Annotated in this window: 103 protein-coding genes, 1 other RNA gene and 2 pseudogenes (2 of these 106 cut by a window edge); 48 read left to right on the top strand and 58 right to left on the bottom strand. The window is 72.5% G+C overall.

The genetic code is table 11. From position 1 onward, the window contains the following. Positions 1–783, top strand: the 3' portion of a protein-coding gene (locus ACZ6X9_RS13530; RefSeq protein ID WP_469778147.1) for a bifunctional RNase H/acid phosphatase. 459 nt of this gene lie to the left of the window's left edge; the window shows 783 of its 1,242 coding nt (coding positions 460–1,242); its start codon lies off the left edge, out of view; the stop codon is at positions 781–783. A 187-nt stretch (positions 784–970) separates the two neighbouring features. On the opposite strand, the gene ACZ6X9_RS13525 is transcribed toward ACZ6X9_RS13530, so the two are convergent. From ACZ6X9_RS13525 to ACZ6X9_RS13490, 8 genes are all read right to left on the bottom strand, one after another. Further along, the gene (locus ACZ6X9_RS13525; protein WP_469778146.1) at positions 971–1,426 is read right to left on the bottom strand and encodes a hypothetical protein; all 456 of its coding nucleotides are present in this window, start codon (positions 1,424–1,426) and stop codon (positions 971–973) included. Between the two features lie 172 nt (positions 1,427–1,598). Next, a complete protein-coding gene (locus ACZ6X9_RS13520; protein WP_469778145.1) occupies positions 1,599–2,006 on the bottom strand; it encodes a hypothetical protein in 408 nt (135 codons plus the stop codon). A 240-nt stretch (positions 2,007–2,246) separates the two neighbouring features. Further along, positions 2,247–2,537: a hypothetical protein gene (locus tag ACZ6X9_RS13515; RefSeq protein WP_469778144.1), complete on the bottom strand. Its 291-nt coding sequence runs from the start codon at positions 2,535–2,537 to the stop codon at positions 2,247–2,249. A 63-nt stretch (positions 2,538–2,600) separates the two neighbouring features. Beyond that, positions 2,601–3,434, bottom strand: coding sequence for a helix-turn-helix domain-containing protein (locus ACZ6X9_RS13510; protein WP_469778143.1), 834 nt, complete (start codon positions 3,432–3,434; stop codon positions 2,601–2,603). Further along, positions 3,418–3,945: a DUF6879 family protein gene (locus ACZ6X9_RS13505; RefSeq protein WP_469778142.1), complete on the bottom strand. Its 528-nt coding sequence runs from the start codon at positions 3,943–3,945 to the stop codon at positions 3,418–3,420. The genes ACZ6X9_RS13510 and ACZ6X9_RS13505 overlap by 17 nt, the downstream gene beginning before the upstream one ends. Then, on the bottom strand, positions 3,929–4,135 hold the full coding sequence (locus ACZ6X9_RS13500) for a hypothetical protein (protein WP_469778141.1): 207 nt from the start codon (positions 4,133–4,135) through the stop codon (positions 3,929–3,931). Before ACZ6X9_RS13500 ends, ACZ6X9_RS13505 begins: the two co-directional genes overlap by 17 nt. A 490-nt stretch (positions 4,136–4,625) precedes the next feature. Beyond that, an RNA gene (gene rnpB / locus ACZ6X9_RS13495) (RNase P RNA component class A) lies at positions 4,626–5,030 on the bottom strand. A 138-nt stretch (positions 5,031–5,168) separates the two neighbouring features. Further along, on the bottom strand, positions 5,169–6,635 hold the full coding sequence (locus tag ACZ6X9_RS13490) for an RNB domain-containing ribonuclease (protein WP_469778140.1): 1,467 nt from the start codon (positions 6,633–6,635) through the stop codon (positions 5,169–5,171). Between the two features lie 236 nt (positions 6,636–6,871). Between ACZ6X9_RS13490 and yaaA the strand changes: the two genes are divergently transcribed. The 5 genes from yaaA to ACZ6X9_RS13465 all read left to right on the top strand — a co-directional run bounded on the left by yaaA (position 6,872) and on the right by ACZ6X9_RS13465 (position 17,599). After that, entirely contained in the window at positions 6,872–7,669 is a 798-nt protein-coding gene (yaaA, locus tag ACZ6X9_RS13485) for a peroxide stress protein YaaA (RefSeq protein WP_469778139.1), read from the top strand. 150 nt (positions 7,670–7,819) lie between these two features. Then, entirely contained in the window at positions 7,820–8,143 is a 324-nt protein-coding gene (locus tag ACZ6X9_RS13480) for a hypothetical protein (protein WP_469778138.1), read from the top strand. Positions 8,144–8,420: 277 nt separating this feature from the next. Next, positions 8,421–12,506, top strand: coding sequence for a hypothetical protein (locus ACZ6X9_RS13475; protein ID WP_469778137.1), 4,086 nt, complete (start codon positions 8,421–8,423; stop codon positions 12,504–12,506). Positions 12,507–12,510: 4 nt separating this feature from the next. Next, positions 12,511–16,926 carry a hypothetical protein gene (locus tag ACZ6X9_RS13470; RefSeq protein WP_469778136.1) on the top strand — a complete coding sequence of 1,472 codons (4,416 nt, stop codon included), beginning with the start codon at positions 12,511–12,513 and terminating at the stop codon, positions 16,924–16,926. Between the two features lie 28 nt (positions 16,927–16,954). Further along, positions 16,955–17,599: a hypothetical protein gene (locus ACZ6X9_RS13465; RefSeq protein WP_469778135.1), complete on the top strand. Its 645-nt coding sequence runs from the start codon at positions 16,955–16,957 to the stop codon at positions 17,597–17,599. Here ACZ6X9_RS13465 and ACZ6X9_RS13460 read toward each other — a convergent pair. Continuing rightward, on the bottom strand, positions 17,581–18,147 hold the full coding sequence (locus ACZ6X9_RS13460) for a CbrC family protein (protein WP_469778134.1): 567 nt from the start codon (positions 18,145–18,147) through the stop codon (positions 17,581–17,583). The genes ACZ6X9_RS13465 and ACZ6X9_RS13460 overlap by 19 nt on opposite strands. Positions 18,148–19,474: 1,327 nt before the next feature. Here ACZ6X9_RS13460 and ACZ6X9_RS13455 point away from each other — a divergent pair. Then, positions 19,475–19,909 carry a protein-tyrosine phosphatase family protein gene (locus ACZ6X9_RS13455; RefSeq protein WP_469778133.1) on the top strand — a complete coding sequence of 145 codons (435 nt, stop codon included), beginning with the start codon at positions 19,475–19,477 and terminating at the stop codon, positions 19,907–19,909. Between the two features lie 229 nt (positions 19,910–20,138). Beyond that, on the top strand, positions 20,139–21,671 hold the full coding sequence (locus tag ACZ6X9_RS13450) for an MFS transporter (protein ID WP_469778132.1): 1,533 nt from the start codon (positions 20,139–20,141) through the stop codon (positions 21,669–21,671). Between the two features lie 255 nt (positions 21,672–21,926). Here the strand turns inward: ACZ6X9_RS13450 and ACZ6X9_RS13445 are convergent, their stop codons facing one another. Beyond that, positions 21,927–22,646 carry a TetR/AcrR family transcriptional regulator gene (locus tag ACZ6X9_RS13445; RefSeq protein WP_469778131.1) on the bottom strand — a complete coding sequence of 240 codons (720 nt, stop codon included), beginning with the start codon at positions 22,644–22,646 and terminating at the stop codon, positions 21,927–21,929. A 151-nt stretch (positions 22,647–22,797) separates the two neighbouring features. Between ACZ6X9_RS13445 and ACZ6X9_RS13440 the strand changes: the two genes are divergently transcribed. Beyond that, positions 22,798–23,847 carry a zinc-dependent alcohol dehydrogenase family protein gene (locus ACZ6X9_RS13440; protein ID WP_469778130.1) on the top strand — a complete coding sequence of 350 codons (1,050 nt, stop codon included), beginning with the start codon at positions 22,798–22,800 and terminating at the stop codon, positions 23,845–23,847. Between the two features lie 24 nt (positions 23,848–23,871). On the opposite strand, the gene ACZ6X9_RS13435 is transcribed toward ACZ6X9_RS13440, so the two are convergent. Then, entirely contained in the window at positions 23,872–24,342 is a 471-nt protein-coding gene (locus tag ACZ6X9_RS13435; RefSeq protein ID WP_469778129.1) for a DUF3592 domain-containing protein, read from the bottom strand. Between the two features lie 176 nt (positions 24,343–24,518). Here ACZ6X9_RS13435 and ACZ6X9_RS13430 point away from each other — a divergent pair, with 176 nt between their 5' ends. Further along, positions 24,519–25,613 (top strand): CPBP family intramembrane glutamic endopeptidase, encoded by a 1,095-nt coding sequence (locus ACZ6X9_RS13430; protein ID WP_469778128.1) that lies wholly within the window; start codon positions 24,519–24,521, stop codon positions 25,611–25,613. Further along, positions 25,598–25,909 (top strand): DUF1330 domain-containing protein, encoded by a 312-nt coding sequence (locus ACZ6X9_RS13425; protein ID WP_469778127.1) that lies wholly within the window; start codon positions 25,598–25,600, stop codon positions 25,907–25,909. The genes ACZ6X9_RS13430 and ACZ6X9_RS13425 overlap by 16 nt, the downstream gene beginning before the upstream one ends. A 58-nt stretch (positions 25,910–25,967) precedes the next feature. On the opposite strand, the gene ACZ6X9_RS13420 is transcribed toward ACZ6X9_RS13425, so the two are convergent. The 3 genes from ACZ6X9_RS13420 to ACZ6X9_RS13410 all read right to left on the bottom strand — a co-directional run bounded on the left by ACZ6X9_RS13420 (position 25,968) and on the right by ACZ6X9_RS13410 (position 28,729). Then, complete coding sequence (locus ACZ6X9_RS13420; protein ID WP_469778126.1) at positions 25,968–26,888, bottom strand: PhzF family phenazine biosynthesis protein; 921 nt, start codon at positions 26,886–26,888, stop codon at positions 25,968–25,970. Positions 26,889–27,348: 460 nt separating this feature from the next. Continuing rightward, positions 27,349–27,774 (bottom strand): hypothetical protein, encoded by a 426-nt coding sequence (locus tag ACZ6X9_RS13415; RefSeq protein WP_469778125.1) that lies wholly within the window; start codon positions 27,772–27,774, stop codon positions 27,349–27,351. Positions 27,775–28,066: 292 nt separating this feature from the next. After that, complete coding sequence (locus ACZ6X9_RS13410) at positions 28,067–28,729, bottom strand: hypothetical protein (RefSeq protein ID WP_469778124.1); 663 nt, start codon at positions 28,727–28,729, stop codon at positions 28,067–28,069. 207 nt (positions 28,730–28,936) lie between these two features. Here ACZ6X9_RS13410 and ACZ6X9_RS13405 point away from each other — a divergent pair, with 207 nt between their 5' ends. The 4 genes from ACZ6X9_RS13405 (at position 28,937) to ACZ6X9_RS13390 (ending at position 34,086) form a co-directional block, all read left to right on the top strand. After that, positions 28,937–30,373: a multidrug effflux MFS transporter gene (locus ACZ6X9_RS13405; RefSeq protein WP_469778123.1), complete on the top strand. Its 1,437-nt coding sequence runs from the start codon at positions 28,937–28,939 to the stop codon at positions 30,371–30,373. A 191-nt stretch (positions 30,374–30,564) separates the two neighbouring features. Continuing rightward, entirely contained in the window at positions 30,565–31,608 is a 1,044-nt protein-coding gene (locus tag ACZ6X9_RS13400; protein WP_469778122.1) for a small ribosomal subunit Rsm22 family protein, read from the top strand. Between the two features lie 424 nt (positions 31,609–32,032). Continuing rightward, positions 32,033–33,646, top strand: coding sequence for a TROVE domain-containing protein (locus ACZ6X9_RS13395; RefSeq protein WP_469778121.1), 1,614 nt, complete (start codon positions 32,033–32,035; stop codon positions 33,644–33,646). Between the two features lie 155 nt (positions 33,647–33,801). After that, a complete protein-coding gene (locus ACZ6X9_RS13390; protein WP_469778120.1) occupies positions 33,802–34,086 on the top strand; it encodes a hypothetical protein in 285 nt (94 codons plus the stop codon). 108 nt (positions 34,087–34,194) lie between these two features. On the opposite strand, the gene ddaH is transcribed toward ACZ6X9_RS13390, so the two are convergent. Together ddaH and ACZ6X9_RS13380 are read right to left on the bottom strand one after the other, a co-directional pair. Then, a complete protein-coding gene (gene ddaH / locus ACZ6X9_RS13385) occupies positions 34,195–35,019 on the bottom strand; it encodes a dimethylargininase (protein ID WP_469778119.1) in 825 nt (274 codons plus the stop codon). Between the two features lie 113 nt (positions 35,020–35,132). Beyond that, positions 35,133–35,309, bottom strand: a complete 177-nt coding sequence (locus tag ACZ6X9_RS13380) for a DUF6243 family protein (protein WP_469778118.1) — start codon at positions 35,307–35,309, stop codon at positions 35,133–35,135. A gap of 142 nt (positions 35,310–35,451) precedes the next feature. Between ACZ6X9_RS13380 and ACZ6X9_RS13375 the strand changes: the two genes are divergently transcribed. Continuing rightward, positions 35,452–36,057, top strand: a complete 606-nt coding sequence (locus tag ACZ6X9_RS13375) for a TetR/AcrR family transcriptional regulator (RefSeq protein ID WP_469778117.1) — start codon at positions 35,452–35,454, stop codon at positions 36,055–36,057. Between the two features lie 141 nt (positions 36,058–36,198). After that, positions 36,199–36,930 carry a bifunctional DNA primase/polymerase gene (locus ACZ6X9_RS13370; protein ID WP_469778116.1) on the top strand — a complete coding sequence of 244 codons (732 nt, stop codon included), beginning with the start codon at positions 36,199–36,201 and terminating at the stop codon, positions 36,928–36,930. Between the two features lie 110 nt (positions 36,931–37,040). On the opposite strand, the gene ACZ6X9_RS13365 is transcribed toward ACZ6X9_RS13370, so the two are convergent. From ACZ6X9_RS13365 to ACZ6X9_RS13335, 7 genes are all read right to left on the bottom strand, one after another. Next, complete coding sequence (locus ACZ6X9_RS13365) at positions 37,041–38,045, bottom strand: SCO2278 family lipoprotein (RefSeq protein ID WP_469778115.1); 1,005 nt, start codon at positions 38,043–38,045, stop codon at positions 37,041–37,043. After that, on the bottom strand, positions 37,996–39,024 hold the full coding sequence (efeU, locus tag ACZ6X9_RS13360) for an iron uptake transporter permease EfeU (RefSeq protein WP_469778114.1): 1,029 nt from the start codon (positions 39,022–39,024) through the stop codon (positions 37,996–37,998). The genes ACZ6X9_RS13365 and efeU overlap by 50 nt, the downstream gene beginning before the upstream one ends. Before the next feature lie 27 nt (positions 39,025–39,051). Beyond that, positions 39,052–40,494, bottom strand: coding sequence for an iron uptake transporter deferrochelatase/peroxidase subunit (gene efeB / locus ACZ6X9_RS13355; protein ID WP_469778113.1), 1,443 nt, complete (start codon positions 40,492–40,494; stop codon positions 39,052–39,054). Between the two features lie 14 nt (positions 40,495–40,508). Then, positions 40,509–41,645: an iron uptake system protein EfeO gene (gene efeO / locus ACZ6X9_RS13350; protein WP_469778112.1), complete on the bottom strand. Its 1,137-nt coding sequence runs from the start codon at positions 41,643–41,645 to the stop codon at positions 40,509–40,511. A 400-nt stretch (positions 41,646–42,045) separates the two neighbouring features. Beyond that, positions 42,046–42,969, bottom strand: coding sequence for a heme ABC transporter ATP-binding protein (locus ACZ6X9_RS13345; protein ID WP_469778111.1), 924 nt, complete (start codon positions 42,967–42,969; stop codon positions 42,046–42,048). Next, positions 42,966–44,066, bottom strand: a complete 1,101-nt coding sequence (locus ACZ6X9_RS13340) for a FecCD family ABC transporter permease (RefSeq protein WP_469778110.1) — start codon at positions 44,064–44,066, stop codon at positions 42,966–42,968. Before ACZ6X9_RS13340 ends, ACZ6X9_RS13345 begins: the two co-directional genes overlap by 4 nt. 77 nt (positions 44,067–44,143) lie before the next feature. Next, positions 44,144–45,358: a heme/hemin ABC transporter substrate-binding protein gene (locus tag ACZ6X9_RS13335; protein ID WP_469778109.1), complete on the bottom strand. Its 1,215-nt coding sequence runs from the start codon at positions 45,356–45,358 to the stop codon at positions 44,144–44,146. A gap of 587 nt (positions 45,359–45,945) precedes the next feature. Here ACZ6X9_RS13335 and ACZ6X9_RS13330 point away from each other — a divergent pair. The 3 genes from ACZ6X9_RS13330 (at position 45,946) to ACZ6X9_RS13320 (ending at position 50,165) form a co-directional block, all read left to right on the top strand. Further along, positions 45,946–48,045 carry an HtaA domain-containing protein gene (locus ACZ6X9_RS13330; protein WP_469778108.1) on the top strand — a complete coding sequence of 700 codons (2,100 nt, stop codon included), beginning with the start codon at positions 45,946–45,948 and terminating at the stop codon, positions 48,043–48,045. A gap of 175 nt (positions 48,046–48,220) precedes the next feature. Then, complete coding sequence (gene nadE / locus ACZ6X9_RS13325) at positions 48,221–49,051, top strand: ammonia-dependent NAD(+) synthetase (RefSeq protein WP_469778107.1); 831 nt, start codon at positions 48,221–48,223, stop codon at positions 49,049–49,051. Between the two features lie 760 nt (positions 49,052–49,811). Continuing rightward, positions 49,812–50,165, top strand: coding sequence for a beta/gamma crystallin domain-containing protein (locus ACZ6X9_RS13320; protein WP_469778106.1), 354 nt, complete (start codon positions 49,812–49,814; stop codon positions 50,163–50,165). 210 nt (positions 50,166–50,375) lie between these two features. On the opposite strand, the gene ACZ6X9_RS13315 is transcribed toward ACZ6X9_RS13320, so the two are convergent. After that, the gene (locus ACZ6X9_RS13315; RefSeq protein ID WP_469778105.1) at positions 50,376–50,768 is read right to left on the bottom strand and encodes a winged helix-turn-helix transcriptional regulator; all 393 of its coding nucleotides are present in this window, start codon (positions 50,766–50,768) and stop codon (positions 50,376–50,378) included. A gap of 174 nt (positions 50,769–50,942) precedes the next feature. Between ACZ6X9_RS13315 and ACZ6X9_RS13310 the strand changes: the two genes are divergently transcribed. Continuing rightward, complete coding sequence (locus ACZ6X9_RS13310) at positions 50,943–51,302, top strand: YybH family protein (RefSeq protein ID WP_469778104.1); 360 nt, start codon at positions 50,943–50,945, stop codon at positions 51,300–51,302. A gap of 240 nt (positions 51,303–51,542) precedes the next feature. Here ACZ6X9_RS13310 and ACZ6X9_RS13305 read toward each other — a convergent pair whose 3' ends face one another. The 11 genes from ACZ6X9_RS13305 to ACZ6X9_RS13255 form a co-directional block, all read right to left on the bottom strand. After that, a complete protein-coding gene (locus tag ACZ6X9_RS13305) occupies positions 51,543–52,268 on the bottom strand; it encodes a DUF4232 domain-containing protein (RefSeq protein ID WP_469778103.1) in 726 nt (241 codons plus the stop codon). A 355-nt stretch (positions 52,269–52,623) separates the two neighbouring features. Continuing rightward, the gene (locus ACZ6X9_RS13300) at positions 52,624–53,634 is read right to left on the bottom strand and encodes an alpha/beta hydrolase (RefSeq protein ID WP_469778102.1); all 1,011 of its coding nucleotides are present in this window, start codon (positions 53,632–53,634) and stop codon (positions 52,624–52,626) included. 458 nt (positions 53,635–54,092) lie between these two features. Next, complete coding sequence (locus ACZ6X9_RS13295) at positions 54,093–54,410, bottom strand: ArsR/SmtB family transcription factor (RefSeq protein WP_469778101.1); 318 nt, start codon at positions 54,408–54,410, stop codon at positions 54,093–54,095. Beyond that, on the bottom strand, positions 54,407–55,465 hold the full coding sequence (locus ACZ6X9_RS13290; protein WP_469778100.1) for a 3-oxoacyl-ACP synthase III family protein: 1,059 nt from the start codon (positions 55,463–55,465) through the stop codon (positions 54,407–54,409). The genes ACZ6X9_RS13295 and ACZ6X9_RS13290 overlap by 4 nt, the downstream gene beginning before the upstream one ends. 45 nt (positions 55,466–55,510) lie before the next feature. Then, positions 55,511–56,506 carry an aldo/keto reductase gene (locus tag ACZ6X9_RS13285; protein ID WP_469778099.1) on the bottom strand — a complete coding sequence of 332 codons (996 nt, stop codon included), beginning with the start codon at positions 56,504–56,506 and terminating at the stop codon, positions 55,511–55,513. Between the two features lie 97 nt (positions 56,507–56,603). Further along, on the bottom strand, positions 56,604–57,590 hold the full coding sequence (locus ACZ6X9_RS13280) for a DMT family transporter (protein WP_469778098.1): 987 nt from the start codon (positions 57,588–57,590) through the stop codon (positions 56,604–56,606). 50 nt (positions 57,591–57,640) lie between these two features. Next, positions 57,641–58,372, bottom strand: coding sequence for an SDR family oxidoreductase (locus tag ACZ6X9_RS13275; RefSeq protein ID WP_469778097.1), 732 nt, complete (start codon positions 58,370–58,372; stop codon positions 57,641–57,643). A gap of 65 nt (positions 58,373–58,437) precedes the next feature. Next, complete coding sequence (locus tag ACZ6X9_RS13270; protein ID WP_469778096.1) at positions 58,438–59,268, bottom strand: hypothetical protein; 831 nt, start codon at positions 59,266–59,268, stop codon at positions 58,438–58,440. Continuing rightward, positions 59,265–59,885: a hypothetical protein gene (locus tag ACZ6X9_RS13265; RefSeq protein ID WP_469778095.1), complete on the bottom strand. Its 621-nt coding sequence runs from the start codon at positions 59,883–59,885 to the stop codon at positions 59,265–59,267. Before ACZ6X9_RS13265 ends, ACZ6X9_RS13270 begins: the two co-directional genes overlap by 4 nt. A gap of 199 nt (positions 59,886–60,084) precedes the next feature. Further along, a complete protein-coding gene (locus ACZ6X9_RS13260) occupies positions 60,085–60,777 on the bottom strand; it encodes an HAD family hydrolase (protein WP_469778094.1) in 693 nt (230 codons plus the stop codon). Beyond that, positions 60,770–61,546 (bottom strand): AfsA-related hotdog domain-containing protein, encoded by a 777-nt coding sequence (locus tag ACZ6X9_RS13255; RefSeq protein ID WP_469778093.1) that lies wholly within the window; start codon positions 61,544–61,546, stop codon positions 60,770–60,772. The genes ACZ6X9_RS13260 and ACZ6X9_RS13255 overlap by 8 nt, the downstream gene beginning before the upstream one ends. 212 nt (positions 61,547–61,758) lie before the next feature. Between ACZ6X9_RS13255 and ACZ6X9_RS13250 the strand changes: the two genes are divergently transcribed. After that, complete coding sequence (locus tag ACZ6X9_RS13250) at positions 61,759–62,382, top strand: TetR/AcrR family transcriptional regulator (RefSeq protein ID WP_469778092.1); 624 nt, start codon at positions 61,759–61,761, stop codon at positions 62,380–62,382. 1,516 nt (positions 62,383–63,898) lie between these two features. On the opposite strand, the gene ACZ6X9_RS13245 is transcribed toward ACZ6X9_RS13250, so the two are convergent. Further along, positions 63,899–64,270, bottom strand: a complete 372-nt coding sequence (locus ACZ6X9_RS13245; protein ID WP_469778091.1) for a tautomerase family protein — start codon at positions 64,268–64,270, stop codon at positions 63,899–63,901. Positions 64,271–64,473: 203 nt separating this feature from the next. Here ACZ6X9_RS13245 and ACZ6X9_RS13240 point away from each other — a divergent pair, with 203 nt between their 5' ends. The 3 genes from ACZ6X9_RS13240 to ACZ6X9_RS13230 all read left to right on the top strand — a co-directional run bounded on the left by ACZ6X9_RS13240 (position 64,474) and on the right by ACZ6X9_RS13230 (position 66,441). After that, positions 64,474–64,605, top strand: a complete 132-nt coding sequence (locus ACZ6X9_RS13240; protein ID WP_469778090.1) for a SapB/AmfS family lanthipeptide — start codon at positions 64,474–64,476, stop codon at positions 64,603–64,605. 359 nt (positions 64,606–64,964) lie between these two features. Further along, the gene (locus ACZ6X9_RS13235) at positions 64,965–65,432 is read left to right on the top strand and encodes a MarR family transcriptional regulator (RefSeq protein ID WP_469778089.1); all 468 of its coding nucleotides are present in this window, start codon (positions 64,965–64,967) and stop codon (positions 65,430–65,432) included. Positions 65,433–66,042: 610 nt separating this feature from the next. Continuing rightward, positions 66,043–66,441, top strand: coding sequence for a VOC family protein (locus ACZ6X9_RS13230; protein ID WP_469778088.1), 399 nt, complete (start codon positions 66,043–66,045; stop codon positions 66,439–66,441). A 98-nt stretch (positions 66,442–66,539) separates the two neighbouring features. On the opposite strand, the gene ACZ6X9_RS13225 is transcribed toward ACZ6X9_RS13230, so the two are convergent. Beyond that, positions 66,540–66,854: a hypothetical protein gene (locus ACZ6X9_RS13225; protein WP_469778087.1), complete on the bottom strand. Its 315-nt coding sequence runs from the start codon at positions 66,852–66,854 to the stop codon at positions 66,540–66,542. A 726-nt stretch (positions 66,855–67,580) separates the two neighbouring features. Between ACZ6X9_RS13225 and ACZ6X9_RS13220 the strand changes: the two genes are divergently transcribed. Further along, positions 67,581–68,156 carry an EF-Tu/IF-2/RF-3 family GTPase gene (locus ACZ6X9_RS13220; protein WP_469778086.1) on the top strand — a complete coding sequence of 192 codons (576 nt, stop codon included), beginning with the start codon at positions 67,581–67,583 and terminating at the stop codon, positions 68,154–68,156. Between the two features lie 7 nt (positions 68,157–68,163). Here ACZ6X9_RS13220 and ACZ6X9_RS13215 read toward each other — a convergent pair. The 6 genes and pseudogenes from ACZ6X9_RS13215 to ACZ6X9_RS13190 all read right to left on the bottom strand — a co-directional run. Further along, positions 68,164–68,968, bottom strand: a pseudogene (locus ACZ6X9_RS13215) (IS5 family transposase); the annotation flags it as partial. A 33-nt stretch (positions 68,969–69,001) separates the two neighbouring features. Next, a complete protein-coding gene (locus ACZ6X9_RS13210; RefSeq protein WP_469778085.1) occupies positions 69,002–69,499 on the bottom strand; it encodes a hypothetical protein in 498 nt (165 codons plus the stop codon). A 367-nt stretch (positions 69,500–69,866) separates the two neighbouring features. Next, entirely contained in the window at positions 69,867–70,244 is a 378-nt protein-coding gene (locus ACZ6X9_RS13205; RefSeq protein WP_469778084.1) for a spore germination protein GerW family protein, read from the bottom strand. 115 nt (positions 70,245–70,359) lie between these two features. Beyond that, the gene (locus ACZ6X9_RS13200) at positions 70,360–70,866 is read right to left on the bottom strand and encodes a DinB family protein (RefSeq protein WP_469778083.1); all 507 of its coding nucleotides are present in this window, start codon (positions 70,864–70,866) and stop codon (positions 70,360–70,362) included. Between the two features lie 279 nt (positions 70,867–71,145). Continuing rightward, entirely contained in the window at positions 71,146–71,367 is a 222-nt protein-coding gene (locus ACZ6X9_RS13195; protein ID WP_469778082.1) for a DUF397 domain-containing protein, read from the bottom strand. Next, positions 71,364–72,239, bottom strand: coding sequence for a helix-turn-helix domain-containing protein (locus tag ACZ6X9_RS13190; RefSeq protein WP_469778081.1), 876 nt, complete (start codon positions 72,237–72,239; stop codon positions 71,364–71,366). The genes ACZ6X9_RS13195 and ACZ6X9_RS13190 overlap by 4 nt, the downstream gene beginning before the upstream one ends. Before the next feature lie 233 nt (positions 72,240–72,472). On the opposite strand from ACZ6X9_RS13190, the gene ACZ6X9_RS13185 reads away from it, so the two are divergent. Both ACZ6X9_RS13185 and ACZ6X9_RS13180 read left to right on the top strand, forming a co-directional pair. Continuing rightward, the gene (locus tag ACZ6X9_RS13185) at positions 72,473–73,342 is read left to right on the top strand and encodes an ATP-binding protein (protein WP_469778080.1); all 870 of its coding nucleotides are present in this window, start codon (positions 72,473–72,475) and stop codon (positions 73,340–73,342) included. Beyond that, positions 73,339–73,566: pseudogene (locus tag ACZ6X9_RS13180) on the top strand (DUF6255 family natural product biosynthesis protein); the annotation flags it as partial. The gene ACZ6X9_RS13185 and the pseudogene ACZ6X9_RS13180, both read left to right, overlap by 4 nt. A gap of 56 nt (positions 73,567–73,622) precedes the next feature. Here the strand turns inward: ACZ6X9_RS13180 and ACZ6X9_RS13175 are convergent. Then, entirely contained in the window at positions 73,623–74,174 is a 552-nt protein-coding gene (locus tag ACZ6X9_RS13175) for an acyl-CoA-like ligand-binding transcription factor (RefSeq protein ID WP_469778645.1), read from the bottom strand. A 240-nt stretch (positions 74,175–74,414) separates the two neighbouring features. Here ACZ6X9_RS13175 and ACZ6X9_RS13170 point away from each other — a divergent pair, with 240 nt between their 5' ends. After that, complete coding sequence (locus ACZ6X9_RS13170; protein ID WP_469778079.1) at positions 74,415–75,359, top strand: oxidoreductase; 945 nt, start codon at positions 74,415–74,417, stop codon at positions 75,357–75,359. Positions 75,360–75,662: 303 nt separating this feature from the next. On the opposite strand, the gene ACZ6X9_RS13165 is transcribed toward ACZ6X9_RS13170, so the two are convergent. Then, positions 75,663–76,541 (bottom strand): GNAT family N-acetyltransferase, encoded by an 879-nt coding sequence (locus ACZ6X9_RS13165; RefSeq protein WP_469778078.1) that lies wholly within the window; start codon positions 76,539–76,541, stop codon positions 75,663–75,665. Positions 76,542–76,768: 227 nt separating this feature from the next. Continuing rightward, positions 76,769–77,983 carry an FAD-dependent oxidoreductase gene (locus ACZ6X9_RS13160; protein WP_469778644.1) on the bottom strand — a complete coding sequence of 405 codons (1,215 nt, stop codon included), beginning with the start codon at positions 77,981–77,983 and terminating at the stop codon, positions 76,769–76,771. A gap of 390 nt (positions 77,984–78,373) precedes the next feature. Between ACZ6X9_RS13160 and ACZ6X9_RS13155 the strand changes: the two genes are divergently transcribed. Then, entirely contained in the window at positions 78,374–78,985 is a 612-nt protein-coding gene (locus ACZ6X9_RS13155; protein WP_469778077.1) for a TetR/AcrR family transcriptional regulator, read from the top strand. Positions 78,986–79,072: 87 nt separating this feature from the next. Here ACZ6X9_RS13155 and ACZ6X9_RS13150 read toward each other — a convergent pair whose 3' ends face one another. Further along, positions 79,073–79,873, bottom strand: coding sequence for an alpha/beta fold hydrolase (locus tag ACZ6X9_RS13150; RefSeq protein ID WP_469778076.1), 801 nt, complete (start codon positions 79,871–79,873; stop codon positions 79,073–79,075). A gap of 156 nt (positions 79,874–80,029) precedes the next feature. On the opposite strand from ACZ6X9_RS13150, the gene ACZ6X9_RS13145 reads away from it, so the two are divergent. The 4 genes from ACZ6X9_RS13145 (at position 80,030) to ACZ6X9_RS13130 (ending at position 82,733) form a co-directional block, all read left to right on the top strand. Continuing rightward, positions 80,030–80,902, top strand: coding sequence for a helix-turn-helix domain-containing protein (locus ACZ6X9_RS13145; protein ID WP_469778075.1), 873 nt, complete (start codon positions 80,030–80,032; stop codon positions 80,900–80,902). A 150-nt stretch (positions 80,903–81,052) separates the two neighbouring features. Further along, positions 81,053–81,445: a VOC family protein gene (locus ACZ6X9_RS13140; protein WP_469778074.1), complete on the top strand. Its 393-nt coding sequence runs from the start codon at positions 81,053–81,055 to the stop codon at positions 81,443–81,445. Positions 81,446–81,464: 19 nt separating this feature from the next. Next, positions 81,465–81,800 carry a hypothetical protein gene (locus ACZ6X9_RS13135; RefSeq protein ID WP_469778073.1) on the top strand — a complete coding sequence of 112 codons (336 nt, stop codon included), beginning with the start codon at positions 81,465–81,467 and terminating at the stop codon, positions 81,798–81,800. Positions 81,801–82,070: 270 nt separating this feature from the next. After that, positions 82,071–82,733: a PhzF family phenazine biosynthesis protein gene (locus ACZ6X9_RS13130; RefSeq protein ID WP_469778072.1), complete on the top strand. Its 663-nt coding sequence runs from the start codon at positions 82,071–82,073 to the stop codon at positions 82,731–82,733. A 209-nt stretch (positions 82,734–82,942) separates the two neighbouring features. Here ACZ6X9_RS13130 and ACZ6X9_RS13125 read toward each other — a convergent pair whose 3' ends face one another. Further along, the gene (locus ACZ6X9_RS13125) at positions 82,943–83,404 is read right to left on the bottom strand and encodes a MerR family transcriptional regulator (protein ID WP_469778643.1); all 462 of its coding nucleotides are present in this window, start codon (positions 83,402–83,404) and stop codon (positions 82,943–82,945) included. 154 nt (positions 83,405–83,558) lie between these two features. Here ACZ6X9_RS13125 and ACZ6X9_RS13120 point away from each other — a divergent pair, with 154 nt between their 5' ends. Next, positions 83,559–83,726, top strand: coding sequence for a hypothetical protein (locus ACZ6X9_RS13120; protein ID WP_469778071.1), 168 nt, complete (start codon positions 83,559–83,561; stop codon positions 83,724–83,726). Between the two features lie 183 nt (positions 83,727–83,909). Here the strand turns inward: ACZ6X9_RS13120 and ACZ6X9_RS13115 are convergent, their stop codons facing one another. Further along, positions 83,910–84,608: a biliverdin-producing heme oxygenase gene (locus tag ACZ6X9_RS13115; RefSeq protein WP_469778070.1), complete on the bottom strand. Its 699-nt coding sequence runs from the start codon at positions 84,606–84,608 to the stop codon at positions 83,910–83,912. Between the two features lie 201 nt (positions 84,609–84,809). Next, on the bottom strand, positions 84,810–85,667 hold the full coding sequence (gene map, locus ACZ6X9_RS13110; protein ID WP_469778069.1) for a type I methionyl aminopeptidase: 858 nt from the start codon (positions 85,665–85,667) through the stop codon (positions 84,810–84,812). Positions 85,668–85,944: 277 nt separating this feature from the next. Between map and ACZ6X9_RS13105 the strand changes: the two genes are divergently transcribed. The 4 genes from ACZ6X9_RS13105 (at position 85,945) to ACZ6X9_RS13090 (ending at position 88,752) form a co-directional block, all read left to right on the top strand. Continuing rightward, positions 85,945–86,196 carry a hypothetical protein gene (locus tag ACZ6X9_RS13105; RefSeq protein ID WP_469778068.1) on the top strand — a complete coding sequence of 84 codons (252 nt, stop codon included), beginning with the start codon at positions 85,945–85,947 and terminating at the stop codon, positions 86,194–86,196. Positions 86,197–86,409: 213 nt separating this feature from the next. Further along, the gene (locus ACZ6X9_RS13100) at positions 86,410–86,829 is read left to right on the top strand and encodes an SRPBCC family protein (RefSeq protein ID WP_469778642.1); all 420 of its coding nucleotides are present in this window, start codon (positions 86,410–86,412) and stop codon (positions 86,827–86,829) included. A 91-nt stretch (positions 86,830–86,920) separates the two neighbouring features. Then, positions 86,921–87,265, top strand: a complete 345-nt coding sequence (locus tag ACZ6X9_RS13095; RefSeq protein WP_469778067.1) for a chaplin family protein — start codon at positions 86,921–86,923, stop codon at positions 87,263–87,265. 272 nt (positions 87,266–87,537) lie between these two features. Further along, positions 87,538–88,752 carry a L,D-transpeptidase gene (locus ACZ6X9_RS13090; RefSeq protein ID WP_469778066.1) on the top strand — a complete coding sequence of 405 codons (1,215 nt, stop codon included), beginning with the start codon at positions 87,538–87,540 and terminating at the stop codon, positions 88,750–88,752. 37 nt (positions 88,753–88,789) lie between these two features. On the opposite strand, the gene ACZ6X9_RS13085 is transcribed toward ACZ6X9_RS13090, so the two are convergent. Next, a complete protein-coding gene (locus tag ACZ6X9_RS13085) occupies positions 88,790–90,022 on the bottom strand; it encodes an MFS transporter (protein WP_469778065.1) in 1,233 nt (410 codons plus the stop codon). A gap of 1,765 nt (positions 90,023–91,787) precedes the next feature. Here ACZ6X9_RS13085 and npdG point away from each other — a divergent pair. Together npdG and ACZ6X9_RS13075 are read left to right on the top strand one after the other, a co-directional pair. After that, complete coding sequence (gene npdG, locus ACZ6X9_RS13080) at positions 91,788–92,528, top strand: NADPH-dependent F420 reductase (RefSeq protein ID WP_469778064.1); 741 nt, start codon at positions 91,788–91,790, stop codon at positions 92,526–92,528. Positions 92,529–92,710: 182 nt separating this feature from the next. Then, positions 92,711–92,908, top strand: coding sequence for a hypothetical protein (locus ACZ6X9_RS13075; RefSeq protein ID WP_469778063.1), 198 nt, complete (start codon positions 92,711–92,713; stop codon positions 92,906–92,908). A gap of 9 nt (positions 92,909–92,917) precedes the next feature. Here ACZ6X9_RS13075 and ACZ6X9_RS13070 read toward each other — a convergent pair whose 3' ends face one another. Continuing rightward, positions 92,918–93,733, bottom strand: coding sequence for a site-2 protease family protein (locus tag ACZ6X9_RS13070; RefSeq protein WP_469778062.1), 816 nt, complete (start codon positions 93,731–93,733; stop codon positions 92,918–92,920). A gap of 126 nt (positions 93,734–93,859) precedes the next feature. Here ACZ6X9_RS13070 and ACZ6X9_RS13065 point away from each other — a divergent pair, with 126 nt between their 5' ends. Further along, positions 93,860–98,221: an AfsR/SARP family transcriptional regulator gene (locus ACZ6X9_RS13065; RefSeq protein ID WP_469778061.1), complete on the top strand. Its 4,362-nt coding sequence runs from the start codon at positions 93,860–93,862 to the stop codon at positions 98,219–98,221. 280 nt (positions 98,222–98,501) lie between these two features. On the opposite strand, the gene ACZ6X9_RS13060 is transcribed toward ACZ6X9_RS13065, so the two are convergent. From ACZ6X9_RS13060 to panB, 3 genes are all read right to left on the bottom strand, one after another. After that, complete coding sequence (locus tag ACZ6X9_RS13060; RefSeq protein WP_469778060.1) at positions 98,502–99,326, bottom strand: ABC transporter permease; 825 nt, start codon at positions 99,324–99,326, stop codon at positions 98,502–98,504. Continuing rightward, positions 99,323–100,363 (bottom strand): ATP-binding cassette domain-containing protein, encoded by a 1,041-nt coding sequence (locus ACZ6X9_RS13055; RefSeq protein ID WP_469778059.1) that lies wholly within the window; start codon positions 100,361–100,363, stop codon positions 99,323–99,325. The genes ACZ6X9_RS13060 and ACZ6X9_RS13055 overlap by 4 nt, the downstream gene beginning before the upstream one ends. Positions 100,364–100,547: 184 nt before the next feature. Then, positions 100,548–101,426 (bottom strand): 3-methyl-2-oxobutanoate hydroxymethyltransferase, encoded by an 879-nt coding sequence (gene panB, locus ACZ6X9_RS13050; RefSeq protein WP_469778058.1) that lies wholly within the window; start codon positions 101,424–101,426, stop codon positions 100,548–100,550. A 366-nt stretch (positions 101,427–101,792) separates the two neighbouring features. Between panB and ACZ6X9_RS13045 the strand changes: the two genes are divergently transcribed. The 5 genes from ACZ6X9_RS13045 (at position 101,793) to ACZ6X9_RS13025 (ending at position 106,485) form a co-directional block, all read left to right on the top strand. Next, positions 101,793–103,412: an MFS transporter gene (locus ACZ6X9_RS13045; protein WP_469778057.1), complete on the top strand. Its 1,620-nt coding sequence runs from the start codon at positions 101,793–101,795 to the stop codon at positions 103,410–103,412. A gap of 284 nt (positions 103,413–103,696) precedes the next feature. After that, on the top strand, positions 103,697–104,245 hold the full coding sequence (locus tag ACZ6X9_RS13040; protein ID WP_469778056.1) for a TetR/AcrR family transcriptional regulator: 549 nt from the start codon (positions 103,697–103,699) through the stop codon (positions 104,243–104,245). Between the two features lie 300 nt (positions 104,246–104,545). Continuing rightward, the gene (locus tag ACZ6X9_RS13035) at positions 104,546–105,571 is read left to right on the top strand and encodes an endonuclease/exonuclease/phosphatase family protein (protein ID WP_469778055.1); all 1,026 of its coding nucleotides are present in this window, start codon (positions 104,546–104,548) and stop codon (positions 105,569–105,571) included. A 186-nt stretch (positions 105,572–105,757) separates the two neighbouring features. Beyond that, positions 105,758–106,204, top strand: a complete 447-nt coding sequence (locus tag ACZ6X9_RS13030; protein WP_469778054.1) for a hypothetical protein — start codon at positions 105,758–105,760, stop codon at positions 106,202–106,204. A 44-nt stretch (positions 106,205–106,248) separates the two neighbouring features. Next, positions 106,249–106,485 (top strand): DUF2277 domain-containing protein, encoded by a 237-nt coding sequence (locus ACZ6X9_RS13025; protein ID WP_469778053.1) that lies wholly within the window; start codon positions 106,249–106,251, stop codon positions 106,483–106,485. Here ACZ6X9_RS13025 and ACZ6X9_RS13020 read toward each other — a convergent pair. From ACZ6X9_RS13020 to ACZ6X9_RS13010, 3 genes are all read right to left on the bottom strand, one after another. Continuing rightward, entirely contained in the window at positions 106,454–108,211 is a 1,758-nt protein-coding gene (locus ACZ6X9_RS13020; protein WP_469778052.1) for an NAD+ synthase, read from the bottom strand. The genes ACZ6X9_RS13025 and ACZ6X9_RS13020 overlap by 32 nt on opposite strands. A 92-nt stretch (positions 108,212–108,303) precedes the next feature. Beyond that, complete coding sequence (locus ACZ6X9_RS13015) at positions 108,304–109,887, bottom strand: multicopper oxidase family protein (protein ID WP_469778051.1); 1,584 nt, start codon at positions 109,885–109,887, stop codon at positions 108,304–108,306. Between the two features lie 88 nt (positions 109,888–109,975). Next, entirely contained in the window at positions 109,976–110,881 is a 906-nt protein-coding gene (locus ACZ6X9_RS13010) for a hypothetical protein (RefSeq protein WP_469778050.1), read from the bottom strand. A gap of 180 nt (positions 110,882–111,061) precedes the next feature. On the opposite strand from ACZ6X9_RS13010, the gene ACZ6X9_RS13005 reads away from it, so the two are divergent. Continuing rightward, positions 111,062–111,731 carry the start of an APC family permease gene (locus tag ACZ6X9_RS13005; RefSeq protein WP_469778049.1) on the top strand. 848 nt of this gene lie beyond the right edge of the window, so only the first 670 of its 1,518 coding nucleotides appear in the window; the start codon lies at positions 111,062–111,064; its stop codon lies off the right edge, out of view.

Below are 111,731 nucleotides of genomic sequence, written 5' to 3'. Positions count from 1 at the left end.
GCCGATGCCCGGGTCCCGGTGGAACCGGCGCCGGTCGGGGAGCCGACGGGCGGCCCGGTCCCCGTGGGGGCGCTCGCGGAACCGCTTGGGGAGTCGCTCGGTGAGCCACTCGGGGAGCCGAAGGCCGCGCCCCTCGGCTGGGCCGCGCCCGCCGACCTGGGCGCTCCGACGACGTTCGTCCTGCTCCGGCACGGCGAGACCGCGCTCACTCCGCAGAAGCGATTCTCCGGCAGCGGCGGCTCGGATCCCGAGCTGTCGCCGGCCGGTCGGCGACAGGCCGAGGCCGTCGCCGCCGCACTGGCCGCGCGCGGCACGATCCAGGCCGTCGTCAGCTCGCCCCTGCGGCGCTGCCGCGAGACGGCGGGCGCGGTGGCGGCCCGCCTCGGACTCGACGTCCGCGTCGAAGAGGGCCTGCGCGAGGCCGACTTCGGCGCCTGGGAGGGCCTGACCTTCGCTGAGGTCCGTGACCGCCACCCGGCCGACCTCGACGCCTGGCTCGCCTCCACCAAGGCCGCCCCCACCGGTGACGGCGAGAGCTTCGCCGCCGTCGCCCGGCGCGTCGCCCTCGCCCGCGACCGGCTCCTCGCCCGCTACGCGGGCCGGACGGTGCTGCTGGTGTCGCACGTGACCCCGATCAAGTCCCTGGTGCGGCTGGCGCTCGGGGCCCCGCCGGAGTCCCTGTTCAAGATGGAGCTGTCGGCGGCCTCGCTGTCGGCGGTGGCGTACTACGCGGACGGGAACACGTCGCTGCGACTGCTGAACGACACGTCGCACCTGAGGTGAGGTGAGGTGAGGCGAGGGCCGGCGGACCGGCGGACCGGCCCTCGCCTCCCGCCGGCCTTCCTCGTCACCGGCCCTTCCCCTTCATGGGTCCCCTGCTCCTGAAAGAGCCCTTCCTCCGCGGACCCTTTCCTCCTCGCGGCTCTCTTCCTCTTCCCGGGTCGTTTCCTTTTCCCGGGTCGTTTCCTTTTCACGAGTCGCCGGCCCCTATGAACCCGGTCCCCACGACCGTCCGCCCCAACAGCCCGCCCGCACGCCGCCGTTTGCGCTCCCGCTCCTCGATCTCGCGCGGCCCCTCGCCGGTGGCCGCCGTCCGGGGGCACTCGGGGCAGTACCACAGGTCCGGCGCCCCGGGCAGCGGCGGCTCCATGTCCACCGCGCAGTGCGGACACTGCACCGTCACCCCCTCCACATGCCCACAGGACCCGCACACCCACACCGGGCCCTCCCTGTCCTGCCGCCGCCACGCCGTCCCCCGGCACCGGGCGCAGCCCGTGGTGACGATCCCCGCCCGGTCCATGATCGGCGGCTCGGGCGTGGCGTCCGCGTAGGCGATCAGCCGCGCCCGCACCTCGTCGTCCGTCGTATTGGCCATCCTGAGCAGGTGTGCGACGCGCGAGCGTGCCTCGTCAGCGAATTCGTTCATGGCGTGGGGCAGGTTATCGCCGTTCGGCAGTGGTGATCACCGCTGACACGGCGGCGAGTTGACGCCTCGGACGGCCCGGTTCCCCGGCTGCCCGCCCTCCCCGGCGTCCCCGGCCTCGTGGACTCGACGGCCGGGCGCCGGATCCGGCGCCCGGCCGCGTGCGCGCGGCGCGCTACCAGCTACCGCCCCAGACGGCCCGCGTGCCCACCGGACAGGTCAGCCGGAAGTCCCACTGCCCGGAGAACACCTGCGGGAACAGGTGGCGGCCGTCCGTGCAGTCCACGTACACGTGGTACGAGGTGCCGTTGCACGTCATGAAGAAGTTGCGGCCGCCGTCGGTGCGCCCGTTCCAGCAGTTGGCCGACAGCTCCCGCTCGGTGGAACTGGAAGCCCGCTGCACCGCCGTGTTCGCCGAGACCGGCGCGACCCCGGCGGTGTCGGTCCTGCTCTGCCCGTCGGTGCTGACCGCCTGCGCCTCGGCGGTACCGGGCGCCGGCTCGGCGCTGGCCGGCGCCGCGAGTCCGGCGAACGCTGTGACGGCGACGGCCGCGGCCACCGCCGTGTTCCTCAGGAACGACACGTTTCCCTCCGGGTGTTGGAAGACGGGTGAGTACCGGGATGTCCCGGACCTTCAGCGCCATCATGGGCGATTCCCATCTCCCGTGGCAGTACGCCGCATCAGGGGGCGTGCGGGAAGAAACGTCGCCAACTGGGCTGAACCGTCCACCCGTTCACGATGCGCTCCCACGAAGGTGTGGCCCCAGCGAGTCGCCCGGCCGGGCGTGGTATGCCCCCTGGGGCGGCGGACTCGTACGGCCGCCTAGTCGGCGACCGGCGTGACACGCCGGTGGAACCGCTTCGCCGACTCCGCGTAGATCAGGGTGTCGATCAGCTTCCTGGCCGTGGCCATCGGCACCGTCCCCAGGTACACGGACGGCTCACCGGACAGAGAAGCACGCCCCGCGAGCTGCGGCCACGCACGCCGGTCGCCGACCCTGACGCCCATCAGGGCCAGCACTTGGGCCGGCATGAAGGCCGTGTCGTCGGCTTGCTTCTTTCCCGCCAGGAAGGCGGCGGCCTGCTGTGCTGCTGATTCGATGTCGGAGGTCATGCCGCACATCGTCGTGACGTCGGGTCGAGCGGGTCCAGTTTTATGCGGGTGTTCGCTTAAAAATCATGATCGGCAAAGGGACGCCCACTCCGTGAGTTTGTCCCTGGCCTGCTCCCCGAACGCGGCATGGGCCTCGTGTATCGCGAACTCGTCCAGGTATGCGGAGACGTCTCTGCAATCCCTGAAAATAAGGACCCCGGTCGGAGTTTCGACGGTGGCCATACTGTTGCCGTAGACGGTGAATACGCTCAACGGCCCCGGCTTCACGTCGTGCCCGATCGGGATGACCCCGATGCGGACGTTCGGAAGGTGTGACAACGACGCGAGGCGGTCGATCTGCACGGCCAGGGCGTCAGGCTGCACGATGGGCCACCTGACGGCCTGCTCGGTGAGGATGAAGGTGAAGCTCTTCGACCTGTCGTAGAGGACCGTCTGGCGTTCCAGTTTTTTCGCGATGGTCTTTCCCTGGTCTCCTGGAACGTCCGCAATGCTTGCTCTCACGTACTCCGGCGTCCCCAGGAGGCCTGTGATCATCGTAGGCAGGAAATATCGGAACTCCGTGGATGACTTCTCGAGCCCGGCCAGTTCGTTCTGTCGTTTGTCGAGCCCTCTGCGGAGCAGGGACCGGTCATCCTGCCATTCGGTGTTCGCGATCCGCGCCAGTGCCGTGACGTCCGCGACCAGGTGCGGGGGAGCGTCGAGAGCTCTCAGGATCAGCTCGACGTCGACAAGGTTCGGGGTTACCTTTCCGCTCTCGATGTTGCTGACCTTGGTTTGAGACGTGTTGCAACGCCGAGCGAGCCGAACTTGTGAAAGTCCGGCTCGCTTGCGGAGTGTCTTCAGCGTGGCGGCCAAGTCGGCCTTGGATCGCCCTAGCTGCTCAGGTTCGAAGGTCAAGACCTTTCACGTACTCCTCGAAGGGCACCGACTCCGCCAACGCGATCCGCTGGTACTCCCGGTACGGTTCCGGATCGCCCGAGTGGAGTTCCCGGCCGATCTGGGTGCCGTCGGGAGCGTAATGCATCAGCACCACGTGCGAGCGGTCGAACATCCAGAAGTCCTGGACGCCGGCCAACGGGTTCTCCCTGTCGGTCACATCCATGATGCGGATGTCCTCGCCGGCCCACACGTGGGGTTCGTAGTACATGAACTCGTACCTGAGGTACTCCGAGAGCGGACGGGTCACGATGTGCACGCGCCCTTTCGTCCTGCCCTCACGACGCACCCGTTTGAGGTCGTCGGTGTACTCGTCCGAGTAGGTGTGAGGGTCGATGCGCTCGCCCGCGAGGAACTGCCGGATCTCTTCCTCTTCCTGCGGGACCCGGTAGACCGGCAAGGTCTCCAACCGCCATGCCTCGCTTCGGAAGTCGAGGAACATGGCGTCCCACTCCTCACCATCCAAGAGCACGGACGGCCTCCTTCAGCACGCTCGCGGGGATCTCCACGAGCCCTTCGCCCCGGGGAGGTGTGAAGACGTCGGACAGGTCGCCCTGGACGAGGATGGAGCCCGTGGCCGTCCGGTAGACGGTAGGGCAGTCGTTCTTGGCGTAGGTTCCGGAGCCGGTTCCCGTGAGCCGCTTCAGCCCCTCACGTGCCATGGTCCACCCCTCTCGGCAGGGTCCGCCCCTGCGCTGGGACGACGCTAGGGGGTGAGAGGCCGGGGCCGCCATGCGAGAACGCCGATATTCACGAAGTCGGGTAGTCGATCACTGGCGAGGGCGCGGGCCGAGATTCGGCGACCAGGGTTTCCGCTCCGCCGCGACCTTCGGTGGAAGGCCCGGAGGCGTCACTGAGCGGTGAGAGGTTCCGCTGGTGAGCATTTGTTTGCAGCGGAAGCTCCCGGCGGCCTGGAGTGTTCGGTGCAGCGGAGGCGGGGCAAGTGGGCGAGCCGGCTCGCAGCCGGGAAGACCCACCGCATCACTGTCACGCACGAACATCCGAAACGGCAACCAGTACGGCTGCTTTCACGGCTGCGTACGTAGCCACGCGGTCTCATTCGAACCGGTACGGATCAGGGCTTGCCCAAGCGCTCTGACGCGTAAGAAAGGCCCTTGACCAGCGGTTTCGCTGATCAGGGGCCCTGAGAGGCGGACGAGTCGGCCATGTACGCCGGGTTCTGTCTCCTCGGGTCCTTGCGGGCCCGGGGGAGGCGGCCATCCATCTAGGCCTGCCGTTGCCGACAGGCTCGTGCGGTCTACCCGCGGACTCGGGCGGGCAGCCCTCGATCGTCCGCGCAGGGTCGCCGGTGAAGGCGGCCCCTCTTGACCTTGCTCCGGGTGGGGTTTACCTAGCCGCCTGGGTCACCCCAGGCGCTGGTGGTCTCTTACACCACCGTTTCACCCTTACCGGGAATCCGAAGATCCCCGGCGGTCTGTTTTCTGTGGCACTGTCCCGCGGGTCACCCCGGGTGGGCGTTACCCACCACCCTGCCGTGTGGAGCCCGGACGTTCCTCGGGGGATCCGAAGATCCCACGCGGCCGCCCGGCCGGCTCGTCCGCCGTGTGGACCATGGTACCGGGCGGGCGGGGGAGAGGCGGACGGGGGAGCGGGTGGCGAGGGGAGGGGGCGCGTCGGCGGGGGCTCGCGCCGGGCCCCCGCCGGGAATCCCCAGCCGGGCCTCGCCCCGAAGCCTCACGCCGGGGCGAACCAGACCTTGTCGCGGCCCGGGTTCGCCTCGATCAGGCGGACGCGGGTGCGGTGGCCGAGCCGGAGCGGCGGGCCGTCGGGGTCGCCTTCGACGTGGCCGACGACGGCGGGTTCGTAGAGGTGGACGGTGCCCGCGGTCGGGCGGGTGTCGATCACGTCGACCACGTACGCGTCGAAGACCTCGCCGATGCGGTCGCGCAGCAGCGCCGCCTCCACCAGGTCGACGCACTCGCGCTCCGCCTCGGCGGCCCGGTGGGAGCCGGCGGCCATCTCGGCGGGGAGGGCGTCGAGGGCGGTCCGTACCCACTCGGGGGCGGGGGCGCCGGCCACCGCCGCCAGGCAGAGCTCCAGGGCGTAGCGGTCGACGAGGCGGCGCAGCGGGGCCGTGCAGTGCGCGTAGGGGGCGGCGACGGCCGCGTGGACGGGGTCGGCGGGCGGGGGCCGGTCGGCGGGGCGTTCGCGGTCGAAGACCGTGTAACCGGCGCCGCGCAGCAGGGCCGTGCACTCCTGGAGGAACGCGGCGTGCTGCGGGTGCGCCGGGTCCAGGGCGCGCAGGAGGACGGCGTACGGCATGTCGTCCGGCCAGTTCACGCCGAGGGCGCGGGCCGCCCGGCGCAGGGCCGCGACCGCCGGTTCGGGCGCGGCCGGCAGGGTGCGGAGGACGCCGGTGCCCGCCGTCAGCATCAGCTCGGCGGCGACCATGCCGGTGAGGAGGGAGAGCTGTGCGTTCCAGCCCTCCACGGGCGGTGGCGTCCGGTACTCGAGCACGTACCGGTCGTCCTGCCGGACGATCTCCTGCTCGGGGACGTTCAGTGAGATGCCGCCGCGCTCCCGTTCCCGTTCCTGCCGGAGCATGCCCGTTTCCCGCAGCAGGGTCAGCGGTTCGTCGGCGGTGCCGGTGTCGAGGGCCCGCTGGGCGCCCGCGTAGTCCAGGCGGGCCCGGCTGCGGACGAGGGCCCGGCGCAGGTCCGTGCGGACCACCGATCCGTCGGTGTCGAGGTCGAACTCCCACAGCAGCGCCGGCCGGTCGTGGTCCGGCAGCAGGCTCGCCGCGTCCTCGGAGAGGGCGGCGGGGTGGAGGGGGACGCGGACGTCCGGGTAGTAGACGGTCACCGCGCGGCGGTGCGTCTCCGCGTCCAGGGGGCCGCCGGGGGTGACGAAGGACGCGACGTCGGCGATGGCGTAGTGGAGGCGGTAGCCGCCCTTCGTCCGGCGGGACAGGTGCAGGGCCTGGTCCAGGTCCTTGGCGCCGGGCGGGTCGATCGTGATCAGGGGGAGCGCCGTCGCGTCGTACGCCGGGACGCGGGGCAGCCGCCGCGCGGCACGGTCCGCCTCCGCCTGGACGTCCGCTGGGAAGCCGACGGGGGCGTGCGTCCGCTCGCGCAGCTCGCGCAGCGCTCTCTGCAGCGGGGCGCGGTCCTCGTCCGTCACCCGCATCGTGCGGCGGGGCATGATCCGAGCGTAGGGGCGGGCCGGGCGGGCGGCGCGGTGAGTGTGGCGTACGGCGTCGGTGCCGTCGGCTGTGGCATAAGGCGTCGGTGGTGGTGGCGGTGGCGGCGTACGGCGTCGGCGGTGGCGTACGGCGTCGGCAGTGGCGGCGTTAGGCTCGCCGGGGGCCTGGGGCCCGCGAGCCCCGGGAGGCCGTGGGCTTGGGGCGACTGGACACATTCACGCAAGGAGAACCGATCGTGCTCGTGCTGCTGCCGCCGTCCGAGGGCAAGGCCACCGGTGGGACCGGGGAGCCGGTGGACACGGGCGCGCTGTCCCTTCCCGGGCTCTCCGCCGCGCGGGAGGCCGTGCTCGGCGAGCTCGTGGAGCTGTGCTCGGGGGACGAGGAGAAGGCCGCCGAGGTCCTCGGGCTGAGCCCCGGCCTGCGCGGGGAGATCGCCAAGAACGCCGGCCTGCGGACGGCCGGCACCCGGCCCGCCGCCGAGATCTACACCGGCGTCCTCTACGACGCACTGGGTCTGACCACGCTTCCCGCCGCCGCCCGGCGCGCCGCCGAGCGGTCGCTGCTGGTCTTCTCCGGGCTGTGGGGCGCGGTGGGTGTCGAGGACGCCATCCCGTCCTACCGGTGTTCGATGGGCGTGAAGCTGCCGGGGCTGGGCGCACTCGGCGCGTTCTGGCGCGGGCCGCTGGCGGAGGCGCTGCCCGCCGCCGCGGGGGAGGGCCTCGTCCTGGACCTGCGCTCGGCCGCCTACGCGACGGCCTGGAAGCCGAAGGGGGACGTGGCGGAGCGCACGGTGACGGTACGGGTGCTGCAGTCGCGGGTCGTTGGCGGGGTCGAGAAGCGGTCCGTGGTCAGCCACTTCAACAAGGCGACCAAGGGGCGGATGGTCCGCGACCTGCTCGTGGACGGGGCCGTGCCCGCGGGGCCCGGGGAGCTGGTCGTGGCGTTGCGGGACCTGGGGTACGTGGTGGAGGGCGGCGCTCCGGAGAAGGCGGGGCGGCCGTGGGCGGTGGACGTGGTGGTGACCGAGCTCTGAGAGCCGTCCGGAGGCCTGAGAGGCGGGCCGGTCGGTGGTCGCCCGACGGGTCCCGCTGTCCGGGGCGTCGGCCGATGGAGATGCGTGGGGTGACCGGGGCCGTCGTCCGAGCGGCGGCCCCGGCCCGGCCGGCTACAGGAACCTCACGCTGTGAAGTCGTCGAGCAGGGCCGTCTTCGTACCGCCCTTCGGGACGTCCGCGAAACCGCCTTCGCCGCAGACGGTGCTGAGGTACGCCCGGGCGGTCCTGTTCGTCCTGTCGACCATCCAGTTGGTGCCGGACTCGAAGAAGAGGCGGACGTTGTTCGCCGGGTCCGCGAAGGTGCGGGTGAACCCCGTGGCGCGGCTCCGGGGGATGAACTCGTTGGAGGCGGCCGGTGCGGTGGTGGCCAGGCCGGTGGTCAGGGCCGGGGCCGCCGCGAGGACCAGGGCCGGTCGCGCCGCCCGGCGCCGTGAGGACGTGGACGCGCCGTGAGGACGCGGACACCGCGCACCCCTTCGTGAGCGGAGGGCCGCCGGTCTCCCGGACCGGTGGCACGGGCACCGCGTGGACGCCGCCCGTCCGCCCTTCGCAAGACGCCGCCCGGTGCGCCCTTCGAAAGGAGAATTCGCACCCCTCCGTCCGGAAGGGAAGAGCCCTGCCCGGGTATCACCTGTTCGGAGTATCACGTTCCGCCATCACCCGTTCGGGCCATACACCTGTCGCTCCCACGGGAGTATCCAGGGGGTTGGGCAGCGCGATAGGGGGCGGCATGAGCACTCCGGCACCGATCCGGGTACTGCGCGGAACCGACCTGCTGGATCTGAGCTTCGCGTTCGTCGGGCTGAAGTTCGACGACCGGCCGGGGAACCGGCGGCTGATCCGCGCCGATCCACAGCAGGACGGGCTGCTCGTCGTCACGCTCGGACCGCAGCACGTCACGGAGCACGCGCTGCTGGAGGAGGGAACCGATCCGGATCCGCGGGACGCGCCCGTCGACTCGCTCGTCAGCGGGCGGAGCGTCCTCGTCTTCGAGGTCGGGGCGCAGGACACGGTCGGGTACTCCGAGGCGGGGCTGCTGGCGGCCATGCGCGTGCTGCCGCTGCGCGTCGTCGACGCCGCCCGGGAGGCCGACCCGGCGGTGGTCACACTGCGGCCGCCGCCCGGCGCGGAGGTGGTCGGGGCGGGCGGGGCGAGCGGGGCGGTTGGGGTGGGACCGGAGGGGGCGGACGCCGCGGGGGTGCGCGGGGGAGCGGAGGCGGACGGTGACGCCACGGACCGGGCCCTCGCCCTCGTACGGCTGCTGCGCACCACCGCCCAGCTCACCGCCCGGTACGGCGTGGACGCCACACTCGCCGCGGCCGCCGTCCCCGGCGCACCGCTCGTCCCCCGTACCCCCGAGAACCCGCTCGCCGACCCCGCCCATCCCCGTACCGGCATCGAACTGCCGTACAGGCTCCTGCTGTCGCCCCCGCGGCAGGCCCGCTGGATCCACCGGGACGAGGTGGACGAACCCGGGCCGGGTGAGCGGGTGGAGCTGTGGCACACCCGGCTGTCCGGGGGGACGGTCCGCGCGGTGTGGAACCGCGACCGCGACCCGGGGACGCCCGCCCCCGAGGTGACGCGGCTGCCGCTGACCCCGCGCGACCGCACCCGCCTCGTCGATCTGACCGCGCACGACGGGCTGTCGACGGCGGAGGGCAAGCCGTTCACGCCGCTGCCGGTGAGAGCCCGCACGCTGATGCTGTCGGCGCTCGGCGGCTGGCTGGAGAGCGTCGGGCAGTGGCCCGAGCGGCCCGCGGGCATCGACCTGTCGGACTGGCGGCAGCACACCACCCTCGGGCGGGACCACTATGTGCGGGTGATGTACGAGGGGTACCTGTGTCCGTTCGGGCACCGCGCGGCCGTCGTGAAGGTCACCGAACGGAAGTTCAAGGACCCGCGGACCGCCTTCCTCTTCCAGCGCTTCCACGTGCTCGTCCGGCAGCCCCTGCGCACCTACGACCCGGGGCGGCCGCTGCCCGCCAAGGACGGTGACCCGGCCGCCGACCTCACCAACCTCCTCTTCCCGTTCACCAGCGTCCGGCTGGACACCCTCGTCACCCCGAACCTCGTCCACCTTCCCGATCCGCCCGACTCCACCTGGTTCTTCCCTGCGACGGCCACCGAGGACCCGTTCCTCTTCAAGGCCACGGCGGTGGACCACCAGGGACGGATCATCGAGTTCCGCACCCCGCTGCTCTTCGTCCCCGAGCACCTGAGCCGGGGCGAACAACTCGCCGCCGTGCTCGCCGAGTACAACCGCCCGTCCCTGCCCCCGGCGCCGGCGCCCGACGGCTCCAGGGCCGCCGTCACCGTCGACCCGCCCACGTTCACCAGCGCCGCGCTGCTCGGCCAGTCCGTGGCCCTGGCGCCGCCCGTCAAACCGGACGACACCAGCGTCGACGTGGCCCACCTCGTCTGGGCCGCCGCCGCGCCGCCCGCCCTCGCCGTCCCGGACCCGGCCCATCCGGCGCCCGGCGAGGCGCACTTCATCCCGCAACTGAGCTGGGCCACCGCCGCCGTCCCCGCCGTCGGCGCACTGACCGGCGGCGGAACCGCCGCCGTGCCCGTGATGTACGCGCGGCGATACGCCCTTTCCGGCTTCGCGGCGGCGACCCAAGGGGCTAGGAAGGGCAACCCGGGCGAGGTCTTCCTCAGCCTGCTGCACACCGGGGCCCCCTCGCTCGCCATGGACTTCGACAGCCGGCGCGACCGCTCCGGCGCGCTCGTCGCGCCCAGCTTCGACGTGGCGGGACTGTCTCGCGCCACCGGTCCGGTTGCCGGCACCGGACCCGTCGCCACGGCCGTGGACCGCATCGCCGGCGGGGAGTTCGACCCCGCCGACTTCTTCGGCACCCTCGGCGTCAACTTCCTCGGCGTCCTCTCGCTCGCCGACGTCATCCGGCACATCCTGCCCGGCGACCCGCTGCCGGCCCTGCACGTGCCCAACTTCATCACCCAGACCGTCAGTTCGGTCACCGGGTTCCTCACCGACCTGCGCCGCGTCCGTGACCTGGCCGACAACGCCGCGCCCGGCCTGCCGCCCGCCGCACGGCAGGTGGCCGACACCGCCCGGCGGCTCGCCGAACTCGTCGCCGCCTACCTCGCCGAACACCTCTCCCATCCCTCCCTTCCCACCGCCGCGCCGCTGACGACCGTTTCGCCCGCAGCCGGCCCGCCGGCGGACACCGGCCCGCCCACGGCAGCCGCGCCTCCCGGCGGCCCGCCGACGTCGAGCGCCGCGCCTCCCGCCGGCCCGCCGAGCGTCACGCCCCCCGGCGGCCCGCCGCCGTCGAGCGCCGCGCCTCCCGTTGGCCCGCCGAGCGTCACGCCCCCCGGCGGCCCGCCGTCGCCGAGCGTCACGCCTCCCGCCGGCCCCCCGCCGCCGAGCGTCACACCCCCGGGCGGCCCGCCGCCACCGCGCTCCGCGTCTTCCGCCGCCCCGCCGACGCCGAGCGCCACTCCGCCCACCGGCCCGCCGCCACCGCGCGTCGCGCCCGCCGCCAGCCCGCCCGTCACCCTCCAGCAGATCGACGACGCTTTCGCCGCCTTCTCCACTGCTCTCACCAGCCTCCTCACCGCCCTCCCCGCCACCGCCGACCCCGGCCTCCGCACCCTGCTCACCCGGGTCCGGGAGCAGGTCGACACCTGGACCACCGCCGCCGGGCAACTGCCGTCCCTTCGGGACGCGTTGCAGCAGGCCGCCCGTGGCCTGAAGCTGCCCGAGACGGTCAGCACCCGCATCGAGTGGAGCCCGCAGATCAAACCGTGGCCCGACACCGGCGACCCGGTCTTCGTGCCGCACACGGAAGGCACCCGGACCGTCGGGCGGCTCTCCCTCGTCGTCGACCTCCGGGGGTCGCTGCGCCCGGACGTATCGTCCGGAGCCGACGTCACCTGCTCACTCGAGAAGTTCGACCTCGTCCTCATTCCCTCCTTCCAGGCCATGCGGCTGACCTTCGACCGCGTCCGCTTCCGGATGCGCGCGGGCGAGAAGCCGGACATCGACGTCGGCTTCCGGAAGGTCGAGTTCATCGGCCCGCTGTCCTTCGTCGAGACGCTGCGGCAGCTCATCCCCATCGACGGCTTCAGCGACCCGCCCGGCATCCAGGTCACCTCGTCCGGCATCACCGCCCGCTACGGCATCCCCCTCCCCAATCTCGCCGTCGGCGTCTTCAGCCTGGAGAACATCCGCCTGGACGCCTATCTGGACCTCCCGTTCATCGGCCGGCCGCTGGAGATCGGCTTCTCCTTCTGCAGCCGCCAGGCACCCTTCCGGCTCACCGTGTCCCTGCTCGGCGGCGGCGGTTTCTTCGGCATCGTCATCACGCCCAAGCACGTCGCCGTCCTGGAGGCCGCCCTGGAGTTCGGGGCCGCCGTCTCCATGAACCTCGGCGTGGCGAGCGGGAGCCTGTCCGTGATGGCCGGCATCTACTTCCGGCTCGAACTCGCCACCTCCGAATGCCGGATCACCGGCTACTTCCGCGCCCGCGGCGAGGTCGACGTCCTCGGCATCGTCTCCGCCTCCATCGAACTCCTCCTGGAACTCACCTACGACAGCGGCAGCGGAACCGTCTACGGCCGGGCCCGGATCTCGATCAGCGTCCACATCGGGTTCTGGTCCCAGTCCGTCACCATCGAGTGCGAGAAGCGGTTCCTGGGCGCCGGGCACCCCCCGAGCCCGCTCACCGCGGCCGACGACGTCGTCCGGCCCCCCACGTTCGCCCAGATGATGGCGCCCTACCCCGACCCGGTGACCGGGCTGCCGCGCGACCCGGTCGACGAGTACTGCACCGCCTTCGCGGAAGTGAGCTGACGCCATGCCCGAGACGATCCGGTGGACCGTACTGCCCGACGGGACCGCCGCCGGCGGGCGGCTCCACCTCACCGTCCTGGTCAGCCCCCGGCTGACCGGGGGGAGCACGCTCGACGCCTTCGACGGCTTCCGCGACTGGCCCGCCACCCTCGGCCGGTACACGACCGCCCTGCGCATCGAGTTCCGCGCGCCCGACGCCACCGGGCCCGGGACCGCCGTGCCCGTCGAAGCGCGGCAGGACCGCTACCCGCCCCCCGACAGCGGACTGTGGAAGGCCCTCTTCCCGCCCACCTCCCCCGTACGGCCGCCGGCCGGCGCCTTCGCCGCCGCCGCGGCCGTACCGCCCACCCTGCGCTCCTATCCCGGCCGGGCCGTCCACGACCGGATCGGCACCCTCTACGAGGCCGTCGCCACGGCCACCGCCCTCCGCCGGGCCTTCCCGTCCGGCGAAGGCGCCACCGCCGCGCCGCCCGGCACCTGGGACTACCCCCACACCGGCGACCTCCGCGCCCCGCTCCCCCCGCCGCTGCTCGAACTGGCCCGCGGCGTCACCGCCTCCTACCCCGCCCTGGACCGGCTGATCGAACAGGGTGCGGGCGGGACACCCTCCGCCGCGGCCAACCCGTTCCGGCCCCGGTACATGGACCGGACCAGCGACGCCTACCAGGGCAACGCCGCCGCCCACAACCTCGCGGAGGCCTACCGCTTCTACGACCGGCCCCAGGTGCCCGCGCCGCCCCCGCCCGCGGCGCCCGACGTGGACTTCCACACCGCCTGCGCCCTGCTCGCCGACTACCCCGAACTGCTGCGCCGCTTCGGCCTCGCCGTCGATCTGGTCGTCACCCCGCCGCCGGCGCTCGCCGACCGCTGGCACGCGCGCGTCCTGTTCACCGCGGACCAGGAACGGCTCAACGAGGACGAGGGACTGCGGCCCTGGACGGCCCTGCGCTACGTCGTCGGCAGCCGCTTCGAGCCGTACGCGCCGGACGACGGCCCCTACGGGCGGCGGATGCTGCGGCTGGGCGGCGACGGGATCCTGGTCACCGACCTCGACCTGGACGGCGCCGCGATGAAATTCGTGGAGTTCTCCCGGATCGTGGACCAGACGCTGGCCGCCCGGACCGACCCCAAGGCGTCCGCCGCCCCCGACGGCACCGCCCCGCCCGCCCTGCACGGCGCCGGCCTCACCGTTCTCCGGGAGGGCCGGGACGTGGAACTCGCCGACCGGATGGAGGCCGACGCCCGGCACACCGCCGGTGTCGGCCCGGCGGACCAGACGCCCGCCGTCGCCGTCCTCGACGCCGCCGACCTCGTCCGGGGGTACCGCGTCGACGTGGGCGTGGTCGAGGAGCCGGGGGAGGCGGTGGAGGCGGGGATGGCAGGGGCTGGCGGAGCCAATGGAACTGATGGAGTCGATGGGGCTGACGAAGTCGATGAGGCCGGCAGATCCGATGGGGCTAACGGGGCCGGTGGGGCTGACGGAGAGACCGTCGCGCCCGTCACCGTCTGGCGTCCGCTGTGCGCGCGGACCGGCCGTTACGCGATCCGCCGCCCGGGGCAGCCCGCCCTGCCGCTGGCCGTCGCCCCCGACGAGGGCCACGTCAAGGCCACCGCCGTCACCCACGACAAACGGGACGGCAACCAGCTCTACGTCCACCAGGCCCTCTTCGGCTGGCACGGCTGGAGCCTGGCCGCCCCGCCGCCGGGCCGGACCCTCGGGCCGGACGACCGGCCTCGGGTGCCCGCGCCCGAGGTGTCGCCGGTCTTCCCGCTGGACACTGCCTTCCGCCCGGTCAGAGGGTCGCTCCCGGCCCTGCGCTTCGGGCGGACGTACCGGCTGCGCGCCCGGCTCTGCGACCTTGCCGGCAACGGCCCCGGCCTCGGCGCCGACACCCCGGAGGGCAGCGCCTCGGCCCCCGTCACCTACCGGCGCTGGGAGCCCGTGCCGCCACCCGTGCTCGTGCCCCGGTGGCCCTTCCTGGAAGGCGAGTCGGAACCGCGGCTGGTCATCCGCAGCACCGTGCACGACGACGGGACACCGGTACCGCCCGACGTCTGGGCCGCCCTGCGCAACGGGCAGGTCCCCGACCACCGGGCGGTCTCGTCCGTCGACGGACTCGACCGCCGTTACCGGGCCTGGGACGAACGGCACGTCAGCCCGCCCAAGACCCCGCTCCAGGCAGCGGAACAGCACGGTGTGTACGACACCGTCTTCGGCCCCGACAAGGCGGACCTGGTCCGCCGCCGCTACTTCGCCGCCGCCTCCCGCGAGGCCGGCAGCTACCTGGACACCGTCGTCAGCCTCCCCGAGAACCCCGACGTCACCACCGACCTCGGACTCCTCGGGCAGATCAAGGTCGCCAAGCACGACGTCCACGACCCCGAACCGCCCACCGAACTCCCCGTCCCCCGGGGGCAGGGCCTCCGGCCCGGCGAGTACGTCGTCCACCGGGGCACGCAGCTCCTGCTGCCCTACCTGCCGGACGTCCTGGCCCGCGGCGTCTCCCTGCGCGGCCTGCCGGGAGCACCGCCCAACGCCACCTACGACTTCCCCGGACCCTGGCCCCAGGCCCGGCCGCTGCGGCTGAAGATCGTCGAAGGGGAGGGGCCGCCCGTCTGGAGCGGTCTCCTGGAACGCGAACTGACCGTCCGGCTGCCCAAGGCCACCGTCGCCACCGTCCGGATGAGCTGCCACCTCGACCCCGCCGACCTCACCCTCTTCCGCGTCTGGGAGCTGCTGACCGCGTCGAAGCTGTGGAACGACCCCGACCCGGCCACCGGGCTGCCGCAGGAGAAGAAGGACGAGCTGACCGCCGCGGCCGCACACGGTGAGAACTGGATGCTCACCCCCTGGGTCGAACTCACCCTCGTCCACGCCGTCGAGAAGCCGCTCGCCGCACCGGAACTCGGCCCCCTCGACTTCCCCCGCGCGGAGGGACAGACCTTCACCCCGCTCTCCGGAAACCTCCGCAGCCACGCCCGCAGCACCGGCCGCGTCGACATCGACGCGACCTGGGAGGAGTGGACCGACGACGTCGCGCAGGACGCGCCCGAACGCACCGGGCGGCACGAACGCGTCGGCCACCTCACCCTCGAACCCTTCGAGAACGGCCGCTCGCTCTCCGGCCTCCGCCACGAGTTCCGCGACACCCTGCACCGCGCGGTCACCTACACCCCGACCGCGACCACCCGGTTCCGCGAATACTTCCACCCGGCCATCACGGAGCAGCCCGACCTGATCACCCGGACCGGCCCGCCGAGTGCCGGACCCGACGGCCACGGCTGGCACGTCCCCAGCACCCGTCGCCCCGAGCCGCCGGACGTCAGCCACCTGGTGCCGACGGTCCGCTGGGAGCAGACCGTCGACCACGAACGGCACCGGGTGACCCGCACCCGCCGGCACGCGGGCTTCCGTGTGCACCTGCGCCGCCCCTGGTTCTCCTCGGGCGACGGGGAACTCCTCGCCGTCGTCCTGGACCCCGGGCCCACCGGCACCGGCACCGGCACCGGCATCGGCATCGGCACCGGCATCGGCACCGGCACCGGCATCGGCACCGGCATCGGCACCGGCACCGAAGCCGGCACCGGCAGCACCGCGCCGCTCCCCGACGAACTCGTCAGCCGCTGCGCCACCGACCCGGTATGGGCGGACCCGACGGACCTGCCCCGGCTCACCCCGGCGAACTTCCCCGGCGCCGTTCTCACCGCCGACGGGCGCGTACTCGCCGAGCCGGTGGGCGGCGGAACCGCGAGCGTCTCCGTGGCCGCGTTCACCCCCACGTACGACCGCGAACTCCGGCTGTGGAACTGCGACATCGACGTCGACCTCGGGACGGCCGCCGGCGCCACGGCCTACTTCCCCTACCTGCGCCTCGCCCTGGCCCGCTACCAGCCCTACTCCGTCGACCCCTTGCATCTGTCCAAGGTCGTGACCGCGGACTTCCTCCAACTGCTGCCCGACCGGACGGTCACCGCCACCATGACGTCCGCCGGCGCCGTCCGGCTGGAACTGGGCGGCCCGGTCGCACCGAACGCCCTGGGCCGGCGGGTCGGCAGCGGGCAGGCCGCGATGGCCGCGAGCCGCCGGGTCCTCGCCACCGTCGAACGGCGGGCCGTGGGCAGCGGCGACCTGGACTGGGCCGGCACCGGAACCGTCCTCGAACTCACCTGCGTGCCCAAGGGATCCTCCTTCGTCTGGTCCGGTGACCTGGTACCACCGACGCCGCAGTTGCTGCCGCTCTCGGAGTACCGGCTGGTCGTGGAGGAGCACGAGGTGTACGCGACGGACGGGACCACGGCGACCGGCACGGTGACCCCGGCCGGCGGCGGCACGGCGGTGCCCGTCGGCCGCCGGCTGGTCCACGCGGACCGGTTCGGGCTGGCCGTCACGCCGCTGGGCCGGATCGTCCTCCGCGAGTGACCGCGGGCAGCCGGACGGTGGCGCGGCCGTGCCGGACCGCACACCACCGGGCCGGCACCCGGGACCGCGTCGGCCCGACTCGTCGACCGCCGCCGCACGGCACGGGCGGGGCACCGGACTTCGGGGCTCGCGCGGTCGGAGGGGACGGCGCGAGCCCTGGAGGCGAGCGACGAGCCTGCCGATCCGGCTGAGCCTGCCGAGCCTGCCGATCCGGCTGAGCCTGCCGAGCCTGCCGATCCGGCTGAGCCTGCCGATCCGGCTGAGCCTGCTGGGCCTGCCGATCCGGCTGAGCCTGCTGGGCCTGCCGATCCGGCTGAGCTTGCAGACCTGGCTGAACCTGCTGACCCGGGCGGCCCGACTGATGTGGCCGACCCGACTGATCGGGCCGAGGCAGCGGAGCCGTCTGGGGAAGTCGAGTTGCCTGAGGCAGTCGAGTCGTTTGAGGAAGTCGGGTCGGCTGAGGAAGCCGACCCGGCCGAGCAAGCCGAGCCGACGACCGGGGGCGCGCGGACGCCGCGCGACCGATCCGTTCATGGGTGGGGGAGCGGGTGCGGGAGCGGGCGTGGGCGTGAGAGCGGGCGTGGGCGTGGAAATGGGCGTGGAGGTGGAAATAAGTGTGGAGGTGGGCGTGAGCATGGACTTCGACATGGGCACCTACGTGAAGTCGGAGTAGGCCAGGTGCGTTCCGCACGCCCGGCAGCGGAAGAGGTAGGCGGTCGGCTGGCCCTCGCGGTCGAAGGAGCCCAGGTACCGCTCGATCTCGTCGGCGGACCACTGCCAGCCGACGGCCTCGCGGCGCAGCGCGTCCACCGCGTCGGGGTAGGAGGCCAACTCCGCGGAGCCGACGGGGCCGAGGAAGACGGCGGCGTCCCCGCAGTGGGAGAGCCACACCGACTCCTGCCAGGCGATGAAGCCGGGGGTGCGCCGCTCGATGACGAGCCGGACGTCCTCGGGCACGTCGCCCGCCACGACCTCGTTGAAGCCGGCGTCGTACCGCTCGGCGGCGCTGCCGTCCGCTATGCACCAGGGGCAGAGACGGCCGCGCAGATCCTCGTCGGACGGGGTGTACACCGGCCCCGCGTAGACGTAGCCGCGGGCGCGGGCGCAGCACGCGCAGGCGGTGTGCGGGTCGGGGGCGACGGAGCCGGTGGCCAGGGGGTCGGGGTGGTAGGGGAAGACGGGGAGGGCGGTGCTCACCTTGTCGTTCACGAGATCGTCCACGGGTCTTTCTCCGTACGCTGCTCGGCCGGGCGCGCGTCGGGACGCGGGGGCCGGCCGACGGGCTGCCGAGCCGTCCGTTCCCTCGTTCCTCCGCACGTCGTTCTCCATGGGAAGAGCATGGCACCCGGCACTGACAACGACCCCTCAGGTGATCGACTCCGGTCGTTGCGGCGGTCGTTGCGGCGGTCGTTCGGTGGTTGCTTGCCGGTCGGCCGGTGGTCGGCCGGCGGTCGGTCGATGGTCGGCCGGAGGGCTCGCGGAGTGAGCGGGGAAGGGCGCTCGGAGGGGTTCGTGGGAGGGCGTACGGAAGGGCGCGGGGAGCTCTGGTGATCCGTGCCGCCCGGGCAAGAGCCGGGCGGCGGATGTGATTTAGGTGACGGGCGTCAGGGGAACTGGCACTCCGCTTCTCCGTGTCCCTCGGTAACCGCCCTGGTCGGGGGCTTGATTCGAGCGGACGTTCCATCGAACACGCGAATGCTGCGGCACTGGGTGCCTGTTGTGGGGCCCAGGCGGTGGTCCGTGGTGGGTCGGGCGTGGGGTCCCACCGTCAACTCCGGACGCTAGGGTGATGCGTTACCAACCACCCCTCCGGGGAAGCGACGGCTTCGTGGGCACTCCATGGGGTCCACGAGCGCTGGATCCCGGAAGGGGGTGGCCCGATGGCCACACGTCCGGAGGGTCACCGCAGCGGCAGGTCGGACCGGCTTTACCGCCGCGTCCGCTGGATCGGTCCGCTCTACGCCGTCTTCAGGATGGTGTGGGACTGGATGTGATCCGCCTGCGTCGTGCACAGGGCCCCGGTCCCTGAGGACCGAGGCCCCGCTGCGGTGGGTGGCAGAGGGCCCCATCCCCACGGCTTCGCGGGCTCAGGGGTGGGGCTCTCGCCCTTCCGCAGTACTGGTGTCACCATGAGCGCAAGCCGATCCGCAAGATTGTGATCCACGTCACCCCTACGCTGATGCAACGGGTCCATCTTGCCCGTGATTCAAGATCGATTTCGACAAGCGGTCGAATGTCGATCGGTGTGAGGTGAAGGTGACCGGCCGTCATGGGTGCAGGTCGCATGCTTTGCGAGTATGTGAAAGTGATGCACCTCACAGTGCGTCCGCACTGCTGTCGTGACGCAAGCGACAATAAACGCACTCATGTGATGGGGAGTTCGGCTTTTTCGATCGCTTGCGAGAGTCGCTCGGTCGCGCTGGTCGCTCGGTCTCGGCGGGCGTCCGCCGGGGCGGCCCTCGGGCGGGGCGGCCCTCGGTGGGGGTGTACGTCTACCGGGGTGTGCGTCTGACCTCGGCTCGGCTTCCCCTCCGCCTACCGTGGCCCCATGAACCCCGCATGGCCCGACACCACCCCCGGCCTCCTCCGGCTCCCCACCGGGCGGTCGGTACGTGGTCGGGCGCTCCGGCGACCGCTGCCGGACGGCCCGAAGCCCGAATACGCCGTGTACCTGCTGGGCAAGGAGCCCCATCAAGTGGCCTGGGAAACGGAGTGGTTGCGGTGGCCGGACTTCCGGTTGCCCGCCGACCCCGAGCGGGCCCGGCGGCTGTTCGAGACCGCCTGGGAGCGGGCCGGGCGCGAGCGGGTGGAACTGGCCTGCGGCGGCGGGCGCGGAAGGACGGGTACGGCGCTGGCCTGCCTCGCGGTGCTCGACGGAGTCCCGGCCGGGGAGGCGGTGGCGTACGTGCGGCGGCACTACGACCCGCACGCGGTCGAGACGCCCTGGCAGAAACGGTACGTCCGCCGCTTCGGCGGAGGCTGACGAGGTCCGCCCGGAGCGCTCGCGTCCGGCGACCGGCCGGCCCTCCGATCGGGGGAAGGAGTCGTCCCCCGGTGTCTCGCCCCTTCTCCCGAGGCGGCCGGCGCCGGACGGCCGGATGCTGGAGACAGGGTCCGGGACGCCCCGGACACCCCGGCCACGCCGGATCACCCCGGCCCGCCGACCGCCCTCGACCGCCCCGACCGTCCCCGACGGACCAGGAGGCACCGCCTTGCCCTCACCGCCCCCGGCGCCACCCCCCGCCGCCCTGCCGGGTCACGAGCCGGACGGCGACCGGCGGACCGCCGTCCTGGCGGTCTGCTGCGTCGCCCTGCTGATGATCGGCATCGACGTGACCGCCCTGAACGTCGCCCTTCCCGCGATGGAACGGGAGCTCGGGGCCTCCGTGGCGGGCATGCAGTGGGCCGTCGACGCGTACAGCCTGTCGATGGCCGCGTTGATGCTGCTGATGGGCTCGGCGGCCGACCGGACCGGACGGCGGAGGGTGCTCCGGGCGGGGCTCGCGGTCTTCACCGCCGCCTCGGCGCTGTGCGCCGTCGCCCCGTCCCTCGGCGCGCTGGTCGGCTTCCGGGTGCTCCAGGGCGTCGGGGCCGCCGGGCTGACGCCCGTGTCGATGGCGATCATCTCCCACACGTTCACCGACCGGGCCCAGCGCACCCGGGCGATGGGTGCCTGGATCGGTGTCTACGGCCTCGGGCTGGCCCTCGGACCCTTGGTCGGCGGGGTGTTGGTGGCCGCGGCGGGCTGGCGGGCGGTGTTCTGGCTCAATCTCCCGGTCGGAATCGCGGCGTCGGTGCTCGCGGCCCGGTACGTGCCCGAGTCGCGGGCCGCGCGGGCCCGCCGGGCCGACCCGGTGGGCCAGGCTCTGACGATCACCCTCCTCGCCCCGCTCACCTACGCGGTCATCGAAGCGCCGCGCGCCGGCTGGACCGCTCCGGCCGTCCTGGGCGCACTTGCCCTGGCCCTCGCCTCGGCCGCCGGTCTCGTCGGGTACGAGCACCGCCGCGACGAACCGCTGATCGAGCTCGGGCTGTTCCGGAACGCCCAGTTCAGCGGTGCGATCGTTGCCGGGACGTGCGTTTTCGGGGTGTTCGGCGGCTTCTTCTTCCTCAGTTCCCTCTTCCTGCAGAACCCGCTGGGCGAGTCCCCGCTGGTCGCGGGCCTGTGGATGCTGCCGCCCTCGGCCGTGCTGGCGTTCTGCTCCTTCCGCGCGGGCCGGCTCGCGCGGCGGTTCGGGGCGCGGCGGCTGCTCGTCGCGGCGGGCGCCGCCCTCACCGCCGCCGGAGCGCTGTCGGCGGCCCTGGCCGGGAACACGTCCACCGCGCTGATCCTCGCGGAGTACGTCCTCTTCGGCCTCGGGCTGGGCCTGGCCTCCCCGCTGCTCATCACGACCGCCGTCTCCGGCCTGCCCGAGGACCGGGCCGGGCTCGCCTCTGGCCTCTTCACGTCCTGCGGCCGTTCGGGCTTCGCCCTCGGCGTGGCCGTCCTCGGCGCGATCCTGGCCGGCGGGCTGCACGGTGCTCCGCTGCACGACGCCCACGCCTTCACCGACGCCGTGCGCCCCGCCTGGGCGGTCGTCGCGGGATGCGGAGTGGCCGTGACGGCGCTGGCCGCGGCCGTCGCGGGGCGGGGTGATGCGGTGCCGAGCACCCGCGGCAACGGTCGGCCGGACGCAGACGGGTCCGTGGCAACGGTCGGCCGAACGCTCTCTGATCACCACAGAGGCCGGCCGGACAACGCCTGATCATCGCGGAGGCCGGCCGGGCGTCTCCGACCGGCGTCGCGGCCGGGCAAATGTCCCTGGTCGCCGCAGGGGCCGGCCGGACAACCTCTGATCATCGCGGAGAGCGGCCGGGCGTCTCCGACCAACGTCGTGGCCGGGCGAACGCCCCTGATCACCGCAGGGGCCGGTCGAACGTCCCTGGCCAGCGCAGGGGCCGGTTGGACAACGCCTGATCACCGCTGTGCCCGGCCGGACGTTCCCTGACGGCCGCCTCCGTCAGCGGTTCCCGGACGTGACCAGCCCCAGCGACACGACCAGATCGCGCAGCTCCGCCTCGTAGAGCGCCCCCGGATCGGCCACGTTCGGGCGGAGGTGGCCGTAGATCTCCAGCCCGATCAGCCCGTACATGCGGCCCCAGACGCGGAAGGCCAGCGCGACCGCGCCGGGGGGCACATCGGGCAGGTGTGTGCGGATCTCCTCGGCCAGTTCGGGGGTGAAGTCGGACCACGTGTGGTCACCGGGCGGCTGCAAGGGCGCCGCGTGGGGCCAGGCGGCGGCGACGAGTTCGACGAGGCCCAGGCAGGCGCGCTTCGAGGGGCCGGGCGCGGGGCCGCCGGCGGGTGCGACGTACCCGGCCACCGGATCGCCGTAAATGAGCCGGAAGCCTTCCGGATCGGCGAGCGCCCAGTCGCGTGCGGCCCGCCACCAGGCCTGGAGCCGGGCGGCCGGGTCGTCGGCGGGGCAGGCGTCCCGGGCGGCCTCCGCCCGGTCGACGAGGGTGCGGTAGACGTCGTTGATCAGCGCTGTGACCAGCTCGTCCCGGGTGGCGAAGTAGCTGTAGACGGCGCTGGCGCTCATGTCCATCTCGCGGGCGATGGCGCGCAGCGAGATGGCGTCCGGGCCGCCCTCCGCCATGAGCCGGAGGGCCGTCGCCTTGATCTCCGCCGTGGTCTGGGCGCGGAGCCGGGCCCGTCTGCCCTGCGTCTGTTGGATCACGCTTGACACTGTACAGCGCTGCATTACAGTGCGCCGAGTGAAAACTGAACGGTGCACGGAATATGTGCAGCGTTGTCAGTGCGGGCCGGAAGCGCTCATGGGCGCGAAGAAGGGCGGGGCGATGAAAAGCGGCGCGATGAAAAGTGGGGCGATGAAGAGCGGGTTGACGGGGAGTGGGGTGACGGAGAGCGGAGTGACGAAGGCAAGAACGGTGCTGTTCGACGAGGTGGGCGGCCCGGACGTGCTGCGCGTCGAGGAGGTGGAGCTCGGCATGCCGGGGCCGGGCGAGGTGCGGGTCCGCGTGGAGGCCGTGGGCCTGAACCGGGCGGAGACCCTGTTCCGGGCCGGCGCGTACTACTACCAGCCCGACCTGCCGGCGTCCCGGATCGGCGCCGAGGCGGCGGGCGTGATCGAGGAAGTGGGCCCGGACGTCGAGGGATTCACCGCCGGTGATCCGGTGATTGTGCTGGCGACCGCCGCCGGCCTGATGTCCGCCCACGGCGTCTGTGCGGAGCGCGCCAACGTCCCGGCGAACACCCTGTTCCGGCGGCACCCGTCGGTGGACGCGGTCACCGGGGCGGCGACCTGGCTGTCGTACCTCACCGCGTACGGGGCCCTCGTGGAGGTCGGCGGGCTGCGCCCGGGCGACACGGCGCTGATCACGGCCGCCTCCAGCAGCGTCGGCATCGCGGCGATCCAGGTGGCGAACCTCGTCGGCGCGACCCCGATCGCCGTCACCCGCACCGTGGCCAAGAGGTCACAACTCCTCAAGGCCGGCGCCGCGCACGTGATCTGCCTGGACGAGGACGACGTCGTCGCGCGTGCCGGCGCACTGACGGACGGCGCGGGCGCCCGCGTGGTCTTCGACGCGGTGGGCGGACCCGAACTCCCCCGTCTCGCCGGTGCGGTGGCCCGGGACGGCATGCTGATCGTCTACGGCTCGCTCGACGGGCGCCCCACCCCGCTGCCCCTGCACTGGCCGCTCGCCGTCTACGGCTTCGCCCTGCCCGCCGTCCTCGACCACGAGGACCGCAAGCGGCGCGCGACCGCCTTCATCGAGTCGGGCCTCCGCTCGGGCGCACTCTCCCCGCTGATCGACCGGACCTTCCCCTTGGAGGCCGTCGCCGACGCCCACCGCTATATGGAGGGGAACGGGCAGGTGGGCAAGATCGTGGTCACGGTGGGCCGGAGGGACGGATGAGGCGGATGGAACGGTTGAGCCGGGCTACCGCAGCACCAGCTCTCCGAACCTGTACACCCCCTTGAACACAGGAGTCAGCGCCCGGGCGCAGACCGCTCCGATGAGCAGTGTGACGAGCCCATACCAGAACGGGCTCGCCGCCCAGTCGTGCTCGATGACGATGATGTTCCGGGGGTCCTCCGGGTCGTAGACGACCTCCGTTTCGTCTCCTGGGGCGAGGTCGCAGCCATGTGGCCGACCGGTCGCCGATTTCGCCTCGATGGTGGTGTGCGGCGGATCTTTGAGGCTGAAGGACACGACGGGGTAGTGGTGGAGGTCTCCGTCGCCGTCCGTGTCGGTCCACACGGAGATCACGGTGCCCGTCACACGTGGACCGTGCGTGCGCAGCCGGTGCACCTTCACGGTCTCGCAGGCGAGCCACCACGGTATGTAGAAGAGGAACCACACGACCAAAAAGCATGCGCATATGAGGACCGGCGCCAGCCATAGCGTCATGGCCGGATGGTAGTGGGGGCGTGTGAGACGACTTCAGGTCAGCCGGTCAGCCGGTCAGCCGGTCAGCCGGCCGGCGGTCGGCCGGCGGCGAGGAGGCGGGGGGTGTAGAGAAGTGCACCCTCGAGGTGTAGGCGGCCCTATTACGGGGGTGCGCGCCGCTTCGTAGCGTCGGCGGCATGACGATATCGACGGGCGTTGCGCCCCCTTCCGAGGCGATGGGGTCAGTGGGGCCGTTGGGGCGGCGGCGAGACCTGTGGCTGTATCTCGGGGTGGCGTACGCCGGTATGTGGCTGGCCATGCTGCCGCTGCTGGTGACCGGGTACCGGCGGGGTGACGCCCGCGAGGCAACGGGCGGTCTGGCGGAAGTGTGCATCGCCGCAGCGATGTTCGCCCCCGCGCTCGGTGCGGTCGTCGCCGTGCGGTACATGCGCGGGGGCGGACGGATGCGAGAGGCGCTGGCACTGAGGTGGCCGAGGCCGTGGGGGCGCGCGGTGCGGGAGTGTCTGACGGCGGTGGCCGTGCCCGCGGGACTCACCCTCGCGGCCCTCGCTCTCGGATCGCTCGCCGGCCGGTACCCCGTGGGGGACGTGAACGCCGGGAGCGTGACCGGCCGGCTGGCCGGCGGCCTGGTGGGGCTGGTGGTGTCATTGCCGCTGTTCTTCGGCGAGGAACTGGGCTGGCAGGGCTACCTGTTCCCCCGCCTGCTGCGGGACGGCCCCGGGGCGCGGCCGCTCCGGGCGTACCTGCTCCGGGCGTACCTGCTGACCGGGGCCGCCTTCGCTCTGTGGCACCTGCCCACGTTGATCATGGGTGGGCAGTACCCCGGTCGCCCCTGGTACGTGTCCGTGCCCGCGATGGTGGTGAGTTGCACGCTGGTGCTGCCGATCTTCACCTGGCTGCGGCTGCGTTCCGGTTCCGTGGTGCCCGCCGTCGTCGCCCACGCCTTCGTCAGCTCGTTGAGTGTGGGCATGGTCAAGGAGTTCGCCGATCCGGACGCCGCTCTCGATCCGTTGCACATGGGGCTCACCGGGTGGCCCGGGTGGATCGTCATGGGCGTGTTCGTCGCCTTCCTGGCCCGTACGGGGCGGCTGCGGCCGGCGGACGGAGCCGAGGCGGGGGCCGGGGCCGACGCGGATGGGCCCGCCGTTCACGGACCGGCTCTGACCGGTCGGACAGGTTCTGACCGGTCGGACCGGCCCGACCGGTCCAGTCGAACCGACCACCGTACGAACCTGACTGAACCTGGAAGAGATTCGTGCCCGCCTACGTGATCGTCGAGGGCGACGCGCTCGACGCCGAGGCCGCCAGGCCGGACCACCAGGCCGCCGAGCCGCCCGTCCGCGCCTGCGGCGGCCGTTACCTCGTGAAAGGCGGGACGCCCGAGGCCGTCGAGGGGGAGTGGCCGTGGTCCCGCCTGATCGTCGTCGAGTTCCCGGACGGGGAGCGGATCAGGCGGCGGTACGCCTCGCCCGAGTACACCCGGGCGCGGGAGCTCCGGCGCACGGCGGTGCGGCTGCGGATGGACCCGACGGGTAAGGGGAGGGGGAAAGGGGGCGGGGTTGTCTAGGCCGGCCGGGCGGCCCTGCCCGTCGATGCGCCGACCGGCCCGTGTCAGCCGTCCCGCCTCACCCGATCCGCGTCGCCGTGCCCGACACCCGGACCCGGGGGTCGCCCGGTCGGAGGGTGACTTCCAGGAGGCCCGGACGGCCGAGGTCGTCGCCTTGGTGCAGGGTGAGCGTCGCGTCGTCGCCGACGAGTCCGCGCTCCCGCAGGTACGCGCCGAGGGCGGCGGCCGCCGCGCCCGTCGCGGGGTCCTCGGTCACGCCACCGACGGGGAAGGGGTCACGCACGTGGAACACGGACTCGTTTTCGCGCCAGACGAGTTGCACCGTCGTGAGGTCCAGCTTCCGCATCAGGGCGGCGAGCCGGTCGAAGTCGTATGCCAGGTCGGCGAGCCGTTCCCGGGTGGCCGCGCCCAGGACGAGGTGACGGGCGCCCGCGAAGGCGATGCGCGGCGGGAAGGCCGGGTCGAGGTCGGCGGCGGGCCAGTCGAGAGCGGCCAGCGCCTCGGTGACGTCCTCCGGCGCGGCCTCCTCCGTGTGCGGTTCGACGGAGGTCAGGGTGGCGCGGAGGGCGCCGGCGTGTTCGGTGACGGTCACCGGGATGGTGCCGGCCGGGGTGGCGAAGACGAACTCCCCGGGACCGTGCCGCTCGGCCAGGGCCACGGCGGTGGCCACGGTGGCGTGGCCGCAGAAGGACACCTCGGCCAGCGGACTGAAAAAGCGGAGGGTGAACGACCGGTCCGGCTCGGCCGTGCCCTCGGGCGGCGCGGTGAGGAACGCGGTCTCGCTGTACCCGAGTTCGGCGGCGATGCGCAACATCTCCGCGTCGCCGAGACCGGCCGCGTCCGGGACGACGCCGGCCGGGTTGCCACCCTCGGGGTCGGCGGAGAAGGCGGTGTAGCGGAGGATTTCGGGGGCGCCGGGGGAGCCGGTCGTGGGACCGGCAGGCGAGGTGGGTTCGGACGTGCGGTCGGTGATCGTCATGGACACCCCAACCAGGCGTGTCCAGGCGGTTATTCCGGCGGGGAAGAGGGGGCAAGCGCCCGTCGGGGCTCGCCGTCCGGCGCCGTCCGCGGCGGGCAGGGGAGCGGCTCGGCTCCACCTCCCCGCATCCCTGTGCTCCCCGTTCCGTGTGCCTCCCCCCCGCATGCCCCGCGTGCCCCCGCGCCCGCCCGCGCACGCCGAGACCCCGTCCGGCGGTCGGCGCCGGGCGGGGTCTCGGGGAGGGGATGGCGGTCACCTCATCGCATGTCGGTCTCAGTGGGTGAGCGACCCGGCGGTATCGGCGGCCCCTGGGGTGACAGCCGCATCATCCGCAACGGCGACTTCAGCGCGGCAGTGACCTCAGCGCGGCAGCGACCCCAGCGACCTCAACGACCTCGTGGCCTCAACGATTTCGGTGACCCGTGACCCCGTGACCCCGTGACTTCAGTGACCAGTGACTTCAGCGCACAGTGACGTAAATCGGCTCGGACACCGCGCCCCCGCCCGTCACGCGGAGGGCGTTCTTGCCCTTGATGCCGAGCTTGACGCGCATGGAGTACGCCGCGTTCTTGTTGACGGTGACCTTCGCGGGGAGGGAGACCCACTTGGCGCCCTGCTTCTGCTGGAGGACGACCGTGGTGCCCGGCTTGATGTCGGTGGCCTTGCCGCTGACGCGGAACTCCTGCCAGGCCGCGACCGTGGCGACGCTCGCCTGGGCGGTGAGCGTGGGCTTGGCCGCCGGGGCGGGAGCGGGCGACGCGGGGGCGGCGGTGGAGGCGACCGGAGCGGAGGCGGGGGCAGGAGCGGCGAAGGCGGCCGCGGCACCCCCGGCGACGAGGCCGGCGGTGAGGGCACCGGCTATGGCGAAGCGGTAGGCACGGTTCATGACGTATTCCTCCCTGATGGACCCGTTGGGTCTCGATGACCCGATGGCGGGGCTTCACTGGGGAATACGGGAAAAGAGCGATGTCGGTTGCACGCTGCATCGAACTCTTTTCCGAAGCGGGTGCCGGAGGCGCCCTCAGGGGCAAAATCCCGCCACCGCCACCGCCACCGCCACCGCCACCGCCGCCACCATCACCAACCCCGCCCCTGCCGCCACCATCCCCCTTGACGCGGCCACCACGCCGCACCGGTCGCACCGGTCGCACCCGTCACCCCCGACGCGGCCCCGCACGTCACGACGAGAACGTGAAGTTCGAGTGATTGGTCGCGAGTCGGGCGTCGTCCGGTCCGTAGGCCGTCACCTGGAGCTGCCAGTGCACGGGCGGGTTGACGACGACAAAGGTGGGGTGCCAGTTGGTGATGTCCCAGTTGAGGACCGGTGAGCGGACGATGCTGTCGAGGCTCAGGCTCTGCTTGTTCAGGTCGCTGTAGGTGTGCCACCTGATGTACGCGGTCCTGCCCTTCAGCCCGTTGAACGTGACGTTCACCTGCACCTTGGTGAGCCCGACGCCGGCCGGCCCCTGAGAGAGAACGCTCGTGACGCTGGCCGAGACCCGTAGCGTCGCCGGTGCCGTCGTGTACGGCGGTGGGGTGACCTGCGGCTGGGTGCTCGCCGGTGGTGTCGAGGGGAGGATCGGCGAGGGAAGTGTCGGCGGACCGGAGGACGTCGGAGGCGGGCCGGAGGATGCCGGCGCCGGGGAGCCGGCCGCCGGACCGGTCGCGGGCGGGGGCGTCGGCGGATCCGCCTTGTCGTCCGAGGAGTGCCCCTGGAGGAGGACGGGCAGCAGTGCGCCGAGGACCACGGCCAGTCCGCCGGTGACCCAGTAGGCCCAGACCCGGTGCCAGAACGGATTCCCCGGTGGACCGGGCAGGTGTGGCGGATCTCCGGCGCTCATGTCCGTCCCCCTCGGTATGGCCCGGCCCCGGCATGTGCCTTTGGGCCGAGCGTGACGGGACGCTACTCCTGGAATCGGCCCTTCAGGGAGGCGTATGAGGCGCATGGGCGGGAGCGCTTCCGGGTGTCGCGCGCCTCTGTAAGGGCCGGATTCCGGTTACGTCCATGACACCATGGAGGGATACCTGTACTAGCCATGGAGTCATGCATGAAGGAGCCCGCCTCCGCCGGGGCCGAAGCCCCCGGGGACGCCTCGTCCGACCAGCACATATCCGCGTCGGCCGGGATGACGCCCGGTCGCCGGAACCGGCTGTTCGTCACGCTCGCCCTGGGCGGGCTCACGGCCGTGGCCCCGCTGTCCATGGACATGTACCTGCCGGCGCTCCCCGAGGTGACGGATTCGCTGGGAAGCCCTGCGGCCACCGTGCAGCTCACCCTCACCGCCTGCCTCATGGGAATGGCGCTGGGACAGCTCGTCGTCGGCCCGATGAGCGACAAGTGGGGCCGCCGACGGCCGCTGCTCGCCGGTATGGCGCTCTACGTCGTCGCCACCGTTCTCTGCGCCGTGGCCTCCAACGTGCCCCTGCTCATCACGTTCCGCCTGGCCCAGGGCCTGGCCGGCGCGGCGGGCATCGTGATCGCGCGCGCCGTCGTGCGCGACCTGTACGACGGCGTGGCCATGGCCCGCTTCTTCTCCACCCTGATGCTGATCTCGGGTGTGGCCCCGGTCGTCGCGCCGCTCATCGGCGGACAACTGCTGCGCTTCACGGACTGGCGGGGCGTCTTCGTGGTGCTCACCGTCGTCGGCCTCGCCCTGACGTTCCTCGTGTACCGCTACCTCGACGAGACCCTGCCGCCCGACCGCCGGCAGTCCGGCGGCCTCGGCGGAACGCTGCACGCGATGCGCGGCCTGCTCGCGGACCGCGCCTTCACCGGTTACATGCTCTCCGGCGGCTTCGCCTTCGCCGCCCTCTTCTCCTACATCTCGGCGTCGCCGTTCGTCGTCCAGGACATCTACGGCGCGTCGCCGCAGACGTTCAGCCTGCTGTTCGGCCTCAACTCCGTCGGCCTCGTCGTCGTCGGCCAGATCAACGGCAAGCTGCTGGTCGGCCGGGTCAGCCTGGACAAGGCCCTCGGCTGGGGCCTCGCCGTGATCACCCTGGCCGCCGCGGCCCTGCTGGTGCTGACTTCGGGCGTTGTCGGCGAGCCGGGCCTGGCCCCGGTCGCCGCCGGTCTCTTCGTCCTGATGGCCGCCATGGGCCTGGCCATGCCCAACACCAACGCCCAGGCGCTGATGCGCTCCGGCAACGCGGCCGGCTCCGCCTCCGCCCTGCTCGGCACCTCCACCTACCTGCTCGGCGCCATCGCCTCCCCGCTGGTCGGCATCGCCGGCGAACACACGGCCGTCCCCATGGCCGCCGTCCAGCTCGGCTGCGCCGTGCTGGCGGTGCTCAGCTTCGTGCTGCTGTGCGGGCCGCGCGGCGGCGCGGACGCGGCGGGCGCGGCGGGCGCGATGGCCCCGGCCGGTGAGCGGCAGCCCGAGGACGGTACGGGCGTGGCGGACGCGACGGGCCTGATCGATGCGGCGGGCGCGGCGGGCGCGGCTGACGTGTCGGGTGCGGCGGACCCCAAGGCCGCGGAGTAGCCGGCCCGCCGCGCGGGCGCGCCGGTCGCACACGACCACCGACCCACCCGGCGAGCGGTCCCACCGCACCGCCCGCCGACCGGGAGTGGCGCCCGCGCCGATCGGGAGTGGCGCCCGCGCCGATCGCGAGTGGCACCCGTGCCGACCGGGAGCGGCACCCACTCCACCCCCCACCCCGTAAAATCCACCCAATGCACGCCCCCGAAAACCCGCCGCCGACCGGCGAGAACCTCCGCGCCGCGCTCGCCGGACTGCTCGACGGTCTGCCGCCCCGGCAGGCCGCCCGGGCCGTCGAGCGGCTGATCGCCAACTACCGGGGGCGGACCCCGACCGACGCGCCGGTCCTGCGCGACCGTTCCGACGTGGCCGCCTACGCCGCTTACCGCATGCCCGCGACCTTCGAAGCCGTCCGGCACGCGCTGGAGGCGTTCCGGAACCGGCTGCCCGACTGGTCGCCCGGCACCCATGTGGACCTCGGCGGCGGTACGGGCGCGGCGACCTGGGCCGTCGCGGCGGCCTGGCCGGAGGCGGGGGAGCGGGCGACCACCGTCCTGGACTGGGCGGAACCCGCCCTCGCCCTCGGCGCCGAACTCGCCGGCACCGCCGCCTCGCCCGCGCTGCGCGCCGCCCGCTGGCAGCGGCAGGTCATCGGCGGCGGTCCGGCCGTGCCCGACGGCACCGACCTGGTCACCGTCTCCTACGTCCTCGGTGAACTCACCGACGACGCCCGCCGGTCCGTCGTCGACCAGGCCGCCCGCGCCCGCGCCGCGGTGATCGTCGAGCCGGGCACCCCCGACGGGTACCGCCGGGTGATCGAGGCCCGCGACCGGCTGATCGCGGCCGGCTTCGAGGTCGTCGCCCCCTGCCCGCACAGCGCCGCCTGCCCGATAGAGCCGGGCTCGGACTGGTGCCACTTCTCCGCCCGGGTCAGCAGGTCCTCCCTGCACCGGCAGGTCAAGGGCGGTTCGCTGGCGTACGAGGACGAGAAGTTCTCCTACGTCGCGGCGGTCCGCACCGACGCCCCCGGCGCCCCGGCGGGCCCGGACGGCCTCCCCGGCGCACGGGCCCGCGTCGTACGCCGGCCGCAGATCCGCAAGGGACAGGTGCTCCTCGAACTCTGCACCCGGGACGAGGGCCTGCGCCGCGACACGGTGACCAAGCGCCACGGCGACCTCTACCGCGCCGCGCGCGACGCGGACTGGGGCGACGCGTGGCCCCCGGAGGGCGAGGCCTGACCCGCTGGGGCCGGCTTCCGGCGGTGATCCGCGCCGGAAGCCGGCCCCCAGCCTCTGTGCCCCCAGCCTCTGTGCCCCCAGCCTCTGTGCCCCCAGCCTCTGTGCCCCCAGCCCCCGGCCGGTTCCGGACGCCGCCCAGAGCCGGGGCCGGACGCCGCCCAGAGCCGCCGCCCCGCGCATATTCGCTGGTGCGCGCCTCGGCGGCCCGGGTACGGTGGCCCGGCGACCGCGTCTTCGATGCGCTCGGCTGCGGCTACTTCCTTCTGACAACCAAGTGACGCCGCCGCCCCTTTTGATCTCGAAGGCGCGGGCGCTCATGTCTTCGGCCCCCGGGCCTTCCGGCCGGGGCCGGTCCGTCGTCCTTCGAATCCGGGGGGATTCGCTGCCTCGTCACACCCCACGCGTCTCCAAGATGTGGTCCGAGATGCTCGTGGCCCCGCACATCGCGGCGGCCGCCCGCTCGACGCTCCGGCCGTGGTCCCGGCACCGGCCCGCGACTCCGGACCCGCGCACCTATGAGGGCGCCCCGGCCTTCGTCCGGGAGCCCCGCGAGGAGCTCTTCCTCCTCGCGGTCGGCAACTTCGTCTCCCAACGGACCTTCTACGAAAGCGGCGAGGACCGGGACGACCGGTACATCCGCCTCGTCCGCCGGCTCGCCCTCGAGGATCCGGCGTGGACGGCCGGGTTGCTGCGCTGGCTGCGCGCCGAGGGCAACATGCGGACGGCGTCCCTGGTGGGGGCCGCCGCGTACGTCCGGGCGCGTCTCGAAGCCGGGGCGTGCGACGGCCCGTCCAACCGGTCCGTGATCGACTCGGTGCTGCAGCGCGCCGACGAGCCCGGCGAGCTGCTCGCCCACTGGATCTCGGCGTACGGGCGGAAGGTGCCGCAACCCGTGAAGCGGGGCATCGCCGACGGCGTGCGCCGGCTGTACACGTCCCGCTCCCTGCTCAAGTACGACACTGCGTCCAAGGCCTTCCGGTTCGGTGACGTACTCAATCTGGTGCACGCCTCGCCCGACCCGGACAAGCCCTGGCAGGGCGCCCTCTTCCGGTACGCCCTGGACCGCCGGCACCACCCGGAACAGGCAGTTCCGCCGGCCTCCGACCGCCTCCTGACCGCCCACCGGGCACTGATGGAGACGCCCCCGGAGGAACGGCGGGCGGTGGTGACCGGGCCGGGCGGCGGTGAGCGGACGGCCGCCGCGGGCATGACCTGGGAAGCCCTGGCGGGCTGGCTCCACGGTCCGCTGGACGCCGCCGTCTGGGAAGCCGTGATCCCCACGATGGGACCGATGGCGCTCCTGCGGAACCTGCGCAACTTCGACGAGGCGGGGGTCTCGGACGAGGTAGCGGCCGGGGTCGCCGCCCGGCTCGCGGACGCCTCCGAGGTGGCCCGGTCACGGCAGTTCCCGTTCCGCTACCTGGCCGCCCACCGACAGGTGAGGTCGCCGCGCTGGACGGACGCGCTGGAACGGGCGTTGAGCCACTCCCTGGCCAACGTCCCGTCGCTGCACGGCCGGACGCTGATCCTGGTGGACCGGTCCGACTCCATGTTCTGGGACACCGTCTCCGAACGGTCCACGCTGAGCCGGGCGGACGCGGCGGCCGTCTTCGGCGCCGCCCTCGCCCTGCGCGCGGAACGGGCGGACCTGGTGGAATTCGGCTGGACCAGCAGGGCGGTGCCGTTCGAGCGGGGCGAGCCCGTGCTCGAGGTGCTGAAACGGTTCCACAGCCTCGGCGGCACCCATACCGCGAAGGCGGTGCGGGACCACTACCGGGGGCACGACCGCGTCCTGATCGTCACCGACGAGCAGACCGCCGCCCCGTACGGCCCCTACGGACCGGGCCACCCGGCCGAACCGGTACCGGCCGACATCCCCGTCTACACCTGGAACCTGGCCGGCTACCAGCCCGCCCACGGCCCCACCGGCCCCCTCCGGCACACCTTCGGCGCCCTCACGGACGCCGCGTTCCGGATGGTCGCCCTCGTCGAGGCCGGCCGCGAGGCGTCCTGGCCGTGGACCGCAGACCCGGCCTGAGCCGGTACGGGCGGATCCGTCCCGGTCCGGGCCGTGCCTGAACCCGGAGTCGGGTGGTGCATCCGCTGTCGCGCGGGGTAGAGCCCGTGCATGAGGCGGCGACAGGAACGGACCGACGTTCACGAAGGGCGCGCGGCCCCGGGCGGGGGCCGGCCGTGCTGATCGTCCTGGTGGTCTTCCTGTTCTGGTTCGCCGTGGCGGCGGCCTGGGCGGTACCGCCACTGCTCGTCGCCCGGAGCCGACGCTGGGGGCTCGTCGTGTGCCCCCTGCATCTGCTGGCTTTCCCGGTGCTGCCGTGGATCCTCGAACACCGTTATGCCATCCCCTTTCGGGAGGGAACGGGCTTCGCGATACCGGGGGCCATCGTCTCCGTGGTCCGCCTGATCGTCGAACTCACCGGTGCTCATGGCAGCGGCGCGGGCCGTGAGGAGGAAGGGTGACGGAGGACCGGGCGGGCTGGGCCGCCCCGAGCCGCACCCCCGCGAGACGTCGAATGATCCCACCGGGCGGGCCGGGCCCGAAGCCCGGGTCGGACCGCCCGGTGTGTTTCACCGCAGTTCCTGCGTGCAGCACTTCACGCTGCCGCCGCCCTTCAGCAGTTCGCCCAGGTCGATGCCGATCGGCTCGAAGCCGCGTTCCCGCAGGGGGCCGAAGAGGCCGACGGCCGCCTGGGGGAGGAGGACGTGGCGGCCGTCGCTGACCGCGTTGAGGCCGAGGGCCGCCGCGTCCTCCTCGGTGGCGATCAGGGCGTCCGGGAAGAGGCGTTCCAGGACGGCCCGGCTGCCGGGGGAGAAGGCGCCGGGGTAGTACATGATCTCGTCGGTGGTCGCGTCGAGGACGCACAGGGCCGTGTCGAGGTGGTAGTAGCGGGGGTCGATCAGGTCCAGGCCGATGACGGGCCGGCCGAAGAACTCCTGGGCCTCGGGGTGGGACAGCGGGCTGCTGCGGAAGCCCCGGCCGGCGAGCAGCCAGGAGTCGGTGACGGCGAAGTCGCCCTCGCCCTCGTTGATGTGCTCGGGTTCGCGGACCACGGAGTAGCCGTGCGACCGGAACCATTCCACGTGCACGGCCGCCTCGTCGGCGCGCTGGGGGTGGGCGAAGCGGGCGCCCAGGACGCGGCCCTCGACGACGGTGGCGCCGTTCGCCGCGTACACCATGTCGGGCAGGTCCGGGCGGGGTTCGAGCTCCTCCACCGTGTGGCCGAGGGCGCGGTAGCGGTCGCGGAGGGTTTCCCACTGCGTGAGGGCGAGCGGCAGATCGACCGGCTTGGCCGGGTCCATCCACGGGTTGATCGAGTAGGTGACCTTGAAGTGGGCGGGCGGGCACATCAGATAACGGCGGGGACTCGCCGCCCGTGGTGCTGCGGTACGCAAGTCGCGCTCCTCACGGTGGTGTTGGGCACGTACGCGACGAGCGTACGTGCCCAAATCGTCCTCGCTGGGCGGCGTTCGCGCATGAACCGTACGGGTGGTTTACGCACGGCCCGTCACGCCCCGGTGGTACCGCCCCGTCCTTCCCGCAACGCGCGCAGCAGTTCCCGTTTCGCGGCGAGGGGGTCGGCGCCCCGGCCGGCCCCGCCGGACGAGGCGCCGCGCAGCGCCTTGCGCGAGAGGTTGCTGCGGGTCCCGCCCACGCCGAGCATCCTGCCGTTTCCCCGGGTCATGGGGGCTCCTTCCGTCGGTTCGTCATCTGTCTGCAACGAGACGTCTCGTCTCGCGACCTCGTTATTACGCCACGTCACCCCTCGCCCCGTCAACCCCAATGAGACGAAACGTCTCGCCTCACTTGCCGCTACCCTGGCACGCATGGCCACTACCAAGACCCCGCCCGACGCCAACCGCCGCAGCGAGCGTTCCCGTCGCGCGATCCTGGAAGCCGCCCTCGAACTCACCGGCGAGACCGGCTACCAGCGGCTCACCATCGAGGCCATCGCCGCCCGGGCCGGCGTCGGCAAGCAGACCATCTACCGCTGGTGGCCGTCCAAGGCCGCCGTCCTCCTGGACGCCTTCGTCGCCCTCGGCGAGGAGGCCGCCGAGGGGCAGCACGAACTCCCCGACACGGGAGACCTGGAAGCCGACCTCAAGCTCGTCCTCCGCGCCACCGTCGACGAGCTCAACAGTCCCCGCTACGAAGCGCCTTCCCGCGCCCTCGCCGCCGAGAGCGTCGTCAACCCCGACCTCTGCGCCCAGTTCACCCGGGCGGTCCTCGAACCGCAGCTCCAGTTGTACGTCGCCCGGCTGACCGCCGCCCAGGAGGCCGGGCAGGTCGACCCGGACGTGGATCCGCGCGTCGCCGTGGACCTGCTCGTCGGCCCGCTCGCCCACCGCTGGATGCTGCGCACCCTGCCGCTCACCCACTCCTACGCCGACACCGTCGTCGAGATCACCCTGCGGGGGCTCACCCCGCGCTGAACCCCGCCGCCGCCCCGCTCCCCACGGCCGTCCGGCCGCGGGGAGCGGTCCGTGTCACACCCCCGGATGCGCCCGACGGTCACGCCGGGGGCGGGATGGTGGCAGCATTGAGCGGAGACCGCGGTCGAAGTGAGGGGATAGATGGAACGCAAGAGCAGATTCTCCCAGTGGCTGCGCCGCCCCAGGAGCGGAGCGGGCGGCGATACGGGTGCGGGGGCGGCCACCGGCGCCGCCCGCGAGGAACTGCTCCTGGCCGCGGCCGCCGCCGGGTTCCCCCTGGCCCCGGCCGCCCACCCCTCCGGTTACGGGTGTTCGTGCGAACGCATCGGCTGTCCCACTCCGGGGCGGCATCCCGTCTCCTTCGCCTGGCAGACCCTCGCCACCACCGACCCGGAGAAGGTCACCAAATGGCTGCGGGCCCAGCCCGAGGCCAACTTCGTCACCGCCACCGGCATGGCCCACGACGTCCTGGACGTCCCCGCCGAGGCCGGCCGCAAGGCGCTCGACCGGCTCACGGCCGCCGGCGTCGAGGTGGGCCCGGTGGCCACCGTCGCCCCCGACCGCATGCTCTTCTTCACCGCCACCCGCGGCACCCCGGACGACGAGGACGAGTGGTGGCCCTGCGAGCTCGACTGCCACCCCGAGACCCTCGACGAACACCCCGGGCTGCGCTGGCACTGCCGCGGCAGCTACGTCCTCCTGCCGCCGTCCCGGCTGCCCGGCGACGACGCGTACGTGGCCTGGCTGCTGGGGCCGGAGCGGCCGCTGCCGGATCCGCTGACGCTGCTGGAGACGCTGACGGACGCGTGCGCGCAGTACGCGGGGGACCGGCCGGACCACGAGCACCACGCGGCCTGGCCGATGGGGCGCTGAGCGCCGATGAGGCGCTGAGCTTCGATGGAGCGCTGACCGCTGGGGCATCGACCACTGGGGCGCTGAGCGACCGGCGGCCCGCCGCTGCCCGCCCTGTCCACTCGCCCTGTCTACTCGCCCTTCGCGGCGATCAGCGACTCGATCCGGTTCAGGAACGTCACCCGCGCCCCGGCCGTGCCCTTCCCTGCCGCTTCCTTGCTCCCCGCCGCTCCCTTGTTCCCCGGGACCCCCTTGCTCCCTGGGGCTCCCTCGCGTTCCGCCGCGGGCATCCCCGCCGCCGGCACCCGTACCGCCGACTCCGACACCCGCGTGAACGTGATCGCCGTCGTGAGCCGCCCGGTCAGCAGGGACTTCGTCCGCTGGTCGGTGACGGCGGGGCGGACGCCCTTGGCCATGGTCCGCTTCTCGCGGTGGTGGGCGGTGAAGAAGACGACGGCGCCGCCGTCGGTGGTGCGCAGGGCGAGCGGGGGATAGCCGGGCGCCTTCTCGGGGGTGTCGATCCAGTCGGTCCAGAAGGTGGGGGTGCGCGCGAGCTTGGCGCGGTCGGCCCGCAACTGGGTGGTGGCGAGATCGGGGGCGAAGACGTCGCCCTTGCCGGTGCGCAGGAATCCGGTGTACGCGCCGCTGACCGCGTCGGGGTCCAGCGCCAGCCCGGACGGCCCGCCGGCCCGCGCCGGCACGGCCTCGGCCCAGCCGTCCCGGTCCGTCGTGAACGCCGGGACCGTGCCCGGCGCGTGCAGCGTCAGGTAGGCGGCCTTCCACGGCTCCTTGGCGCCGTCGCGGGTGAACACCACCAGCCACCGGTTGGCGTCCCGGTTGCTGAGGGTGTCGGCGACGAAGAACCGGGGCCAGCCGGCCGCCTTGGGGATGGCGAACCGGGCGTCGCGCAGCTCCAGCGCCGGGTAGCCCGGGTTGCCCTTGGGCAGCAGCTTGCGCTGCGCCGTCACGTCGGCGCGGCCGATCTCGGCGAGGGCGCCGGTCTCGACCCGGTCCACGAGGGCCGGGTCGAGGGCCCGGTACGCCTTGGTGTAGCCGGCGGTGAAGCCGTCGAGGACCTTGGCGGCCTCAGCCTTGTCCACCGCCGGGACGATCTCCCGCTCGCCGTGCACCGTCACGCACCCGGTCGTCAGCAGCGCGGGCAGCAGGAGCGGCAGGAGCGGCAGGACCCGACGGGCCGGCCGCGGCAGGAGCCGCGGAAGACGCGGGCGCGTCCGACGTCGCATCGGCCTTGGACTCCTCGGTGGCGGCGCCGCCTGCGGCGGCTGCGGTGGCGGCTCGGGACGGCGCCACCCTACCGGGGCCGCTCGGCCGGAAGAACAGCACCAGGGTCGGCACCAGGTACAGCGCCCACACCCACACCTGCAGCTTCGTCGGGTCCGGCTGGAAGTTGAAGACGCCCTTCAGCAGCGTCCCGTACCAACTGTCGGCCGGCACCTGATCGCTGATGTCGAACGCCGTGGCGTGCAGCCCCGGCAGGACGTCGGCCTCCTGGAGGTCGTGGAAGCCGTACGCGAGCACGCCCGCCGCCACCACGATCAGCATCGCGCCGGTCCAGGTGAAGAACTTCGCCAGGTTGATCTTCAGGGCGCCGCGGTAGAACAGCCAGCCCAGCAGCACCGCGGTGAGCAGCCCGAGCAGCGCGCCGACCAGCGGCCGTACCCCGTCGTCGGTGGCCTGCACCGCCGTCCAGATGAACAGCGCGGTCTCCAGCCCCTCCCGGCCCACGGCCAGGAACGCCGTCACCACCAGCGCGGTGGTGCCCATCGCCAGCGCCGCGTCCAGCTTGCCGTGCAGCTCACGCTTCAGGTGCCGCGCGGTGCGCCGCATCCAGAAGACCATCCACGTCACCAGGCCCACGGCGATGACGGACAGCGAGCCGCCCAGCATCTCCTGCGCCTCGAACGTCATGGTCTGCGAGCCGTACTGGAGCACGGCCCCGAAGCCCATGCTGAGCAGCACGGCCGCGGCGATGCCGAGCCAGACCGGCCGCAGGGCGTCCCTGCGGCCGCTCTTGACCAGGTAGGCGACGAGGATGCAGACGACCAGGCTGGCCTCCAGCCCCTCGCGCAGGCCGATCAGGTAGTTGCCGAACACGCGGCGCCTCCTTCGTGTGCGGGGCCGTCAGCCGAACAGCGCCCGGCCCCACCAGTCGTCCTTGTCGCGGACGCCCGGCGGGACGGCGAAGACGGCCGAACCCACGTGCTGGATGTACTCGTTGAGGGCGTCCGAACGCGACAGCCGGGTCTGGATCGGCACGAAGCCGTCCCGGACGTCGCGCTGGTAGGCGATGAAGAACAGCCCGGCGTCGAGCCGGCCCAGGCCGTCGGTGCCGTCCGTGAAGGAGTAGCCGCGGCGCAGGATCGTCGCCCCCGCGTTGCTGTCGGGGTGGGCGAGGCGGACGTGCGCGTCCGGCTTCATCACCCGGAGGTTGGGCTCCTCGCGTTCCTTGCGCTTGCCGAGAGGCGCGCCCTCGGCCTTGTCGCGGCCGAAGACGTCCTCCTGCTCCTTCAGCGAGGTCCGGTCCCAGGTCTCGATGTGCATGCGGATGCGCCGGGCGACGAGGTACGAGCCGCCGGTCATCCAGTCGGGACCGTCCTTCTCGCCCACCCACACGAACTTGTCGAGCCGGTCGGTCTCGGTGCCCGCGATGTTCCGGGTGCCGTCCTTGAAGCCCATCATGTTGCGCGGCGTCATGGCGTCGGGGGTGGTCGACGAGGTCTTGCCGAAGCCGAGCTGCGACCAGCGGATCGCCACCCGGCCCATGCCGATGCGGGCGAGGTTGCGGATCGCGTGCACCGCGACCTGCGGGTCGTCCGCGCAGGCCTGGACGCACAGGTCGCCGCCGCTGCGGGCCGGGTCCAGATTGTCGCCGGGGAAGGCCGGCAGGTCGATCAGGGCCTTGGGGCGGCGGCCCTTGAGGCCGAACCGGTCCTTGCCGTCCTTCTCGAAGAGGGTGGGCCCGACGCCGAACGTGAGCGTCAGCCGGGACGGCTTGAGGCCCAGGGCCTCGCCGGTGTCGTCCGGCGGCAGCTCGTCGTTCTCGCTGATGGCGCCCTCGCCGACCTCGTGGCCCGCGGTCATCCGGGCGGCGGCGGCCGTCCACTCCTTCAGCAGCTTGATCAACTGCTCGCGGTCGTCGGTGCGCACGTCGAAGGCGGCGAAGTGCAGCCGGTCCTGGACGGGCGTGGCGATACCGGCCTGGTGGGCGCCGAAGAAGGGCACGGCGTCGCCCTCGTCGGCGGCGGACGCGGTGTCGTCGTCGCCGAGGCGCAGGGCCGCGGCCGTGCCGCCGGCCGCGGCGGCGCCGAACGCCAGCCCGGCGCCGCCCCAGCCGAGCAGGGTGCGACGGGAAGGCTGCCGGCCGGTGCTCCTGGCGTCGGTCCTGGCCTCGGCCTCGGCCTCGCCCGCGGCCTTGGCGTCGGGCTTCGCGCCCGCCGCTGCCGCCGCCGTGTCCGTCTTCGCGTCCGGCTTCGCGGCCGTTTTCGCGTCCGCCGTCGTCTCCGTCTTCGCGCCCGCCGGTTCCTCGGAGTGGTCGCCGGCCGTGGTGTCGATCGCGTCGGTCATTCGTCGGCCCCCGGTTACTTCGCGACCGCGCCGGCGAGCTTGGACAGCGGCTCGGCGAGGGCGTTGACGGCGTCCGACAGCTTCTTGCGGTCGTCCTTGCCGACGGTGTCGTACGCCTTGAAGGAGTCGCCGTCGCGGTAGTCGCCCAGCAGCTTCTTCAGGTCCGCGAACTGCTTGTCGAGCTCCTTGGCCAGCGCCGCGTCGTTCTTGGCCGCGACGGGCTTGAGCAGCTCGTAGGACTTCTCGGCGCCCTCCACGTTGGCCTGGAAGTCGTCCAGGTCGGTGTGGCTGTAGCGCTCCTCCTCGCCGGTGACCTTGCCGGTGGCCACCTCGTCGAGGAGTTCCTTGGCGCCGTTGGCCATGCTGGTGGCGGTGATGTCGGCCTTGCCGACCCGCTTCTGCCAGTCGGCGAGGTCGTTCATCAACCGGTCGGCGAGGGCCTTGTCCTCGTCAGTGATCTTCTTGCCGTCCCAGAGCGACTTCTCCAGCTTGTGCCAGCCGGTCCACTTCTGGTCCTTCTCCAGACCGTCCTCGCGGACGTCGACCTTGGGGTCGATGTCACCGAAGGACTCGGCGACGGGCTCGGTCCGCTCCCAGCCGAGACGGGACGGGGCGTACGCCTTCTTCGCCTCGTCGAGGTCGCCCTTCTTGACGGCGTCGGCGAACTTCCGCGCGAGCGGAATGGTCGCGTCGGCCTGCTCCTGGACGTACTTGCGGTACTCCGCGACGGCCTTGTCGAGCGCCGGGTCGGTCTTCTTCTCCTTGCCGTCGCCGCCGGTGACGGTGATCTTCTGACGGATTCCGTCGCCCTTCATCCCCGGCTTGCAGGCGATTTCGTAGCCGCCGGCCTTCTTGATCGTCGCGGTGATCTCGGCCTTGGTGCCCGGGCCGATGTTCTCCCGCTCGGTGACGATCCGGTCGTCCGCGGCGTAGACGTAGACCTCGGTGACCTTGGAGCCCTTGTTCTTGATGTCGATCTTCACGTCCCCGGCGGGGAACGAGGTCTTCGAGACCTCGCACTTGTCGTCGGAGGCGGTCACCCGTATCGCGTCGGAATCACCGGCGTCCGACTTCTCTGCGCAGCCGGACACGACGGCCAGGGCCGCCGCCGCGGCGACGACGGTGACAGCGGAGGAGCGAAGGGCTCGCATAGGGGCTCCAGGCGTGCTCGGAAGGCGGAATACCTGCTCTTTCATCACATCTCCGTCACAAAGGGAGTCGATGTGGCTGAAAAAGCACCTCTAATAAGGCCGACCTAACTTATCTGAGCCTTGCCTGAGTCGTTCCCCAAAGTGCACGTGATCCTGCTCTCATGCGGCAAAATCTCGCCCCAGCCGCCTTCTTGATCACTTCCGTCCGTGGCGTCACTCCCGTTGCGGGTCGCGTCACTTCCGCTACGGGTCGCGTCACCCCCGCTACGGCCCGGGGTGGTGGGCGGCCGTGAACTCCCGCGCAATGCGCCGCCCTTCGCACACCCTGCACCACCGGTCTCCGGCGCGTCGCCAAGTCCGTGGCGATTAGCCCCTTCTACCGCAAACTGCCGCATTCGCCTCAAACCTTCCCGTCCCGCACCGGTGTCACCAACGGCTCCCCGCTGACCGGATGCCGGAACACCTCCACCGGGTGCGCGTAGACCCGGCCGAGCAGCGCCGGGTCGAAGACCTCGGCGGGCGGCCCGTCCGCCGCCGTCCGCCCGTCGTGCAGCACCACCACACGGTCCGCGTACGCCCCGGCCAGCCCCAGATCGTGCAGGACGACCACCACCGCGTCGCCGGCCGCGGCCCGCCGGCGGCAGACGCGGAGCACCAGTTCCTGGTGGCGCAGGTCCAGCGCGGCCGTCGGCTCGTCGAGCAGCAGCAGCCGGGCGCGCTGCGCCAGCACCCGGGCCAGCGCGACCCGGGCCCGTTCCCCGCCGGAGAGGGCGGTGAACGGGCGGGGGGCGAATCCGGCCACTTCGGTCAGGTCCATGGCCTCCCGCACGGCGTCGTCGTCCTCGTCCTCCGCCGGGGTCCCGGCCCAGGGTGCGCGGCCCATCCGGACCACGTCCTCGACGGTGAACGGGAACGACAGCTCCGCCGACTGCGGCAGCACGGCCCGCCGCAGGGCCAGTTCCCGCGCGGTCCAGCCGCCCGCCGCCCGTCCGTCCACCCGCACCTCGCCGCCCTCGGCCGGCAGGTCATGGGCCAGCGCCGCGAGCAGCGTGGACTTCCCGGCGCCGTTGGGGCCCACCAGCGCGACCACCTCCCCGGCGCCGACGGACAGGTCGACGCCGTCCACCACCGTCCGCCCGCCCAGCCGCACCCGCAGCGCACGGGCTTCGGCGAGAGGTGTGCCGAGGGGAGCGGGGGAGGGGAGGGCGCGGATGCGGCGCGGGAGACGTGAGAGGCGCGAAAGGGACGAGAGGTGGGGGAGGCGCGAGAAGCGCGAGGGGAGAGCCTGGAGGGGCGAGCGACGTCCGTCCGTCCCCGAGGTCATGCCCACCCCCCTTGCCGCCGCCGGGTCCTGCGCAGCAGCCAGAAGAAGAACGGGCTGCCGATCAGCGCCGTCAGCACACCGAGCGGCAGCTCGGCGGGGCGCGCCACGGTCCGGGCCGCCAGGTCCGCCGCCACCAGCACCAGCGCCCCGCCCAGCGCGCTCCCCGGAATCAGGAAGCGGTGCCCCGGCCCGGCGGCCATCCGCAGCAGGTGCGGCACCAGCAGCCCGACGAACGAGATGACGCCGGACACCGCGACCGCCGCGGCCGTCAGCAGCGCCACCACCAGGATCAGCACCAGGCGCAGCCGCTCCACGTCCACGCCCAGGTGGCGCGCCGGGCGCTCGCCGAGGGACAGCAGGTCGAGGCGGCGCGCGAACAGCGGCGCCGTCGCCAGCCCGGCCAGCGCGCACGGCAGGACGGCGAGCACCTTCGGCCAGGTCGCCTGGGCCAGGGAGCCCAGTTGCCAGAAGGCGATCTGGGAGACCTGCGCGTTGTCCGCGACGAAGATGCCCAGGCCGATCAGCGCGCCCGTGAGCGCGTTCATCGCGATGCCCGTCAGCAACAGGGTCACCACCTCCGCCCGGCCGCCCGAGCGCGACAGCGCGTAGACGATCAGAACGGTGACGAGACCGCTGAAGAACGCGCAGCCGGTGACCGTCCAGGTGCCGAACACGGTCAGATCCAGGGCGATGGCCGCCACCGCGCCGACGGCCGAGCCCATCGAGACGCCGATGACGGCCGGTTCGGCCAGCGGATTGCCGAACAGGCCCTGCATCAGTGCGCCCGCACAGCCCAGGGACGCCCCGACGAGCAGGGCCAGCACGACGCGCGGCAACCGGACGTTCCACAGCACGCTCTCGGCGACGCGATCCAGTTCGGCACCGCCGAGCCCCGCGCGGTGCAGCAGCGAGCCGATGACGTCGCCGAGCGGGATGTCGTAGGCGCCGAGCCCCGCCGAGGCCAGACAGGCGAGGACCAGGGCGCCGGCCATCCCGCAGGCCAGCAGGGCGGCGACCCGGCGGCGGCGGACGGGGACGCGCGCCGCGTCCGCCCCCGTCGGCTCGTCCGTCCCCGCCGGCTTCTCCGGCCCGTCCACCCCGGGCGTCCTGGGTGTCCCGGGTGTCCTGGGCGTTTCGGGCGTCCCGGGCGTTCCGCGTGTGGGGGTCGTACCGGTCACCTGCCGTTCCGGTGGAACTGGTCGGCCAGCGAGGCGAGGACGCGGCCGGTGCGGGGGCCGTAGCTGAGCAGTTCGCCGTCGCCGACGGAGGCCACCCGGCGGTCCATGCCGGCCGGCGTCTGCGCGACACCCGGCACTTTCAGCAGGCCGTCCACGCCGCCGACCGAGGCCAGTCCGCCGGTCATCACGAGGATCACGTCCGGCGCGGCCTTGGCGAGCGCCTCGCTGGTGAGCGGGGTGAAGTCCTTCCGCAGCCCCGACGCGGCACCCGCGTCCACCCCGCCGGCCGCCTCGATCAGGGACGGAGCGCCGGACTCCGCCCCGCCGATCAGGTAGACGGAGGACGCGCCGCGCAGGTAGAGGAAGGCGACCCGCGGCTTCTTCCCGTCCTTCGGCGCGGCCTTCCGGGCCTTTTCGACGTCCTGTTCCGTCCGTTCGCGCAGCCGTTTCCCGGCGTCGGGGACGCCGAGCGCGGCGGCCACCGTCTCGATGCGCGGGCCGACGTCGGACAGCTTCTTCGGCGTGGGCAGGACGAGCACCGGGACACCGGCGGAACGGATCTGGTCCAGGGCCTCGGCGGGGCTGACGAAGGTGTCCGCGAGGACGACGGTCGGCTTGAGGGAGAGCACGCTCTCCGCCGAGACGTCGTGGCCGCGGGTGACGACGGGCAGCTTCCGCGCCTGCTCGAACGTCGTGGCGACGTCCCGGCCGACGGCGTGGTCGCCGAGCCCGAGGGTGAAGACGACCTCGGAGAGGGAACCGGTCAGCGGCACGATCCGGTCGGCGCTCCGGACGGTGACTTCGCGGCCGTCCGCCGAGCGGGCGGTGGCCGGGAGCCGTGGCGCCGGGGGCTTGCCGGGGAGCGGATCCACGCGGTCGGCGGCCCCTGCCTGCCGCGAACCACCGGACGCGCCGGGGGACGAGCCGCCGGACGAGCCGGGGGACGCGGCGCCTGAGGTGCTCCCGCTCGTCGGGGCGGCATGTGACGGGCCGTCATCCGACGTGTCGTCGCTTCCGCACGCCGTCAGGGAGAGGGAGAGGAGGGCCAGGACGATCAGCGTGCCGAGGGTGCCGGCGCGGGGCCGGGACGGCTTGCGTGGCCGGGCCGGCTTGTCTGACCGCGGCGCTTTGTCCGGCCGGGCCGCCGGTGCGGTGGCCGGCGGGGTGGAGGGCGGTGTGAACGGCGCTTCCCGCGCCTGCCGTTGCTGCACGTTCCTGCCTTTCCGTGGAGCCGGACGGGTACGGTCCGTACGTTCCGAGCGGACCTAGCTTAGGTTAGCCTTACCTAATTTGTCACGGTGGGTGCATGGTGATGCACACCCCGGTGGGAAAGGTGCTCGATGCCGCCGCTCACGCTGCCGCCGCCTTGCTCCGGCGCCGCTTCGCCGGCCACGCGGGCGGATGTGCCGGGAGCGTCCTGCCCGGTACGCGCCGAACGAGCCGGGGCGTGCCCCCGCCCGGCACCGCCGTACGCACCCGGCCGCGCCTCCGATCGCCCTACAGGTCTGCCCGTGCGCCACGGGCCGTATGCCTCACCGGGGCGCCGTGGAGCGGCTTGGCGTGTTCCCGGTGGTCGCCGGAGCCGCGCATGGTGTGGGTGGCGACTCGTGTGCCGATCCGCGTGCCGCGTCGGGTGTGCGTCCACGCGGCGGCCGGCGTGACGGCTGGTGTGGCGACGTGTGTGACGGCTCATGTGAGGCCCGAGGGACCCTTTTCCGCTTTCCGTGCATCCAATCGACTGACTACCTTTCATGTGCCGGCAGGCACCGGCCGCACTACCCCTAAGGAGAGTTGACACATGGCCGTAACTCAGAGACGGACGGCGTTCACCGCCGCCGTCGCCACGGCGATCGCCCTCGGGGCCTCCGTGCTCACCCTGCCCGCCCGAGCCGCCGGTGAGGAGCCGGAAGCGGCCGCCAAGCCGCCGACCGGGTTCCAGCTCAAGGACGGCGCCCTCACCTGGGGCATCAAGGAATCCTTCCGCCAGTACGTCACCGGCGACGAGGCCGACGGCACCATCCGGGTCGCCGACGGCGCCGAACAGGCCGATCACAACGGCCCGTTCACCTTTACCGGCGGCAAGGGCAGCTACGACCGCGACAAGCACACCTTCACCACCGCCTTCAAGGGGAGTGTCCGCTTCCTGGGCCACGCCAAGGGAGAGGGGAAGAAGAAGCACTGGCGGCTCGACCTCGAGCTCAGCGACCTGAAGGTGGTCGGCGACGGCGCGAAGGGCCGCGTCACCGCCGATGTCAAGGCCTCCGGCAAGACCCGCGAGGACGTCACCCTCGCCACCCTCGACCTCGCCAAGGGCAAGCCGGCGGCGGAGAGCGGCAAGGACGGCGGCAAGACGGACGGCGGCAAGACGGACGACGGCAAGAAGGGGGATCAGAGCGACGGCAAGCGGAAGAAGGAGGAGGAGAAGGAGGAGAAGGGGAAGAAGGGCGGCGGCAAGGGAGCCGTTCCGTCGCTCGCCAAGGTGCCCGCGACCCTGACGGCCGACGGTGCCAAGGTGTTCGCGTACAAGGGGAAGTCCTTTTTCAAGGCCGGGACGGCGCTCGACCGCGTCTCCCTGTCGGTGAAGCGGGGAGCTCCGCTCCCGGACTCCGGATCCACGCCGATACCCGGCAGGAAGCCGGTCCCCGCGCCCACCAGGACGCCTGCTCCCGAGCCGAAGCCGAAGGAGCCGTCCGAGCCCAAGGGGCCCTCCGAGCCGAAGGAGCCGTCCGGCTCCAAGCAGACGCCCAAGCCGACGCAGCCCCCGACCGCTCCCGCGCCGGAGGAGAAGACGCCGGCGCCTGAGAAGAGCTCCGAGCCGGAGAAGAAGCCGGCGCCGGAGAAGACGTCCGACTCGAAGGAGTCCCCCGCCCCGGAGGAGACCCCGTCGTCCGACCCGAAGCCGGAGGGCGTCGAGGACGGCAAGGTCTCAGACCCGGAGGACGAGTCGTTGATCCCCGAGACGGGTGACCCGAAGGCCGGCGGCCAGGACACCGGTGGTTCCGGCGAGCCCTCCGGGACCACGGGAAGCACGGGGACCACCGGCGGCTCGGAGACCCCCGGGACCACTGGCAGCACCGGCAGCAGCGGAAACCCGTCCGAGTCCCCGAAGCAGTTGACCGCGGACTCCACGGTCTACGACGGCCGCCTGGACTGGGGCGTCAAGGAGTCCTTCCGGAAGGCCGTCACCGGCTCGCCCAACGGCAAGATCGAGGTCTCGGGCGGCGCGGAGCAGCGGGACACCGGCTTCCGCTTCACCAAGGGGAAGGGGACCTACGACGCGGGGAAGGCCTTGGACGTCGAGTTCCAGGGGTCGGTGCGGTTCCTCGCCGACCAGACGGAGAAGGGTTCGAAGACCGACCTCACACTGTCCGGGTTCAAGATCCACGCCAAGGGGACCAAGGGGCAGCTCCTGGCCCACGTCAGCAAGAAGGCGGACGGGAAGTCCAAGATCGACGAGGAGAGGGTGCTGGCCGACCTCACCCTCTTCAACGACTCCCTCCAGCCCGTCAACGGTGTCGTCACGCTGAACATGGTGCAGGCCGCCCTGACGGAGAAGGGCAAGGAGGCCCTCGAGATCCCGAACGTGAGCCTCAACAAGAGTGACGGCCTCGACCCGGTGACCGCCAAGATCGCGGTCAACAAGGACGCCAGGCTCGACGACGACTCCACCGGCACCAACACCGACGGCAGCTCGCCGAGCCCCGGCACGGGAACGAGCGGTACGGGCACCGGCTCCGGCAGCTCGTCGGGCACGGGCAGCGGCACGGACGACTCGCTCGCCCACACCGGCTCCGACACCCCCACCGGCCCGCTGGTCGGCAGCGCCGCGGCGCTGGTCCTCGCGGGCGGGGCGGCGGTCTGGACCGCGCGCCGCAAGTCGGCGAAGCTGGCCGGCTGACCTCGGTCCGCCATCGCCTGCCTCCGCCGGAGGCAGGGCACTCCCGGCCCCCGCTCCCGCCGCCGTACGACGGCGGGAGCGGGGGCCTTCCGCGACCGGTCCGCCGTCCGCCGGCCGCCCGCCCGCTGGGTAGGCTGGCGGGACAGCACCACGCGAACCGCACCAAGGAGCAGACGTGAGCGAGCCGGCGTCCATCGCCCTGCAGCAGGAGATAGCCCGGGAACTCCAGGTCGCCGAGGAGTTCGACGCCGAGCGGGAGATCGAGCGTCGGGTGGCCTTCCTCGCCGAACGGCTGACCTCCACCGGCCTGCGCTCCCTCGTCCTCGGCATCAGCGGAGGCGTCGACTCCACCACCGCCGGCCGGCTCTGCCAGCTCGCGGTCGAGCGGGCCCGGGCCACCGGCCACGAGGCGCACTTCTACGCGATGCGGCTGCCCTACGGCGTCCAGGCCGACGAGCACGACGCCCGGCTCGCCCTCTCCTTCATCCGGGCCGACCACGTGCTGACCGTGGACGTCAAGCCCGCCAGCGACGCCGCGCTGGAGGCCGCCCTCGCCGGCGGCACCCGCTTCCGCGACGCCCACCACCAGGACTTCGTCCACGGCAACATCAAGGCCCGGCAGCGCATGATCGCCCAGTACGCGGTGGCCGGCGCGCACGAGGGCCTGGTCGTCGGCACCGACCACGCCGCCGAGGCGGTCTCGGGCTTCTTCACCAAGTACGGCGACGGCGCCGCCGACCTCGTCCCGCTGACCGGCCTCACCAAGCGCCGGGTCCGCGCCGTCGCCGACGCCCTGGGCGCCCCCGCCGAGCTGGTGTGGAAGACCCCCACGGCCGACCTGGAGACCCTCGCCCCGGGCAAGGCCGACGAGGACGCGCTCGGTGTCACGTACGACGACATCGACGACTTCCTGGAGTGCAAGCCGGTGGACGAGCGGGCCTTCGAGACGATCGTCCGCCGCTACCGCCTCACCGACCACAAGCGCCAACTGCCCATCGCGCCCTGACGGATCACCCGCGCACCGGCTCTCGTCACATCGTCAAAGTCCTGCACGGACCCGGGCGAGGGCCGGAAAGCCTGCCGACCGACCGCGACAAGAACGGCCGGACGTTCCACGAGGCAACGCCGCCTCCGGCCTGCCGACGGCCGTCGTCCCTTCCCTCATCCCCCTGCTCCCGGCCTGCGGGCTGCCGCCCCGAGCCCGGCCGACTCCATGAGGCCTGACGCGGGCACGGCGTCGACGCGGTGCTTGGCGCGGCCCGATGCGTGCGGTCGGCCGCCTCTGGCCGCCGGTCCCGCCGGCCCCGGCCTCCCCGTACCTCCCCCTCCTCCTCCCCCCGCCGACCCGACCCTGCGAAGTACCGGAACGCCGAGGTGTCGAGGGGCGTCGGCAGGGCGGCGAACGGCTCGTCGGCCTCGGTCCGGCGCGTGGCCAGGAGGTGACCCTCCCCGTCGGCTGCGCCGAACTCTCCTGCGCGTTGCGGCACTTGGCCGCCGTCCGGTCCCCGTACGCGGTCATCCCGGTCAACTGCCCCATGGGGTCTCGATCCGGACATCGGAAGGGTGGATTCCAGACAGGGCTCACATGGACGGTTGCTATGTACAGCCGATTCGGGAGACCGTTGTTATGCAAGCGCGAGGCGAAGTGACGCCACCGCTACGACGACGGGCGTCATGAAAACGCCTGCCCAGCGCCCAGCACAAAAAGCAGCCCATAGCGACTGCTCGACTGAACTCCGGTTTCGACATTCGAATGAGGAGAACCAGTGCTGTCGAAAACGAAAAAGTCCGTGACGTCCGTGGCCCTGGCGTTCGCGGCCGCCGCCGCGTTCACCGTGGTCGTCCCGGCCGGCAACGCGTACGCCATCGACCACATCCCCTGCCGCGGCGGGGAGCCCTTCCTGAAGATCTGGTCCCACAGCGGCGGTCGCCAGAGCGTGGACTGCTACGCCAACCGCGGCCGGACCGACTTCGGCGAGTGGTGGGTCGACCGGATCTCCACGGGTAACAACGACCTGATCTACTACGACGCCAACGGCGACTCGGTGAAGATCGAGCGCTGGCACGACATCACTTTCCCGAACCGTCCGCCGAAGGTGAAGTCCATCGAAATTCTCTGACGGGCGGCCGGGGCGGCGAGTCGAGTTCCCGACCGGGGAGCACCGCACCCGGACGGGCCTTTCCGCCGGGTGTCGGTTCCCGCATTCCCGTGCTCGGCGGACGGCTATCGGACTTCCCAAGCCGCCGACGCGCAGTCCCGGCTCGGCGACGCCGGCCACGCCTTTCCGGCGCGGCCGGCGTGGCTCGTTCGGTACCCCTGGCATTCCGGCCTACCGGGCGACGCCCCGGTCCGCCGGCGCCGGCCGGCCGGTCAGCGTGCCAAGCCGCTCCCCGGTGCGGTGCAGTTCGAGGAGCAGAGGACGCAGCGCCTCGCCGGCCGGAGTGAGGCTGTAGCGGGTACGGACGGGGAACCCCGGAAGGTGTTCCCGGGCAATCAGGCCACGCTCGCGGAGGGTGTGCAGGCGGTCGGCGAGCACCTTGGGGCTGATGTCCGGCAGCCGGTCGTGGAGCGCGCCGAACGAGTGCGGGCCGTGCATCAACTCGCGCAGGACGAGGGTGGTCCAGCGGCCGGCGACCGCCGCCAGCGCGATCTCGACCGGACACGTCGCCTCCGGCCGGTTCGTACGCCCGGGCCCCGGCGGCACCAAGTCGGCATCCCACACGCGGCTTTCCGTTTGGTGAGCCACGGCGGGACGGGCTTGGCTGCGGTCATGAGCATCATCGACGTGAATCCCGGACATGGTTCCGACCCTACTGGCGGTCCTGTTGCCGCCCCAGTGGCCCCCGCCGCGTCCGCCGTGTCCGCCGCCTCCCCAGGAAGGCTGACGGGTGAGGTCGTGCGGCATCCCGACGTCTTCGCCGCCGCCTTCAACTCCGGTGACCCGGACGCTCTCGCGCGCGTCTACGACGAGGGAGCCGTGTTCGTCCCCCGCCCCGGCGAGGCGGTCACGGGACCGGAACTGCGCGCCGCCAACGCGTCGTTCCAGGCGCTGGGCGTTCCGATCGAGGTCCGTACGCGCCACGCCTACGTCGCCGACGACATCGCGCTGCTGATCGTCGACTGGGTGATCGACGGTCCGGGCCCCGGGGGCCGTCACGTCCACATCGAGGGGACGGCCACGGACGTCGCCCGGCGCGGCGAGGACGGCCTCTGGCGGTACGTCATCGACAACCCGTTCGGCACGGCGGTCGCGTAGGCGGCGACGCCGCAGTACCGGCCGGTGGGACGGGGTGTGGGGGGCGTGAGGAGGCATGGCGAGGCGCGGGGAGGCGCGGCGTGAGGGGGCCCCGGCCGGCGACGGCTGAGCTGGGCCGGACTCTCCCGGCGGACCGGCGGACCGGCGACCCGATCGTCCTCGAAGGACTGCTGCCCCGGCCCGGACCGCGGTTCGCGGACCCAACCTCGCCCGTCGAACGGGAACTCCGGGGCGGGCGGTTCAGCCGCCCTGGCCGGCGCTTCCGATGGGACCGACCTTCACCGGGGAACCGGAACCGTCCGTGACGGGCAGCGTGGCGGCGCCCGGCCACGGGAGGGACACCGTCTTCGTCTCGCCCGGCGGGGTCACCAGCAGCCCGGTGATGCGGACGCCGGAGCCACCGGACTTGTTGACCGGGTAGGTGATGCCGAAGGCCGTCGTCCGGCCGGGGGTGAGGGTGGCCGGGCCGCCCGCCTGGCCACCGCGCTTCGCGGACAGGTCGCCCGCGGTGGTCTTCAGGTCGACGCCCGCGTACCCGGAGATCGTGCAACCATGGGCGCCGCGGTTCTTCAGTTGCACGACGACGGTGCCGTCGGGGTCGCCGTCGATGGTGTCGTCCTTCGCCGTGATCTGCAGGTCCGCGGTACGGCACTTGGCGAGCTTGCCGTTCTCCTGGGAGCCGGACCCGGTGGTCGTGCCCTGCTCGCCGGAGCCCTTCCCGGCGGAACCCTTTCCGCCGGATTCCTTGCCGGGGGAACCCTTGCCGGTGGATCCCTTCCCGCCACCCTGCTCCGAACCGGCCGAGCCGGAACCGCCATCAGAAGAGGACGCGGCGGAAGAGGCGGAGGAGGCGGAAGAGGGTGCGGGGGCGCTCTCGTCCTTGCCGTCGTCGTCGCTCTGACAGGCGGTCAGTGACAGACCTGCGGTGATGGCCAGGGCGGCGAAGGTGAGCTTGCGAACGCGCATGGTGACTGCCTCGAAATCCGTTGGGGTGCCGGCTGCCCGGTAAGGGCCGCTATGAGCGAACCGTTCTGATCAGCAGGATGCCCCCGGCCCGGCGAATCGTTCCTCCCGGCCAACCCCTCTTACATGTCTGTTACATGCCACGCGGATCCACCGCACCGGACCGGGCCGCCGACCGGCCGGGACGACGATCTCGCCACGCCTTCACCTCTGCCCACACCGCCGCTCTCTGGGACAGACCCGTAACACGACGAAACTTGACCACGTTCGATGACATGTCTCCCCACACCCTCACGCCCACCCCCGCACCCCCAACGCCCACACCCTCAGGCCCGCACCCCCAAACCCCACGCACCCCTCACGCGCCCGGTCCGCCCCCGGCGCCGGACTGGGCGAGGAGCCGGCGCAGCCAGCGGGTGCGGGCGTCACCGGCGTCCCGGCTGAGGGCCGCTTGCGGCGCCAGGCTGTCGAAGCCGTGGCAGCCGCCGGGCCAGACGTGGAGTTCGGCCTGGCCGCCGGCCTGCCAGAGGGCGTTCGCGTAGGCCACGCACTCGTCCCGGAACATCTCGGCCGACCCCACGTCGATGTAGGCCGGGGGGAGGCCGGAAAGATCGGTGGCGCGGGCGGCGGCCGCGTACGACGGGAGGTCCTCGGCGCCGTAGCGGGCGCCCAGGTACGCCTGCCAGGCGGTCGCGTCGGAGGTGCGGTCCCACACTCCCGGGACCGACAGGTGCCGGCTGGAGAAGGTCGCCGCGCGGTCGTCGAGCATCGGGCACAGCAGAAGCTGACCCAGCGGCCGGGGGCCGCCCCGGTCCCGGTTCAGCAGGGCCAGGGCCGCGGCGAGGCCGCCGCCGGCGCTCTTCCCGCCGATGACGACGCGGCCCGCGTCGAAGCCGAGCTCGTCCGCGTGCTCGACCGCCCAGACCAGTCCGGCGTGGCAGTCCTCCAGCGGTTCCGGATACCGGGCCGCGGGCGCCAGCCGGTACTCGACCGAGACGACCGCCATGCCCAGCGGGAGCACCCACTCCCGCAGGACGCGCGGCAACACGGACCACGCGTTGCCCATGATCAGCCCGCCGCCGTGCATGTAGTAAAGGAGCGGCAGGGGCCCGGCCGCCCCGGCGGGCCGGGCGCTCACCAGCGTCACGTCCGGACCGTCCACCGGCCCGGGAACCGAAAGTTCCGTCACCTCGAAGAGACCGTCGGCCCGGAGGCCCTCGGCCGTCGGCCTCGCCCGTGTCGCGGCGTCCCGGCGCTGCCGCGCCGCGAGATTCTCCGGCGTGATCGGCTCCCGCTCGTCCTCCCCCAAGGAAGCCAGGACTGCGCCCAGTTCGGGGTCGAACGGATCCGGTCCGGACGTCGAAGCCACTCGGTGAGCCTTCGCGTCGGCGGCACGGGGCGGGAGCGGGGATGCGTTCCTGGGACCCATGCGGCGTAGCCAATCACACGGGACGCGGCCGAGCCGCTTCGACGGACCACCGCTCGGGCAGCCACCCGCCGAGAAGCACGTCCGCGGGGCACCGCCCGGCCGGCTCGGCTGGGAGCGGGGCGCAAAACTCTCCCGACGCTCGCCGCTGATCAGGCTGCTCCGGTTCTCCGCCTCGCCGCTGTGGGGGGCGTGACCTCGGGCGGCGGGCGCCGACGTAGGCGGCACACTTCGCCAGGAAGGCCAGGAAGGCCAGGAAGGCCAGGAAGGCCAGGAAGGCCAGGAAGGCCAGGAAGGCCAGGAAGGCCAGGAAGGCCAAAAGGTCGGGGACCGCGCGACGGGGAAGGGGAAGTCGGTGGCGCCGGCCGTCTCGGAAGGCGGCCCTGGCGTCCACGTGCGGCTTATCGTCCCGTGTTCAGGAGGAGGGGGAGAAGGCCGGGGTAATGGGCGTCGAGGTGGTCCCGAAGCAACGTGTTGAGGACGGTCGCGCCGCTTTCGGTCTGGGTGATGATGCCGGCTCGGCGGAGGATGCCGAGGTGGTGGGTGGTGGTGGATTTACTGCCTGGGAAGCCGAGGGCGTTGCAGGGCAGTGGCCGCCCGGAGCGTGCAAGGGTGCGGACCGCGGCAAGGCGAGCACCATGGGACAGGGCGCCGAGTACTTGCTCGAGGCGGGCCGGCCCGAGGGCGTCGTCCGCTTGGTGTCGGCGTGCGGTGCTCATCGCGTCCACCTCAGCAGGGTGGTTCCGATGGACATTCCGCCACCGAAAGCGGACAACAGGATGTTCTCTCCTCTGTTGAGGCGTCCGGCGCGGTGAGCCAGGTCGAGGGTGAGAGGGACGGACGCGGCACCGGTGTTGGCGGTGTCGCGCACGACGAGGTGGTGCTGGGCACTGTCGAGTCCGAGAGTGGGAGCGATCTCTTGGAGCATCTGGCCGTTGGCCTGGTGCGGGATGAAGTGGTGGATGTCGTCGGGGTTGGTGCCGGTGCGGTGGAGGATGTCTTTGACGGCTACGGGAAGCTGTTCGGTGACGAAGTCGCGTACGGCGCGGCCGTGCATGCTGAAGTAGTGGGCCGGGTCGTCGGGGGTGTGGTTGCGGGCGGGATGACGGCTTCCGCCGACGGGGACTTCGATGGTGCGGTGCTGGTCGCCGAAGGTGCGCAGACTGCTGCCGAGCAGGCCGCCCGGTGTGTCGACGGGGCCGAGGACGACGGCGCCGGCTCCGTCGCCGAAGAGGACGGCGGTGCGACGGTCGGTGGGGTTGATGATGCGGGAGTAGATGTCGGCGCCGATGACGAGGCCGTATTCGTCGTCGGGAACGATGCCGTGGGCGACGTTGAGGGCGAAGAGGAAGCCGGTGCACACGGCGTTGACGTCGAACGCGGCTGCGTTCTCGGCACCGATGAGGTGCTGGACGATGGCGGCGGTGGCCGGTTGGGGGTGGTCGGGGGTGGAAGTGGCGACCACGATGTAGGAGAGCTGGCCGGGGCGGATGCCGGCGTCGGCGAGTGCGGCGCGGGCGGCGGCGGCCGCGAGGTCGGAGGTGGCTTCGTGGTCGGCGGCGTAGTGGCGAGTGCGTATGCCGGTCTTTCGTAGGACCCAATCCTCGGTGACACCGGTGCGGGCGGCGATTTCCTCATTGCCGACGGTGCGGGCGGGCAGGTAGGAGCCGGTACCGAGGATGCCGTGGCGGTGTTGTGCCGGGGCGGGTGCTTCGAGTGCGCCGCCTTGGGTGTACCAAAGGCCGGAAACGCAGGGCGATGTGGTGCAGGACATGTCCGGTCGCCTTTCTGAGCGTGGTGGGTGCGGTCGTTCGCGAAGTCAGGTGCCGAGCAGCCGAAGAGCCTTTTCGCTGTAGCGGGCGCCGTGGGCAGCGTCGGGCGGCAATGCCCGCGAGAGCAGGCTGAGATGGTCGCCGGCGAGACGAAGGTCAGTGGCCCGGACGTTGTCGAGCAGGTGGTGGATGCGCTTGGTGCCGGGGATGGGCACGATGTCGTCGCCCTGGCCGAGGAGCCAGGCGAGCGCGATCTGTCCGGGCGTGGTGTTCAGATGTCGAGCGAGGCGGTGGACGTGGTGAAGCAGGGTGAGGTTACGGGCGAGGTTGTCGCCCTGGAAACGGGGGTCGTGGTGCCGGTAGTCGTCGGGGGCGAGGTCGTCCAATGAGGTGAGGGCACCGGTGAGGAAGCCGCGGCCCAGAGGGGAATAGGGGACGACGGTGATGCCGAGCCGGCGTGCGGTGGGGAGGACGTCGTGTTCGAGTGAGCGCTCCCACAGGGAGTACTCGCTCTGCAGAGCGGCGATGGGATGTGTGGCGTGGGCTCGCTCAAGGGTGGCCGCGCTGACTTCGGACAGACCGAGGTGGCGGATCTTGCCTTCGGCGACCAGGTCGGCCATGGCGCCGACGGATTCTTCGATGGGGATGTCGGCGTTGCGGCGATGCAGGTAGTAGAGGTCGATGTAGTCGGTGTTCAGGCGTGTGAGGGAGTCTTCGCAAGCCTGGCGGATGTAGGCGGGACTGGAGTCGATGACGGCGCCGCCGCCGGTGCCCTGGGGGCTGACGGAGCGGATGCCGCATTTGGTGGCGAGGGTGATGCGGTGCCGGTGGGGGGCGAGGGTACGGCCGAGGAGGTGTTCGTTGTGGCCGTTGCCGTAGGCGTCGGCGGTGTCGAAGAGGGTGATACCCAGGTCGACCGCGTGCAGCAGGGTTTGGCGGGCGGCTGCTTCGTCGCGGAGCCCGTAGAAGGCCGACATGCCCATGCAGCCGAGCCCTAGGGCGGAGACGTGCGGACCGTGGGTACCCAGGCGGCGAGTGTGCATGAACGCTTCTCCTGTGAGTGTGCCAAGGGGTCGGCGGGGCGGTGCCGGGGGTCGCAACGCTCCGCCGACCGGTCTTCGCGTGCCGGTGTGCCGGGTCTCAGCTACCGGAGGGCGCCGGGATGGCCTCGGCGGTGGTGGAGGGGCCGGCGGCAGGAGCGGTGGCACGGCCGGCGCGGGCTGCGTGGCGACGCGAGGCGATGTTCGCTCCCAGGAGGGAAACCATCACCAAGGCGATACCGGTCAGTTCGGCCCCTGTGGGGGTGTGCCCCTGGAAGGCGGAGATGACGAAAGCGGTGACGGGGACCAGGTTGATGAACAGCACACCGTTGGCCGGTCCGAGGTTGCGGTTGGCGATGTTCCAGCTCAGGATCGCTACGGCAGTGGCGGGGAGGGCGACGTAGAGGATCTGCCACCAAGAGGCGGTGTACGCGCCGACGCCGAAGCTACCCACCCAGCCGGCGGCCTGACTGACGGCGGTGATCACCAGGATGCTGATGGTGCCGGGCAAGCAGCTCAGCGCGGTGTACCGCAGGGGGGACCAGGTGGGAAACTGAGCGGCGCTGGTGGTGTAGACGACCCAGCAGATCACGCCGATGAGGGTGAGCAGTCCGCCGGTGCCCAGCCCGCCGGAGAACACCGCCAGCGGGTTGCCGTTGCCCAGGACGATGGTCAGCCCGACCAGGGCGAGGACGACGAAGCCGAGTGCGACCGGTGCGGGCGCCTTCTTCGTCCTGGCCCAGAGCACGAGCACGGTGACCAGCGGCATGGTGGCCACGATCAGGGAGGAGCTCTGGGCCGGCATGGACTTGAGGCCGACGTAAGTGAGCAGGTTGAAGCCGGCGAACCCGATCGTGCCCAGTAGCCAGACCTTGCCCAGACTGCCCTCGTAACGCAGGGCCTTGGTGCCTTCCTTCAAAGCCAGCAAGGCCACGAAGATCACCGTGCCGAGGGTGAACCGGACGGCGGTCAGATGGAAGGGGTCCAGGTGGTGGTAGGCGGACTGGGCGACGGTGAACATGCCGCCCCAGGCCAGGGCGGTTGCCAGGCCGCCTGCGGCTCCGGCGACGGTCTTTGCTGAGGACATCACTGAGTTCTTTCGTCTTGGAGGCCGGGTGTTCGGTGGTCGGTCCGGGGTCAGACCCAGCGCCAGGCGTCCAGTTCGATGGAGGACGGGTGGGCCCGGGAGGAACTGGCGAGGATGGCCCAGGTGGCGTCGGCGACGTCTTCGGCGGAGAGCATGCGTTCCCGCTGCTCGGCGTCGTAGGAGACATGGGCGGCCATGCCGTCGCGGAAGTTGGTGTCCACCTTGTCCAACACCAGACTGGACACCTTGACGCCCCAGGCGCGGGCTTCTTCGGCCAGGCACTTGGTCAGGCCTTCGACGCCGTACTTGGAAACCGAGTAGGCGAGGGTCCCGGGGGCGGGGCGCCGGCCCCATATGGAGGACATGTTGACGATGACGCCCGAGCCGGCTTTGCGCATATGCGGCAGGACGCTGCGCGCCATGAGGAAGTAACCGGTGAGGTTGGTCTGCAGAGTCTGCTGCCACTGGTCGACGGTGCACTGCTCGATGCCGCCGAAGTGGACGATGCCGGCGACGTTGAGGAGGTAGTCGATTCCGCCGAAGCGGTCGACGGCCTCGGAGACGGCCTGTTCCACGGACGCCGGGTCCGCGACGTCCAGAACACTGGTGTGCACCCGTTCCTCGGGCCACGCCTCCCGGCCGACCGCGTCGCTCAGGCCCTGTGCGTTGTCGGAGTGCAGGATCAGGTTGATGCCTTGGGAACCCAGACGGCGGGCCAGGGCAAGGCCGATGCCGCGGTCGGCGCCGGTGATCAGGGCCGTACGACCGGCAGATAGGGACATGACAGTCTGCTTTCCTTGCGGGTTGAGGTGAGGCGGATGGCGCGGCCGGAGGCCGGTGCCGGGCGTCAGGCGTGGGTGGTGAACTCGCCGAAGTGGGGGCCACGGAGTTTGAGCTGGGCGTGGATGTCGCCACCGAGACCGAAGTGGCCGATGGCTCCTCCGTAGTTCTGCTGGTAGCTCATCCAGAGCACGACCACGTTGATCACCCGGTTTGCTCCGGGGACATCCGGCGCGGGGAAGGGATCGGGCAGGACGGCCTGGTAGTGGCCCATGCCGTGCTCATCGCTGTAGAAGGCATTGGGCACTCCCAGCGGGCCGGGCCGGGTCGGACCGGCGGGGTCCAGGTCGCGCTCCCGCAGGGACATCACCGTGTACACGCTGTCGGGGATCAGCCCGGTGAAGGAGAACCCGAAATGTGCGCTGCGCCGGTCGGGGGTGAGCGTGACGTCGAGCTGCCCGCGTGCTCTGAGCCACTGGCCCAGCGTGATCGGGGCCCTCGGACGAGGGCCGTCGGAAGCGCGCAGATCGGGGATGGGCGCCCGGTGCAGCGGGTAACTGGGGCGTTCGACCGTATGGGCGTCGGGGCGCTGTTCCGGTGCGAACAGCATGGGGTAGTTGTTGCAGGGCAGCGGCAGGGGCAGTGTGTACAACTCCCGTTGCCGGTCCTGTTCGTCGAGTTCCTCGGGAAGCTCGCGCAGGATGGTGTACGGCAGGTCCTGGCCGAGCGGGGGCACCGGGCTGTCCGCGGAGACCACCGCGCGGCCCCAACGGGAGCCGGCGGGGGTGTTGAGCCGGCCGATGACGACGAAGTTGCCGTCCTCGTCCATGATTTCGCTCGGCGGGTAGGCGGGCCCCTGCGTGGTGACGCTCAGGTCGTAGGAGCGGCTGGTGGTCACTGTCCCACCCGCTGGTAGAACTTGGTGTACAGGCCGCGGTCCCCGCCGGTGATGTACCGGTCGCCGGCCTGCTGGACGATCTCCTGGTAGCGCGGCGAGGTGAAAGCGGTGTTGTACTGCTCGGGCGGGCAGTCGAAGCCGGAGATGAACATCACGCCCGGGGCGCTGCTGAACAGGGAGTGGTAGGCGAGGAAGACCTCGACATCGTCGTGGCCGCGCACGACGTCGAATATGGTCTCCTCGCGCCAGGCCCGGTAGGCCGCGAACTGGGCCGGCTTGACCTCGACGTGTCGCATCTGCACATAGCGGGTCTGCGGCACCGGGACGTCGGTGGGCTTGGGCGCCTCGACGAACTCGAGCAGCTCGCGAGCGAAGTCGCCCTCGGCGAAGGGGGCCAGCGCCTCGAACTGCCGCTGCCAGCGGTCCCGCAGCGCCTCGACCTCGGTCAGGGCGGACAGGGGCGTGAACTCCAGCAGCGAGGTGCCGTCCAGCCCGCGGTACAGGCTGCGGCCGGTTTCCCGCCCGTCGCTCTGCAGGCGCTGCCAAGCGGTGACGGCCTCGTCGACCCGGTCAGGCTTGACGGACAGCTCGGAGGTGACGATCAGGGATGCGGACATGGCGGATTCTCCTCAAGGGATCGGTGAAGTGACAGGCGGTGCGCTGTCATCGGGTTGGTGACGAAGACTTGCGTCGGGCAGGACGCGGGACCCGGGGGAGCCGTGAAGCCGGTGCCCCGGGGCCCGGGAAGAGGCCATGGGCGCGGACATGCGGAAGGGGGCGCCCCGAAACACGTCCCTGCGGCGGGAGGGAGCCGGGTCAGGCGGCGACCGGTACGGACGGCAGCCGTTGCCAGCCGCGCTGTTGGGCGAGGCGGACCATGCGGGGCTCGTCGCCGACCACCACGGCCGTCCCCGCGGCCTCAAGCAACGGCACGTCACTGAGGTGATCGCCGTACGCGGCCGACCGCTCGGCCGGGATTCCGTGGAGGTCCAGCCAGGCACGGGCGGCCCGTGCCTTTCCCTCGCCGATCATCGGTTCGGTGACCTCGCCGGTCAGCTCCCCGCGTCGTACCACCAGGGGAGCGCCGAGAACATCACTGGCTCCCAGGTGTTCGGCGATCGGGTCAAGACAGGCGAAGAAGGAACCGGAGACGAGAACGGTCGGTACGCCCAGTTGCCGCAACCGGGTCTGCTCCGCGACCGGGTCCCGCAGCCAGAAAGAGGCTTTGCCGCTCTCCTCGGCGAACCACCGGGCACCCAGCCGGGCCAACTCCCGTACGGACTCGCCGGCATACAGGCGGTAGTAGGCGCGGTTGACGTCCTCGCGGCCGGCGCCCAGCGTTCCCATGGTGCGCAACTCGCCGGACAGGCGCTGGTAGGTCTGGGGAGTCTCCCCCTTGGCGTCAAGGAAGAACGCCAGGAAACCGAACATGCTTTTGAGAGCGATCAGGGTTTCGTCGACGTCGAAGAACGCGGCCCGCGGATCGGCGCCGTGCCCCTGTTCAGACACCGGCCAGCTCCGGCACCGTCGCCGCGGTGTGTTCGACGCTGCGGGCACCCCGGCGGTGCTCCTTCGGCTTGAGTACCTGCTCGTCGAAGGCGCTGAAGACGATGCGGCTGACCGAGGCCCGGCTTCCCGCTTGCATCACACTGACCTCGACCTCGAAGGACAACCGCTGCGGATTGCCCACGTGCGCGGCCTCGACGCGGTAATCGATCCGCGCGGGCACCGGGAAGAGGAAGTTTTCGAAGTCGGTGTTCATGGACTCGATGACGTAGTAGTAGCGGCGCTCCGGGTGAGCGCAGGCGTAGAAGCGTTCGCTGACCGCGAGGAACATCTGCCGGGCGGCTTCCACGGCCACCATGCCCTGCACATGCTGTCCGGTCTGGTGATCGAGCAGCAGTTCGTTGTCGTTGTGGAGACGCATCGATGCCGTGAAGTTCTGGTCGTCCACCCGGCGCAGGTCGGCTATGAGCGCGTTGGCCTCACTGCGTTTGTGGCACTCCGCCCGGAAAGCGAGCTGTGCAGTCGGCCGCACGAGCGCCATGCGCTCCTCCAGCCCGCGCGAGCGGACCTGCTCACAGACCATCTGCCACTCGAAGTCCCCCACTCCCTGACCGGCGCGGACGGTCACCCGGCCGGTGCCGTAAGCACCGGAGTGCAGGCCGGCGAGAAACTGCGAGACCGTGACGACGCCGTCCTGGGCGGCGAATCCGGCGAACCGGTCCCCGACCACGACAAGCACCTGCGGTCTTGCCTCAATGATGATTTCGGACATAACGGTACCCCCCGCGTTCCAAAGAAAAAGTCATCCCCGCGTGCTGTCGCACGGTGGCCGCGCTGTGTGAGCCGGCGTTCACCCAGGGGCCTTGCGGTCCCTCGCGGTGGTGATCACGTTACAGAGAGCATCAGAGGCACGCAACCATCCAGTTGGTTCTTTGCCTCTGTTTTAGGACAACTGGTTGGTTGGACGCCTCGTAGAGTGGAGCCATGCAGACAGAGAAAACCCGCATCACCCGGCGAAAACTGCTGGATGCCGCCCGGAACGAGTTCGCCCAGCACGGCATCAGTGGCGCGCGTGTGGACCGCATCGCGGCAGCCTCGGGAGTGAACAAGCAACGTATTTACGCCAACTTCAGCAACAAAGAAGGACTGTTCTCGGCCGTGATCGCCGACGCCTACGCGGAGCTCAGCGACAGCGTTCCGATCCCCGCCACCCTGGACGAGGCTCACGAGTACGTCGGCGCGATCTTCGACTACCACGCCAAGGCCCCCGCCCTGGCCCGGCTCATCGCCTGGGAGGGCCTTCACTACGGAGGTCAGGACTTCCCCAACCGCGACACCCGTGTGTCCTACTACAAGGAGAAATGCGCCAAACTGAGCGAGGCCCTGGGGCTGGCCTGCCCCAGCAAGGCCGCACACCTCGTCCTCACACTGGTGGCCATCGCCACCTGGCCGTACGTCGCCGAGCAGCAACGAGCACTCCTCACCGCGCAGGACACGTCCCCCGATGCCCTGCGAGGCACACTCGTTCTTCAGGGAGCAGCGGCCATCGACGCCGTCGTTGCCGCTTCCGAGGCGGCACTCAGGGGCCGGCAACCCGCCGGAAAGTAAGCGGGTTCGGCCACGGAGGGCCCCACGAAGGCCTCTTCGTCCGGGTGCGACACAGCCGTGCCACGGGCCGGCCACGGGCAGCGGCGCCGGAGCGAACGCAGTCCACAAGGAGCAGAGGGATGACGGAGCCGCGTGCCGCCTGCCGTTCGACGCACCCCCCGCTGCTCCGAGCCCGGATCGCCGCGTCGTTCCGGGCTTACGCGGGGGGCGCCATCCGCAGGCGGGTGCAGCCGGAGGGCGGTGGCGTGGCGGCCGCCGCCGCACGCCGTGGTGGTGTCGTCCGGCGCCCGTGGTCTCGACCGTCATCGCGCCGGCGCGGCGAGCGGCGGCAACCCCCGCCGGGGCCGACCTCTCCGGCGTGCCGGCCTCTCCGGCGTGTTGCGGGAATCCGCAGACCTTGTGCCACGGACGCGGTCGCCGCCGGTCGAGACTGTGTCGGCCCACGGCGCGGGTCGGGGGACGTGTACTTCCCGGCGTTGGCAAAACACGAGGTGAACGGTGTGGTGCCCGTGTCGTGAGGGTGACCGAACCGGCAAGAAGCCGCTCGGGCTGAAGCAGTCGACTCCGTCGACCGCGCCGCGTCCGTCGCGGTGACGCTGCCGAGTGCGGCTGTGAGTGCGAACGGCCGGATGCCGGATGACGCCCGCCCGACGCCGACGTGGCTGCCCGCCCACCAGAGCTTTCACCACGGTCATCTCCGGCGGCATCGAGGAGCGCCCGGCCCGGAACACGGGCACGGTGAGGTCTGCCAAGCCGGCGTTGCACGGGACGACCGGCCCTTACGGTCCGCCCCCGCCGCCTGCGCCCCGCGCGGCCCGGCGGTGTCCCGCTCGTCCTGCGCGGAACGCGGCCGGCTGCCGTGCCCGGTCGCAACGATGACGGCGGCATGCAAGCCGCAGCCGGTCACGAGGCAGTGCGTCCGTCCCGTCCCCGCCGGGTGCGTCCGGTGGCGATCAAGGACCCCTGGCAGAACCCCGATACCGACGACTTGGGGACGCCTGGAGCGTCGCCCAGGGCGGATTCGCGCTGGACCGCCGTTCGATGACGACCATGCCGGTGACTGCCGCATGCGAGTACGGCCGTAGCTCGTGGTCCCGCCCCGGTCTGCCGCTCACGGCCCGTACTAGAGGTCCATCCCTCCGGCGGCCTCGATGAGCCAGAACAGTGGACCGCGGCCGAAGGGCCGACCGGTGGTGGCCACGCGCACCCAAGCCGGCGCCCGCCTCGCGGTCTCGGCAGTGGGAGGCGGGGCGGGGTGCGGGGGATCGGTGCGCGGGTGCGGCACGTGCGGGGACCGGTCGGTGGTCGCCTGGGCGTGTGGGGGTGCGCGCCTGTGTGGACGCCGCCGGGTGCGGCGGCTCGGCGCCTCGGCCCGGTGGCAGGCGGCCGCATCCACCGGCCGCCCGGCGCCGGCAGGTCCACCTCGGCACCGATACCGCTGCCGCGCTCCTCATCCGGCTCCCGGCGTGACCGGGTGGCGCAAGGCCGGAGGGACTGTCACACCCGGGTGGCGCGCCTATCCGCGGCGGAAGGCGAGCTGCGTCACGCCGTTGTAGCCGTAGCTTTCCGGGTGCATTTCGTAGAGCGCTACGCCGGCGACGGACGGCAGCAACCCCAACGTGGCGCGCAAGAGTTCATAGCTTCGCTTGATGAAGCGGGCTTTCTCGTCCGCGCTGTTGGTTCCCGCCGTGATGCTCACTTCGACGTGCGCGCCTGTGGCCTCCCGGAGTGGCTCCCCGCCGACGTAATAGCGGTCGGCAGGTACGAGGTCGAGGTGGACGGTGGTCCGTTCCAACGGCTTGTTGAGGACGGTGACCGCCAAGTCGGTGAAGCCCTTGGCAAGGGTTTCCTGCGTGGCGGGGTCGAGTTGGGGGTCGCTGATCGTCACACGAATGAAGGGCATGCGTGAACACTGTCCTGACCGGGCCCGACGCGTCCAGCCAATTCGGGTCCGGCTGTGGAAGGAGGGCGGGCAGGGGCGCACGCGCCGCGTGGGCCGGGCTCGCGGGCGCGCGAGCCGGATGGAGCCGGCCGCGACGGGTAGCCATGAAGGCCGGAACGGGTAGCCATGAAGGCCGGAGGTGACAAGGAATGGTTCTCCTTGACCTGCAAACCATGAAGCCCGGGCGGGGCGAAGAGGAACTCCAGCAGTTCGGGGCGAGCGTCGGCAACAGCGACGTCAGTCTGTTGCTCTGCCCCGAGGATCCGGACGACCTGACGTGAGGCAGTGTGGGGGCACCTGTCGACGAGTGTCCCCACACCCTCTGCGCTCCTCCGCTGAACAGCGGTCATCTGAAGGCGTTTCCGGCTCAGCACCTGTCGTGAGTGACGAGAGAGTCATCAGGGGGCTGGGGAGGGATCGACGGCGAGATCGGTCCCGGTGCGCATCCGCCGAGTGAACGGAACGTCGGCCGAGCCGGCGGGGTGTGCCCGAGTCCGGCCCCTGGAGCGGCGGCTCCCCGCCCTCGCGCCGACGGTGTCATGCAGATCATCCGCTTGACCTCAACCATCCTTGAGGTTCTACGGTTTCCGCATGACCTGCACGAAGTGCAGGATCGCACCAAGTGGCAGGAGCTCATCCCATGACGACCCAGCAGATGCCCGACGCCGAACTCGCCGGACAGCCCGCCGCGTACTGGACCGGTGTCGCCTACGAGGCGCTCATCGCGTACACGCGGGCCCGGCAGGCCGAAAAGGGCTACACCCAGCCCCAGTTCTGGCTGCTGCGCAATCTGTCGGTGAACGACATCTCGCCCGACGGCGAGGGGATGACCCTGGACGAGCTGCGGAAGGCGATGGCCTCCTACATACGTGCCGAGGACGACCTGGCGGCAGAGGCCGAGGTGCTCCTGGAGCGTGGCTGGCTGTCCCGCGACGCCGACGACCGGCTGTGGATCACGGAGGCAGGGGAGCAGGCCCGCGTCGACCTCGCCCGCAACGCCCCCGCGATCCGCGCCGCCCTCCACGAGGGCATCGACGACGCCGACTACGTCACCACCCTCAAGGTCCTCCAGCGGCTGATCCGCAACGCGGGCGGGACGGTCGCCTGACGGGCGGAGGGCCCGGGTGAGTGCCCGGGCCGGGCGCCCGGCCTCCGTCGAGGTCGCGGCGGGCCGGCCACGGCGGGCAGGCCACCGCGGGTACCCGGCGCGGACATGACGCCGGCGCCCGGCTCGCCAGGCGGCGAGCGGGCCCGGTCGGCCCCCGGCAGCCTTGGGTGAAGCCTGTCGACTGAGCGGGCTCAGCCGTGTCCGCCCGGCTCGAGTCCGCCCGGCTCGGCCGGGCGCTGGGGCCGAAGACCACACGCCGAGCTGTTGTCCGGCGCCGTACTCCTCGAACCGTTCCGCCTGCGTGCGTCCCGACTTCGCCGGGCGAGGCGCATCGCGCGGTCGTCGGCGGCCCGGGTGCGGAGCGCCACCGCCTCGCCGGGAAACACGTCGGCGGACGAGCCGAGTGTCGCCGCGCACGCCTCGGCGGCATACCCGCGCCCCCCACGCGTCCGCCGCGGCTCCGAGTCCGGTCACGGAGGCGACCTTTCGTACGCGTGTGAACAGGGTGCGGGAGGGAGTAGATCCAGTTTGCCGCATCAGGCGTCTCCCACAACGGAGTTGGAGGGGGTGGCTCGCACCAGGGGCGGTCGGGTTCTGCCATCATCGGTGGATGTTGAGCGTCGGAACGATCGTGATGGGGGTTGCCGACGTCCGGCGGGCCGCCGAGTTCCGGGGTCGGGCCCTGGACTACGTCCCCCGTGATGGCGAGATCGGGGGTGAGTGGACGGTATTGGTGCCGGCCGTCGGCTGTGGCGCCGCTCTGGCCCTCGACCTGAGTACGACGCCCGTCCAGGAGCGGCCGAGGGTCCACCTGGACCTCCATGCGGACGACGCCGCCGATCAGGACGCCGAAGTGATGCGCTTGATCTCCCTGGGCGCCGAACGCGTCGACCGGGACTCTCACCCGGAGGGCGCCGACTTCGTCGTGCTCGCCGACCCCGAGGGCAATCGCTTCCGCGTCATCGGCGCCCGTCGTAGCCCGCGGGCATCGGGGCCTGGAGGCGGGTGACGGCGGGATGCGTGTGAGTGCGTCGCATCGGTGCGGGCGCAGGGCGGCGATGGCGATCGTCGGTGGTGCATTCCGATACGGATCGCCTGGGACGGGGTCTAGGCGCGGGCCGCGGTCTGCCGCCGGATGCACTGGTACAGCTTTTCCCAGTACCCGGCACCCGAGGCCGTTTTGATCGGCGGCACGTTACACGTCCCTGGAAGCAAGTTGAAGTAGGTGTGGACCTCCCCCTTTGTCATGCCGCAATCTTTGGTGAGCTTACTCGTCGCCCCTTTTTCGTTGAACTTCCCTTGGGCGTTCGCAAATCCGAACTCCTGAAACGTCTCCTGCCCCGCGGATGCAGGCGCTCCGGACTTCATTTTCGCTTCATGAATGCGCTGGAGGTCGTTGATGCATGCCTTGAACTTCTCCATGTCGACCTAGGGAGCCGCGGTACTGGCCTGGGCGCTGACGCTCAGCCCACACGTCAGCAGGGCCGCTGCGAGAACGGCCGCCAGACGGGCGGGCAGCGATACTGAGGTCATATTCTTGCCTCCGCGCGTTCGTGTTGTGAGAATGCCCTGCCCGTGAAGAGGTGGGAGTGTTTCATGCATGTCCGAGGCCGCGAGCAGGTAAACCGGCCGTCGAAGCCCACTCGCCACGTGCACAGCCGCTCATCCGGGCACTCCGGGCCCGGTGCTCCTTGCGTCGGTTCGTGTGACCCGAGAGACGAACAGGCGCGGAAATACAACTGCCGACGCATGCGAGACAGTCCACGTATGCGTCGACAGTATGTGCCCCATGGTGTGATGACTGAAAGCCGTACTCACGGGCCACTGGTATTCCCTGCGGGTGCTCAGGTGGCCGGCTCGGCGTTTCTTCGTGTCCTTGGGTTCGGGTTCCGCTGCCGCTGTTCGGGTCGCCGGCCGGTTCCGTCTCTGGCGCAACCTCGGCGAAGCAGCCGAGCGGAGTGTCTCCCGCCACAGCCCGTGCCTCCGTGCGACCTGCTCCGAGTCGGCGCCGGAGTAGGCTCCGGCACCGGAACCGGGCGAGAGCGGGTCGCCATGCCCACCGGCACCGGTTCGCCGATCGGACTCGCACAATGCACGCCGGGTCACAAGGGAGCACGGGTACTCATGGGCGGATCTCCAGGTGGGTCAGTGGCGGGTGCGGTGGAAGAGCCGTTCCTGATGCCCGTCGCAGACACCTTTTGTCTGCAACAGGGCAGGGTGGTCATGGCGACAGGCCGGATCGAACGCGGCCGGGTACGCGAGGGCGACGCGGTGGAGATCATCGGCTTGGGCGGCAGCGCGAGCGCTTTCATCGCGGACATCGAACAGAACCACATGTCCATCGGGGAGGCGAGGGCGGAGATGAACGTGGGGGTGCTGCTGCGTGGCATTGCCGCGGACGCCGTCGAGCGGGGACAGGTGCTCGCGGCACCAGGGTCGGTCAGCGCCCATACCGGCTTCACTGCCGACATCACCCTGCTGTCCGAGGAGCAGGGCGGTGCGGACGTTGTCTCCGGCGATCGTCTCTGTTTCTACGCCCGCACCGCCGTGGTTTGGGGCACCGTCACACTGCCCGAGGGCGTCGAGACAGTCCGGCCGCTTCATGGAGCCGAGGTGACAGTGGTACTCGAAGAGCCTGTCGTGCTTGAGGAAGGCCAGCCCTTCGCATTCCGTCACCACGGCCGTGCCGCCGGATCCGGCACCGTGATTCAGCTCTCGCGTTGAGCTTCACTCACGGACGGAGCGAGAGCCGGATCGCCGCGAGAGAGACGGTTTCTTCAAAGGCGAAGGCCCGCTTGTCGAAACGCATCGCGACAGCCCTGTGGGTCTTGAACTTGCCGACCCGTCGCTCAACTTCGTTCCGGCGGACGTACCGCGCCGGGTCAAAGGCAGTGGGCCGGCCGCCGCCACTCCCGCGGCGACGTCGATCGGCCCGTTGGTTCTCCGGCTCCGGAATCGTATGAGCGATCCGGCGTCGACGCGGGGAGCGGCGGTTACGGCGGCGAGGAATACGCCTTGTCCCCGCCCGGATGATCCGGCCGCGTGCGCGGATGACCCGCCGCCCACACGCGGCACCCGGACGCGTTCCAGGACCGGGATCATCGGAGGCGCGTCACCTTACTGCCTCGGCGTGATCAACAAGCCAAGCGGCCGGAGACCACCCTCACCCACCAGGTGGATCTTCGTCGTGAGCCCGCCTCGGGAACGTCCCAGAGCCTCGTCATCCCGGTGCCCGTGCGCTCGCGTGCGCCTGCCCGGGATGCGCGGAGCCCGACGGAGGGCGCCATCTGCGTGCTGGTGAGCCCGGCACACTGTCGAGTCCACGCCGACCGTGCTCCAGTCGATCCGTCCCTCCGCATCCGCGCCGGCCTGCCGGCTCGTAGGATCCGCTCCCACGTGCCGCCCGCTGACCACCGGCGGCGCCTGTCGTGCACGGTCTTTCACTCTCCGAACCGCTCCGGAAGATCCCTACCGGGGACCCCCGAACGGAGCCGGAAGACAATCCCGTTGATGACCGCGCGATGGCTCTTCCTGCGGAAACGAGTGCTGCCGGCACCCTGACGGGACAGTCACCAGCTCTGCTGAAGGCGCTCCGCAGCCTGAGCAGGGGTGTCGTAGTAGCCAGGCCGTGCCAGCAGGACCGCGCCGAAGTAGTAGCCCTGCTCTTCCTCCGGCTCATCGTCGGCTGCGAACGGACGCCAGAAACTCAGCAGCAAGTCCGGGGCGATGAATGAAGCGTCGTCGTCAGGATCCTCCTCGATCGAGGTGAACTCACCGACGTGCCGGACAACCTCGCGGGCCGGAAGCGCGAACAGGTCCACCCCCTGAAACAACACTCGATCAGTCTGGGACGACGGCCTTCCGAACTCGACGGCTTCAAGCATGTCGCGCACGCAGTGGATGCTGATCATCAGTCCACTGGGGCGGAAGATGTGCTGACCCGGCCGGTCGGACTCCGATATCGCAGAGAGATCGCGGAGCGCGTTCAGCGCCGTGTCGGCCGCGTGCCCAGTCATACCGATCCGCAACGGGCCGACGCCAGTCGGCGGGGCGAGGTCGAAGTCCATGTGGGCATGATCCCAAACAGATCTGTCGACAAGGCACGAAGGGCCGTCCAGTCCCGGCAGATCCAGAGCGTGAGAGCCCACAGAAGTTGGACCAGAACTCGTTCTCGGGCACAGAGCCACCCACCGACCCACCCGGCCGCGGCGCGAGCCGGCGTCGGCTTCCGGTGAAACCGCGGCGCGGACGAGCTCGATCCGGTTCCCGGTGATGTCGTATCACCGTTCAGGGAGCGCGGTTGCGGTGGCCGTTGTCCGTTCGGACGGGGGCCGCTCCGTCTCGCCGGAGGTGTCCCGGTGGTGCAGGTCGCCGGCGACGCGACCGGCGGCCCTGGCATCCGACGGCCCCTCGCCTTGCGGTCGTTGCTGTCGTTCAGCGAAGGCGGCGGGTGCCGAGGCGGTGGACGAGCCGGGGAACGATGGTTCCCGCCAGGAACGCGGCAAGTGGTATGGCGACGTCCGTCCAGCGAGCCCGGAGAGGTCTGTAGGTGGCGGCGCCGTCTTTGATCTCGATGTAGCCACGGGGGCGGGCACCGGCTCCGCCCCCTCCCGAGCCGGCGCCGGCGGCTCCGGCGAATCCGACGGCGATGTCGGCGACCGGAATGACGGTGGTTCCGCCGCTGGTGACGGGTTCGCCGAAGACGGCCGTCACGGAGGCGCGGTCACCGAGCCGTTCGGCCAGGCCCTCCATCAGGGCCACGGCCCTGTCGGCCTGCGGGACGGGCCCGTCCGGCGTGTCCGAATTGCTCATCGGCTACCTCCAGGGTGTCGGCGCCGGTGGCACCGAGGGTACGGACTGTCCGGTGTGCACCTCGCGCGGGTCGGTTCCACGGCCGGGCTTCGTGATGCGCCGAGGAAACGACCGCTCAGTTGCCGGTCGTGCCGTCCAGCAGCTCGCGCAGGATGTCCAAGTGGCCGTTGTGGCGGGCTGTCTCCTCGGTGAGGTGGAGGAGAATCCAGCGCAAGTCGACGTGGACCCCCTCACCGACGGCTCCCCGAGCACGCTCGTCCAGGCTGCTCCCCTCGACCAGCCGGCGGTAGCGCGCGCTCTGTTCGGCGTACTCGCCGAGCAAGCGCTCCAGCGGGAAGTCGACCGCGATACGCATCTCCCGGTCGGGGTCCTCCTCGGTCATCGGCGCCCGGTCTTCCTCGCCGAGGAACACCACCTGGAACCAGTAATACTCCACCCAGCGCAGGTGATTGATCAGTCCGCTCACCGTCATCAGCGGCGATCCCGGCAACAACGCCTTGCGCGCGTTCTCCGCCGAGATACCCTCGCACTTGGCGCGGGCGGTGTCACGTGCGTAGTCGAGAAACGTGGTGAGCTGCGTGCGCTCGTCCCACGAGGGCGGGGTGTAATCGATTACGGCCATCGCGCGAAGCGTTCCCTATGGCCGGGGGTGCTGTCGAGGCATTTGCCGGCGGAGCCGGCTCGTCCCTCCGGCGAGACCGCGGGGTCGCTCCCGGGGACCCGGCGCCGGTGGGCCGCGCCACTTGCTGGGCGGGTTGCCGGGTGGCCGGCCACCGACGCCACGTCGCTTGTTACGTACCGTCTGCCTCGCTCCGGTCAAGATGGCTGGATCAAGGCAGATGTTTGCTGCGCCGCTGTGGCTCTGGCGAGCCAAGGCGTTCTCACCTGGCAGAAGCGTGCGCTATAGCGAGTCCTGCCGTACGGCATCGACGAAAGCGGCCCAAGCAACGAGCGGTACGCGAGCCGACGGGCGGCTGACGTCCTTGGAGTCGCGGAACGCGAGCCCGTTGAGTTCCGGAATAACCGCGACTTCCACACACTGCCCGTTTCCGGCCGTGTAGGAGCTTTTCCACCAGTGCACGCAGGAGGGGTGGGGCGGATTCGCGTCGGTTGACTTGTTCATCGTGGCAGCTCGTTTCTGATGGTTTCAGCCAGCTCACGGCTGTCATCCTCCGAGAGCGCGGCGTCGGACAAGTTGTTGAACAAGCGGGTCAGACGTCGTAGCGTCAGTTGCTCCTCCCTGAGCCAGGCCGTGTTTTCGGCCGACTCTGTGAAGGCGACATCGGCACTGGCGTTCTTCCCCGGGCTGAAGAGTACGAAGCTTCCTGTGCTGGCGCCTCGCTCGCCTGCCTCGAAGGGGATGACTCGGAGACTGACGTTCTCCAAGCGAGACACCTCGCACAGATACTGCAACTGTCCCCGCATCACCGTCGACCCCCCAACACGTAGGCGCAGAGCGGCCTCAGTGACAACAGCCTGATAGGTGAGCGGCTCGTCCTCGCGGAGTCTGTCCTGGCGGCGCATCCGTACCTCGACCAGGCTGTCTACTTGGTCCGGCCCGAGAGCGGCGTAGCTGACGCCGGTCACCGCGCGCGCGTAGTCGGGGGTCTGGAGAGAGCCGGGGATCAGTAGCGGCTGGTATTCACGGCTGTGCACAGCGTCGGCCTCGTAAGCAAGGAAGTCGCTGTAGTTGGCGCTGATGACATCGCGATAGGCGTGCCACCAGGGCGGTACGCGCTGTTTGCCGCGAATCATCAGCTCCGTGAGTTCAGTGAGCAGGGGATCCTCAACGTCGTACAACTCCATCAGTGCTTCGAAGTCGTGCTTCGTGCATGAGCGCTTGCCGGTCTCAATCCGGCTGATCTTGGAGTTGTGGCATCGAAGGTGATCACCGACCTCCTCGGTGGTCAGGCCTTGACGGTCTCTGAGTGCCCGCAGCTCGGCGCCCAGCCTGCGTCGTGCGGTGAGCGGGCCGACGCCGGATGTGAGTGCCATTGCTCCTCCATCTGCTCGCTGCTTCGGCTTGGCCGAGCGTACAGCCTGGCGTGCTGTCTGGAAGCCGCTCTGGAGCGGCAGTTGGCAACAGATTGGCAATCTGCCAAGCAGAAGCTTGACCGGATGCCAGTGTGACCCACATCATGCTGAGTCATCACGCACCGCGTTCGGCGCGTAACCCGGAGTCGATCATGTGTGCCCTGGGTGCTGCGCGCCCTCAGCATGGAGCCGCCATGACTCTCCCCGTGCACGACCTGAAGCTGGAACTGTCGCTCGCCCTCACCCCGTCGCCGACGAAGCTGCCGCAGGTGCGCAGCTTCGTGCGGTTGCAACTGCGCTGGTGGGGGCTGGTCGAGCCCGTCGTGGACGACGCGCTGTGCGTTGTCGGCGAGCTGTTGGCCAACGTGGTGAAGCACGCGGGGGAGGGGGAGTGCGGGCTCACGCTGCGGGTGTGTGACGGGGTGCTGCACATCCGGGTGCGGGACCGGTCGTCGGCGCTGCCGGTGGTCAAGTGGCCGTCGGCGCTTGGGGTGCGGGAGGGGGAGGAGGGGCGTGGGTTGCTGATTGTCGACCGGCTGACCGGTGGGGACTGGAACGCGGAGAGGTCGCCCGGCGGAGGGAAGGCGGTGTGTTGCCGGTTGCCGTTGGGCGGCGCGCCGGACGGTGCACCGGGGGACGCTTCGGGCGGGGCGCGACCACCTGTCGTGGAGCGGTCCGTACCGCACTGGCACGCCTTCTACTGGTCCGGGGCCGCCGCTCCGACCCGGGACGAGGAGGCGGATCCGGAGTGCGGCAAGCCGCCGGCCGTCAACGCCGCGCCGGCCGCCTGGGTGCGCAAGGCCGCCTCGCTGCACGCCGCGCGGCTCGCCGACCCGGCCTCCTGCGTCGCCTGGCTGGAGACCCGGCTGGCCGCCGACCGGCCGGTCGCGCGGGTGCCGGCGCGACGGATCGTCGGCTACGCGCAAGGTGAACTGGACGACGGCGTACGGAAGCTGCCGTTGGAGTGGCCGACCGGTGACGGCCGGATCGTCCGGCTGATGCTGCTCGCCTGCCCCAGCCGCAGCCGCGCCTTCCGCTGCCCCGACCCGCACACCGCCGCATGAGGGAGAGCGTGATGAAGCGAACCGTCGGCCGCCTCGTCGGCCACTGCCGTCACCTCGGCGGTTGGGAGTCGGAGGGCGGCGAGGAGCGCTGCCCCGCGTGCGGGACGCGCCGGTTCACGGAGTACGGCGCGCTGCGCCCGCGCGAACTGCCGCCCGTCGTCGCGCCGTCGCCGGAGGACGCCGCACGGGCGGACCGTGCCGCCGCCGCCGTCATCGCCCGCACCGTGCGCCACCTGAGTCGCTGGGGGCGCAGCCGCAGCGCGTTCTGGCGTCCCGTGGGTCAGGTGGCCGCAGCGTCGAGTGCCGGGGTGATGACGGCGAACGCCCGCTCCAGGAGGGCGGCCGGGTCCTCCGTGCCCTCGCTGTCGCTCCAGCGGCGGAGGACGGCGTCGAAAGCGGTGAGGGCCATTCCGGCGGCCATCCGGGGGTAGAGGTCGGTCTCCGGGTCGCGGCCGTGGCGGCGGCCGAGCTCGGCGGCGAGGTCCTCGCGCCACGCGGCCTGCCGCTCCAGGAAGCGGGCGAGCAGGGCGGGGGTGCGCAGGATCAACTGCACCACCCGCAACGCTCGTTCGGAGTGGCCCGCGCAGGCCTCGACCGGCACCCAGACCGCGTGCCGGAGGGCGGCGGACGGGGGTTCGCCTGCCGGGCGGGCGGCCAGTTCGGCGTGGATGCCGGTGCCCATGTCGGCCAGGAAGCGGACGACGACGTCCTCCTTCGACGCGAAGTAGCGGAAGAAGGTCCGCTTCGACACGCCGGCGGCGGCCACGATCTCGTCCACCGTCACCGCGTCGAACCCCTTCGAGGCGAGCAACTGCAAGGCCGCTTCGGACAGTTCGTCCGAGACGAGCCGGCGTTTGCGCTCGGCGAGGGTGAGAGCGGTGGGTGCGGTGGGTGCGGTGGGTGCGGTGGGTGCGGTGGGCGTGCCGGGCGTGCCGGGCGTGCCGGGCGTGCTGGGTGTGGTGGAGGCGGAGTCGGGGCGGGAGGTCACGGGGGACATCGTACCGGCGAAGTGCCGCGCATGGCACTCAGGCGCATCTTGACACCAAGTGTCATGCGCGGCAGCGTGTGCCGCATGACCAAGGAGCAGCGGCGGCCGTGGGCCGCCGACCGGATCCCGGATCTCAGCGGCCGGGTGTTCGTCGTCACCGGAGCCAACAGCGGGCTGGGCCTCGCGACCACCCGGGCGCTCGTCCGCCGGGGCGGACACGTGATCCTGGCGGTACGGGACGTGGAGAAGGGCCACCAAGCGGCTTCCGACGCCGCCGGGGAACGGCCGGGCGCCCGCCCGGAGGTGCGCCGGCTGGATCTTGCCGACCTCGACTCGGTCCGCGCCTTCGCCGACGGGATCCGCGCCGACCACGACCACCTGGACGTACTCGTCAACAACGCCGGTGTGATGGCGCTGCCGCGCGCGCTCACCCCGTCCGGGCACGAGACGCAGTTCGCCTGCAACCACCTCGGCCACTTCGCCCTCACCGGACTGCTGCTCGACTTGCTCGCCGCCGGCCGGGATCCCCGCGTCGTCACCGTCAGCTCCGTCAACCACCGCAAGGCGGGCCTGAACTTCGACGACCTCACCGGCGAACACCGGTACTCACCGATGGGCGCCTACAACCAGTCGAAGTTCGCCAACGCGGTCTTCGGCCGGGAACTGCACCGACGGCTGACGGAGGCGGGCAGCCCGGTGCGCAGCCTCCTCGCCCACCCCGGTTACACGGCCACCGGCCTCCAGATGAAGTCCCCGTTCGGGGTGTGGCGGCTGCTGCTGGGCCGCCTCGGCAACCCGCTCCTCGCGCAGTCGCCCGAGCGCGGCGCGCTGCCGCAGTTGTACGCCGCCACCGAACCGGGCCTGGACGGCAGCCTGTTCATCGGGCCGTCCGGCCCGGCCGAACTGCGCGGCGCCCCGACGGAGGTCGCACTCGCCCCCACCGCCGCCGACCCCGCCACCGGCCGCCGCCTGTGGGAACTGTCGGAACGGGCGACGGGGGTGCGGTACGCGTTCCCGGTAGCGGTGTGAGCCGGTGACCGGGCGGCGGAGTGGAGTGGAGTGGAGTGGAGTGGAGTGGGGTGGAGTGGAGTGCGGGGGAGCGGGGTGGCCCGGGGCACGCCGACGGGCAGGGCGGGCGGGCCCGAGGCACCCCGGCGGGCCGTGCGCCGTGCGCTGTGCGCCATGGGGGCCGTGTGTTGTCCGCTGTCGCGGTCGTGCCGCTCACGGTGTGGTCCGCCGCCGCTGGGCCGTGCATCAAAGCGCGGGCGGGCCGGGCGGGGTGGCACCCCGGTCCAGCCCGCTCGCTCTCGGCCGAAGCCCGCCCGTTCGCCGCTAGAGGTCGAGCTGATGCCGGTGTGTCGTGTGCGTGGGCGTGTAGCCGAGGCCGTCGTTGATCCGTCTCATGTGCGAGTTGCTGTCGGCGGTGTCGGTCAGGAGGCCGCCGAGCTCCGGATAGCCCCTCCGGGCCTGCCGGATCGACTCGGCCTTCATCCATCGGCCGAGGCCGTGTCCTCGGTGCTCGGGCAGCACACCGGTGCCGTAGTGCCGGCCGTCGCCTGTGCCGTCACCGGGGATGACGAGTTCGGTGAACCCGGCGACGGAGCCGTCGGAGGCGTCGACGGCGACGACTGTGTGCAGGTGGTCGCCGCGCTGTTCGACGGCCTTCGCCGCGGCCCGCACGCGGTCCACGTCCCAGGTCACGGTGCCGAAGTCCGCGTCGTCCACGGGCATGTCGTCCATGGCGCGGCGGGAGGCGGTGAACGTCCGGGCGAGGCCGTCCGGGACGGTTCCCCGCCATGACCTCAGCCGGTAGCCGGGATGCGGACGCTCGATGATCCCGGTGAGTGCGGCGGTGTCCACGTCGGGCAGGGACAAGCGGGTGAACCTCATGGTGAGGACCTGCCGGAAACCGCGCGCCGTCAGGAAGCGGTCGCCGGGCGATCCGGCTTCCGCCTCCGCGACGACGCGGCGCCTGCCGTTGTCCCGGGCGGTGGCCACGGCGGTGTCGAGGAGCCGGGAGCCGACGCCCTTGCGGCGCTCCGCGGGATGAACGCGGAGGTCGAGCTCGGCCAGGTGCTCTTGTCCGCCGTCGAACAGGCGCAGAAAGGCCGTCCCGGCGGGGATGGAATCCGCGTCCGACGCCAGCCAGGCGAGACGCCGGCCGTGCGGCCCGTGAGCGGGGTCGGTCAGCGGGGTGATGCGGAGGGACAAGGTGTCTCCGTCGTGAGGGGGCGGCAAAGGTCAGTACGCGAGCTCGACACCTGGACACTCCTGCGCATGTGCTGCACACCTCCTCGTCGACAGCGCCGGCCCGCACTCGCGCGGGCGGCTGGGCGAACCTAGTCGGCCGGTTGACTCCAGGGCAACGGGTTATCGAAAAGGCGGTGCCCGTGCGTGGTCACAGCCACTCGCGGGCGCCCCGCTTCCGGGCCCGGCCGTCAGCGCGTGGTGAGGGGGTGAGGGTCGGGGCGGGGGTCCGTCGGCCAGACGGTGCCGGGGAAGGCGGCCTCGTCCGACTCGGTGTCCGGTATGAGGGTGGCGAGCATCTGCCGGGCGGTCCTCGCGTTGTCGTGGGCGCGGGGCAGCATGGCGCTTTCGTAGGCGTCGAGGGCCTGGTCGACGGTGGGGTGGTCGATGACGGCCCGGGCGAGTTCGGCGCCGTCGAGGAGGGCGAGGTTGGCGCCGACCCCGGCGGGCGGCATCAGGTGCGCGGCGTCGCCGAGCAGGGTGATGCCGGGGACGCGCTGCCAGGAGTGGGGCACGGGGAGGACGTACATGGGCCGGTTGACGAAACCGCCGTCGTTGTCCCGCAGGATGTCCAGCAGGCTCTCGTGCCAGCCCTGGTACCGGGTGAGGAGGCGGGCGCGCACCGCCTCGGTGTCGGCGAGGTCGAGGCCGGCGTGCCAGTCCTCGGGGCCGCGGAAGGTGATGTAGGCGCGGACGTTTCCGTCGCCGGTGCGCTGCATCACCAGGCTGTGGCGGCCCGCCTTGGCCGACATGGTGCCGGGCCCGACCAGGCGGGCGATGCCCGGGTGGCGGTGGTCGACGTCGTCGAAGCGGGCCTCCACCATCGTGACGCCGGCGTAGGCGGGCCGGGCGCCGGAGAGCGCTGGGCGGACCCGTGACCAGGCTCCGTCGGCGCCGACGACCAGGTCGAAGTCCTCGGTGCCGCGGTCGTGGTGGTGCAGGCGGGCGGCGCCGTGGGGCAGCGGTGTGACGGCCCTTACGGGGTGGCCCCAGCGGACGGTGCCGGGGGCGAGGGAATCCAGCAGCAGGGCGCGGAGCCGGCCGCGGTCGATCTCGGGCCTGCTCAGATCGCCCTCGGCGGCCCGGTCGTGGCGGATCAGGGTCGCGTGACGGTCGTACAGGCGCCACTCCTGGCCTTCCGGCCGGGACAGGGCAAGGAACCGGTCGAGCACCCCGGCTGCGCGCAGAGCCTTCTGGCCGGTGTCCTCGTCGATGTCGAGGGTGCCGCCCTGCGAGCGGGAGTAGGGGTCGCTCTCCCGCTCGAAGACCGTGACCCGCACGCCGTGCCGCTGCAGGACGCGCGCGCAGACGAGGCCGCCTGGGCCGGCGCCGACGATCGCTATGCGAGGGGTGGGGGGCGTGGGGGTTGCGGTGCTTGTGGCGGTCATGGGGGTCTTGGGGGGCATTGGGGGCATGAGGGGCGCGCTCCGTTCTGCGGATGAGGGAGTGCCGGCGGCCGGTGGTGACGTGTACGGACGTGTACGTGTTGGGGGTGCTGACGTGCTGACGTGCTGACGTGCTGAGGTGCTGACGTGCTGAGGTGTTGAGGAGCTGACGTGCTGACGTGCTGACGTGCTGACGAGCTGACGCGCGGAGGTGCTGAGCTGCTGGAGTGCGAGGCGCGGGGTGACCCGGTCCGGCCCCGCCCGCCCTCAGCCGCCGACGGGCCGTTGTCGTGCGCGGCGGGCCGGGCGTCCTCGTTCACACAAGCACAGCCGCTCCGAAAGTACAACTGCTCCGATTTTCCAGCCGATCGCCTTTGAGATCGAATCCCTTCAGCGGGGTAAGGTGGCGGCATGGCCGAGACGACGACAGGGCGCCGCGAGCGCAAGAAAGCCCGGACCAGGCAGGCCCTCTCGGACGCCGCGGTACGGCTGTTCACCGAGCGCGGCTTCGACAACGTCGGCGTCCGCGAGGTGGCGGAGGCCGCCGACGTCTCGCTGAGCACGCTCTTCAAGCACTTCCCCAGCAAGGAAGCCCTCGTCTTCGACCTGGACGCGGACATCGAGAGCGCCCTGGTCGCCGCCGTTCGCGACCGGGCTCCCGGCCAGTCCGTGCTGCACGCGCTGCGCGACCACATGGTGCGCACCCGTACCGCCGCGCGGACCGACGACCCCACGTTCGTCCTCGTCGAATCCACTCCCGCACTGCGGGATTACGCACGACGCATGTGGTCACGCCATGAGAAGGCACTGGCCGCCGCCCTGGCCGAAGCCACCGGACTGGCCCCGGACGCCCCCGCCGTCGCCGGCCTGGCCCGCTTCACCCTGGAAGCCCCCGCCCTCGCTCGTGCCGGGGACGACCCGGCCGGGACCCTGCGGGACCTGTTCGCCCTGCTGGAACACGGCTGGGGCAACACCCCGTTGGCGGCGGCGGAGGAGGAAGGCCGTTGCCGCCGGGACGGGTGAGGACGGCCGGGCGCTGTGGCGCCGCGGCGGGGGCAGCCGCCCCACGGCTGCGGCGCCGCCTTCGGGTCCGGCCCCGGTGCTGCCCGGTCAGCGTTCCATGACCGCGAGGAAGTCCGTCAGAGCCGTCGCGACGGCGCCGGGGGCTTCCGCGGGGAGCAGGTGGCCGGCGTCGGGGACGGTCCGCAGGGTCGCGTGCGGGATGTAGGGGAGAAGGTGGTCGCGGAGGACCCGCGGTGGCTCCACCACGTCGTTCTCCGCCGCCAGTACCGCCACCGGCACGGTGATCTCCCGTGCGGCGTCGGTGATGTCCCGCGCGATGCCGCGCAGGGGCCACTCGCACCGGGCCTCGGCACCGGCGGCGAGGCTGTCGCGCACGGCGGCGGCCCGCACCGGCTCGGGCAGCGGGGTGGCGGTGAGGACGTGGTCGAGGGCGTGCCGCACCGCGTCGGGCGAGTCGTAGGCCCGTGCCAGGCCCCGCCGGTGCTCCTCGGTCACCGTGACGGGCGGCCGCGGTGGCGCGGGGGCGACGAGGACCAGGCCGGCCAGTCCGTCCGGCCGGCGGGCCGCGAGGAGCTGGCTCACCTTGCCGCCCATCGAATGGCCGACGAGGACGAAGGGGCCCGGCACGCACGCGGCGACGACGCGGGCGAGGTCGTCGGCGAGCCGGTCGAGGTGGTACGGGCCGGGCAGCGCCCGGGAAGTGCCCCAGCCGCGCTGGTCGAAGCGGACCGTCGCCCGCGCGGGCGGCAGGTGCTCCAGCACCCCGTTCCACGTGCCGGCCGAACCGCCCCAGTAGTGGACGAACACCAGGGCCGGTCCGGTCCGCCCCCCTGTCCGTACGTCGAGGGACCCGCCCTCCACGGGAACCGCCGTTGTCGTTTCCGTCATCCTCATGCCTCCGTGTCCGGTGCGGTACCCGCTGCGGCGGGCGGTTTCGCACGTCCTGCCGCGGCTTGAACCGGTTGACTGGGCCTGACCGCCAGGCCCGGCCCGACGGTAGGCGGGGAGGGAGGTCACCCAGTGGTGGAAAGGGACGGAACAGTTGTGGAAAACGGACACGGAGCAGTGCGGCAACTGCGTTACCTGCCGGCCATCGGGTCGGTGTACGGCGTCGAGGTGCTCTCGTTCGCCGCGCTGCGTGCGATGGACGCCCACCGGCGCCGGGCGCAGCCGCAGCGCCCCGACTTCCACGTCTTCGCCGTGGTCGGCTCGGGGACCGGCCGCCACGAAGCGGACTTCCACGCTTACCGGTTGAGGGAAGGCAGCGCCGTCTGGATCCGGCCCGGCATGGTGCACCGCTGGAGTGACGTCGATGCGTGCGAGGGCCCGCTGATCCTCTTCCGGACCGGCTTTCTTCCCGGCTTCGCGGCCTCGGAAGCCGCCGCGCCGGCCTGCTGGCGCCTGGACCGGCAGCGCCTGGACCTCGCGCTGTTCGCCGCCGAACACCTCCGTCGCGAACACGACGCGGCGGCGCGTACGCCACACCCGGCGTCCCCCGCCCTGCTCTCCCACCTGCTGGCGGCGCTCATCCTGCGCGCCCTCCCCGACGCGCCGGCCCCCGCCGGGGCGGAAGGGACCGGCCACCGGCACACCGAGGTGTTCCGTCGCTACCGGGACGCGGTCGAGGAGCACTTCACCGAGTGGCACCACGTGTCCGACTACGCACGGGCGCTGGGCTACGACGTGCGCACGCTCACCCGCGCGACCCGCGCCGCCACCGGAACCGGCGCCAAGACCTTCCTCGACCAGCGCGTCCTGTTGGAGGCCAAACGGCTGCTCGCCCACACCGACCTGCCGGCCGGCGGCTGCGCCCGGCGCCTCGGCTTCCGGGACGCCGGCAACTTCACCACGTTCTTCCGACGCCAGACCGGCGTACCGCCCGCCGCTTGGCGCGCCGCGTACCGGCACGCTCGGTGAGGGGAGGCGCCTGGGGGGGAGGAGGACGGGCGGCGGCCCGTCACGACAACCGGCGGACCGGTCCTGTCACCTTTTCCCGCCGGCACTCGTCATGGTGGCGACGACCGCATACGAACCGTCGTCGTGCCGACGAGTGAAACGAGAGACACGATGCTTACCCAGCTCATGTACGTGACGGTCTACGTCACCGACCAGGACCGCGCGCTGGAGTTCTACACCGGGGGACTCGGCCTGGAGAAGCGGATCGACTTCTCCGGGCCTGACGGACGTTTCCTCACCGTCGGTGTCCCCGGCAGCCCGGTGCAGATCATCCTGTGGCCGCACGCGACGGCCGCGGGACAGCCGGGCGAGGGGGACGGGCAGGTGGCGCCCGGCCCGCTGATCCTCGAATCCGACGACCTGCGGAAGGACTTCGAGGTCATGCGGCGGCGCGGCGTCGTCTTCACGCGGGACGAGCCCGAGGACTACCCGTTCGGGGTCCGCGTCGAGGCGGTGGACCCGGACGGCAACCAGGTCTCGCTCCGTCAGCAGCGGAAGCCGTGACGGGCGCCCGTCCGGCCCGGTGACCGAGGCGCTCGAAGCCCAGCGCGACCGGCTGCGCGCCGTCGCGCACCGCGCGCTGGGCTCGCATGCCGATGCCGATGCCGAGGCCGATGCAGAGGACGACGCCGATGCCGATGCCGAGGATGAGGCCGATGCCGAGGACGTGGTCCGGGAGGCATGGATGCGTCTCGTTCGCCGGGACGAGGCGGCCATCGGCAACCTGGCCGGGCCGGCCGGCCACCGTGGTGGGCCGCGTCAGCCTGGACCGCCGGCCGGCGGGGTCGACGCCGATGGCCGCCGGCAGCCGGCCCGTGCTGGCCGACGGCGTTCCCGGCCGGATGTCCTGGCGCGCTGACGGAACCCCTCGCTCCGTCATCGCCTTCACCGTCACCGACGGCCGGATCAGCGGCATCCGCATCGTCGTCAACCCGGCCAAGCCCGCCTCGATCGACATGCCCGCACCGGACCGCCCCGCCCCGCCCCGGACCGCCCCGCCCCGGCTTGAGCCGGTGACGGCAGGACCGGGCCGTACGCGGGCAAGCCGGTGCCGGGCCGGGACGGCCGCCGGGCTCCGAGAACCGGCACCCCACCACCCGCCGCACCCGGAGTGGCGTTCAATGGGGAAATGATCAGCCTTCACATACTGAGCGTTTTCCGTGGTGAGGACGGCCGGGGCGGCAATCCGCTCGGGGTCGTCCTGGACGGCGCGTCCGTCCCCGGCTCGGAGCGGCGGCAGGAGCTCGCCGCCGAACTCGGCTTCAGCGAGACCGTGTTCGTCGACGACGCCGTGCGCGGGATCGTCGACATCCGGACGCCCAGCGTCCGGTTGCCGTTCGCCGGACATCCGCTCATCGGCGTCGCCTCCCTGCTCCCGGACGTCGACACGCTGCGCCCGCCCGCCGGGGAGGTGCCGGTGCGCCGCGACGGAGACCTCATCCGGATCGCCGGCCGGCCCGAGTGGGCGTCCGGGCGGCGCATGGAGCGGTACGGGTCCGTGGCCGAGGTCGACGCGTTGCCCGCGCCGCCGCCCGGCGAAGGCTGGCTGTACGCCTGGGCCTGGGAGGACGAGGCGGCCGGCCGGGTCCGGGCCCGGGCCTTCCCGCGCCGGGGCGACTCCATCCTGGAGGACGAGGCGACGGGCGCCGCCGCCCTCGTCCTCACCGCCGAACTGGGCCGCGCCCTGGACATCCGGCAGGGCGTCGGCTCCCGCATCGTGACCCGCCCGCTGCCGGACGGGGCGATCGAGGTCGGCGGGCGCGCGGAGGTGCTGGAGCGGCGGACGGTGTGAGGGGGAGGGCGTGAGGGGGAGGGCATAAGGGGGAGGGGCGTGGCGGTGGCCGGCATGGCGGGGGTGCGTGGCGGGAGTGTGCGGCGGGGCGGATTCCGCTCGCGTCACGCACTGCCGTCCGCCCGCTTGTCCATCCGCGCGCTCGTCCGGCCGCCCGCCCGCTCGTCCATCCATCCACCCGTCCGGCCGCGCGCCGCTCGTCCGCGCGCTCAGGATGCTGTGAGCGGCGCGGGCGCGGGCGTGTGGCCCGGTTCCTCGGAGCGCTCCCGGACGCGCCCTCCGGCCTGTTCCCCGGCCGTCGCGTCCGGACGGGCGCCGCGGCGGACCGCGTCGAGGTACTCCTCTATGGCGTCCCGGTTGCGCTCCAGGCACCGTATGCGGGCCGTCATGCGGTCCCGTTCGTGCTCCAGCGTGGCGAGCATCTCGGGGGTGGCGTCGGAGAAGTAGATGGTGCGGGGCTGATCGAGGCAGGGGAGGATCTGCTTGATGATGCGCGTCGGCAGGCCGGCGTCCAGCAGTCCCCTGATCTGCAGGACGCGGTCGACGAAGCGCTCGTCGTATGCGCGGTAGCCGTTCGCTGACCGGCCGGCGGCGATCAGGCCCTGCTCCTCGTAGTAGCGCAGCAGCCGCCGCGATGTTCCGGTGCGTTCCGCCAACTCCCCGATTCGCAGGTGCTTCCGCATGTGATCACCCTCGTGTGGTGCGCTCGGCCGTCCTTCACATCCATGTGAGGGCCTGAGCGTAATACCCGGCGAGACCGCGGCCCACCGACCGTCGGCGGACGCTCGTACGTCGTGCCGGTGACCGCCGTCGGGAGGGTGGGTGGTGCGGATCGCCGAACGGCGCGGGACCGGCTGCCACGGCGACCGCCTGAGTGCGGGGGCGCAGGACGACGTGCCGGCGCGGCCCCGCCGGCTGACCCAGGACGCCGCGCCCGTGCGGCAGATCGGCGGTGAACTCGCCGCGAGCCGCCTCCCCTTGGGAGCACGGTGAGGTGGGCGCACGGTGAGGTGCCGCGCGGGCTCGAGGCCGGCGGCGAACGCGTCCACGGCCCGTTCTGCGGCGGCGAGTTCGTCGCCCATGACGGCGCGCGCGTCACCGCCCGCCGGGGCTTCGGGCGCAGTCGGACGCGGCCCTGACCCGAGATCCGCCGACGCACCCTGCCGTCCCCCCCGGTCACGCGCTCAGCGGGAACTCCTCGCCGAGTTGCCGGAACATCGCCGTGTTGAGCGCGAAGGCGCGCCTGCACTCGGCGACGACCTGCTGCCTTCCCAGGTCGTCGAGCGGCAGCGCGTCCAGCAGTTCGCGGTATTCGCGCTTGAAGGCCGACGGGTTGCCGATGTCCTCGAAGACGTAGAAGCGGACGCCGTCGCCCTTGCGGGCGAAGCCCCAGGTCTTCTCGGCGGTGCCGCGTATGACCTGGCCGCCGGAGAGGTCGCCGAGGTAGCGGGTGTAGTGGTGGGCGACGTAGCCGGCGGGCCAGTCGCGGGCGCACTCCTCGATGCGGGCGGCGTACGCCTCGGTGGCCGGCAGGGCCCGCAGGCCGGTACGCCATCCGGGGCCGCCCAGGTGCGCGAGGTCGCGTTCGAGCTGGCCGGTGCGGGCGAGTTCGGGGCGGAGGAACGGGCCCGCGACGGGGTCGTCGGCGAGGGCCGGGGCGGCGGCCTCCAGGGCCCGGTAGACGAACCAGAGCTGCTCGGTGTAGCGGCGGTAGGCGGTGAGACCGAGCCGGCCGCCGAGCAGGTCGCTCATGAACGACGAGTTCTCGGCCTCCGTGTGCTCCCCCTGGGAGGCGGTGCGGATGAGCACGGAGAACGGCGTCGGGAGAGGGGAGGGGGCGGAGGGGGCGTGCGGGGTCGTGTCGGACGAGTCCACGGCGGGCCTCCGGTGGCGAGGGGACGGGAGCGACGGGCGAGCGACGAACAACCGGTCCACGAGTACGCCGAAGCGTCCCGTGAGCCGATTGTCTACGGTTAGGGTTACCTAAGTCAATCGTTTTCCCGACGCGCTGTCGGAAAGACGATACCGCCGTCGCCGCCGTCGCGGGAGGCCGCCGTGAGAAGCGCTGCGGCGGTCCTACGGCAGGGTGAGGATCTCCGCGCCCGTCTCCGTCACCACCAGGGTGTGCTCGAACTGCGCTGTGCGCTTCCGGTCCTTCGTGACGACCGTCCAGCCGTCGTCCCACAGGTCGTACTCGTACGTGCCCAGCGTCAGCATCGGCTCGATGGTGAACGTCATCCCCGGCCGGATCAGGGTGTCGTGGTGCGGGCTGTCGTAGTGCGGGACGATCAGGCCGGAGTGGAAGGACGAGTTGATGCCGTGGCCGGTGAAGTCCCGGACCACGCCGTAGCCGAAGCGTTTGGCGTAGGACTCGATGACGCGGCCGATGATGTTGATCCGGCGCCCCGGCTTGACCGCCTTGATCGCCCGGTTCAGCGCCTCACGGGTGCGCTCCACCAGCAGCCGGGACTCCTCGTCCACGTCGCCGCAGAGGTACGTCGCGTTGTTGTCGCCGTGCACGCCGCCGATGTACGCCGTCACGTCGAGGTTGACGATGTCGCCGTCGCGCAGCACCGTCGAGTCGGGGATGCCGTGGCAGATGACCTCGTTGACCGAGGAGCAGAGGGACTTGGGGAAACCGCGGTAGCCGAGCGTCGAGGGGTAGGCGCCGTGGTCGCACATGAACTCGTGCGCGACCCGGTCGAGCTCGTCCGTGGTCACGCCGGGCGCGATGTGCTTGGCCGCCTCCTCCATCGCCTGCGCGGCGATGCGGCCCGCGATCCGCATCCGCTCGATCGTTTCGGCGTCCTGGACCTCGGGTCCGGTGTACGGAGTGGGCGCTTCCTTGCCGACGTACTCGGGCCGCGGGATCGAGGCGGGTACGGGGCGGGCGGGAGAGAGTGTCCCGGGGACGAGAAGTGACTGGCCAGACATGTCTGCGAGTGTAGTCACGGCCGGTCGGGGAGCACGGGGGCGAGAGGCCGGCGGTGGTGCGCGGGTGGCGGGCCGGTCGGTGGGCCGGCGGTGGGTGGGGGCCGGTCGGTGGGCCGGGGGCGGCCCGGTGGTGGAACGCCGGAGGTCCGGCAGCGGGACGGGCGGAGGTTCGGCAGCGGTCCGGCAGGGCACCGGCGGAGAATCGGTGGAGTATCGATCGACCGACGATCGGCGATGGACCGATGGTCGGCCGACGACCGGCGAAGGAGGAGTTCCCATGGCCCTGTTCAAGAAGCGCCCGGCGGGCAAACCGGGTGAGTGGTACTACTGCCTCAAACACGGCACGGTGGAGGAAGGCCCGCAGTGCCGCGCCGCCGACCGCTTCGGCCCGTACTCCACCCGCGAGGAGGCGGCGCACGCGATGGAGACGGCGCGGGAGCGAGAGACGGAGTGGCGGGAGGACCCGCGGTGGAACGACGGGGAGCGGGGCAAGGGCGCGGGCGCGACTGGGGGTGACGGGGAGGGCTGACGCCCCTGGGTGGCGAGCGCATCGGGGGAGGGAGGCATGCGCCGGTGGCCGGGCGGCCGGTGGCCGGGCGGCCGGTGGCCGGGCGGCCGGATGGGCGGATGGGCGGGGGGCGGGCTGTGCGGGCACCTCTCTCCCGCGCGTCCGATTCGTTCAAGAGAACGGCGCCGGTGCCTCGCTACCGTCACGGTCATGACCAGTGACATGACCGGCGACATGACCGGCACCGGCAGGGAAAGCCGTCACATCGGCGTCCACATCGATCGCCCCCTCGACGAGGTCTACGCCTACGCGTCCGACCCGGCCAACCTGCCCGCCTGGGCCCGCGGCCTCGGCGGCTCCCTGGAGAAGCGGGGGGACGAGTGGGTCGCGGAATCCTCGCCCATGGGGCGGGTCGTGGTCTCCTTCGCACCCCGCAACGCGTTCGGGGTGCTCGACCACGACGTCACGCTGCCCTCCGGGGAGACCGTCCACAATCCGTTCCGCGTGATCGCCGACGGGGCGGGGAGCGAAGCGGTGTTCACCCTCCGCCGGCGGCCGGACACCAGCGACGCCGACTTCGAGCGGGACACCGCGATGGTCGTCGCCGATCTCGCCCGGCTCAAGGAACTGCTGGAGACGGCGGTGAGTGCCTAGCCCGGGCCGACCCGTAAAGCGCGTGTTTCCGTAGTCGGAGCCGGTGACCTCGCTGGGAAGTGGTCGTTGTCCCGGTATGACCGTGAACAGGGTGGTTGCGGGGATTGCCGTGGTGTCGGGAGCGGCGGTGGCGGTGCTGTCATCGGCCGGGCCGGTGGTCGCGGGTGGCATCGGCGGGGCCCTGTCGCCGGCGTTCGGGAACGGGTGCGCCGACCATGAAGGCGCCACGGCCCGGGGGAGCGCAGCCCGCGGCACCGGGACCGGCGCCGGAAACCTCGCCGGCCTGCCCATCGCCGGCCCCTTCAACCAGTGCGGCGGCGCCGACCTCCCCAACATCCCCATTCACCTGTGCGGTTCTGAGGTGCCCGTCCTGTCCGTCCCCGTTCCCATCCTCAGCGGAAACAACGGCATCGGTCCGTGCGCGGGCCGAGGCTGAGGGGAGAAGTCCCTCTGGGTCCCGCCCCAAGCGCATCACCCTGAGTTCAGAAAGCACGTACCAAGGATCGGATCGCTCCCTCCCCGGATGCCCCTCCCCGGATTCCCCTCTCTGGATCCCCTTTCCCGGATCGCTCCCGCCCCGCGTGACGCAGATCATGACGAAGCGGTGTCAGAGGGACGGAACCGGCCGCGCGCGCTGCCGCTCTCTGTGGATGTAAGGGCCAACGAACCGTAGGCCCGTCGCACCCCGACCCTCCCGGAGCCGCCGCCGTGATCCGTACGTCGTCCGTCCCCCGCGCCCTGCTGCCGATCGCCGCGGCGGCCGGGCTGCTGCTCACGACCGCATGCGGTGGTTCCGGCGGCAGCGGCGGCGGTAGCGACGCCGCCGGCCGGGGCGGGGGAGCGGCGGACGTCAAGGTCGGCATGACACCGGCCGACAAGACCAAGGGCGCCGCACCGGGATCCCCGATCACGCTCAAGGTGACCTCCGGCGACGGCAGCCTTGCCGACGTGTCCGTCACCGACCAGCACGGCCGGCGTCTCGACGGCAAAATCTCCGCCGACGGCCGTTCCTGGACCTCCGGATCCGGGACCCGGCCCGCCAGCACCTACACGGTCGGCTACACCGCGAAGGCCAAGGGCGGGGACAAGCGGAACGGTTCCGGGACGGTCACCACCGCCGCGCCCGAGAAGCCCAACAAGCTGGAACTCGTGCCGGGCAACGGGTCGACGGTCGGCGTCGCCCAACCGGTCTCCCTGCTGTTCGACCACCCGGTCACGGACGCCCAGAAGGCGGACATCGAGCGGAACCTGCACGTCGAGACCTCCCCGAGGACCGAGGGGTCGTGGGGCTGGGTCAAGGACCTCGACCACAAGGACCGGATCGACTGGCGCCCCAAGGACTTCTGGAAGCCGGGCACCAAGGTCAAGCTCAAGGGCGACCTCGCGGGCCTGCCGAGCGGCCAGGGGCGCGCCTTCGCCCGCGACTACGCCATGGGGTTCACCGTCGGCGAGAACCGCGTGGTCACCGTGGACGTCGCCGGCCACCGCATGTCGGTCACCGAAGGCGGCAAGGACGTGGCGTCGTACCCGATATCCGCCGGTTCCGACACCTACCCGACCCGTGGCGGTACGCACGTCGTGCTCGCCAAGAACGCCCACGAGACGATGAAGTCCGCATCGGTCGGCCTCGGCGACGCCTACCCGAGCCTGCCCACCACCTCGGTCGTGCACCTCACCTCGTCCGGCACCTTCATCCACGCCGCCGACTGGAACGCGGGGAAGATCGGCGCGCTCAACGCCAGCCACGGCTGTGTCGGCATGTACAGCGGCGACGCCAAGAAGCTGTTCGACCGCATCCGCATCGGCGACCCGGTCGTCGTGAAGAACACCAAGAACACCGAGGTCACGGAGCCCGGCAACGGCTTCGGCGCCTGGCAGTCGACGTGGCCCGAGTGGAAGGCCCGCAGCGCCCTCAAGGGCTGACGGGCGCGCGGTGCGGCCGACGGGACCCCGTCCCGTCCTACGCCGCTTCCACCACCTCCGTCACCTCCGGCTTCCGTGCCCGGCGTTCGCGCATGCGGACCGCGTGTTCGTCGGTGCGCTGGTCGTAGGAGAGCAGCTTGGGCAGGGTCATGGCCAGCAGGCCGACCGAGGCGACGCAGGCCAGGCCGCCCGCCCATACGGAGGCACGCACGTTGGTGAGGGCGGCCATGCCGCCCGCGCGGACCTGGCCGAGCTGCGGGCCCACCGAGTACGAAAGCAACTCGATGCCCGCGAGCCGGCCGCGCAGCTCGTCGGGGATGGTCTGGTCCCACATCGCCGAGCGGAACAGGCCGCTCACCGTGTCCGCCGCACCGGCCAGCGCCAGCATCAGCAGCACCAGCCAGATGTCGTCCATCCAGCCCGCCAGCGCCATCGCCGCGCCCCAGCCGAGCGCCGCGCCGACGACCATCCGGCCGTGCCGGTGCACGTGGGAGACCCAGCCGCTGGTCAGGCTGACGAGCAGTGAACCGATCGCGCTCGCCGCGTACATCAGGCCGAGCGCCCAGCGGGCGTGGAGGTCGTCGGCGAGGAACGGGAAGACCGCGTTGGGAAAGGCGAAGAACATCGCCGCCATGTCGACGGCGTAGGTGCCGAGCAACTCCTTGCGGCTCCAGGCGTAGCGGGCGCCCTCCAGGATGCCGCGCACGGACGGCTTCTCCGCGTCACGCGCGGGCGGGGAGGCGGCCAGGCCGACGGTGAACAGGACCGAGACCGCGTAGGAGGCGACGTCCAGGGCGTAGGCCCACTGGAGGCCGCCGAAGGCGATTATCAGGCCCGCGAGCGACGGGCCCGCGATGGCGCCGACCTGCCAGCGCATGGTGTTCAGCGCGATGGCGGCGGGGAGTTGGTCGTGCGCGACGATGCGCGGGACGATCGACTGCAACGCAGGGCGCTGGAGTCCGGTGAGCGCGCTGACCAGGCCGGCGACCAGATACAGCGGCCAGACGAGCGGGTGCGGCAGCAAGGTGTTGAGCAGCAGCAGGCCGCTCAGTACGCCCAGTCCGGCCTCGGTCCAGAGGATCAGCTTGCGGCGGTCGAGGGCGTCCGCGAGGGCGCCGCCCCAGAGGCCGAAGACGATCAGCGGAACGAGTTCCACCGCGCCGATCGCACCGACGGCGAGCGTCGAGCCGGTCAGCTCCTTGAGCTGCACCGGCAGGGCGACGAAGGTCAGGAAGCTGCCGAAGACGGTGACGAGCCCCGCCATCCACATGCGCCGGAAGTCGCGTGACGCGCGCCAGGGGGTCAGGTCGGGGAGGAGAGCACGCAGCCGGACCGCGACGGGGGCCGTGACGGGGGCCGTGACGGGGGCCGCGGAGGGAGCCGTGGTGGTGGCGGGAGGTGCGGCGGTGGCGGGAGCCGTGGCTGTGCCGGGAGGTTCCGGGGATTCCGGCGATGCCTGCGGTTCGGGAGATGCCGGCTCGGGAGATGCCGGCGGTTCCGGAGATTCCGGAGGGGATGCGGAGGGGGCGTGCTCGGTCACGGGGGTCCATGGTCCGTGGCCGAAGTGGTGCGAGCAAACGTTTTTGCCCTGACGCCGCGCGGGGCGGGAGCTCCAGAAGGAACGCAGCGGGCGGAAGGGAGGGAGGTGAGTGATGCCCCGGAATGTCGCGAAAAGGCCGCGGTGGGCGGGGAGTTTACGGTGTGCCGCCGGGCCGCGTGGCCGTGCGGTTCGGCCGCGCGCGTGGTGCGTGACGCGACGCCGCTGCGTGACGGGTCTCACGCGGGAGGCGGAGCCCGCGCTACCGGAGGGGCCGGAGGCACCCGACGGGTTGGAGGTGCCCGGAGGGCTGGAAGGGCCGGTCGAGGAAGATGGGGAAGAAGATGGGGAAGATGAGGAGCGGGTGCGGGACGAGGAGCGGACCGAGTGCCGGGGAGGCGCCTTACGCGCCCCGAGGCGCCGCGCGAGCCCGCTCACCACGGCTCCCACGGCGGGGCCGGGACTCGGCCGGCCGGTCGGTCTGACAGCCGGCCGGACAGCCGGGCGGACGGCCGGGAGAGTCGATAGGACTGCCGGGGCGGCCGGGGCGGCCGGTCGGACGGCCGGGAGAGTCGATAGGACGGCCGGGGCTGCCGGTCGGACTGCCGGGACGGCAAATCGGCCGGCCGGGAGAGCCGGTCGCGGTGGCGGCGACCGGGCGGTGCGTCCTCAGCGGCGGCGGTACTGACCGGGCGCTGGACCGTGCACAAGGTCGGCCCGGCGGAGGCGGGCACCGCCGGCACCTCGTGCGTGAGCGACCGGCTCTCGCGGGCCTCGCGGGCCTCGCGGCTCTCGCGGCTCTCGCGGGCCTCGCGGGCCCGGCGACTCTCCCGGTCTTCTCGGCCTTCCCAGTCTTCGCGGCTGTCCCGGCCCTCGCTGTCCGCGCCCCCGCCGCAGTCCGGCGTCGGGGCCGTGGCTCCGCCGCGCCGGCCCCCGTCCCCCCACCCCGGCAGCGCCTCTCTATCCACCCGCTCCGGCAGCGCCTTCCCGGGCGGCGGTCCGCCCTGTCGCACCACCAACGGCAGCGTCCGGTCGTGCCCGCCGCCGCCCGGCCGCTCCGGCCGCTCCGGCCACGCCGCCGGGTGCGCCGGGGCGCCCGGCGGCACCCGGTGGCGGACGGGGGTGGGGCGTGGCTCGGGGAGGCCCGAGCGGGCCGTCTCCTCGTCCGGGTGTGCCGCGAGGTACCAGGCTTCGTGTTCCGCCGTTCCGGTGAGCCGCAGGCCGCCGCCGTGCGCCCGGGCCGGCCGGCGCGGCGTCCCCGCGAAGCGGCGTGTGCCCCGCAACCAGTCGGTCCCGGCGAGCACTTCGCGCACCAGCGCGACTCGCACAGCGTCCATGGCTCACCATCCTGCCGCGACGAACCGGGCGAAAAACGGGGAAGCCGCCCGGCTCACCCGATCGTGCCCCGCTCCTCCTGCGCCCGGCGGTGCACGACGGTACGCGGGGGTACCCGGTGCGGTCCCGTGACGGTCGTGGCGGGCGTGACAGTATCGCTGTCATGACTACTTCTGCTGGTTCTGCCGGTCCCGCTGATTCCGCCGATTCCCCTGTCACAACAAAGCCTGCCGCCAAGGACCCTTGGGACCTTCCGGACGTCTCCGGTCTCGTGGTCGGTGTCCTCGGCGGCACCGGCGACCAAGGGCGTGGCCTCGCCTACCGGCTGGCCAAGGCCGGCCAGCGGGTGATCATCGGCTCCCGCGCCGCCGACCGCGCCGAGACCGCCGCCGCCGAGCTGGGCCTCGGCGTCGAGGGCGCCGACAACGCCGAGTGCGCGCGGCGCAGCGACATCGTGATCGTCGCCGTGCCGTGGGAGGGTCACGGCAAGACCCTGGAAGCGCTGCGCGAGGAGCTCGCGGGGAAGCTCGTGATCGACTGCGTCAACCCGCTCGGTTTCGACAAGCAGGGCGCCTACGCGCTGAAGCCGGCGGAGGGCAGCGCCGCCCAGCAGGCCGCCGCCCTGCTGCCGGACTCCCGGGTGACGGCCGCCTTCCACCACCTGTCCGCCGTTCTGCTGTCCGACCCGGAGATCGAGGAGATCGACACCGATGTGATGGTGCTCGGCGAGAAGCGGGCCGACACCGACATCGTCCAGGCGCTGGCCGCCCGCATCCCGGGTATGCGCGGCGTCTTCGCGGGGCGGCTGCGCAACGCGCACCAGGTGGAGTCGCTGGTCGCCAACCTGATCTCGGTCAACCGGCGCTACAAGGCGCACGCGGGGCTGCGCGTCACGGACGTCTGATCCGCTGTCCCGCGCCCCCGGCCGCTGTCGGCGAGGAGCCGGCGCGGCGCCGGCCGGGGGCGGGGTGGCCGTGGGGCCGATGACGGGCATGGGGGACAATGACCGGGATCGTACGCACTCGCGTCAGGTCGCCGTCGACGTTCCCCGTGCCGTTCCCCGTCCCCGGACAGGAGCCGTTCCCCATGCCCCGCCTCGCCCTCTACGCCCTCGCCGTCTGCGTCCTCGCGGTGGCCGCGGCCGTCGTCTCGTTCACCCGGGGAAGCTGGCTCGGCGTCGTCTGGATCCTGCTGGCGGGGGTCGCCTCCAACATGGCCTGGTTCTACGTCCGCAAGCGGAAGATGGAGCGGGAAGCGGCGCGGGGGGCGGCTGTCACGGAGTGAGGGTGTGGGTCACCCCGTGCTGAAACACATCTGGCCCGGGGGCGGGACGCACCCGGGCGCGTCCCAGAAGCGGAACAGGGCGCGGCCCCAGTACGCGTCCCCGTCGTCGACGCCCAGTGCCTTCATGACGGTGTAGATCACGTCGAAGAAGGCCTCGCTGACCTCCGGAATCATCAGGAACCCGAACAGCGCCAGGAACCCGAACGGCGCGAACGGCTCCACCTGTCGCCGCATCCCCGGCGTCAGCCAGGGCTCCACGATGCCGTAGCCGTCCATGCCCGGGACGGGCAGCAGGTTGAGGATCGCCGCCGACACCTGGAGCAGCACCATGAAGGCGAGGGCGTAGCGGAAGGCGTCCGGCACCCCGTCGAGCGCGCCCAGCCAGAACGGCGCCGCGCAGACGACGGCGAACAGGACGTTCGTCAGCGGTCCCGCGGCCGAGATGAGGCTGTGCTTCCAGCGGCCGCGGATCCGGTGCCGCTCGATGAAGACCGCGCCGCCGGGGAGACCGATCCCGCCCATGATCACGAAGACCACGGGCAGGACGACACTCAGCGCGGCGTGCGTGTACTTGAGCGGATTGAGGGTGAGGTACCCCTTCGCCCCGACGGTGAGGTCGCCGCCGTGCAGGGCCGTGCGCGCGTGCGCGTACTCGTGGAGGCAGAGCGAGACGACCCAGCCGGAGACGACGAACAGGAACACGGCGAAGCCGGGGCTCGCCGCGTAGTCCGTCCACACCGCCCACATCGACACCGCCATCACGGCGACGAGGGCGAGGAAGACGGGGCTCACGCGCCGCTCGGCGTGCGTCGCGTCGGATGCCATGGTTCTGCGCTCCAGGGTCTGCGGGGCGGCCGGGGGCCCCGGTGCGAGGGGTGTACCGGCAGGACGGTACTTGGTCGCGCCGGAAAGTCGTAACGCCCGTGGAGCCGGAGCGGGGACAATGGCCCGGTGCGTTACGGCATCCTCGGCACCACCCAGGCCCATACCGACGACGGGCGACCCGTCGCCGTCGGCGGCGCGCGGCTGCGCGCCCTGCTCGCGGCGCTCGCCCTGCACCCGGGACGGGGGCACGCGTCCGGCACGCTCATCGACCTCGTCTGGGCCGGCGAGCCGCCGGCGGACGCGCCGGGGGCGCTCCAGGCGCTGGTCGCGCGGCTGCGGAGAGCGCTCGGGGGCGACGCGGTGGAGTCGGTGGCCGGCGGCTACCGGTTGAACGCCCGGGCCGACGACGTCGACCTGCATCGTTTCCAGCGCCTCGCCGACGAGGGCGAGCGGTCGCTCGCCGACGGCGACCCCGTGAAGGCGGCCGGGCTGCTGGACGACGCGCTCGCGCTCTGGCGCGGGCCGGCCCTCTGCGACCTGCCCGGCCACGAGGCGTTCGCCGCCCGGCTGGACGCCCGGCACCTCGCCGCGCGGCGCGGCCGGCTCACGGCGGCCGTCGCCCTCGGCGACCCGGCCGGTGCCCTGCCCGAACTGGCCGAACTCTGCGCCGACCACCCCCTGGACGAGCCGCTTCAGGCGCTGCGGCTGCGCGCCCTGCGCGCCGCGGGCCGCCCGGCGGAGGCGCTGGCCGCCTACGAGGACGTCCGCGCGGCCCTCGCCGACCGCCTCGGCACGGACCCAGGTCCGGAACTGCGCGCTCTGCACGCGGAGCTGCTGGGGGGCGGGGGCGCGGGGGGTTCCGGGACGTCAGGGGACGCCGGGTCCGGACGGTCCGCGCTTCCCGTGCCGGGCCGGGCGCAGGAGGTCCCGGACGCTCCGGGGGCCGGGCGGCCCCGGACGGCCGGCGAGGCCGGGCCTGCGGCCTCGTCCGGGACCACGGCGGACTGGGCCGGTCACCCCGGGGGACCCGGGCCCGGGGCGGCCGCCCGGCACGCGGGGGAGGCAACCGGCCGGGCCGGTCGTGCGCGGGAGGGCGAGCCGGGCGGCGAGACGAGCGGGCAGAGCCCGTGGGGCGGGCCGGCGGGACACACCGCGCCGGGGCGGACGGCCGGCGAGGCCGGGACCGCTGCCGGGGGCGGGACCACGGCGGCGTGGGTCGGTCACCCCGGGGGTTCCGATTCCGGGGCGGGCCCCCGGCCCGGCCGTGCCCGGGAGGGCGAGCCGGGCGGCGACGGCCCGTGGGCCGGGACGGCCGGGGACGCCGTTTACGCCGGGGCGGGACACCAGGCCGGCCCGGCCGGGCAGCCGGGGCACGGCGGGCCGGAAGCACCCGGTCCGTACGCCTCGCCGCGCCCGTACGCCGACGGTGCCCACGACCGTCCGTCCGCCGGGGCGGAACCTTTCACCCCCGCCGGGCAGCCCGCCCGCCCCGCCCTGCGCGGCAACCTCCGCGCCCGGCCCACGTCCTTCGTCGGCCGGGAGGACGACGTGCTCGTGATCCGGCGGGACCTGGAGCACCACCGGCTCGTCACGCTGCTCGGACCCGGCGGGGCCGGGAAGACACGGCTGTCACAGGAGGCCGCCGAGGCCGTCGCGCGGCAGACGGGGGCCTGGCCGGACGGGGTGTGGCTCGCCGAGCTCGCGCCCGTGGACGACCCCGAGACCGTGCCGGAGGCCGTGCTCACGGCTCTCGGCGGGCGCGAGACCGTGGTGCGCGGCACCGCGGAGGGGCTGCGGGCCGCCACCGACGCCACCGCGTCCGACCCGCTGGCCCGGCTGGCCGAGCTGTGCGGACCCCGCCGGATGCTGCTCGTCCTCGACAACTGCGAGCACGTGATCGACGCCGCGGCCCGGCTCGCCGAGACGCTGCTCGCGCACTGCCCCGGCGTCACCGTCCTCGCCACCAGCCGCGAACCGCTCGCCGTGCCCGGCGAGTCCGTACGGCCGGTGGAACCGCTGCCGGACCCGGTGGCGCTGCGGCTGCTCGCCGACCGGGGCGCCGCCGCGCGGCCCGGCTTCCGGATCGAGGACGACCCCGAGGCGTGCGCGGAGATCTGCCACCGGCTCGACGGCCTGCCGCTCGCCATCGAACTGGCCGCCGCCCGGCTGCGGATGCTCACCCCGCGCGGCCTCGCCGACCGCCTGGACGACCGCTTCCGGCTGCTCACCTCCGGCAGCCGCACGGTCCTGCCGCGCCAGCAGACGCTCCGCGCGGTCGTCGACTGGTCCTGGGACCTGCTGGACGAGCCCGAACGCGCCGTCCTGCGCCGGCTGTCGGTGTTCGCGGGCGGCTGCGACCTGGCGGCGGCGGAGGCGGTCTGCTCGGACCGCCCGGGCGGTCCGGACGGTCCGGGCGGCCCGAATGATCCGGGCGGCCCGGGCGGCCGGAACGGCCTGGGCAGGGCGGCCCTCACCGGCGCCCCGGCCACCGCCGGGACCTCGGCCGCCACCGAGGGCTCCGCTGTCCCCGGGACCTCCGCCTTCCCCGGGAACCCGGCCGCCTCCAGTGTCCCCAGTGCCCCCGGCGCCGACGGCCTGCGTACTTCCGGCGCTCCTGGTGCCTCGAACGGTCTCAGTGCCGCCGGTGCTCACGGCGCTCCCGGTGCCTCGAACGCTTCCGGTGCCGCCAGTGCCACCGGCACTGCCGACCCCCGCAGCGCCCACGACCCCCGCAGCGCCCACGACCCCCGCAGCGCCCACGGTGCTCCTGGCGCTCACGGCGCTGCCGGCTCTCTCGGCGCCCACGGCGCCCCAGGCACCCCCCAGATCGCAGACACCCCGCCCGCGGCCGTCGTCCCCGAGGAGGACGTCGCCGTGCTCGTCGGCTCGCTCGTCGACAAGTCGCTCGTCGTCGCCGCGCCCGCCGACGACGGGGAGATGCGCTACCGGCTGCTGGAAACGGTGGGGGAGTACGCGGCCGAGCGGCTGGACGAGGCCGGCGAGCGGGCCGAGGTCGAGCGGCGGCACCTCGTCCACTACCGGGAGCTGGCCCGCACCACCGAGCCGCTGCTGCGCGGCCCCGGGCAGCGCGTCCTGCTGGACCAACTGGAGCGCGAGCACGACAACCTGCGCACCGCGCTGCGGCGCGCGGTCGCCGCCCGGGACGAGCAGGAGGCGCTGTGCCTGGTGCTGTCCCTGGGCTGGTTCTGGCAGCTTCGCGATCACCGCGTCGACGGGGGCACCTGGTCGCAGGCCGTCATGGCACTGGGCCCCGACCCGTTCGACGAACCCGTGCGGCCGGCTCCGCCGCTGTACGAACGGTGCATCGACGCGCCGCCGCCGATGTCGCCCGAACTGCTGATGGAGGCCCGGCGTGGGGTCCGGCTCGTCTGGCTGTCGAACCGGGAGCACGACATCCGGGTGATGGAGGACTCGGAGACACGGTCCTGGATGCGCCGCGTCGCCGCCGCCTACGGGCCGGGACAGCCGCAGAACTGCCGCGTGCCCGGATTCGCCTGGTACTTCGTCCGGCTGTTCACCGGCGACGTGGAGGGCCTCTACCGGAACCTGGACGGCGGCATCGAGATGTGCCGCGAGTTCGGCTACGAGTGGGAGCTGGCCTTCCACCTCCAGCAGCGGGCCAAGCTGCTCAACGAGATACCCGGCCGCGCCGACGTGGGACTGCGGGACGCCGACGAGAGCCTTGAGCTGTTCCGCCGGATCGGGGACGCCTGGGGGGTGGCCGAGGCGCTGTCCGGGCGCGCCGAGAGCCACGAGCGGCGGGGCGCCTTCGCCGAGGCCGCGCGGGATTACCGCGAGGCGCTCGACAACGCCCGCGAACTGGGATCCGGCGCGCAGCTCCCGATGCTCAGGTGCCGGCTCGCCGAAGTGCTCGGCGAATCCGGGGAGATCGACGGGGCGGAAGCGGAGCGGCTGCTGCGGGAGGCGCTGGAGGAGGCCGAACCGCTCAATCCCGACGCGGCCTATTTCATCCGGATCTCGCTCGGCATCCGGATCGCCCGCAACGGCGGCCATGACGAGGCGCGGGAGATTTTCGAGGGGCTGCACGGGGAACTGCGGGACCGTTCCATCCCCCTGTTCGCGAGCATGCTCCAGAGCGTGCTCGGCTGGCTCGACGTCCTCCAGGGCAGGCCGGCCGACGCGCTGCCGAAACTGCGGGACGCGCTGACCGCGACCGATGATCCGCTCACCGCCCTCGTCGCCGCGCACCTGCCCGTGCACATGCTCCTCAACGCCGCCTCCGCCCACTCCGCGCTGCCCGGGCGCGAGCACGCCGCGACGGCGGCCCGGCTGCTGGGCGCGGTCGCCGCCCTGCGCCCCGCCGGGTTGCACGAGGCTTCCGTGGAACGGGAGTTGCGGGAGTGGACGACGGCCGCCGCCCGGGCCACCCTGGGGGACGAGGCGTACGAACGGGCGCACGCCGAGGGCGGCCGCCTCACCCTGGAGGAGGCCGCCGCTCTGGTGTGAGCCGCTCTGGTGCGAGTCGCTCTGATGTGAGTCGCCCTCGTGTGAGACGCCCTCGTGTGAGCCGGGCCCGTGGCGACTCGGCTGATATGAGCCGGGCCCGTGGAGGCTCGGCCGGTGCGAACCGGGCCCGTGGTGGCTCGGCGGATAGGAACCCGGCCGGTGGCGGTCCGGCCGGTGTGACCCGGGCCGGGACGAGCCCGCCGGTGTCGGCCCGGCCGGGATGGCCCCGGCGTGCGACCGGAATCCGGGAGGGGCCGCGCCGACGTGAGCACGCCACCCGTCAGGTCTTGCTGCGGAACCGGCGGACCGCCAGCGGCGCCGTCACCGCCGTGATGCCCACGGACCAGGCCAGCGTCAGCCAGACCGAGTGGGCCACCGGGCCGCCGATCACCAGGTTGCGGGAGGCGTCGGCGAGGTTGGCCAGCGGGTTGTACTCGGTGAAGGTGCGCAGCCAGCCCGGCATGGTGGTGGGCTTGGCGAAGATCGAGCTGGCGAACTGGAGCGGCATCAGCACGAGCATGCCCATGCCCTGCACCGCCTGCGCGGTCTTCATCGTCAGACCGATCAGGATGAAGATCCACATCAGGGCGGAGCCGAACACCACGCTCAGGCCGACCGCGGCCAGCAGGTGCAGCACGGAGGTCTTGACGTCCAGGCCGAGGGCGAAGCCGATGGCGAGCTGGACGGCCACGGCCACCAGCAGCCGGCCGATCTCGGTGACGATCTTGGCTATGAGCACCGAGGACCGGGCGATGGGCATGGTCCGGAACCGGTCCATGACGCCCTTGCGGAAGTCCTCGTTGACGCCCGAGCCCACCGCCATCGCGATGTTGAGGCCGGTCATCGCCATCAGGCCGGGCACCAGGTAGTTGACGTACGCCTCCTGCTGTCCGGGGCCGAACATCGCGCCGCCGAAGACGTAGACGAACATCAGCGTGAAGATGATCGGCATCGCCAGGACGTCGAACATCGACTCCGGGTCCTGCCTGATCTGAAGGGCGTTGCGGCGCGCGAGGGCGCCGATGTGCCGGACGTGGGAGCGGAGGGGGATCCGCCCCTCGCCGGCGGGCGCCGCCACGGGCGCGCCGATCGTCGCGGTGGTCATACGGCGGCCTCCTGAAGGGCTTCGGCTTCGGCGCCGGCTTCGGCGCGCGGGGCGTCGTCGGTGAGGGACGTCTTCTGGCCGGTGATGGCCAGGAAGACCTCGTCCAGACTGGGGAGATGGGTGTTGATGCCGGCGAGGGCGAAGCCGCGCGCGCTCAGCATGCCGACGACGGCGGTGAGTTGCTCGTCGCTCACGATCGGGACGTTGACCAGGCCCTCGGTCTCGTCCATGGTGGCGCCGCCGATGCCGTCGAGACCGGACTGCGCCAAGGCGCCGGTCATCCGGGTCAGCTCGGAGCGGTCCGCCGGGCGGATCTGCAGCGTCCGGCCGCCGACCTTGGCCTTGAGCTCGTCCACCCGGCCGCCGGCGATGACCTTGCCGCGGTCGATCACCGTGAGCTCACTGGCCAGTTGCTCGGCCTCCTCCATGTACTGCGTCGTGAGCAGCACCGTCGCGCCGTCCCGCACCAGGGACTGGACCTCGGCCCATACCTCGTTCCGGGTGCGCGGGTCGAGGCCGGTGGTGGGCTCGTCGAGGTAGAGCACGGCGGGCCGGCCGATCATCGAGGCGGCCAGGTCGAGCCGGCGGCGCATGCCGCCCGAGTACTGCCCGGACGGCCGCTTCGCCGCCTCGGTGAGGGAGAAGCGCTCCAGCAGCTCGTCCGCGCGGCGCCGGGCCTCCTTGCGGGACAGGTCCAGCAGCCGGCCGATCATGTAGAGGTTGTCGAAGCCGGAGAGCTTCTCGTCCACCGAGGCGTACTGGCCGGTCAGGCCGATCACCCGGCGCAGTTGCCGGGGCTGGGCCAGGACGTCGTACCCGGCGACGCGGGCCGTCCCGGCGTCGGGGCGGATCAGCGTGGACAGGACGCGCACCAGCGTCGTCTTGCCCGCGCCGTTGGGGCCGAGGACGCCGAGGACGGTGCCCTCGCGGACGTCCAGGTCGACCCCGTCCAGGGCCCTGGTCTCGCCGTAGTGCTTGACCAGCCCTCGGACTTCCACGGCGTTTCCGCGGTCTTCGGGGATGTCGTTTCGTGTCATGGGAAGAGGCTGACAGACCCCACTGACAACGGGCCGACATCCGCCCGACAGGGCGCCGACACGGGCCGTGCGACCCGCGCCTGCGCCCTCGTTCACCGCTCACCGACGGGCAGTTCGCCGATCACACCCCGGCGGACGGGGCGGAGAGAAGCGGCGGACCGCCCGGAAAGTACCCACGGGCCGGTCAGTGGAAGGAGTGCTCCTCCGCCGGGTACGCCCCGCCGACCACGTCCTCCGCGAACTCGCGGGCCGCGCCGCCCAGCACCGCCCGCAGGTCCGCGTACTGCTTGACGAACCGGGGGACGCGGCCGGACGTCATGCCCGCCATGTCCGTCCAGACCAGCACCTGGGCGTCGCACTCCGCGCCCGCCCCGATGCCGACGGTCGGGATGTGCAGGCTGCGGGTGACCTCGGCCGCCAGCTCGGCCGGGACCAGCTCCAGCACCACGGCGAAGGCGCCCGCGTCCTGTACCGCCTTGGCGTCGCGCAGCAACTGCTGGGCCGCCTCCTCGCCCCGGCCCTGGACCGGGTAGCCGCCGTAGGCGTTGACGGACTGCGGGGTGAGCCCGACGTGGGCCATCACCGGGATGCCGGCCTGCACCAGCAGCTCGATCTGGCCCGCCGAGCGCTCGCCGCCCTCCAGCTTGACCGCGCCGACGCCCGCCTCCTTCACCAGGCGCGTCGCGCTGCGCAGCGCCTGGACCGCGCTCTCCTGGTACGCGCCGAACGGCAGGTCGCCGACGATCAGCGCGCGCTTGGTGCCCCGGACCACGGCGGCCGAGAGCAGGGTGATCTCGTCCATGGTGACCGGCACCGTGGACTCGTAGCCGAGGTGGCAGTTGCCCATCGAGTCGCCCACGAGCAGCACGGGGATGCCCGCCTCGTCGAAGACGGAGGCGGTCATCGCGTCGTAGGCGGTCAGCATGGGCCACTTCTCGCCGCGCCCCTTCGCGGCGGCGATGTCACGGACGGTGATGCGCCGGGATCCCGTCCCCCCGTACAGCGCCTTGCCGGGTGCGGCGCCCGTACGGCTGCTGTCGGGTGATGTCACGGCATGCGTCATGGCAGTGGCTCCTGAACGTCGTCTCGAAGCGCCCTGGCGGCGTCTCCGGATCCCCTCCATGCTGACACGGGACGCGATGGCGAGGAAGGCGCCGGGGGTAACCGGGTCCCCGCCTCCGCGCACGGGCCCCGCACCGGGCCCCGCACTGGGCCCCCACCGCCCCGCGCCGGTCCCGGCTCCGGCTCCCGCACCCGGCCCCGCGCCGGGTCCCGCACCGGGCCCGCGCCGGCTCCGGCTTCGCCTCGCTCCTCGGGCCTCGGTCCGGGCCCGCTCCGGGCCTCGCCCGGGCCCGGACCGCCTGCCCGCCGGGCAAAACCTCCGCAATACGAGACGGTGGCGTATCGGAAAGCGGTCTACGGTGGAGGTATGACAACCCCTGCCGGTGAAGCGCCGGTGCGCCAGGTATCCGAGGCCGTGCACAAGCGTCGGTGGGCGATCCTCGCCGTGCTGCTGTTCAGCCTGCTCGTCGTCGTCCTCGACAACTCGATCCTCAACGTGGCGATGAAGACCATCGCCTCGCCCGCACCCACCGGCCTCGGGGCGACCCAGAGCCAACTGGAGTGGGCGATCAACTCCTACACGCTGGTCTTCGCCGGCATCCTCTTCACGGCGGGCCTGCTGGGCGACCGGCTGGGGCGCAAGAAGGTCCTCCTCTTCGGCATGGTCGTGTTCGGGATCGGCTCGGTGCTCTCGGCCACCTCCGGCTCGCCCGGCGAACTCATCTCGTTCCGTGCGGTGATGGGCTTCGGCGGCGCCTTCGTGATGCCCGCGACGCTCGCGATCATCATGAACGTCTTCGAGCGCGACGAGCAGCCCAAGGCCGTCGGCATATGGGCCGGCGCGGTCGGACTCGCCATCGCCATCGGGCCGATCACCGGCGGTCTGCTCATGGACCACTTCTGGTGGGGTTCGGTCTTCCTGGTGAACGTGCCGATCGTGATCGTCGCCGTCATCGCGATGGTCGTCCTCGTCCCCGACTCCAAGGACCCCTCGCCCGGCCGGCTCGACCCGCTCGGCGTGCTGCTGTCCGTCGTCGGTCTGGTCCTGCTGGTGTACGGCATCATCAAGGGCGGCCAGTTGGCAGACTTCACGGACCCCGAGGTGTTCGGCACGGTCGGCGGCGGACTGCTCGTCCTCGTCCTCTTCGTCCTGCACGAGCGGCGCAGCGCCCATCCCGCCCTGGACATGCGGTACTTCCGCAAGCCGACGTTCTCGGCGGCCGTCGCCTCGATCGGGCTGGTCTTCTTCGGACTGCTGGGCGTCACCTTCTTCACCGTCTTCTACACCCAGAGCGTGCGCGGCTACAGCCCGCTGCAGAGCGGCCTGTTGCTGCTCCCGCTGGCCGCCGCGCAGATGTTCTTCGCGCCGCGCGCCCGGCTCGTCGTGGCCCGGTTCGGCGCACGGGCCGTCTGCTCGGGCGGAATGCTGCTGGTCGCCTGCTCGATGTCGGGCTTCGTACTGCTCGACGCCGACACCCCGATCTGGGTGCTGGAGGTGCTGTTCTTCCTCCAGGGCACCGCGATGGCGCACGTCATGCCGCCCGCCACCGTCTCGATCATGCAGTCCCTGCCGCGTGAGAAGGCCGGTTCCGGCTCGGCCGTGAACAACACCTTCCGGCAGGTCGGCGGAGCCCTCGGCGTGGCCGTGCTGGGCTCGGTGCTCTCCACCACCTACCGCGACGGCATCGCCGGACACCTGGACGGCGTCCCCGGCCTGTCCGGGTCCGCCCGGCACGCGGCCGGCGAGTCCATCGAGGCCACCCTGGGCCTGGCCGGCCGGCTCGGCCCGGCCGGACGGGACCTGGTCGCCCCGGCCCAGGACGCGTTCCTGCACGCCATGCACGTCACCGCGCTGGGCGCGGCCGGCGTCGCGGCGCTGGGCGCCCTGGTCGCCGGCGTCTTCCTGCCGGGGAAGAACACGACGCCGCCCGCCCCGGGCCACGGCCGGCCCGCCGAGCGACCGCAAACGGAGGAGGCACGCAGGTGAGCGGAGCGGGTCCGGGGGGTCCGGCGGGACCGACGGGTCCGGGAGGTCCGGCGGGGCCGGTAGGGCCGACGGAACCGGGCGGTTCGGCGGGCTCGGACGGCGCGGCGGGGCCCGGAGATCCGGCGGGGCCCGGCGGCTCGGTGGGGCCGACGGGTCCGGGCGGTTCGGAGGGTCCGGGCGGCCCGGCGGGTTCGGCGGGTCCGGGGAGCCCCGCCGGTGGGAGCGGCTCCCCCGTCCCCGTCCAGCAGCGCGGCCGGCCGCGCAGCGCCGCCGTCGACACCGCCGTGATCGAGAGCGTCCTGCGGCTGCTGGAGCACGGCGTCACCGTCGGCGAGCTGTCCATGGAACGGATCGCCCGGGAGGCCGGCGTCGGCAAGGCGACGGTCTACCGGCGGTGGGCCGGCAAGGAGGCACTGATGCTCGACGTCCTGCGCTCCCTGGAGGAGGCCGCCCCCGAGCTCGCCGGCGTCTCCGTCCGCGACGACCTGGTCGCCCTGCTGGACTTCCTGCGCCGGCGCGGCCTGGCCAAGCGCTCCTCCGCCGTGATGCGCACGGTCGTCGCCCAGGTGCAGGCGCAGCCCCGGGTGTGGCGGGAGTACCACGACACGGTCGTCGCCGCCCGGCGGGAGTCGTTCCGGGCGGTGCTGCGGCGCGGGGCGGCGGCCGGGGAGATCCGCCCGGACGTGGACGTGGACCTGCTCATCGACCTCATCGTCAGCCCGATGCTGGTGCGGGCGGTGCTACAGGAGTGGGCGGAGCTGCCGGCGGGGCTCGCGGAGGGGATCGTGGACACGATCCTGGACGGGGTCCGGCCGGGGACCGGGCCGTCCTGACGCACCCGGGCTGTCCTGACGGACCCGGGCCGCGGGGTCCCGGCCGGACGCCGCGCGAGGCGCCGAGCCAGGACCCGGCCGGGCGCCGCGCGAGGCCGGGGCCCGAATGTGCCCGTTGTGTCACAGGACGCCCCTGTCGGCCCGTACCGAGGAACCCGCCCGGGCCGACGGGCCGTCCTCCTCCCCGAAGGCCCCCTTCCGGGTGGGGCCCGGAACAGCCCTCCCGCGGTGATCACGACGGATCGTCGATCACCTATCGTCGGGTGACGGGACACAGCGAGACCGAGTGAGGACATGCGGATGCCGCAGGCGCACATGCAGGAGACGGGCCGTGAGGGAGTCGGTCCGGAGCGGGCCGGCTCCGGGGTCCGGCACCGCGTGGGCGACTGGCTGGGCGACTGGCGGGGCCCGGGAATCTGGCGGCGCGGACTGGTGATCGCGGTACTGGCGCTGGTGCTGGGCCTGCTGATGCTGCTGCACTCCAGTGTCCCCAACCGCGTCGGCAACCTCGGCAGCCTCACGGAAACCTTCCTGCCCTGGCTGGGGCTGCTCGTCCCCGTCCTGCTGGCCCTGGCGCTGCTGCGGCGCTCGGCGAGCGCGCTGATCGCCGTGCTGCTCCCGGCCGCCGTCTGGGTGAACCTCTTCGGCGGACTCCTCACCGACAAGTCCGGTTCCGGCGGCGACTTCACCGTCGTCAGCCACAACGTGAACGCCGAGAACCCCGACCCGGCCGGCACCGCGCGGTCCCTCGTCGCCTCCGGCGCGGACGTGATCGCCCTGGAGGAACTCAGCGACGCCTCCCGCTACGAGAGCGCCCTCGCGGGCTCCTACCCCTACCACTCGGTGCAGGGCACGGTCGGCCTCTGGAGCAAGTACCCGCTGCGCGACGCCCGTCCCGTCGACATCCGCATGGGCTGGACCCGCGCCCTGCGCGCCACCGTCGAGACGCCGAAGGGCCCGCTCGCGGTGTACGTCGCCCACCTGCCGTCGGTCCGCGTGAAGTTCAACGCCGGCTTCACCGCCGGCCAGCGCGACAACAGCGCCGCCGCGCTGGGCCACGCCATCGCCGCCGAGCCGCTGCAGAAGACCGTCCTCCTCGGCGACCTCAACGGCACCATGAACGACCGCTCGCTCGCGCCCGTCACGTCGCAACTGCGCTCCGCGCAGGGGGCGGCGGGGGACGGCTTCGGGTTCAGTTGGCCGGCGAGTTTCCCGATGGCGCGGATCGACCAGATCATGGTGCGGGGGGTGGACCCGAAGTCGGCGTGGACGCTGTCGGAGACGGGGAGCGATCACCTGCCGGTGGCGGCGCGGGTGAAGCTCTGAGGTGATCGCCGGGGAGCGGGCCCCGGCCCCTCCCCTCCACTCCCCTCCACTCCCCTCCACCGTTTCCCTGGGCAGGCCCCCGGGCCCCCGGCCCCCGGAACCGCACTTCGCACGGTTGTCCGGAAACGCCGGACGGGCCGGGCTTCGGCAGGCAGACTGTGATCACCTGACGACCGGGGAGGGCTCGTGCAGCAGAAGGCGAAGATGTGGCTTGGCGTCGGCGCGGTGGTGGTCGCGCTGGGGGGAGCCGTCTCGCTGTTCCAGGGCGACGACAAGGGCGATGCCGAGGCCAAGCCCGTACCCACGGCCACTGCCACGGCAGCCGCCACCGCCACCGCCGCCGCCCGTGAAGCGACGGCCGCCGCCACGGCGGCCGTCGGCATACCCAGGCCCGACGCCGCGCAGACGGCCCGGCTCCTCGCCGGGCTGCGGGAGGTGCATCCCGGGCTGGTCGTGAAAGAGGACCGGGCGGTCAGCCGGGCCAGGAGCACCTGCCTGGACATGGTGCAGGCCAAGGAACCGGGGATCGTGCTGAAGAACGCGCGGCTCCGGTTCAGCGGCGGGGACGTGACCCTCGACGACACCCAGGCCGACAAGGTCGTGAAGGCGGTCGAGGCGTCGTTCTGCCACTGATCACCGACGCGACGCCGGCCCGCCCGCGGGCGCACACTGGACGCATGTGCCGCAGCATCAAGACCCTCAGGCCCCCGGTCACCCCCGCCCCGGGCGAGGACGACATCCGTGCCGCCGCCCTCCAGTACGTCCGCAAGGTCTCCGGCTTCCGGGCGCCCGCCGCGCACAACAAGGCCGTCTTCGACGAGGCCGTCGACGCCGTGGCGGAGGCGACCGCGCGGCTGCTGGACGGCCTCGAGGTGCGGGGCGTCAATTCGTCCGCTCGCGCCAGCGGTTCGTGATCGGCAGCCGGCGGTCCTTGCCGAAGCCCTTCGGGGAGATCTTCGTGCCCGGCGGGTACTGCCGCCGCTTGTACTCGGCGGTGTCGACCAGCCGCAGCACCCGCGCCACCAGCTCCTCGTCGAAGCCCTCGGCGACGATCTGCGCGTACCCCCGGTCCCGGTCCACGTAGAGCTCCAGGATGCGGTCGAGGACGGGGTAGTCGGGCAGGGAGTCGGTGTCGACCTGGCCGGGACGGAGTTCGGCGCTGGGGGGCTTGGTGAGGGAGTTCTCGGGGATGGGCGGGGTCTCGCCGCGTTCCTCGGCGTGGCGGTTGCGCCAGCGGGCGAGGCGGAAGACGCCCGTCTTGTAGAGGTCCTTGATCGGGCCGTAGGCGCCGACCGAGTCGCCGTAGAGCGTCGAATAGCCGCACGCCAGCTCGGACTTGTTGCCCGGCGCGAGGACGATGTGGCCCTCCTGGTTGGAGATGCCCATCAGCATCGTGCCGCGCAGCCGGGACTGGAGGTTCTCCTCGGCCAGGCCGGTGAGCCCGAGGGCGCCCAGGTAGGCGTCGAACATCGGGGCGATGGGCACGGTACGGAAGTCGAGGCCGGTGCGCCGGGCCAGCTCCTCGGCGTCGGCGAGCGAGTGCGCGGACGAGTAGCGGGACGGCATGGCGACGCCGTACACGTTCGCGGCCCCGACCGCGTCGCAGGCGAGGGCCGCGACGAGGGCGGAGTCGATGCCTCCGGAGAGGCCGATGAGGACGCTGCGGAAGCCGTTCTTGACGGCGTACGCGCGGAGGCCGGTCACCAGGGCCCGGTAGACCTCGGCGTCGTCGTCCAGGTGGTCGGCGACCGTGCCCGGCAACGCCGGGTCCGCGGCCGGGGCCGGGTCGGCGGAGAGCGTGACGTGGTCGACGCGCAGGCCGTCGTCCACCGTGCCGGAGGGCGCGGCGGCCGGGGCCGCCGGCAGGTCGAGGTCCAGCACCAGGCAGGTCTCCTCGAACTGCGGCCCCCGGGCGATCACCCGGCCGTCCCGGTCGACGACGATGGAGTCGCCGTCGAAGACGAGCTCGTCCTGACCGCCGGTCATGGCGAGGTAGGCGACGGTGCAGCCGGCCTCCTGGGCGCGCTTGCGCACCAGTTCCAGGCGGGTGTCGTCCTTCTCCCGCTCGTACGGCGAGGCGTTGACGGAGACCAGCAGCCCGGCCCCGGCGGCCCGGGCGGCGGGCACCCGGCCGCCCTCCTGCCAGAGGTCCTCGCAGATGGCCAGCGCCACGTCCACGCCGCGCACCCGGACCACCGGCAGGGTGTCGCCCGGCACGAAGTACCGGAACTCGTCGAACACCCCGTAGTTGGGCAGGTGGTGCTTGGCGAACGTGAGCACGGCCCGGCCGCCGTGCAGCACCGCCGCCGCGTTCAGCGGCGCGCCCGCCGGGCGGCCCAGCCGGGGGCGGGCCTCCTCGCAGCGGTCCAGGTAGCCGACGACGACGGGCAGTTCGCCGAGTCCCTCGTCGGCGAGGCGGGCGGCGAGGCCGCGCAGCTCCTCCCGGCTCGCCTCCACGAAGGACGAGCGGAGGGCGAGGTCCTCGACGGGGTAGCCGGTCAGCATCATCTCGGGGAAGACCGCGAGGTGGGCGCCCTGCCCGGCGGCGTGGCGGGCCCCGCGGAGCACCGACTCCGCGTTCCCGGTGAGATCGCCGACGGTGGAGTCGATCTGGTGCAGTGCGAGACGGAGTCGAGCCACGCCGTCAGTCTAATCGTCTTCCTGACGCGATGGGGGGTGGAAGAGGGCCACCCGGGGGTGGCCCGGTGGGTGGCCCCGCCGCCCGCGAGTGGCTACTCGCGGTAACCGAGCAGCGTCATCATCCCCGACTCCGCGTGGTACACGTTGTGGCAGTGCAGCATCCACAGCCCCGGGTTGTCGGCGTCGAAGTCCACCTCCAGCCGCTGCCCCGGCAGCACGATCGCCGTGTCCTTGCGCGGCCCGCCGCCCGGCAGGGCGAACGTGTGGCCGTGCAGGTGCATGGGGTGCCACATCGCGCTGCGGTTGACGAACGCGAGCCGCACCCGCTCGCCCGCCGCCACCGGGTACCGCTCCGAGGGCTCGTACCGCCGCCCGTTCAGCGCCCAGTCGTAACGCTCCATCGAACCCGTCAGCTCGAAGGTGAGTGTCCGGTCCGGGCGGCGGTCCTTCAGCCGCACGGACCCGGCGGCCTTCAGCCGGCCCGCCGTGAGCGGCGTACGGTCCAGCTCGGACGGGCGGACGTCAGCGGCCGGCGCCGCCCCGCCGCCGGTGCGCAGCAGCGCCAGGGCGGTCCGCTTCTTGCCCTCCGCGAGCGCGGTGAGCGGGAAGACGCCGTCGCCGGCCGTCACCAGCACGTCGTACCGCTCGCCCATGCCCAGCAGCAGCGCGTCCGTCTCCACGGGCTCGACCGGGAAACCGTCGGTGTGGGTGACGGTCATGCGGTGACCGCCGAGCGCGACGCGGAACGCGGTGTCGCCGCCCGCGTTCACGAACCGGATCCGGATCCGGTCGCCCGGCTTGGCGGTGAAGGTCCGCGGGGCGTCCGGCGTCCGGCCGTTGAGGAGGTGGTACGGGTACGCGACGTCGCCCGCGTCGCCGCCGAGGAGCGGACTGGTCGCGCCCATCAGCATGCGGGACGGGCCGTCGCCGGCCGCGGGGGTCACGGCGGCCATGTGGTGCATGCCGCCCATTCCGCCGCCGCCGTGGTCCATGCCGCCGTGGCTCCCGCCGCCTCCGCCGTGCTCCATGCCGCCCATGCCCTTGGCGAGCTCCGCGAGGACGGCGTCCGGGGTGCTGCCGTCGACCCCGTCCACCCAGTCGTCCAGGACGACGACCCACTCCTTGTCGTACGCCAGCGGCTCCTTGGGGTCCTCGACGACCAGCGGCGCGTACAGGCCGCGGTCCTGCTGCGTGCCGGAGTGCGGGTGGACCCAGTAGGTGCCCGGGCGGTCGACCGCGAAGCGGTAGGTGAACGATCCGCCCGGGCGGATCGGCCGCTGGGTGACGTCCGGGACGCCGTCCATGTCGTTGCGCAGGGCGAGGCCGTGCCAGTGCAGGGACGTCGCCTCGGGGAGGTGGTTGGCGAGGGTGAGGGCGAGCGTGTCGCCCGCGGTGAGCCGGACCTCCCGGCCCGGCAGCTCGTCGCCGTACGCCCAGCTCGTGACCTCGCGGCCGCCGAGGTCGAGGGTGGTCCGGGCGGCGGTGAGCCGGACCTCGCGGACGGCGCCGGTGGTCCGCCGCCGCGCCTCGGCGGCCGCCACCTCCTTGCCGTCCGGGGCGACGTACGCGACGGGCTTCGCGGACCGGGCGCCCGAGCCCGAGCAGGAAGTGAGCAGTCCGCCGGCGGCGGAGGCGAGGCCGGCGCCGAGCACGGCGCGGCGCGTGGTGGTGCGCATGGTGAAGGGACCCCTGTACGTGTCGTCGGTGGTGTGTCTGCGGAGGCGTGCGCGCCCGGGATGAGGAGCGCGGGGGACGCGCTCGCTCCTATACGCGCAGCACCGACAACCGGGCGAGGGCCTTCCGCCGGGGCGGCGGCGGGATGGGCCGCAAGGCGTCCACGGCCAAGGCGGGCGGCACGGCCCCGGCGGCACCGGCCGGCCGCCGGAGGACGGCCAGGGCCAGCAGGAGGACGACCGCCCAGCCGGCACCGCCGAGGACGGCGAGGCAGACGGAGGAGGGGTTCAGGTCCGGGCGGGCCGGGTGGTGGGGCGGGGGAGCGGGGGCGTGGTCGCGGGAGACGGAGGAGGGGTTCAGGTCCGGACGGGCCGGGTGGTGGGGTGGGGGAGCGGGGCCGTCGTCGTGGGAGACGGTGAGGGCCGCCTGTGCGGCCGGCGGGCGGTCGTGATGGGCGGTGGGGTGGTGGCCGTGATAGGCGGTGGGGTGGTGGCCGGCCGCCGCCCCGGCGCGCGGCCCGTCCGCGGGCTGCCCCGGCACCACCGCCGCCGTGGGCGGGGACGTATGCGGCCCGGCGGGGGACGTGCGTGGCCCGGTCGTGGAGGCAGGTGCTTCGGCGGGGGATGTGCGTGGGCCGGTGGAGGAGGCAAGTGCTTCGGCGGGGGATGTGCGTGGCCCGGTCGAAGAGGCAAGTCCGTCGGCCGAGGAGGCAAGCGCTCCGGCCGAGGACGTGCGTGCCCCGGCTGACGAGGCAACCACCCCGGTCGACGAGGCAACCGCCCCGGTCGACGAGGCAACCGTTCCGGCCGAGGAGGCAAGTGCCCCGGCCTTGGACATACGCGTCTCGCCCAGGGACGTGTCCGTCCCGGGCCGTCCGTGCCCCGCCGGGTGCCCGAGGGTGTGCATGGTCACGATGCCGAGGAGCAGCGCGGCGAGCAGCAGCAGCCGGCCGCACCAGGCGCCGGGGGCGTAGGCGGCGCCCGCTTGCCCGCGCATCGCACCCTCCCCGCGCCGGAACGATCCCTCGTACGCCCGCACCCTACCCCCACGGGGTATGCGGCCGACGAGTACCCCGCACATCCGTCCCGTCGACCGGATGTGCGCACAACGGGCTCTCTGTCCGATGATGGGGCGAACCGATCGCTTGCTTTGCCCCGAAGGACGCTCCTCCCTCTCATGCCCCTCTCGGAACAGGTCAGGGACGAACGTCCCCCCGCCGGCCCCGCCCCCGTCGCCTCCGAAGCCTCCGAAGCCTCCGGCGAGCGCCGCGTACCCGCCGACCTCGCCGGCCCCGCCGACCCGGTCGCCGGCCGGCGGCAGTTCATCTCCTGGACCACGCTCGCCCTGATGACCACCGCCTCGGTGGCCAACCTGCGGCCCGCGCCCTCCATGGCCCTCTACGGCCTGGCCGCCGTCTTCCTTTACCTCCTCCCCGCCGTCGTCTTCCTGCTGCCGACCGCGCTGGTCTCCGCCGAGCTCGCGTCCGGCTGGACGGGCGGCGTCTACCGCTGGGTGAGCGAGGGGCTGTCGAAGCCGCTGGGCTTCCTCGCGGTGTGGTGCCAGTTCGCGATGACGATCGCCTACTACCCGAGCCTGCTCGCCTACGTGGCCAGCACCTTCGCGTACATCGTCGATCCCTCGCTGGCTGACAACGGCCTGTACGTGGCGCTCGTGATCGTCGTCGTCTACTGGTCCGGCGTCCTGATCTCCACGCGTGGCACCAAGGCCGTGGCCGGGCTGTCGAGCATCGGCCTGGTGGTCGGCACGCTGCTGCCGGGCGTCGTGCTCGTCGTCCTCGGCCTGGTCTTCCTCGGGCAGGGCAACCCGTCCGCCGCGCCCATGGACG

The organism is Streptomyces sp. NPDC052910 (assembly GCF_055585605.1).
The sequence above is the reverse complement of the archived record's forward strand: the minus strand, read 5'-3'. Positions and strand labels throughout refer to the sequence as shown.

Excerpts from the sequence above, each read along its gene's own strand:
- ACZ6X9_RS13170 (WP_469778079.1), top strand. The coding sequence starts at position 74,415 with ATGACCAAGGAGCAGCGGCGGCCGTGGGCCGCCGACCGGATCCCGGAT.
- ACZ6X9_RS13305 (WP_469778103.1), bottom strand. The coding sequence starts at position 52,268 with ATGCGCGTTCGCAAGCTCACCTTCGCCGCCCTGGCCATCACCGCAGGT.
- ACZ6X9_RS13255 (WP_469778093.1), bottom strand. The coding sequence starts at position 61,546 with ATGTCCGAAATCATCATTGAGGCAAGACCGCAGGTGCTTGTCGTGGTC.
- ACZ6X9_RS13400 (WP_469778122.1), top strand. The coding sequence starts at position 30,565 with ATGCACGCCCCCGAAAACCCGCCGCCGACCGGCGAGAACCTCCGCGCC.
- ACZ6X9_RS13185 (WP_469778080.1), top strand. The coding sequence starts at position 72,473 with ATGACTCTCCCCGTGCACGACCTGAAGCTGGAACTGTCGCTCGCCCTC.
- ACZ6X9_RS13375 (WP_469778117.1), top strand. The coding sequence starts at position 35,452 with ATGGCCACTACCAAGACCCCGCCCGACGCCAACCGCCGCAGCGAGCGT.
- ACZ6X9_RS13470 (WP_469778136.1), top strand. The coding sequence starts at position 12,511 with ATGCCCGAGACGATCCGGTGGACCGTACTGCCCGACGGGACCGCCGCC.
- ACZ6X9_RS13070 (WP_469778062.1), bottom strand. The coding sequence starts at position 93,733 with ATGGCATCCGACGCGACGCACGCCGAGCGGCGCGTGAGCCCCGTCTTC.
- ACZ6X9_RS13235 (WP_469778089.1), top strand. The coding sequence starts at position 64,965 with ATGACGACCCAGCAGATGCCCGACGCCGAACTCGCCGGACAGCCCGCC.
- ACZ6X9_RS13475 (WP_469778137.1), top strand. The coding sequence starts at position 8,421 with ATGAGCACTCCGGCACCGATCCGGGTACTGCGCGGAACCGACCTGCTG.
- ACZ6X9_RS13370 (WP_469778116.1), top strand. The coding sequence starts at position 36,199 with ATGGAACGCAAGAGCAGATTCTCCCAGTGGCTGCGCCGCCCCAGGAGC.
- ACZ6X9_RS13225 (WP_469778087.1), bottom strand. The coding sequence starts at position 66,854 with ATGGAGAAGTTCAAGGCATGCATCAACGACCTCCAGCGCATTCATGAA.
- ACZ6X9_RS13150 (WP_469778076.1), bottom strand. The coding sequence starts at position 79,873 with ATGACGGAAACGACAACGGCGGTTCCCGTGGAGGGCGGGTCCCTCGAC.
- ACZ6X9_RS13100 (WP_469778642.1), top strand. The coding sequence starts at position 86,410 with ATGACCGGCACCGGCAGGGAAAGCCGTCACATCGGCGTCCACATCGAT.
- ACZ6X9_RS13230 (WP_469778088.1), top strand. The coding sequence starts at position 66,043 with ATGTTGAGCGTCGGAACGATCGTGATGGGGGTTGCCGACGTCCGGCGG.
- ACZ6X9_RS13430 (WP_469778128.1), top strand. The coding sequence starts at position 24,519 with ATGACGATATCGACGGGCGTTGCGCCCCCTTCCGAGGCGATGGGGTCA.
- ACZ6X9_RS13440 (WP_469778130.1), top strand. The coding sequence starts at position 22,798 with ATGAAGAGCGGGTTGACGGGGAGTGGGGTGACGGAGAGCGGAGTGACG.
- ACZ6X9_RS13250 (WP_469778092.1), top strand. The coding sequence starts at position 61,759 with ATGCAGACAGAGAAAACCCGCATCACCCGGCGAAAACTGCTGGATGCC.
- ACZ6X9_RS13055 (WP_469778059.1), bottom strand. The coding sequence starts at position 100,363 with ATGACACGAAACGACATCCCCGAAGACCGCGGAAACGCCGTGGAAGTC.
- ACZ6X9_RS13085 (WP_469778065.1), bottom strand. The coding sequence starts at position 90,022 with ATGTGGATGGCGGGGCTCGTCACCGTCTTCGGCAGCTTCCTGACCTTC.
- ACZ6X9_RS13240 (WP_469778090.1), top strand. The coding sequence starts at position 64,474 with ATGGTTCTCCTTGACCTGCAAACCATGAAGCCCGGGCGGGGCGAAGAG.
- ACZ6X9_RS13265 (WP_469778095.1), bottom strand. The coding sequence starts at position 59,885 with ATGTCCGCATCCCTGATCGTCACCTCCGAGCTGTCCGTCAAGCCTGAC.
- ACZ6X9_RS13410 (WP_469778124.1), bottom strand. The coding sequence starts at position 28,729 with ATGAGCGCCGGAGATCCGCCACACCTGCCCGGTCCACCGGGGAATCCG.
- ACZ6X9_RS13415 (WP_469778125.1), bottom strand. The coding sequence starts at position 27,774 with ATGAACCGTGCCTACCGCTTCGCCATAGCCGGTGCCCTCACCGCCGGC.
- ACZ6X9_RS13435 (WP_469778129.1), bottom strand. The coding sequence starts at position 24,342 with ATGACGCTATGGCTGGCGCCGGTCCTCATATGCGCATGCTTTTTGGTC.
- ACZ6X9_RS13490 (WP_469778140.1), bottom strand. The coding sequence starts at position 6,635 with ATGCCCCGCCGCACGATGCGGGTGACGGACGAGGACCGCGCCCCGCTG.
- map (WP_469778069.1), bottom strand. The coding sequence starts at position 85,667 with ATGTCTGGCCAGTCACTTCTCGTCCCCGGGACACTCTCTCCCGCCCGC.
- efeO (WP_469778112.1), bottom strand. The coding sequence starts at position 41,645 with ATGCGAGCCCTTCGCTCCTCCGCTGTCACCGTCGTCGCCGCGGCGGCG.
- ACZ6X9_RS13045 (WP_469778057.1), top strand. The coding sequence starts at position 101,793 with ATGACAACCCCTGCCGGTGAAGCGCCGGTGCGCCAGGTATCCGAGGCC.
- ACZ6X9_RS13285 (WP_469778099.1), bottom strand. The coding sequence starts at position 56,506 with ATGCACACTCGCCGCCTGGGTACCCACGGTCCGCACGTCTCCGCCCTA.
- ACZ6X9_RS13515 (WP_469778144.1), bottom strand. The coding sequence starts at position 2,537 with ATGACCTCCGACATCGAATCAGCAGCACAGCAGGCCGCCGCCTTCCTG.
- ACZ6X9_RS13455 (WP_469778133.1), top strand. The coding sequence starts at position 19,475 with ATGAACCCCGCATGGCCCGACACCACCCCCGGCCTCCTCCGGCTCCCC.
- ACZ6X9_RS13275 (WP_469778097.1), bottom strand. The coding sequence starts at position 58,372 with ATGTCCCTATCTGCCGGTCGTACGGCCCTGATCACCGGCGCCGACCGC.
- ACZ6X9_RS13025 (WP_469778053.1), top strand. The coding sequence starts at position 106,249 with ATGTGCCGCAGCATCAAGACCCTCAGGCCCCCGGTCACCCCCGCCCCG.
- ACZ6X9_RS13200 (WP_469778083.1), bottom strand. The coding sequence starts at position 70,866 with ATGGCCGTAATCGATTACACCCCGCCCTCGTGGGACGAGCGCACGCAG.
- npdG (WP_469778064.1), top strand. The coding sequence starts at position 91,788 with ATGACTACTTCTGCTGGTTCTGCCGGTCCCGCTGATTCCGCCGATTCC.
- ACZ6X9_RS13345 (WP_469778111.1), bottom strand. The coding sequence starts at position 42,969 with ATGACCTCGGGGACGGACGGACGTCGCTCGCCCCTCCAGGCTCTCCCC.
- ACZ6X9_RS13195 (WP_469778082.1), bottom strand. The coding sequence starts at position 71,367 with ATGAACAAGTCAACCGACGCGAATCCGCCCCACCCCTCCTGCGTGCAC.
- ACZ6X9_RS13525 (WP_469778146.1), bottom strand. The coding sequence starts at position 1,426 with ATGAACGAATTCGCTGACGAGGCACGCTCGCGCGTCGCACACCTGCTC.
- ACZ6X9_RS13295 (WP_469778101.1), bottom strand. The coding sequence starts at position 54,410 with ATGAGCACCGCACGCCGACACCAAGCGGACGACGCCCTCGGGCCGGCC.
- ACZ6X9_RS13405 (WP_469778123.1), top strand. The coding sequence starts at position 28,937 with ATGAAGGAGCCCGCCTCCGCCGGGGCCGAAGCCCCCGGGGACGCCTCG.
- ACZ6X9_RS13330 (WP_469778108.1), top strand. The coding sequence starts at position 45,946 with ATGGCCGTAACTCAGAGACGGACGGCGTTCACCGCCGCCGTCGCCACG.
- ACZ6X9_RS13205 (WP_469778084.1), bottom strand. The coding sequence starts at position 70,244 with ATGAGCAATTCGGACACGCCGGACGGGCCCGTCCCGCAGGCCGACAGG.
- ACZ6X9_RS13140 (WP_469778074.1), top strand. The coding sequence starts at position 81,053 with ATGCTTACCCAGCTCATGTACGTGACGGTCTACGTCACCGACCAGGAC.
- efeB (WP_469778113.1), bottom strand. The coding sequence starts at position 40,494 with ATGACCGACGCGATCGACACCACGGCCGGCGACCACTCCGAGGAACCG.
- ACZ6X9_RS13190 (WP_469778081.1), bottom strand. The coding sequence starts at position 72,239 with ATGGCACTCACATCCGGCGTCGGCCCGCTCACCGCACGACGCAGGCTG.
- ACZ6X9_RS13105 (WP_469778068.1), top strand. The coding sequence starts at position 85,945 with ATGGCCCTGTTCAAGAAGCGCCCGGCGGGCAAACCGGGTGAGTGGTAC.
- ACZ6X9_RS13380 (WP_469778118.1), bottom strand. The coding sequence starts at position 35,309 with ATGACCCGGGGAAACGGCAGGATGCTCGGCGTGGGCGGGACCCGCAGC.
- ACZ6X9_RS13395 (WP_469778121.1), top strand. The coding sequence starts at position 32,033 with ATGCTCGTGGCCCCGCACATCGCGGCGGCCGCCCGCTCGACGCTCCGG.
- ACZ6X9_RS13010 (WP_469778050.1), bottom strand. The coding sequence starts at position 110,881 with ATGCGCGGGCAAGCGGGCGCCGCCTACGCCCCCGGCGCCTGGTGCGGC.
- ACZ6X9_RS13210 (WP_469778085.1), bottom strand. The coding sequence starts at position 69,499 with ATGGACTTCGACCTCGCCCCGCCGACTGGCGTCGGCCCGTTGCGGATC.
- ACZ6X9_RS13015 (WP_469778051.1), bottom strand. The coding sequence starts at position 109,887 with ATGCGCACCACCACGCGCCGCGCCGTGCTCGGCGCCGGCCTCGCCTCC.
- ACZ6X9_RS13290 (WP_469778100.1), bottom strand. The coding sequence starts at position 55,465 with ATGTCCTGCACCACATCGCCCTGCGTTTCCGGCCTTTGGTACACCCAA.
- ACZ6X9_RS13155 (WP_469778077.1), top strand. The coding sequence starts at position 78,374 with ATGGCCGAGACGACGACAGGGCGCCGCGAGCGCAAGAAAGCCCGGACC.
- ACZ6X9_RS13060 (WP_469778060.1), bottom strand. The coding sequence starts at position 99,326 with ATGACCACCGCGACGATCGGCGCGCCCGTGGCGGCGCCCGCCGGCGAG.
- ACZ6X9_RS13160 (WP_469778644.1), bottom strand. The coding sequence starts at position 77,983 with ATGCCCCCCAAGACCCCCATGACCGCCACAAGCACCGCAACCCCCACG.
- ACZ6X9_RS13500 (WP_469778141.1), bottom strand. The coding sequence starts at position 4,135 with ATGGCACGTGAGGGGCTGAAGCGGCTCACGGGAACCGGCTCCGGAACC.
- ACZ6X9_RS13280 (WP_469778098.1), bottom strand. The coding sequence starts at position 57,590 with ATGTCCTCAGCAAAGACCGTCGCCGGAGCCGCAGGCGGCCTGGCAACC.
- ACZ6X9_RS13035 (WP_469778055.1), top strand. The coding sequence starts at position 104,546 with ATGCCGCAGGCGCACATGCAGGAGACGGGCCGTGAGGGAGTCGGTCCG.
- ACZ6X9_RS13420 (WP_469778126.1), bottom strand. The coding sequence starts at position 26,888 with ATGACGATCACCGACCGCACGTCCGAACCCACCTCGCCTGCCGGTCCC.
- ACZ6X9_RS13075 (WP_469778063.1), top strand. The coding sequence starts at position 92,711 with ATGCCCCGCCTCGCCCTCTACGCCCTCGCCGTCTGCGTCCTCGCGGTG.
- ACZ6X9_RS13130 (WP_469778072.1), top strand. The coding sequence starts at position 82,071 with ATGATCAGCCTTCACATACTGAGCGTTTTCCGTGGTGAGGACGGCCGG.
- panB (WP_469778058.1), bottom strand. The coding sequence starts at position 101,426 with ATGACGCATGCCGTGACATCACCCGACAGCAGCCGTACGGGCGCCGCA.